Here is a 114,210-nt window from a genome sequence, read left to right as displayed (position 1 = left end):
CCACGCCTCGCGGAGTGGTGCGAGGAACTCGCGGGTGCGGGTATCGCGGATACGCTCGACCACTCGGATCTGCACGACGGTCAGCTCTTCGCATCCGAGCCCGGCCGCTTCACCTTCTTCGACTGGGGCGACGCGGCCGTCACCCATCCCTTCTGCAGCTTTCTGGTCCCCGCACGCGCGGCCCGCGAGCGGTTCGGGCCCGAGGTGCTGCCCCGACTGCGGGACGCCTACCTGGAACCGTGGGAGGGGGACGGCCGTACGAAGGCGGAACTGCGGCGTGCGGTGAGTCTGGCGTGGCGGCTCGGGGCGATCGGACGGGCCTGCTCCTGGGAGCGTCTCTTCCCCGGTGCGTCCGACAGCGTGGGTGCGGCAGGCGACTCGGAGGGTGCCCGGTGGCTGCTTGAACTCTTCACCGAGCCACCGCTGTAGAGGCGACTGCGTCGGCCGGGAGTGCGGGAGCGGTGTCGGTACCCTGCGCTTCACCTGATAGCCGGAGGATGCCCCGGCCTTCAGGGCGGGGAGGAATCCGGTGCCCCGCTACGCGGGGCCGAGGCCGGTACGGGGCGGCGCTCACGCGTCGATGAGGACATTCCTCGCGATGGCCGGCGGCATCGGGTAGATCCGCTCGGGCGGCAGCAGCCGCTGGGCCTGTGCGGTCCGGCCGCTCTGCTTGAGTGCCGCGATCTTGCGGGCCTGCGGAGTGATGTCGGTCAGGTCGACGACCCAGTCCTCCGCGAAGGTGCGGATCAGTCCGCGTCCGACCCCGACCTGGATGCTGTAGTGATTGAGCGCGGCTCCTCGCAGCGAGCGTTCGGGATCCCACTGGACGTGTACGGGGGCCCGGGCGACGGCCGCAGGGTCGGCCGTCGTCAGTACGGCCCGGGAGAGGGCCTCCTCCCATCCGGCACGGGTGATCCGTACCGCGAGGATGCGTTCCTGTCCCGACTTCTGTGCCCAGTTGCTTCGGTGCATGAGCCACAGGAACGACGGTTTGATCCAGGTCATCCGGTTGAACGAGAACGGTGGCACGAACCGTTTCGCCCGCAGGGACGGATCAGCGACTGCCGGTGAGTACGCCTGGTAGACAACGATCGTCCGGGCATCGTAGTGGGCTCGTACCTGGTGCTGGGGGGCCATGCGCCACAGGCTGCCAGGGATCCGATTCCGGCACGATCGGATTTCTCCCCGCCCGACCGGACTGTTCACGCCCTCACGCTCTCGTGATTCGTCTTCGTCGCGGCGCACCGTCGGCGAGGCAGTTTTTCGTGCTTCGCGACCACTCGGGGCCGGTGTGCGGCTGCCTAATGTTCCCTCACTCGGCGGCGGCGTGCCGCTCCCTCGGAGGTGACCATGGCCAGCACCGCAGGCACGGAGACGAGAAGCAGAACCACGCGCAGGACCCGGTCGGCGGCCGCGGTGGCCACGGTGCTCGGCCTGGTCGCCACCGCGGCCGCCTGCGGCGGCGGCTCGTCCGCCGACGGCGGTGACGGGTCGACGGCGGTGCTCGCCGTCGCCGCCGACCCGGGCACACTCAGCCCCACCACGGCGCTGGCCAGCACGGCAATTTCGATGAACTCCTTCGCGTACGACACGCTCGTGCATTTCGCAGCCGACGGTTCGCTGGTTCCCGGGGTGGCCGAGAAATGGTCCGCCACGTCCACCACCGCGCAGTTCACCATCCGCTCCGGGGTGACCTGCGAGGACGGCTCGCCGCTCACCGCGGACGATGTGGCCGCCGAGTACAACCACATCGCCGATCCGAAGAACCAGTCTCCGATGCTCGGGCTGTCCGTCCCCGTCACCGCTGTCGCGAAGGCCGACAGGGCGAGCCGGACCGTCACCGTCACCACGACGAAACCGGCGCCGTTCATCGCGCAGATGGCCCGGCTGCTGCCGCTGCTCTGCAAGAAGAGCCTGGCGGCGCCCAATGCGCTGGCCAAGGCCACCAACGCGAGCGGACCGTACCGGTTGACCGAAGCGGTTCCGGGCGACCACTACACGTATGTCAAGCGGGACGGATACGCCTGGGGGCCCCGCGGATCCACCGGCGCGGGCCTCCCCGGCAAGCTGGTGTTCAAGGTGGTCGCCAACGAGTCGACCGCAGCCAATCTCCTGATGGCCGGGCAGATCAACGGGGCCTTGATCAGCGGTGCCGACCAGGAACGGCTGGACGCGGCCGGGGTGAAGAACGAGAGCATCGAGGCGCTGTTCGGGCAGTTCCTGTTCAACCAGGCCGTCGGCCGTCCGGGCGCCGTCCCGGCGGTGCGCAAGGCCTTGGTCTCCGTACTGGATCTGAAGCAGCTCGGGAACGTGGCCACCGGCGGCAAGGGCAGACCCGCCACCGCGATCGGCGAGACCGCCCCCACCCCCTGTACCGGCGACACGGTGACCGGGAACCTCCCCGGCCATGACCCCGCGCAGGCCGCCGCCGCGCTCACCGCCGCCGGCTGGGCGAAGACCGGCGGCACCTGGACCAAGGGCGGTAAGCCCCTCACCGTCGGGCTCAGTTATCCGACCAATCAGGGCGCACAGGTCGCCTCGGCAGTCGAACTGGCCGTCCAGCAGTGGACGTCATTCGGCGTGAAGGCATCGGCGAAGCCCACGGGTTCCTCCAGCATCCTCAGTACCCTCAGCGGCGGCGACTGGGACATCGCCTGGGCACCCATCGGAGTCACGCTCCCGGACCAGCTGACCCAGTTCTACGACGGACCGCCACCGCCCAAGGGCAACAACTTCGGATCCATCACCAACGCCGACTACCAGCGCCTCGCCGCGCAGGCCTCGGCCAGGACCGGCGCCTCGGGCTGCGCCCTGTGGGAAGCGGCCGATGCCGCGCTGGTCAAGCACGTCGACATCGTGCCCATCGTCAGCAGGCCGCTCCGGTACTACGGAAAGGGCATCACCTTCAAGGTGGACGGCGCCGGCATCATTCCCAGCACTCTGCGGCGGAGCGCCGGCTGATGGCGACGATCACCCTGAACTCCCTGGGTACGACGGCTCGCAGCCCCTGGGCCGGCTTCGCCCTGCGCCGCACCTGGCGGCTGGTGGTGTCGCTGGCCGCGCTGGTCACGGCCGCCTTCGCGATGATCCATCTGATCCCCGGCGACCCGGTGCGGACGGCCCTCGGTACCACCGCCGACCCGGCGCTGATCGCCGCCCGCAGACACTCGCTCGGCCTGGACCAGCCGCTGCTGAAGCAGTACGGCGACTTCGTGGCCCATCTCTTCCAGGGCCGGCTCGGTGACTCGATCGGCGCACAGATGCCCGTCTCCGAGATCATCTCCAGCAGGCTCCCGGCGACCCTGCAGATCGCCGTCCCCGCGTTCGTACTCATTCTGCTGCTCGCCATCCCGGTCGGCATGACCGCCGCCGTACTGACCAAGGACGGCCGCAGACGGCGCGGCGAGCTCGCCTTCACCGGCGTCACCGGCTTCCTGGGCGCGGTGCCCGAATTCCTGCTGGCGGTCGGCCTGATCGCGGCGTTCGCCGTGGCCTGGCCGGTCTTCCCGGTGGCCTCGCGGGGCGGCATGGACTCCTACGTACTGCCGGTGCTGGCACTCACCGTCGTCCCGGCGGCCACGCTGTCGCGCATCGTCAGGGTGGAGACCCTGCGGGTGCTCGGCGAGGACTACATGCGGACGGCGCGGGCGAAGCGGCTTCCGGCCCGGCTGCTCTATCTGCGGCACGCGCTGCCCAATCTGCTGACCTCCTCGCTCACCCTGGGGGGCCTGCTGTTCAGTTCGCTGCTCGCCGGCACCGTACTGGTCGAGAACGTCTTCGCCTGGCCCGGCCTCGGCACCACGATCGTCCAGGCGATCACCGAGAAGGACTATCCGCTGGTCCAGGGCATCGTGCTGGTCTACGGGGCGGCCGCACTGCTGATCACCTTCGCCATCGACGTGGCCGTGGCCGTCGCCGACCCCCAGTCCACCGTCCGCGGGAGTTGACGATGCCTCATCAGGACCAAGACACCTCGCTGCGGCACCGGCTGGGGCGCACGCTCAGGACGCCGATCGGAATCACCGCTCTCACCGCCTGCCTGCTGGTGGCGCTGGTCGCCGTGTTCGGGCCTGTCCTGTTCGGTGATCAGGCCGCGCGGATCGACACGGACGCGATCAACCAGGGCAGCAGTGCCGCCCATCTCCTGGGCACCGACCAGCTCGGCCGCGACATCGCCGCCCGTGTGGTGGTGGCGACCCGGCTGACCCTGCGACTCACCCTGCTGGCAGCCGTGATCGGGGTCGGCGGCGGGCTGCTGCTCGGTGTGGCACCGGCGGTCGTGGGCCGACGCCTCGGCCGGCTGATCACCGCCACCGTGGGCGTACTGGTCGCCTTTCCCGGGCTGCTGTTCCTGCTCTTCCTCGCCACGATCTTCGGGGTGGGCAGCACCGGCGCGGTGTTCGCCGTGGGGCTGGCCATGGTCCCGCCCATGGCACGGCTGGTGCAGAACCTGACCGCGTCGATCGCGGGCTCGGACTATGTCGCTGCGGCACGGATCCTCGGCGTGGGCCGATTCAAGCTGGTGGTACGTCATCTGCTCCCCAACATCGCCGAGCCGTCGGTGCTGTTCGCCACCCAGGCGGCAGGGGGCATCCTGGTCGCCTTCTCCGGCCTCTCGTTCCTCGGACTGGGCGTACAGCCGCCGGAGTACGACTGGGGGCGGCTGCTCAACGAGCAGTTGAACCGGATCTATGTGAACCCGGCGGCGGCACTCGCGCCCGGCGCGGCCGTGGTCCTCACGGGGCTGATGTTCGGGCTGGTCGGTGAAGTACTCGCACAGGCCGGCGGCCGACGTGCGCCGCAGGCCCGGGAGGTGACGTCGCAGCAGCAGGTGAAGCCGCAGGGCGAAGCAGCTCCTGACGGTGACGGCGGGGCATTGGTCCGGGCGCGGGATCTGCGGGTGACGTTCCCCGGCGGGCGCCAGGCCGTACGCGGGATCTCGTTGACCATCGGCGTCGGCGAGGCCGTCGGCCTGGTCGGCGAATCGGGTTCCGGAAAGAGCCTGACCGCGCTGGCACTGGCGGACCTCGTCCCCCATCCCGGACGGGTCTTTGCCGGCACCCTCCGCTTCGACGGGCACGATCTGCGGACGGACCCGCGCCTGGGCACCGAACTGGCGATGGTCTTCCAGGATCCGATGGCCTCGCTCAATCCGGCCCTGCGCGTGGGCCGCCAGCTCGCCGAGGTGGCCGAGGTGCACCTCGCCGCGACCCGGGCACAGGCCACGGCACGCGCCGTCGACCGGCTCGGCGCAGTCCGTATCCCCTCGCCGGAGCGGCGCGCCCGGCAGCGGCCGCACGAGTACTCCGGCGGGATGCGACAGCGGGCCGTCATCGCGATGGGCCTGATGAGGGAGCCGAAACTGATCATCGCAGATGAGCCGACCACGGCGCTCGACGTGGCCGTCCAGCAACAGGTGCTCGACCTGCTCGCCGAGGTACGTGAGGACTCCGGCGCCGCGCTGCTCCTGATCTCGCACGACCTCGCCGTCGTCGCCCAGGTCTGCGAACGGGTCCTGGTGATGTACGGAGGCCGGATCGTCGAGGACCTCCCGGTTGCCCAGCTGGTCGGCGGCGCGGCCCACCCGTACACCCGGGCACTGGTGGGGGCGGTCCCGACGATGGCCACGGATCCCGGCACCGAGCTGGCGACCATTCCCGGCCGCCCGCCGGAACCGGGGGAGGCCGGCGCTGGATGCCCCTTCGCACCGCGCTGCGAACGCGCCCGGGAACGCTGCCACGACGACGCCCCCGAGCTGGCCGGCTTCGGGCCGGGACGACAGGTCGCCTGCTGGTACCCGGTGGACGCGGTAACGGCCGGCGCCCCCGACCGGGCCACCTCACACGGAGCGGAGGCAACGTCATGAGCTCACTCGAACTGCGCGGGATCACCGTGCGCTACGGCCGCTTCACCGCGGTGGACAACGTCGACCTACTGATGCCCGAGGGCACGGTCACCGGACTGGTGGGCGGATCGGGGTCGGGTAAATCGACCCTCGGGAAGGCCGTCGTCGGGCTGGCCCCGATGCAGTCCGGGCGCGTACTGGTCGCCGGGAGCGATGCCGGGCGCCGGCGCGGGCGCAGCCCGGTGCAGCTGGTGTTCCAGAATCCGTACGCCTCGCTCGACCCGCGCATGACCATCGGCGCAACGGTCGCCGAAGCGCTGCCCCGCGAAACACCCGCCCGCAAGGCACCGGCACGCGAGCGCCGGGCCGCATGCGACGCGGAGGTGGCCCGCTACCTGGAGCTCGTCGGCATCGACCCCGCAAGGGCGGTACTCACCCCGGACGCGCTCTCGGGCGGCCAGCGTCAACGGGTGGCCCTGGCAAGGGCGCTGGCAGCCAGGCCCGCCGTGCTGATCGCGGACGAGATCACCTCGGCCCTGGACGTGTCCGTACAGGGCGCGGTGCTCAATCTGCTCCGCCGGCTCCAGCGCGAACTGGGCTTCGCGATGCTCTTCATCTCCCACAATCTCGCGGTCGTCCGCTACTTGTCCGACCAGGTCGCCGTGATGGACGGCGGGCACCTCGTCGAGTGCGGCCCCACCGGACGGGTGCTGGAGCGACCGGAGCACCCGACGACCCGGAACCTGATCTCCTGCGTACCCACCCTTGCCCTCGCCGAGGAGGCGTCATGACCCGACCGCTGACGATCGACGACTTGTACCGGTTCGAGATCCCCGGCGATCCCGCACTGTCCCCCGACGGCGAACGCGTCGCCTACACACTGACCACCCAGGACGCCGAGAACGACCGGGTGGTGCGCTCCATCTGGGAGGTACGCGGCGCAGGCGGCCCGGCCCGGCGGCTCACCCACGGTCCCGCGGACACCGCGCCGCGCTGGTCCCCGGACGGGACGCAACTGGCGTTCCTGCGCGAGGGGCAGCTCCATCTGCTGCCCGTCGACGGAGGGGAGGCCGTAGCGCTCACCACACCCGCCCGGTGCCCGGCGGGGGCGGGCACACCCGTCTGGAGCCCGGACGGATCGCGGATCGCGTTCTCGGCCCCAGCGGCCCGGCGCGACGACAGCGCACCCGTCGTCATCGACGCCCTCGGCTGGAAGGCGGACGGCGTCGGACTGATCGGGTCGGTCCGGACTCAACTGTTCGTGGTCGGAACGGAATCGGGCGAGGTCAGGCAGCTCACCGAGGCCGTCCGGCACGTCGGCTCGCCCACCTGGTCGCCCGACGGCACGCAGCTCGCCTACCCGGCGCAGAGCGGCCCCGACGCGGCTGTCCTCGGGACCTCGGCCGCCCATGTCGTACGGGTCGGGGAAGACGCGCCCGAGCCCCGCCGGGTCGGCCCGGCCGGCGGTCTCGCCGGCCCGGTGAGCTGGTTCCCCGACGGGTCCGCGCTGCTCGTCGTCGGCCGGAACACGTTCGGCGTCGGCCACCTGGAACTGCTGCGCCAGCCCCTGGACGGATCGGCGCCGGTGTCCATCAGCGCGGCCCTGGACCGCAACGTCATGGGCGGCGGCCCGGGTTATCCGGGTGCGCTGCCGCAGTTCCACGGCGACGACATCGTGTTCTGTGCCCGCGACCGGGGCGCCACACGCCTGTACCGGGTGGACGCGGCCGGGATCAGCGCGTCCCCGCTGCCCGCCGGCACCGGGGTCAGCGGCTGCTCGGTCGCGACGAAGGCCGGGCGGGCGGCGGTGGTGGTCTCCGACGCGTCGAGCTTCGCCGAGATCGCTCTGCTCGGCCTGGACGCCTGGACGCCTGGACGTCCGGGGAACCGGGCGAGCCCTCGGCCGGGCGACAGCCCGCGCGACTCACCGACCACATGGCCCGGTCACTGCCCGAGATCACCCTCCACCCGGTCACCGAACGCGAGTTCACCATCTCGGACGGGACAGTGGTGCACGGGATGATCACTCGCGCCGCGCAGACACCCGCGGGCGGGCCGCTGCTGGTCGATGTGCACGGCGGCCCGCACAACGCCTGGGCGCCGCACTCCGACCCGGTCCACCTCTACCACCAGGAGCTGGCCTCGCAGGGCTGGACGATCCTGACGCTGAACGTCCGCGGCAGCGACGGCTACGGCGAGGCGTTCTACACGGCCGCCGTGGGCGCCTGGGGCGAGACCGACGAACAGGACGTCCTGCAACCGGTCGCCACCCTCGTCGCCGAGGGGCTCATCAATCCGGAACGGATCGCGCTCACCGGCTACAGCTACGGCGGCTATCTGACCTGCTGGCTCTCCGCCCGCAGCGACCTCTTCGCCGCCGTCGTGCCGGGCGGCACCCTGGTCGATCTGACGAGCATGGCGGGCACCTCCGAAGAAGGACACCTGATCGCCGCCCACGAGATCGGCGACCCAAAACGGCTGACGGCGCTCTCGCCGATCAGTCATGCCGACGCGGTGCGCGCGCCCACCCTGATCCTGCACGGCGGCACGGACGACACCTGCCCGGTCGGCCAGGCCGAGCAGTGGTTCCACGCCCTGCGCAGCCGGGACGTGCCGGTCCGGCTGGTCGTGTACCCCGGCGGCTCGCACCTGTTCCTCCTGGACGGCCGGCCCTCGCACCGGGAGGACTACTCCCGCAGGCTGATCGAATGGGTCACCACGCACACCGACCGCTGAACCCGCTGAACACCCTGGAACCGCTGAACGAAAAAGAATTGGAGCCGAACATGACCGACACCACCGACCTGTCCGCCCGCTGGACCGCCCGCCTCACCGAACTGGCCGCCCGTCACTCCGTGCCCGGCGCCAATCTCGGCATCCTGCACCGCGGCGAACTGATCGCCGAGGCGGCCGTAGGCCTGGCCAACACCGACGCCGGGATCGCGACGACCACCGACACCCTGTTCCAGATCGGCTCGATCTCCAAGGTGTGGACCACCACGGTGGCCATGGCCCTGGTCGACGAGGGCCTGCTCGAACTGGACGCGCCCATCGTCTCCGTACTCCCCGAACTGCGGCTCGCGAACGAGGAGCTGACCCAGGGCGTGACGCTCCGACACCTCCTGGATCACACCAGCGGCATCGACGGCGACCTCTTCACCGACACCGGCCGGGGCGACGACTGCCTGGAGAAGTTCGCCGCGCTGCTGGGCGACGGCACTCCCAACCACCCGCTCGGCGCCACCATGTCGTACTGCAACGCGGGCTTCACACTGCTCGGCAGGGTGCTGGAAGTCGTCACCGGCGTCCAGTGGGACGAGCTGATGCGGGAGCGTCTGTTCCGTCCGCTCGGCCTGACGCACACCGTGACCCTGCCGGAGGAGGCGCTGCGCTTCCGCGCCGCCATCGGGCATCTGGGGGATCCGCCGGCGCAGGCCCCGCTGTGGGGGCTGATGCGTTCGGCCGGACCGGCCGGACTGATCTGCTCGACGCCGCGCGAGGTACTGCAGTTCGCCCGGCTGCACCTCGACAACGGCGTCACGGAGGAAGGCACCAAGATCCTCTCGGCCGAGGGTGTCATCGCCATGCAGACCCCGCAGGTCGAGCTCCCCGACCCGTACATCCTGGGCAACGCCTGGGGGCTGGGCTGGTTCCTCGACACCTGGGACGGACAGCGGGTGTACGGACACGACGGCGGCACGATCGGGCAGAGCGCGTTCCTGCGGGTGCTGCCCGAGGCCGACCTGGCGATCTGCCTGCTCACCAATGGCGGCGACACCATGAGCCTCTACCGGGACGTGTTCGCGGAGATCGTCCAGGAGCTGGCCGGCGTGACGATGCGCACCGCCATCCAGCCGGCGACGGAGCCGGTGGCGGTGGACCCCGCCGACTACGTCGGCGGGTACCAGCGGCTCTCCAGCCGGGTCGAGATCGTGGAGCGGGACGGCGGCCTGGTGATGCTCGACCGGATCACCGGACCGCTGGCCGAACTGACCCCCGACACGGAGCAGGAGTACGAGCTGCACCCGGTCGAGCCGGGGCTCTTCGTGGTGCAGCGGTCGGGGATGAAGTCCTGGTTCCCGGTCGTGTTCTACACACTCGCCGACGGCACGCCCTACATGCACCACGGTGGCCGCGCCACCCCCAAGGTGGGCTGACGTGACCACAATCGCCACCGCCCTGGAGGCGGGGCTGCCGGGCCTGCTGGCCGACATCGAGGAGCTGGTCCGCACCGAGTCACCCAGCGAGGACCTGGCAGCCGTCGCCGGCTGCGCCCGGGTCGTCGCCGGGCTCGGCACCCGGCTGACCGGCGCGGCGCCCGAGTGGCTCGACGGCTCGGGACGGCCCGCTCTGCGCTGGCGCTTCGGCTCCGGCGACCGGGTGCTGCTGCTCGGCCACTTCGACACGGTGTGGCCGGTGGGCTCGTTGGCCGGGCACCCCTTCGAGGTGGCCGGGGGACGGCTGACAGGACCCGGCTGCTTCGACATGAAGGCCGGCGTGGTGCAGCTGTTCCACGCTCTGTCGGTGCTCGACGACCTGGACGGGGTGTCGGTCCTGCTCACGGGCGACGAGGAGATCGGTTCCCCGACCTCGCGCACCCTGATCGAGGCCGAGGCCCGCCGCACCGGGGCCGTACTCGTCCTGGAGGCGAGCGAGGGCGGCGCCCTGAAAACCGCGCGCAAGGGTGTGTCCGGATATGAACTGGACATCACCGGACGCGCGGCGCACGCCGGACTCGAACCCCAGCGCGGGGTCAACACGACCACCGAACTGGCCCACCAGGTGCTCGCGTTGTCCGCGCTCGCCGATCCGGCGACCGGCACCACGGTGACGCCGACCGTGGCCTCCTCCGGCACCACCCGCAACACGGTGCCCGATGCGGCCCGGCTGCTGGTCGACGTACGGGTGGAGACGGTCGCCGAGCAGGCCCGGGTGGACCGTGCCATGCAGGGTCTCGCGCCGGTGCTCGCGGGCGCCTCGATCGAGCTCGCCGGAGGCCCGGACCGGCCGCCGCTGCAGGCGAGCGCGTCGGCGGAGCTGTTCCAACTCGCCCGAAGCCGCTATGCGGAGCTGGGCTTCGGCCCACTGCGCGGCGTCGCGGTCGGCGGCGGATCCGACGGCAACCTCACCGCCGGAGCGGGCACGCCCACGCTCGACGGCCTCGGAGCCGTGGGCGGCGGGGCACACGCGGACGACGAGCATGTGGTCGTCGCCGAACTGCCCCGCCGCGCGGCACTGGTGGCCTCCCTGGTGGCTTCGCTCGTACGCGAGCCGCTGTCCGTACCCGGCCGGGTGACATCGTGAACGGTACGGAGGCGGCTGTCGCGGCGGCCGCCGCGGATCTGGCCGCGCAGCGTGCCGGCGTGACCGTCACGGAGCTGCACGGGCTGGACGAGATGCTGGCGGCCTGCCAGGTGCTGGACCGGGTCTGGCGGCCCGATCCCGGCAACCCGCTGATCACCCCGGAGCTGTTGCGGGTCTTCGCCCACTCCGGCAGTTATGTCGTCGGTGTCCACCAGGACGGCCGGATGGTCGGATTCTGCCTGGGATTCCTGGCCACCGCCGGACTGCACTCGCACATCGCCGGGGTGGACGACAGCGTCCGGGGCAGCAATGTCGGCTTCGCCGTCAAACTCCATCAGCGGGCCTGGGCCCTGGCCCGTGGCATCACCACGGTCACCTGGACCTTCGACCCGCTGATCAGCCGCAACGCCTACTTCAACCTGGCCAAACTGGGGGCGGCGCCGAGCGAGTACCTGGCCGACTTCTACGGCGCGATGCAGGACGAGGTCAATGCCGGGACCGAGACGGACCGGCTGATGGTCCGCTGGGAGCTGACCGGCGGACACGCCGTCGGATCCGCCGCGGGCACACCTCACATCGTCACGGTCGACGACGCGGGTGCACACGCCGTGGTCGGTCTGGACGCCAAACCCGACGGCGGCCCCGCAGTCGGGCGCCGGGACGGCGACACCGTCCTCGTCCGGATCCCCACGGAGGTCGAGACACTGCGCCGCACCGACCCGCCCCTGGCCCGCGAATGGCGGTACGCGCTGCGCGAGGTACTCGGCGGCCTGATGGCCGAGGGACACACCGTCACCGGATTCACCCGGGACGGCTGGTACGTGATCGACAAACGTCAGGAGAGGCAGGCATGAAGCTCGTCGGTGTGGAACTGCGCCGGATCGCGATGCCGCTGGTCGCACCCTTCCGAACCTCGTTCGCCACCCTGACCACCCGGGAGATCCTGCTGGTCAGGGTCGAGACCGAGCACCATGAGGGCTACGGCGAATGCGTCACCATGGCCGATCCGCTGTACTCCTCGGAGTACACCGCGGCCGCGGCGGACGTGCTGCGCAGCCATCTCGTGCCCGCGCTCGCCGCTCTCCCGAAGCTCGACCCCTGGGCGGTCGCCCCGGCACTGGCCGCGTTCAAGGGACACCGGATGGCCAAGGCCGCACTGGAGACCGCGGTGCTGGACGCCTGGCTGCGCGCCCATGAACTGTCGATGGGGCAGTGGCTGGGGGCGACGGCCGAGCGGGTGCCGGCCGGGGTGTCGGTCGGCATCATGGACTCGATCCCCGCACTGCTCGACGCCGTCGACGGCTATCTCGCCGAGGGCTATCTGCGGATCAAGCTGAAGATCGAACCCGGCTGGGACGTGGCACCGGTGCGCGCGGTCCGGGAGCGCTTCGGCGACGGCGTACTGCTCCAGGTGGACGCCAACACCGCGTACACCCTCGCCGACGCCGCACAGCTGGCCCGGCTCGACCCGTACGGGCTGCTGCTGATCGAACAGCCCCTGGACGAGGAGGACATCCGGGGCCACGCGGCACTGGCCGAGCGGGTGAGCACCCCCATCTGTCTGGACGAATCCATCGTCTCCGCCCGCTCGGCGGCCGACGCGATCGCCATGGGTGCCTGCTCGGTCGTCAACATCAAGCCGGGGCGGGTCGGCGGCTATCTGGAGGCCCGGCGCATCCACGACGTGTGCGCCGCGCACAGCGTCCCGGTCTGGTGCGGCGGAATGCTGGAGACCGGCCTCGGCCGGGCCGCCAATGTCGCCCTTGCCGCCCTGCCGGGCTTCACCCTGCCCGGCGACACCTCGGCATCCGACCGGTACTACCGGACCGACATCACCGAACCGTTCGTGCTGAAGGACGGCCATCTCGACGTGCCCCGCGCAGCGGGGCTCGGACTCTCCCCGATCCCCGAGCAGTTGGCCGCAGTGACCGGATCGACCGAATGGATCAGCCGATGACCGCAACTGTGTCAGGCACCGTCGAGACCAGGATCCGGACGGCGTTCGACGACGCCGAGGTCCAGGGGTACTTCTTCGCCCGAGAGATCGACGGCGACCGCACGATCGGCGTCGCGGCGGACGAACCGGTCTGCCTCGCCTCCGTGTTCAAGATCCCGGTTGCACTCGCCTACGCACGCGAGGCCGCCGCAGGACGGCTGGACAGGACCGAGCGCCACTCGGTGGACCCGCACTACCGCGACGGCGGCATCGGCACCTCCGGCTGCGCCGACCCGGTCGAGATGAGCCTGCGCGACCTGGTCCACATGATGCTGACGATGAGCGACAACGCAGCCACCGATGTGGTGCTGGCCCGGGTCGGTCTCGACACCGTCAATGGACTGCTCGCCGAACTGGGCCTGCGGCGGACCCACTTGATCGGTGGCTGTCTGGAGCTGACCGGCTCGCTCTTCGCCGACCTCGGTGTGACCACCGAGGTCGAGGCGCACGCGAGGATGGCGGCACTCGCCGCGCAGGGGCCAAAGAAGCTTCTGGAGCTTTCGGTGTGCGTCCCCGAACGCACCACCCGGGGAACGGCCCGCGACATCGCGGAACTGCTGGTCCGGATCTGGCGCGACGAGGCCGGTCCCGCCGAAGCCTGCGCCGAGGTACGGGCCGTGATGTCCCAGCAGATCTGGCCGCACCGACTGTGGTCCGGCTTCGACGACAGCTACCGGGTCGCCGGCAAGACCGGGACACTGCCGGGCTGGCGCAACGAGGCCGGGGTGATCGAGGACCGCGACGGCGGGCGCTGGGCGGTGGCAGTCTTCACCCGGTCCGACCGGCCGGACCTGCACAACTCCCGGGCGGACCGGGTGATCGGGCAGGTGGCAGCACTCGCCGTCGACGAACTCCGATCAATTACCTTGTGAAGATGACGGAGCAGCCGCGGGCCGTGCTCGGCCGGATCCTCAACGATCTGGGATCGACGTTGATCGAGGTGGTGGCCGGGCAGGCCGACCCGGCCCGCACCGTCAGCGGAGTGCTCATCCAGGACCCGCTGGACGAACCGGCCAGGCTGCCCGGCGCGGTGGTGCTCGGCGTCGGCGTGTACGGCGCCGAGCCGGTCGCCGCCCTGGTCGACCGGGCCGCCGGGCTCGGCGCGGCGGCCGTGGTCGTCCGGTCCCCGGTCCCGGTGGACGGGCCGGTGGCCGAGGCGGCGGCGCGCACCGGCCTGACCGTGCTCGGCCTGACCCCCGGCGCGTCCTGGGCCCAGGTGGCGGCCCTGCTGCGGTCGCTGCTCGCGGTCGACGAACTGGGGACGGTGGGCGGTCCCGACGAGGCCGACGGCGCCGAGCCGCTCGCCGGTGACCTGTTCGCGCTGGCCAACGCGACGGCCGGACTGCTGGACGGTCCGGTCACCGTCGAGGACCGCGGCGGTCGGGTGCTCGCCTTCTCCAGCCGGCAGGACGAGGGCGACGATGCCAGGATCGCGACCATCCTCGACCGCCAGGTGCCCGCCGAGAAGCTGCGCGCCCTGGAGCAACTCGGCGCCTTCCAGGCTCTCTACCGCAAGGAAGAACCCGTTTATGTGGCCGGCATCTCCGACAAGCCCCGCGTCGCGATCGCCGTCCGCGCAGGCGGCGAGATCCTCGGGTCGATCTGGGTCGTGGTCGACGGACCGCTGCGCGAGGACCGTACGCAGGCCCTGCAGGAGGCGGCGAAGGTGGCCGCCCTGCATCTGCTGCGCCACCGCACGGGCGAGGACGTCGAACGCCGGCTGCGCGCGGATCTGCTCGCCACGGTCCTGGAGGGCGGCGCGCACGCGCCGCAGGCCGCCGTACGGCTGGGCCTGTCCGCGCAGCCCGCCTGCGTACTGGCGCTCGCGGTGACCGGTGAGCCGTCGGCGCCCGACCGGGTGGCCGCGGGCCACCGCATCGCCGAGGCCCTCGCCCTGCATCTGGCCGCGATCCATCCCCGTACGGCCGCGGCCTCACTCGGGGGCGTCACCTACGCGGTGCTGCCCACGAGTTCGGACGAGCACGCGCAACGGGTGGCCGAGGCGTTCCTCGGCCGTATAAGCAACCGTGTCCCCGCCGTCATCGGCATCGGCCGGCTCGCCGCCCGCCCGGCCGAGCTGCGCCGCTCCCGCGCCGACGCGGACCGGGCGCTGCGCGTTCTCGGCTCCGGCCGCTCGCAGCGCCGGGCCGCAAGGCTGTCGGACGTCTACGCCGCCTCGCTGCTGGAGGAGCTGACGGACCGGATCGCCGCCGAGGACGACCTCCCCGACGGCCCGGTCATCCGGCTGCGCGCCTACGACGCCCAGCACGACACCGCCCTCACGGACACTCTGGAGGCCTGGCTGAGCACCTTCGGCGATGTGGCCGCCGCAGCTGCCGCCGTACACATCCACCCCAACACCTTCCGCTACCGGCTCAAGCGGCTGGCCGTGGTGGCAGGCATCGATCTCAACGACCCGGAGGCGAGATTCGAAGCGATGCTGCAACTGCGACTCGATCCGCCGCACCCCTGACGCCGGCCCGACTGCCGCCATGACACGCGGATCCGCCCGGCCCAGGGTGGGCGGAATGATGAAAGAGTTCTCGGAGCAGCGGGACGCCCCTGTGCCCGCGTGTCCGCGTGTCTGCGTAACCGAATGTCGACGATGGGACAGATGCCATGCCTCTCAAGGGTGAGTACGAGCCGAGCCCCGCGCAGTGGGTCCGCGATCAGGTCGAGCTGTTCGAGAACTCCGGCGGGGCGGAGGGGACCATGATGCGGGGCCTCCCGGTCATCATCCTGACCAGCCGCGGGGCCAAGAGCGGCAAGATCCGCAAGACCCCGCTCATGCGGGTCGAGCACAACGGCACGTACGCCGTGGTCGCCTCGCAGGGTGGCGCGCCCAAGCACCCCGTCTGGTACCACAACATCGTGGCCGACCCTCGCGTGGAGCTGCAGGACGGCCCGGCCCGACAGGACATGAACGCCCGTGAGGTCACCGGCGAGGAGAAGGCGGTGTGGTGGCAGCGCGCGGTCGAGGCGTTCCCCGACTACGCCGACTACCAGCTCAAGACCGACCGGCAGATTCCGGTCTTCGTCCTGGAGCCGGCAGCCGAACAGCACTGACGACCGCCCGGGGGAGGCGAGGGCCGTACGCCCGCCGCGCCTCCCCCGGACGCGGCCTCGTCAGCCGGGGCGCGGTCAGCGGTGCTCCGGGTTGGGATAGTCCGAGCGGCAGCCCGCATCCCACTCGGAGCGCTGGTTGCCGTGGGCCGGGATGCCGTTCGCACGCCTCAGCATCGTGGCGAGATGCATCAGGTTCCAGGCCATGAAGGAGGTGTTGCGGTTGGTGAAGTCGTTCTCGGGACCGCCCGACCCCGGGTCCAGGTACGACGGGCCGGGCCCCGCCTCCCCGATCCAGCCCGCATCGGCCTGCGGAGGGATCGTGTAGCCGAGGTGCTGGAGGCTGTAGAGCAGATTCATCGCGCAGTGCTTGACCCCGTCCTCGTTCCCGGTGATCAGACAGCCGCCCACCCGGCCGTAATACGCGTACTGGTCCTTGTCGTTGAGGATGCTGGAACAGGCGTAGAGGCGCTCGACGACCCGCTTCATGACCGAGCTGTTGTCCCCCAGCCAGATCGGCCCGCACAGCACCAGGATGTCGGCCGCCATCACCTTCTCGTACAGCTCCGGCCAGGCGTCCGTCTGCCGGCCGTGCTCCCTCATGTCCGGCCAGACGCCGGTCGCGATGTCGTGGTCGACGGCCCGGACCACCTCGGTGGTGACGCCGTGCTCCTCCATGATCGCGCGGCTGTGGTCGATCAGCCCCTGGGTATTGCTGATCTCCGGGGAGCGTTTGAGCGTGCAGTTGAGGTACAGCGCGCGCAGGTCGTCGAAGCGGTAGGTGCCATCGGTGCGGCCGGGCGACGACATGCGGGGGCTCCTCGGTAGGCATACGGGGAAAGGGCGTGAACCCCGGTCTACCGTCATGTGCGGCCGTACCGGGCGGTAGGCGCGCGGGTGCCCCCCATACGCAGCAAGTCCGGCTCCCGGTCTCGCCGGGCCTGCCGCGCCGGTGCAGCGTGCGCCGCCCAGTTCATCCGGCGGATGCGCTCGGCGCTCCGGTCGTGCCTGCCGCAGGCGTTTCATTGCGGGTCGCCGCCCACACGAGGAGCGCGAGTGCGCTGATCGCGGCGCCGAGAACGCACACCGCACCCCATCCGGCCATCGCGTAGACGGTCGTCGAGGCGAGGGCGCCCGCAGCGCTGCCGACCGAGTAGAAGACCATGTAACCGCCGATCAGACGGCTGCCCGCGTCGGGACGGACCGCGTAGATCAGGCTCTGGCTGGTGACGTGGACGGCCTGCACGGCGAGGTCGAGGACGATCGCGCCGATCGCCAGTGCCCACAGCGACTGCCGGGTGAGGGAGAGGGGGAGCCATGACACGGTGAGCAGGGCCAGTGCGACGCCGGTTGTCCACCCGGCGAGGCCGCGGTCGTGCAGGCCCCCGGCCGGAGCGGCCGCGAGCGCGCCCGCCGCCCCGGCGAGCCCGAACGCTCCGATCGCGGTGTGCGACAGCGACAGCGGGGGTTCGCTCAGCGGCAGCGCGACGCAGCTCCACAGGGTGCTGAACGCGGCGAAGATCAGCAGGGCGAGCAGAGCCCGGACACGGAGTACGCGTTCCTCGGCGAACAGGACGAGTGTCGAACGCAGCAGCTGCATGTATCGCATGGATGTGGGCGGTGTGGCGCGTCGTGGCAGCACGCGATGCAGGGACAGAGTGAGGGCAAGGGTCAGTGCCGCCGATGTCAGGTAGACCGATCGCCAGCCCGCCAGGTCGGCCAGTGCACCGGAGACCGTGCGGGCCAGCAGGATTCCGATGACGATTCCGCTGGTGACCAGGCCGACCGCGCGGCCGCGTCGGTCCGGGGCGGACAGCGATGCGGCGAAGGCCACGAGGGTCTGCGTCACCACGGCGAGAAAGCCCACCGCGGCCAGGGCGGTCAGCAGGATCGGTGCGGTGGCCGCGGTCCCGGTTGCGATGAGTGCCGTCGCCAGCAGTACCAACTGGGTCACGACGAGGCGCCGCCGGTCGACCAGATCGCCCAGGGGGACGAGCAGGAACAGCCCGAGGCCGTACCCGATCTGGGTGAGGGTGACGACGATACCGACGGTCGCCGCACTGATCCGGAAGTCCTGGCTCAGGGTGGCCAGTAGGGGTTGCGCGAAGTAGACATTGGCCACCGCCACGCCGGACGCGACCGCGAACAGCAGTGTCGTGCGTCCGGACAGGGTGCGAGCCGGTGTCGCCCCGTCTGCCTTCTCGGATCTCATCGTTCTCCCGCTGCCGGCCACGTGGCATCCCTCGATCGCATTGGTTGCATGTTGCTACCGGCCTGACCGTAGCCGTATCTGGTAGCATGTTGCAACCGATGGTGTGAGGGAGGACGGCATGGTCAAGCGGACACGCTTCGACGAGAGCGACTGCCCGGTGGCTCGTTCGGTCGACGCGATCGGCGACTGGTGGTCGCTCCTGATCGTCCGCGACGCGTTCGACGGCAGTCGCCGCTTCGGGGAGTTCCAGCGCAGCCTGGGCGTGGCGAAGAACATCCTCGCGTCGCGCCTGCGCGATCTGGTCGCGGGCGGCATCCTCGACATGGCGCCGGCGGCCGACGGCAGTGCGTACCACGAATATGTGCTGACGCCCAAGGGCAGGGATCTCTTCCCGGTCATCGTCGCGCTGCGGCAGTGGGGTGAGGGCCACTTCTTCGATCCCGGCGAACCGCACTCGGAGATGGTCGACCTGCGGCACGGCCGTCCGCCCCGGGCGCTGGAGGTCCACTCGGCCGACGGGCGGCAGCTCGGACCGGACGACATCACGGTGAAGAAGGTCGAACGCCCCACGGCCTCGGCAGCGGCGTCCGAATAGGCCGACGCGCCGCACGGCCCGGTGGCGCCGCCACCTCCCCGACCGTCCGCGTCACACGCGTCCGCCCCACACGGCCCCCGGACAGTCGATCAGGACGCGCGTCCGCCCGCCTTCCCGCGCTCCAATGGACGGGTGACCGCGCCTCCCGACGACTGCCTCGCGCGCAATGAGTGGCTCTGCGGTGCCTACCTGACCAGCCGTCGCGAGATTCTCTGGGACGCCGTCGTCCAGCACCTGCAGCTCACCGCGGCCTCCGTACTCCTCGGACTGGTCCTCGCCGTTCCGCTCGCCCTCGCGGCGCGCCGCCGGCGCTGGGCGGCCGGGCCGGTCCTCGGCGTGACGACCATCCTCTACACCGTGCCGTCGCTCGCCATGTTCTCGCTGCTGCTGCCGGTGTACGGTCTCTCCGCCTCGCTCGTCGTCGCCGGACTCGTCCTGTACTCGCTCACCCTCCTCGTAAGGAACATCCTCGCCGGACTGCGCGCCGTGCCCGCGGAGACCAGGCAGGCCGCACGTGGCATGGGGTACGGCCCCGTGCGTCTGCTCGTCGCCGTGGAGCTTCCCCTCGCCCTGCCCGCCGCCATGGCCGGACTGCGTATCGCGACCGTCTCCACGGTCTCCCTGGTCACGGTCGGTGCGATCGTCGGCTACGGCGGACTCGGCAACCTCATCTACTCCGGGATGAACACGTACTTCAAGGCCCAGGTGCTCACCGCCTCCGTCCTCTGCGTCGTCATCGCCGTCGCCGCCGATGTGCTGCTTCTTCTCGCGCAACGAATCCTGACCCCGTGGACCCGGAGGCGGTCGTGAACACCCTCGCCGCCGCCTGGTCCTGGCTCACGACCCCGGCGCACTGGTCCGGCGACGGCGGCATCTGGAACCGTCTCGGCCAGCATCTGTTCCTCACCGTCGTCTGCCTGCTCATCAGCTGTCTGATCGCCCTGCCCACCGCCCTGGTCCTCGGCCATCTCGGCAAGGGCGGCGCGCTCGCCGTCAACATCTCCAACATCGGCCGGGCCGTCCCCACCTTCGCCGTGCTGGTGCTGCTGCTCCTCACCCCGATCGGCGGGCGCGGCGAGTGGCCGACCATCATCGCCCTCGTCCTCTTTGCCGTACCGCCGCTGCTCACCAACGCCTACGTCGGCATGCGCGAGGTCGACCGCGATGTCGTACGGGCGGCCACGGGAATGGGCATGACGGGCAGACAGCTGATGCTGGGAGTGGAGGTGCCGCTCGCCCTGCCCCTGATTCTCACCGGCGTACGGATCGCCGCCGTCCAGCTCGTCGCCACCGCCACCCTCGCGGCGCTGGCGGGCGGCGGGGGACTCGGCCGCATCATCACCGCGGGCTTCAACCTCGCCTCCACCCCGCAGGTGGTCGCCGGGGCCGTGCTCGTAGCCGTCTTCGCCCTGATCGTCGAAGGGCTCTTCGAAGTGGCGCAACGCCTCGCCCCCGACCGGTTCCGCGGCGAGGAATCAGGATGAGGCCGCGAAGGGCCCTCCCCGTGCTCCTGCTGTTGGCGAGCGCCTGCACCACCGGGCCCTCTCTGGAGAACCAGGGCGAGGTCACCGCACCGCCGGGCGACAGCAAACACCTCACCATCGGCTCCGCGGGCTTCACCGAGAGCGATCTGCTCGCCCAGATGTACGCGCTGCTGCTCGACCGGGCCGGCTACTCCACGAAGATCATCTCCGCCACCAACCGTGAGATCTACGAACCGGCGCTGGAGAGCGGCCAGATCGACGTCGTTCCGGAGTACGCGGCCACCTTCGCGGACTGGCTGAACGCCAAGAAGAACGGTGCCGACGCAGCCCCCGTCGGCTCGCCCGGCCTCGCCGCCACGATGAAGGCCCTGCGCGCCCTCGCCGCACCCCGTGGCCTCACCGTCCTCGACCCCGGGCGTGCCGTCGACCAGAACGCCTTCGCGGTCGCCGCCCCGTTCGCGGCGAAACACCACCTGAAGACCCTTGGCGACCTCGGCGGATCCGGACTGTCCGTGCGTCTGGCCGCCGGCGACGAATGCGTACAACGCCCCTACTGCGCACCCGGGCTGAAGAAGACGTACGGCATCCGCATCACCGCCGTGGACCCCAAGGGTGTCGGCACCACCCAGGCCAAACAGGCCGTCCAGAACGGTCACGACCAGATGGTCCTGACCACCACCACCGACGCCACCCTCGACGACTTCGGCCTCGTCCTGCTCGCCGACGACAAGCACCTGCAGAACGCCGACTACCTCGTCCCCGTCGTCAACCGGTCCCGGGCGGGCAGCGAAGGCGTACGCAAGGCGCTGAGCAAGCTCAACACCGTACTGACGACCGCCGGCCTGGCCCGGCTCGACGAGCAGGTCGACAGCTGGCGACGGCTGCCCGAGGACGTGGCACGCACTTACTTGGAGTCCAAGAACCTCATCCCGCGCGGCTAGGGCCTTTCTTCGGGATCAGGCCGTCGGCTTCCCGGGCAGCCAGCCCAGCTGCGCGGCCTCCTGGAACGGCCCACCGCCCTCGTGATCATTGAAGTCGTACACCTCGATGGCCTTGTCCTGGTGGGCGTACGCGTTGAAGGCGGCGAAGACGGTCGAGGGCGGGCAGGTCATGTCCTCCAGAGCCGTCGAGAACAGCGCCGGTGCACGCCCGCGTGCGGCGAAGTGCACCCCGTCGAAGTAGGACAGAGTGGCCCTCGCCTGTTCGGCCCGGCCCCGGTGCGTCTTGAGGCGGCTGCCCACCTCGCGGTTGTACATGGTCTACGAGGCGGGCGAGCGGCTCCAGGGGGCCATTGCGGTGGCCCGAGCGGTTCAGGGCCTGCCCGGCGGATCGGGGTCGGGCAGGAGCCATCCGCCATCCGGCCCGCGGGCGCGGCGAAAACACGTTGCCCGCAGGCCGGAGGCCTGCGACGCTCCCTCTCATGCCTGACAACGATTCAAGCGGTTCGCACCAGGTCGCGGCGCTCTTCTCGCACGGCCGTCTGACGGCGATCCCCCGCAAGACGGCACGGCGCGAGCAGTTGCTGGTCCACCTCACCGAGACCCTCTTCGAGCGGGACCGGACCTACACCGAACGTGAGGTCAACGAGGCACTGCTCACGGTGCACGAGGACTGCTCGGCGCTGCGCCGCTACCTGGTCGTCGCCGGTCTGCTGGTCCGCCCCAAGGACGGCAGCAGCTACCGGCGCGGGCGGTAGGGCGAGTCCTGGCCGGCGCGTGGCGTGCGACGCACAGCGCGCGCCCTACGCGTCCGCCACCGAGTCGAACCGCACCTCGTCCCGGCCCACGCCCCGCGCATCGGCGTCCACCGAGCGGCGCAGCGCCTCGTGGAGTTTGGCCGGAGTCAGTACGCCGAGGAATCGTGACCCGTCCAGCACCGCGATCCACCCGGCGTCGTGCTGGAGCATCTCGCTGAACGCCTGCTTCAGTGGCGCGCCGACCGGCACCCAGGCGTCCATCCGGCGGGCCTGCTCGCCGACCGTGCCGTGTTCCTCGGCGATCCGCAGCGCGTCCGCCGACACCCAGCCGTGCAGGTCGCCCTCGCCGTTCAGCACCACCGCCCAGCGGGCACCCGCACTGCTCAGCCGTGCCGTCGCCGACCTCACCGGCTCGTTCAGCCGGGCGACCGGCGGCTGCTCCAGATCGTCCGGCTCGATCGTGGTGACCGAAAGGCGCTTCAGACCCCGGTCGGCGCCCACGAACTGTGCCACATACGAGGTCGCGGGAGACCCGAGCACCGCCCCCGGGCTGTCGAACTGCTCGATGCGTCCCGCCCCGTAGACCGCGATCCGGTCACCCATCCGGACCGCTTCCTCGATGTCATGGGTGACCATCAGGACCGTCTTCCTGACCGTCGCCTGAAGACTCAGGAATTCGTCCTGCAGCCGCTCACGCACCACCGGGTCGACCGCGCCGAACGGCTCGTCCATCAGCAGCACTGGCGGATCGGCGGCCAACGCCCTTGCCACGCCCACCCGTTGACGCTGCCCCCCGGAGAGCTGGGCGGGGTAGCGGGAGCCGTACGTCTTCGGGTCGAGGCCCACCAGATCCAGCAGCTCGGCCGCCCGCTCGCGGGCCCTCGCCCGCTTCCAGCCGGCCAGCGAGGGGACCGTCGCGGTGTTGTCGAGGATCGTGCGGTGCGGGAAGAGACCGACCTGCTGGATGACATAGCCGATCCGGCGGCGCAGTTTCACCGGATCGACGCCGGCGATGTCCTCGCCGTCGACCAGGATCCGGCCCGACGACGGCTCGATCAGCCGGTTCACCATCATCATCGTGGTGGTCTTGCCGCAGCCGGACGGTCCGACCGGAGTGACCAGCTCCCCCTCGGCGACCTCGAAGGAAAGGCCGTCGACCGCTCTCGTACCGTCCGGGTAGACCTTGCTGACCTGCTCGAACCGGATCATGCCTGCACGGTAGGAGGCCCCCGGGCGTGCCGCACACGGGCCGCGACTGTCCGTGTCACGGCCATGTGCTGAACTGTCCGTGGAACATCTGATTCAGGAGCACCTTGTGAGCAGCTACCGGCACCCCGGCATCGTCTTCACCGACCGCTATTTCACGGTCCCGCTCGACCACACCGTTCCGGGCGGTGAGCAGATCGAGGTCTTCGGCAGGGAGGCCGTGGCGAGCGGCAAGGACGGCGAAGAGCTGCCCTGGCTGGTCTATCTGGAGGGTGGCCCCGGCTTCGGCGCCAGGCGCTTCATCGGCACGGAGGCATGGCTGGGGCGGGCCGTGCAGGAGTTCCGTGTGCTGCTCCTCGACCAGCGCGGCACCGGCCTTTCCACCCCGGCCAACCGGCAGACCCTGCCGCTGCGCGGCGGCCCGCGCGAGCAGGCCGACTATCTCGCCCACTTCCGCTCCGACAACATCGTGCGCGACTGCGAGCTGATCCGCCCGCAGCTGACCGGCGGCGAACCGTGGACGGTACTCGGCCAGTCCTTCGGCGGCTTCTGCGCCGTCCGCTATCTGTCGGCCGCCCCCGAGGGGCTCAAGGCCGTCCTCATCACCGGTGGACTGCCCTCGCTCGACGCGCACGCCGACGACGTCTACCGGGCCGCCTACCCGCGGATCGAGCGCAAGGTCGCCGCCCACTACGCCCGCTACCCGCAGGACGTCGAGCACGCCCGGGAGATCACCGCTCACCTCGCCGAGCACCGCCCGGAAAGCGCGGGACACCGTCTGACACCCGAGGGGTTCCAGTCCCTCGGCATCATGCTGGGTGGCGGCAACGGCAGCCACCAGCTGCACTACCTGCTGGAGAACGCCTTCGTCCGTACGCCGCTCGGCACCGAACTCTCCGACACCTTCCAGGAAGCGATGCGCACGGCCAACTCGTTCGCCGGGCATCCGTTGTACGCGCTGATGCACGAGGCGATCTACGGTCAGGGCGAACAGCCCACCGGCTGGGCCGCCGAGCGGGTCCGTGCCGAATTCCCGCAGTTCGACGCGGCCACGGCGCTCAAGGGCGATGGACCGGTGCTCTTCACCGGTGAGAGCATCCACCCCTGGCATTTCGAGGTGGACCCGGCGCTGCGCCCGCTGCGCGAGACGGCCGAGCTGCTTGCCTCCCGTACCGACTGGGCGCCGCTGTACGACACCGAGCGGCTGGCCGCCAACGAGGTGCCGGTCGCCGCAGCCGTCTACCACGACGACATGTATGTCGACACCGGGCACGCGCTGCGCACGGCGGAGTCGATCCGCGGTCTGCGTACCTGGGTGACCAATGAGTTCGAGCACGATGGGCTGCGTGCGGGAGGACCGCGCGTACTGGACCGCATGCTTGCCCTGGTACGGGACGACGTCTGATCCGTTTCCGCAAAGGGAGGAGCCGGTTGCGCGGGTGCGTGACCGGCTCCTCCCGCTACGGGGTGGCTCAGCCCTGGAGGGCGTCCAGCGTCGCGTCCAGGTTCGCGGCCGAGTGCGGGGCCCGGTTGTACGGAAGCTTCGACAGGGCCGCCGCCATGCCGCACGTGTTGGTCACGGCGGAGAAGACGAGCCCGGAGCCGACGCCGGCGGAGATCCAGCGCGCGGCCGGGAAGCGCACCCCGGCGAGCAGGCCGGCCACCACGAGCGAACCGGCAGCGAGCCGGACCTGACGCTCCATCGGCCAGGTTGCCCGGGTGCCGGCGGGACGGTCGAGATCCCGGCCCTCGCCCTCCCAGGCCGAGGTGCCGCCGGACAGGGTCACGGCGTCGATGTCGGCCGCTGCGAGGATGTCGCAGGCCCGGGTGGAGCGGACGCCGGAGGCACACACCACGAGAAGCGATCCGCGGGCCGCGGCGGACTTCAGCGCGGGCACGGCCTCGTGGAGGCGGTCCAGCGGGATGTTCAGAGCACCGGGAACGTGCCCTGAGGCGTACTCGCCCGGGGCCCGCACATCGATGACGGTGAACTCCGCGAGACGGGCCGCGGCCTGGGCGGGGGAGAGGGAGACGGGGCTGGTCACGAGCAGTGTTTCCTTTCGTTCACCGGGGCTGAGGAGGGACTCGGTCCCTCCTTCCCCATTCAGGTTAGAATACCCCTCGGGGTATTAGGAGGAGGATGTTGTGGAACTCGACATGGCGGCCGACGAACTGAAATCGGTCCTCAACCGACTTCGCCGCGCACAGGGCCAGCTCGCCGGGATCATCAGGATGATCGAGGAGGGCCGCGACTGCGAGGACGTCATCACACAGATGGCGGCCGTTTCCCGGGCGCTCGACCGGGCCGGTTTCGCGATCATCGCGACGGGCCTGCAGCACTGCATGGCCGACGGCGGCAGTGAGCCCGCGGACCGCGACCAGATGCGGGCGCGACTGGAGAAACTCTTTCTCTCGCTTGCCTGAGCCGGAAGGCGGGGCTGGTGGCCGGGGGTGACGCCGTGGCTCACACCACGGCGTCGACGAGCATGAACACGGCCACGGCCAGCAGTACCGCACCGAAGACCCGCTGCAACGCGGCGGTGGACACCCTCGCGGCCAGGCGCTGCCCGTCCCAGGCCCCGAGCACCGCCGCCGCCGTGAACGGGGCGATCACCGCCCAGTCCAGGGCGGTGGGCGTGGCGAGGCGGGTGATCAGGGCGGCCGTGGAGTTCACCGTGATGACCAGCAGGCTGGTACCGACCGCCGCGCTCATCGGGACGGCCAGTACGGTGACCAGGGCGGGCACCGCGAGAAACCCACCGCCCACGCCGAGAAACCCGGTCACGGCACCGAGCCCGGCGCCCGCTCGCGCGGCCCGCCCGGCGGGCACGGAGTCCGTGCCGTCCCCGTCCTGTGCCGCGGGCTCCGCCCGGGGGCGGAGCATCCGTACCGCGGCGACCACCGCGAGCACCGCGAACGCCGCGGTCAGCACCCCGGACGGAATCCGCGCCGACAGCGCCCCGGCGACCGCCGCCGGAACGATTCCCGCTGCTGCGAAGAGTCCGCCCGTACGCCAGCGGACCCTGCCCTCCCTGGCATGGGCGACCAGCCCGGTGAGGGATGTGGCGATGACGATGAGCAGGCCGGCGGTGGTGGCGGCGGCCGGGGTGAAGCCGAGCAGATAGATCAGCGCGGGGACGGCGAGAACGCTTCCGCCCCCGCCCAGCCCGCCGAGTGCCAGACCCACCACCGTCCCGGCGGCCAGCGCCAGAATCAACGTGGTCATGCGACGATGCCCGCCGCCCCGTGCCGACCGTGCACGGGCAGGCCCGCGGCGGCCCAGGCGATCATGCCGCCCACGACGTCGACGGCCTGTGAGCCGCGGTCGGCGAATATCCGGGCCGCCTGCCGGGACCGGTTGCCGGAGCGGCAGATCACCACCACCGGACGGCCCGTCGCCGAGTCCGGCAGCGATGCGCCCTCGGCGAGCCGGGACAGCGGCAGATGGATCGCCCCCGGCGCATGCCCGGCGTACCACTCGGACGATTCACGCACGTCCAGCAGAACCGCCGCACCGTCGGCGGTCCGCCGGGCGGCCTCGGCCGGGGTGACGCGGCCGGGGCCGCGACGGAAGAAGGACATCAGGGAAGACAAGGAAAACACTCCTCGGGAGCGGCGTTCGGGGTACGGACGTCGGGCGGTCAGGCCGGGGAAGCCGGGGAAGCAGGGACGGTCAGGCTCAGACCGGCCTGTACCGCCGCACCGAAACCGTCGTCGACGGCCACCACCTCCCGTCCTGCCGCATCCAGCAGTGACGCCGCGATCGCCGCCCGCATCCCGCCCGCGCAGTGCACCCACACGACGCCCGGCGGCACTTCGTCCAGCCGCCGGGGCAATTCGTGGACGGGAATGTGCACCGCCCCCGTGATGGCACCGCCGCTGTGCTCGGCGTCCCTGCGCACATCGAGAACCACCAGGTCCTCGCCGCACGCCCGGGCATCCGCCAGACCTGCGAAGTCGGACCTGCGGAACGACCGCAGCTCTGCCGGCTCGCGTACCCAGTCCTCGGGATCGCCGATGGCCGCGGCCACCGGCCGGCCCATACCGACGCGGGACAGCTCCCGCTGCGCATGCGCGACATCGGCGGCCGTGCCCGCCAGCAGGGTGACGGGCTTCCCCCGAGGGATCAGCCAGGCCAGATACGTCGCGAGCTGTCCCTCGCCCTCGAAGTTGAACGATCCGGCGACATGTCCCTCGGCGAACGCCACCCGGCTGCGCAGATCCACCACCCACTCGCCCGCGGCCAGCCGCCGGGAGATCTCCTCGGCATCGGCCGCGCCGGGCGGGGTCAGATCGATCGGATCGGGGCCCGCCGCATTGGCCGGCCCCATGTGCGCGTAGTAGGCGGGAACGTCGTCCAGACCGGCGAGCAGTTCGGTGACGAAGGTGTCCACGTCCTTAACCAGTGCGTCGTTCCGCTTCCGCTCGTCACCGACGGTCGTCGCTGTTCCCTCGGCCTGCGAGGAGGAACAGAAACTGCCGAAACCGTGCGTCGGCAGAACAGGAACGGCGTCTTCGAGCTCGTCGGCCAGCCGGTGCGCAGAGGCATGCTGGGCGCGGGCCAGGTCGGCGGTGAGCCGCGGCTCCACCAGATCGGGCCGGCCCACGCTGCCGATCAGCAGTGAGCCGCCGGTGAAGGCGGCGACGGCGCGACCGTCCTCCTCCAGCACATAGGACGTGTGGTGCGGGGTGTGCCCGGGAGTGGCGAGCGCGCGGAGGGTGAGCCCGTCGTCGACCGGTGCCGTGTCACCGTCGGCCACCGGCACCCGGCTGAAGGAGACCTCCGCGGCGGCGGGCACCAGGTACCGCGCCCCGGTGACGCGCGCCAGCTCCAGGCCACCGGTCACATAGTCGTTGTGCAGATGTGTCTCCACCACCAGGGCGATCCGCACACCGCGCCGGGCGGCCGCGGTGATGACCCGGTCGATGTCGCGCGGCGGATCCACGACCACGGCGGCCCGCTGCCCGCCCGCCAGATAACTGCGGTTGCCGAGGCCCGCTGTCTCCATGGTGTCGACGAAGAACACGACACGGCTCCTTCCGTTCGGTTACCCCGGGGGGTATCTCTCGTTCAGATTAACATTAATACCCGGGGGGGTATTTCGCCGCCGGGTGAGATGCGGGTAACGCCGATGGGGGGGTGTGTGCGGGGCGCCGGGTGCGGGGCCGGGCTCTGGCCGCTCCCGGCGGATCGCCGCCCCCTGAGCCCCGAACCGTTACCTGGCGGTTCGTCAGGAGAGTGGGCTGCTGTCGGTTTGCTGAGCTGAAGTGCGTTGTGGTGAGCGGGAGTGAGTCCTGTCGGCGGGTTCACCGCGTGGGAACGGAAGTTCTGGGGGTCGAATGGGTGACCTTGGCGTCTGCTGCTCGTTGGACCGGGTAGCGGGTGTCCGGTCTCGTGGGAGACTCCGAGCCGGCAGCGGGCGTGCCACAGCGCGGTCGCGGTCACTTCAACCAGCGGCAGCCCCACCAGGGCGCCGGTGAGCTTCCGCCCTGTCCGGACAGCAGAGCCTCCGGTGAGTGAATGGTTGTCTTGGTCGACTGCCAGTTCTACCGGGGCTCCGCTTCCTACGTCCGGCAAACCCACAGATCACAGCCGCCTGGACAGTCGCACTCAAGCCGTAACTTCACGGCCTTGGGCTATAGCCGGGCACCGGATCGACTGCGGAAGACCGTCGGGGTGGACGGGGAATCTCAGGGTTGTGGGATGAGTTTTTTTGGGGGACAGTCCCACCCGGTTTCAGGGTTTTCCCGGACTGTGCCGAGGTGTCCGCCGCCCCTAGCGTGCGGGTATGTCAACTTCTCGACGCATCAAGGCCTTCGCGGCGTGCGCGGCGGTGCTCGCCGCCACCGCGACGACCACTGCCACCGCCACAGCCGCTGACCCGGACCCGTTCGCCCGCTTCCACGGCCAGCACGTCGACTGGCACGCCTGCGCCCTCGGCCTCGACGACGAGCTGGGCCAGGCGCTGGACGCCGCCGGCGCCGACTGCGCCGACATCACCGTGCCGCTCGACTACGCCGACCCCGGCGGTCGCACCATCACCGTCGCCTTATCCCGCCTGAAGGCCACCGACACTGCCCACCGCGTCGGCCCACTGCTGCTCAACGACGGCGGGCCGGCCGGCCCCAGCCTCCACATGCCACTGACCAAGTCGAAGGTGATGGGAGAGGTCGCCGACCGCTACGACCTGATCGGCATGGACCCGCGCTTCGTCGGCCGGAGCACCCCGCTGGACTGCGGCTGGGACCTCGGCTCCGCGCTCGTCCGCTCCGCGGGCGCCGACCTGGCGGCGTACCGCGAGGAGGTCGCCGTCGCGCGCGAGCTGGCCGGGCGGTGCGAACGCGCCCACGGTGACGTGCTGCCGTACGTCACCACCCGCAACACAGCCCGCGACATGGACGTCATCCGAGCCGCCCTCGGCGAGAACTCCCTCTCCTACCTCGGCTACTCCTACGGCAGTTACCTCGGCGAGGTCTACACCCAGCTCTTCCCCGGCCGCACCGACCGCATGGTGCTCGACGGCGTCAATTCCCCGGAGCACTACAGCCAGACCCTGCTCCGCGGCGCCGAGGCGGCCAACGAGGCGGCCCTGCGCGCGTGGGCGTCGTGGGCCGCCGCACGGCACGGCACCTACGGGCTGGGCGCCACGCGCGGCAAGGTCCTGGCAACGGTGCAGCACATCCTCGACGCCGCTACGGAGGAGCCGCTGCGGATCGGAAAGGCGTACCTGCTGGACGAGCACGTGCTCCCCTCCGTCTTCATCGGCGGCCTCGGCAGCGACCTCGACGAGCGGCGCGCCGACCTGGCCGGGACCGTACGTCTCCTGGCGCGCGCTGCGGACCGGGAGCCGGTCGAGCCGTCCGAAGCACTCGCCGGGCAGTTGGAGTTCCTGCTGACCGGGGCAGGCTCGGCCGCCTCCAGCCAGATGACCGCGATCATCTGCGGTGACGTGGCCGAGCGGCGCGGCGTCGGCAGCTACTGGCGCGCGGTCGAGGAGTCCCGCCGGCGGTCCCCTCTCGTCGGGCCGCTGGCCAACAACATCACCCCCTGCGAGTTCTGGGACCGGCCCGCCGAGGCGCCGACCGTGCTCGACAACGACGTCCCGGCCCTGCTCGTCAACGCCACCGGCGACCCCCGCACCCTCTACGCCGGCGCCGAGGCCCTGCGCGAGCAGTGGCCGAGCTCCCGGCTGCTCACCGTGGAGGGCGCCCGCCAGCACGGCCTGTACGGCGAGTACGGCAACGCCTGCGTCGACGAGCGCGTCAACGCCTACCTGCGTACGGGACGGCTCCCCGCGCACGACCTGACCTGCGAGGCGTAGCCCTGGCTGCGGCTGACAGCGGTACCCGGTGTCTTTCTCTAGCCCGGCGATGCGTTTGGAGACGGCCTGCTGGGTGATCGACAGGCCAGCGGCGGCTTCCTGGAACTGGCCCGCTTCCGCGACAGCGACGAAGGTACATACGGCTTCGAGATCCACGCCGATCCACCTTGGACCGACCGGCAAATGGGGGGCGGCGTCGCGGGGCCGGGCACGCACTCCCCCAAGGCCTTAAGGGCCAGGGGGGACCCCCTCCGGCGTTGTCGTCACTCACCATGGCTCAGCAATGCATCGATCCTCCGCCTTGCAGCTGCACGCGCCCAGCCCCGCTCCTTCTCCCACCCCCCCATTTGCCGGTCGGTCTTAGTGAACAACGGATGGTTGTGAATCGCTGGTAGGGCAGTTGTTTGACCTGCTGCTGTGCTGCTCGCTTAGCTCTCACTGGTCGACGTCGGTCTGTTCGGGTGGGACATCAAGGGGGCGTGCTGAGCATGGTGGGCAGGAGACCGTTGGGCCGGCAGTTCCGCTGGCTGTGGGCGGCATATGCGGTGAGCGCCTATGGGTCCGGGCTGGGGTTCGGTGCATTCCCGCTGATCGCCGTGCTGGCGTTGCACGCCAGTCCCGCTGAGGTGTCCGCGCTGTCCGCGGTGGGGCCTGCGGTGGGCGCGCTGATCGCGCTGCCACTCGCGCCGTGGGTGGAGTTTCGGCGCAAGCGCCCGGTCATGATCGCGATGGACCTGACCCGGTTTGCGGTCATGGCGACGATCCCGGTCGCCTACGCCTTCGGTCGGCTCAGTTTCGTCCAACTGCTCGTGATCTCGGCCGTGGTCGCCGCAGCCAAGATCGCCTTCAACGCGTCCAGCGGCGCCTACCTCAAGGCCCTCGTCCGGCCGGATGACCTGCTCGTGGCCAACGCGCGATTCGAGTCCACGAACTGGAGCTCCATCGCGGTCGGGCCACCGCTGGGCGGGGCGGCGATCGGCCTGTTCGGGCCGGTCACCACCGTGGTGGCCGACGCGCTCAGCTACCTGTTCTCTGCGCTGTGCATCACCGCGATTCACGGCCGGGAAGAAGCGCCGCAACCAACCGGCAAAAGCCCGGCCCGGGCGGGCGCATTGCTTGACGGCTGGCGGCACATCATGGGCCATCCCGTCTTGCGGGCGCTCTACCTCAACAACATGCTCGTCGCCGGTCTGATCATGGCCACCGAGCCGCTGCTGGCCGTGCTCCTGCTTCGCCAGCTCGGGTTCCCACCCTGGCAGTACGGCCTCGCCTTCGCCGCCCCCTGCGTCGGCGGACTCATCGGCTCCCGGCTGGCCCGCCGTGTCGTGGCCCGCTACGGCCAGCACGGGGTCTTCCGGACCGTCGGCACCCTGCGCGCCATCTGGCTGATCGGCCTGGCCTTCGTCCGTCCCGGCGTCGTCGGCCTCGTCACCGTGATAGCTGTCGAACTGGCGATCATCATCAACATGAGCCTGTACACCCCGGTGCTCGCCACCTACCGGCTCGAACACACCCCCAAGCATCTCATCGCCCGCACCCTGTCGGCCTGGTCAATCGGCCAACAGGCGTCCATCGCCATCCTCACCGCGCTCGCCGGGCTGCTCGCCGACGTCACCAGCCCACGCACTGCTCTCACGGTCGCGGGACTGCTCATCCTGACCACCCCGCTCCTGCTTCCCCGCCACGACCACAGGCCGCAGCACGAGCCGGATCTGGACCATAGCCACTCATGACACACCGAAACTCGCCGCTGAAGCCCGCAGGAAGCGGCTGGTCCGCCGATGCGCGTCCGCGTCGACAGGCGCACACCACCAGCAAGGAGAACACTCGCGTGAGCACTACCCTCGCACTGGACCCCACGCACACCGCTCTTCTCGTCATGGACCTCCAGCCCGCGATCCTGGCCCTTCTGCCCGAAGACGGGGACGGCAAAGCCCTGCTCGATCGCGTGGAGGGGGCCATCGCCGCCGTTCGCGCAAACGGCGGCACCATCGCCTACGTACGCGTCGGCTTCACCGAGGCCGACTGGGACGCGATCCCGGCCACCAACAAGTCCTTCGCCCCGCTGGCCCAACACCGCGTCATGCACCACGAGGACCCTGCCGCTGCCATTCACGAGCGCCTGGCTCACCAGGACGGCGACATCGTCGTGCGCAAGATCCGCTACGGCGGCATGTCCACCACCGACCTCGACCAGCAGCTGCGCGAGCGCGGCATCACCACTCTGGTCGTCTCCGGCATCAGTACCAGCGGCGTCGTCCTGTCCACCGTCATCGACGCGGCCGACCGCGACTACCAGCTCTACGTCCTGTCCGACGGCGTCGCCGACCCAGACACCGAAGTCCACAACGTCCTCCTCCATCAAGTTTTCCCCTCACGGGCCCACATCATCGACACCGCCGAGCTGCACGCCCTGCTCCGGGCTGACTGACTCGAACCACGAGCCGATCCCACCCACGGCCGCCGCACCCACCCGGTGTGGCGGCCGCCCGCACCCCGGTGACGGCCCAGCAGCAGCCCGGAGCTCTCACCGGCCGCCTACCGCACCCGCCACGACCTCCGCCGGTGTTACGGCTCCCGGCACTTTATGAGCCGGGGACCAGTGCAAACGTCACCGTCGAAACCCGCTCGGCCTTCCTGCTCACGATCACCAAGTGGGTCCCGAGTCGGGCGAATTCCGCCGCGATCGCCTTGCCCGGTCCCGAGCCGGCACCCGTCTCCAGCACCACGCAGCCGTCGTACGCGCCGGCCGGGAGCGCGCTCGCGCCCATCGGGGGAGGGGCGGGCAGCCCAGGGGTGTACATGTTCTCCGTCATGCACGCATGGGTACCGCTTCTGAGTACAAAGCTCCAGGTCCACGTGTTGATGTTGTCCAGACCATTGACATGCAAGCGACACGATGTTGAATTCGGTCTTGTTGTGTTGTGCGACTCCGGTGACTTGAGTGATCAATGGAGGACCAGTGACGCCTCGCCCATCCCGTCTCACCGCGCTAGGCGCGGCGGCGACCCTGCTCGCCGGTGGTCTGCTGACCGCCGTGCCGCCCGCCCAGGCAGCCGACAGCGCCCGCCCCGCCACCCCGGCGAAGGCCGCGGCGGGGCAGCGGACCCCCGCCATCACGCCGACCCCGCAGTCCGTGAAGAGCCGATCCGACCGGATCACCATCAGCCCCACCGTCACCCTGGTGGCGGGCGCAACCTCCGACGAACCATCCCTCAAGGTGGTGGAGACCGCGCTGCGCCGGGCCGGTGCACAGCGCGTCGTACGCAGCGACAGACCCGGCAGGAGCGGGCTCACCGTCCATGTCGGTGACTCCGCCGCGCTCGCCGCCCAGCACCTCGACGGCCCGTCCGCGCTGCCCGCCGACGGCTATGTCCTCGGCATCGGCGCCGGTCGCATCGTCCTCGCCGGCAAGGACACCACCGGCACGTACTACGCCGCACAGACTCTGCGTCAGGTCCTGCCGCGGGCGAAGCATCCGGGTGCCGAGGTCGCCGGACTCGCGGTACGCGACTGGCCCGGCACCGCACTGCGCGGCGTCATCGAGGGCTTCTACGGCACCCCGTGGTCGCACGAGGCCAGGCTCGACCAGCTCGACTACTACGGCGAGCACAAGATGAACATCTATGTGTACTCGCCGAAGGACGACCCGTATCTCCGCGCGAAGTGGCGCGACGCCTACCCCGCCGACCGGCTGGCCCAGATCAAGGAGCTCACCGACCGGTCCGTCCAGCGGCATGTGGAGTTCACGTACGCGCTCTCGCCCGGCCTCTCCGTCTGTTACAGCTCGGACGTCGACGCCAAGGCGCTGGTCGACAAGTTCCAGACGATCTGGGACATCGGAGTACGGACCTTCGCCGTGCCCCTCGACGACATCAGCTACACCGACTGGAACTGCGCCGAGGACAAGGCGAAGTGGGGGACCGGCGGCGCTGCGGCAGGCGCGGCGCAGGCCTATCTGCTCAACCGGGTCAACAAGGAGTTCATCTCCACCCACCCGGGCGCCCAGCCGCTCCAGATGGTCCCCACCGAGTACTACGACGTCTCCGCGTCGCCGTACAAGAAGGCGCTGTCCGAGCAGCTCGACCCCGATGTACTCGTCGAATGGACCGGTGTCGGTGTCGTCGCGCCGACCATGACCGTCGCACAGGCCGACGCCGCCCGCACGGTCTTCAACCACCCGATCCTGACGTGGGACAACTACCCGGTCAACGACTATGCGACCAACCGGCTGCTGCTCGGCCCGTTCAACGGACGGGAGAAGGGTCTGCCCGGCAAGCTTGCCGGGATCACCGCAAACCCGATGATCCAGCCGTACGCCTCGAAGATCGCGCTCCATACTGTTGCCGACTACGCCTGGAACGACGCCGCGTACGACCCCCGCGCCTCATGGGGCGAGGGACTGAAGGAGTACGCGGGCGGCGACCCCCGCACGGAGAAGGCGCTGCGGGCCTTCGCCGACGTCAACTACAGCTCGGCACTCAACAAGGACCAGGCCCCCGAACTGGCGGCCGATTTCGCCGGCTACTGGAAGTCCGGTGACGCCGCCCGGCTTTCCTCGGTGCTCGGTGCGCTCGGCTCCGCGCCCGACCGGTTGCGCAGCAGCCTCCCGGACCGGGGCTTCGTCGCCGACTCCGGCCCCTGGCTGGATGCGACCGAGTCCTGGGCGACAGCCGCCCGCACTGCCCTGCGCATGGTCGAGGCGGCCCGAGCCGGAAAGGGAGCGCAGGCCTGGGAGCTCCGGCAGCAGCTGCCGGCACAGGTCACCGCGGCGAAGTCCTTCACGTACACCGGCCTCGACGGCGGCAAGGTGCCGGTCGCCGTCGGCGACGGGGTACTGGACCGGTTCATCGACGCGGCGAACGCCGAGCACGACCGGATCCTCGGGGTGAGCGGTCGGCCCTCGGCATCGACCAGCCTGGGCACGTACCAGAGCAACACGCTCGCGCGGATGCTGGACGGCGACGACTCCACCTACTTCTGGAGCGACGGCGCGCCCGCCGCAGGTGACCGGATCACCGTGGACCTGGGCCGGGCGCGGGACATCGGCGACATCACCCTCGCCATGGCCAAGCCGGGCAGTGCCGACGACTACCTCCACGAGGGGGTGCTCGAGTACTCGGCCGACGGGCAGAGCTGGCAGCAGCTCACCGCCTTCTCCGGGAAGCCGGACGTCACCGTGACCGTGGCCGCCGGAACGAAGGCCCGCTATGTGCGGGCACGGGCGACCGCGGGCCAGGACAACTGGCTCGTCGTACGGGAGTTCAGCGTCGTGACCCAGGACGGGGCGGTGACCGGCGGACCGCCCGCCGCGAACGGATCCTCGCTGCGGGCGGCGTCCGACGGAGACCCGGGCACCGTCTACCGGGCGGCTCGCGCTCCGGAGGCCGGGGAGGCGCTGGAGCTGGGGCTCGTCGCCGCGCGTCCCGTGCGGTCCGTCACCGTCCTGCAGCCGGCCGGGTCGGTGGGCCGAGCCGACATCCAGCTGCGGGGCACCGACGGAACGTGGCAGACCGTCGGCGCGCTCGTCGGCCCGTACACCGAGGTATCCACCGCGGGCCGTACGGCCGACGCGGTACGCCTGGTCTGGAGCGCGGGGTCGGCGGCGCCGCAGATCGCCGAAGTGGTGGTGGTCGGCCAAGACTGAGGCCTGACGGGGGGATCGCGAGCGGGACTGCGCCGTTCATCTCCCCGGGCAGGTCCGTAGACCAGTCCCACGCCCGGTCCGGCCCGAAGTACTTCGGGCCGGACCGGGCGCATCCATGTCCGCCTCCGGCCGAAACCGGCACCGGCAGGTTGTTCCCAGAGAGGCAAGCGACCGCTTAGTATGCGCCGGAGCAGTGGTAATGCCGACAGTGTTGTGGAGGCCCCTCATGCAGGCATGGCGAGTGCACCGGAACGGCGAGCCGAGCGAGGTGATGCGGCTCGAAGAGACCGACCGGCCCACAAGCGGCGTCGGGCAGGTGCTCATCGAGGTGCTCGCGGCGAACATCAACTTCCCCGACGCGCTGCTCTGCCGCGGCCAGTACCAGGTGCGGCCGCCGCTGCCGTTCACGCCCGGCGTGGAGATCTGCGGCAGGACGGCGGACGGACGGAGGGTGCTCGCCACCCCCGCCCTGCCGAACGGCGGATTCGCCGAGTACGTCGTCGCGGACGAGGCGGCCCTCCTGCCCGCCCCGGACGCCCTCGACGACGCCGAGGCCGCTGCCCTGCACATCGGTTACCAGACCGGCTGGTTCGGCCTGCACCGCAGGGCGCACCTCCAGGCGGGCGAGACCCTCCTGGTGCACGCAGCGGCCGGCGGTGTCGGCAGCGCGGCCGTCCAGCTCGGCAAGGCGGCTGGAGCCACCGTCATCGGTGTCGTCGGCGGCTCCGAGAAAGCGAAGATCGCCACAGAGCTCGGCTGCGACCTGGTCGTCGACCGCCGCAGCGAGGACATCGTCACCGCGGTCAAGGAAGCCACCGGCGGACGCGGCGCCGACGTTGTGTACGACCCGGTCGGTGGCGATGCGTACGCCAAGTCCGTGAAGTGCATCGCCTTCGAGGGCCGGGTGATCGTCGTGGGCTTCGCGAGCGGCGTCATCCCCACCCCGGCGCTGAACCACGCCCTCGTCAAGAACTACTCGGTCCTCGGACTCCACTGGGGCCTGTACAACACCAAGGACCCGGCCGCGGTCCGCGCCTGCCACGACGAACTCACCCGGCTCGCGGCTCAGGGCGTCATCAAGCCGCTGATCAGCGAGCGGGTCGGGCTGGCCGGGGCCGCAGTCGCCGTCCAGCGGGTCGCCGACGGCATCAGCACCGGCCGGATCGTCGTCCTCCCGACAGGAGCTGACCGATGACAACCCCTGACGCGGCCGAACTCCGCCGCCGCACCCAGGACCTGCTGGCCGCACACCCCCCGGTCACCACCGACCGCACCGGCTTCCTCAGGGCCCGCTTCGACGCCGGACTCGCCTGGGTGCACTACCCGGCCGGCCTCGGGGGCCTCGACGCGCCGCGCTCCCTGCAGCCCGTCGTCGACGCCGAACTCGCCGCCGCGGGCGCCCCCGACAACGATCCGCGCCGGATCGGCATCGGCCTCGGCATGGCCGCCCCCACCATCCTCGGCTACGGCACGGACGAGCAGAAACAGCGCTTTCTGCGGCCGCTGTGGGTCGGCGAAGAGGTCTGGTGCCAGCTCTTCAGCGAACCGGGCGCCGGTTCCGACCTCGCCGCACTCGGCACCCGCGCCGTCCGCGACGGCGAGGACTGGGTGGTCGACGGACAGAAGGTCTGGACGTCCAGCGCCCATCTGGCCCGCTGGGCGATCCTCATCGCCCGCACCGACCCGGACCAGCCCAAGCACCGCGGCATCAGCTACTTCATCTGCGACATGACCGACCCCGGCGTCGAGGTCAGGCCGCTGCGCCAGATCACCGGTGAGGCCGAGTTCAACGAGGTCTTCCTGACCGGCGTGCGCATCCCGGACAGCAGGCGCCTCGGCCCGGTCGGCGAAGGCTGGAAGGTCGCCCAGACCACCCTGATGAACGAGCGGGTCTCCATCGGCGGAGCACGCATCCCGCGCGAGGGCGGCATGATCGGCCCGGTGGCCCGCACCTGGCGCGCGCGTCCCGAACTGCGCACCCACGACCTCCATCAGCGCCTGTTGACCCTTTGGGTCGAGGCCGAGGTGGCCAGGCTCACCGGCTCCAGGCTGCGCCAGCAGCTCGTCGCCGGACAGCCCGGTCCCGAAGGCTCCGGCATGAAGCTCGCCTTCGCCCGCCTCAACCAGGAGATCAGCGGCCTGGAAGTCGAACTCCTCGGCCAGGAAGGTCTGTTGTACAGCGACTGGACCATGCGCCGCCCGGAGATCGTCGACTTCACCGGACGTGACGCCGGCTACCGCTACCTCCGCTCCAAGGGCAACTCCATCGAGGGCGGTACCAGCGAGGTGCTGCTCAACATCGTTGCCGAGCGCGTCCTCGGCCTGCCCGTCGAGCCGCGCAACGACAAGGACGTCGCCTGGAAGGACCTGGCCCGATGACCGCACCGACCGAAGAGACCCAGGCACCTGATCTGCTGTATTCGGAGGCCGAGGACGATCTGCGGGCAGCGGTGCGTTCGCTGCTCGCCGACCGGTGCGACGCGCCGACGGTGCTCGCCCGCATCGAGTCCGGCACGCCGTACGACCCGCAGCTATGGAAGGCCCTCGCCGCCGGCATCGGCACCGCCGGGCTGCTGGTGCCGGAGAAGCTGGGCGGGCAGGGTGCGGGACACCGGGAGGCCGCGGTGGTCCTGGAGGAGCTGGGCCGCAGCGTCGCCCCCGCGCCGTATCTGACGAGTGCGGTCGTCGCCACCGAGACGCTCCTCTCGCTTGCGGCGCAGGACGGACCCGTCGCCGAACTCCTCGGCGACCTCGCCACCGGACGCAGGACCGCGGTCCTCGCAGTGCCGTTCGCCGCCCCGGTGCCCGACGCGGCGCAGCCCGCCGGTGTCGTGGCCGGCGCGGTGGAGGGGATGGTGACCGGCGTCGCCGACGCGGCCACGGCCGATGTGCTGCTGGTGCCGACGACCGACGGTCTGTACGCGGTGGAGACCGGCACCGCCGGTGTCACCGTCGAGCCGCTCGTTTCGCTCGACCTGACCCGCCCGCTCGCCACCGTCAACGTCGCCGGAGCCGCCGGAACCCGCCTGGCCGACGGCGCGTCCGCAGTCTCCGCCGTGCGCCGAGGGCTGCTGGCGGGCGCTGGACTGCTCGCCTCCGAACAGCTCGGACTCGCCGAGTGGTGCCTGACCGAGACGGTTCGCTACACCCGCGAACGACACCAGTTCAACCGGCCCGTCGGCTCGTTCCAGTCCCTCAAGCACCGCATGGCGCAGCTCTGGCTGGAGGTCGTGTCGGCTCGCGCCGCCGCGCGAAACGCCGCGGACGCCCTCGCGACCGGCAGCCCCGGCACGCCGTTGGCGGTGGCCGTCGCGCAGGCGTACTGCTCGAAGGTCGCGGTGCATGCGGCGGAGGAGTGCATCCAGCTGCACGGCGGCATCGGCATGACCTGGGAGCACCCGGCGCACCTGTACCTCAAGCGCGCCAAGGCCGACTCGATCGCATACGGCACGGCCGGACACCATCGCGAGGCCATTGCCGAACTCGTGGAACTGCCCGCGCCGTAACCGGACGCAGGGAACGGCCTGCGGCACAGCGGGACTTGGGAGCGGAGGTGCGTGTTCACGCGCCTCCGCTCCGCCGTTTCCCCGTCCGGCGGGGTACCGGGCATCCCTTTACCTGTTGTTTAATTGCGACCGAGTCGCAATAACAGTCGATCTTCAATAAGGGATGTGCAGAGTATGACGGCCCGATCGATACGGGGAGCGGTCGCCGCGACACTGGCGACCGTACTGTCGTTGACCGCGGCAGCCTGTTCACAACCGGGTGGCTCGGACGGCAGCAGCTCCGGTTCGGGTGCCGGGGACTCGGCGGTGGTCGGTATCGCCTACGAGCCCGACAGCCTCAGCCCACTCCTCGGCTACGGCAAGGACGGCAACTCCAAGATCTTCGACGGGCTGCTCGCCCTCGACGGGAACATGAAGCTGCGGCCCGCGCTCGCCACCGCCCTGCCCGAGGTGAGCGACGACGGACTGACGTACACGTACAAGCTCCGCCGCGGCGTGAAGTTCAGCGACGGGAAGCCGTTCGGCGCCGAGGACGTCGTCTTCACCTACCGCACCATCCTGGACGAGAAGACCAACAACGCGTCCCGGACCGAACTCGACGCGGTGAAGAGCGTCGAAGCGACCGGCGACGACACCGTCGTCTTCACGCTCAAGTACCCCTACGCGCCCTTCGCCCAGCGCACCGTCCTGCCCATCGCCCCCGAACACGTCGCGGGCAGGCAGGACGTCAACACCGGCGCCTTCACCACCCACCCCATCGGCACCGGACCGTACGTTCTCACCAAGTGGTCCAAGGGCGAGAAGCTGAGCTTCGAGGCCAACCCCGACTACTGGGGCGGCGCACCGAAGGTGAAGAAGTTCACCATGGCGATCATCAAGGACGACGACGTACGCGCCACCCGGCTGCGCTCCGGCGAGCTCGACGGCGCGATCCTGCCCCCCAACCTGGCCAAGGGTTTCGCCCGCGACAGCGGCACGCGCACGTACGCCGCCACGACGTACGACTACCGCACCGTGACCCTGCCCACCCACAACAGCGTCGCGGGCGACACCGCGATCCGGCGCGCCCTCGATGTCGCCGTCGACCGGCAGGCCATGGTCGACTCCATACTCAACGGCGAGGGCAGGGCCGCCTACGGTCCCGTCCCCACCGACAGCGAGTGGTTCGCCAAGGGCACCGAACGCACCCACGACCTCGACGCCGCGAAGAAAATCCTCGACGAAGCCGGGTGGAAGCCCGGCGAGGACGGCATCCGCGCCAAGGACGGCGTACGCGCCTCGTTCCCGCTCTGGTACCTCACCGGCGACAAGCTCCGCCAGGACCACGCACTCGCCTACGCCTCCGACGCCAAGAAGGCCGGCATCGACATCACCACCGAGGCCGGGACCTGGGAGGTCATCGAGCCCCGGATGAAGCAGGACGCGGTCCTCGCGGGCGGCGGATCGCCCGCCGACCCCGACTTCGACCAGTACACCCTGCTGAAGTCCTCGCTCGCGGGCGACGGCTTCAACAACATGGCGTGGTACGACAACAAGGCCGTGGACCAGGCCCTCGAAGCAGGCCGCAGGAGCGGTGACGAGGCCGAGCGCAAGGCCGCCTACGACACCGTCCAGCGCGAACTGGTGAAGAACCCCGGATACACCTTCCTCACCCACATCGACCATCTCTACGTCGTGAAGGACCGTTTCGGCGCGCTCACCACCCAGGTGGAACCGCACGACCACGGTCTGGCATCCGGCCCGTGGTGGAACATCGAGGACTGGACGCCGAAGAAGTGAACCACCGCCTCCCCTGGGGGCCGATGGGCAGGATGGCGGGACGACGGGCGCTGCTCGCCGTCCCCGTCCTGGCCGCCGTGACGTTCGGTGTCTTCGCCGTCGCCGCCGCCTCCCCCTTCGACCCGGTCAAGGCGTACGCGGGCACCGCCGGCCTCACCGCCTCGCAGGAGAACCTCGATCAGCTGCGGGTCAACCTCGGTGTCGACCAGCCCCTTGTGACCCGCTGGTGGAACTGGCTGACCTCCGCGCTGAGCGGCGACCTCGGCGACTCCAGCGTGATGCGCCAGCCGGTCGCCGATGTCATCGGCGAACGCATGGGCTGGTCCGTGCTGCTCGCCGCGAGCGCTTTCGCCGTCGCCGTCGTCCTGGGTACGGGCCTCGGTGTGCTGGCCGCACGCAGGCCCGGCGGCCTGCTCGACCGGTGCGTCAGCTCCGCCGCGTACACGCTCGAAGCCGCACCGGCCTTCTGGCTCGGCCTGCTCGCCATCTGGTTCTTCGCCCTGAAACTCGATGTGCTCCCGGCCGGCGGCCTCACCGACGCGGCCAGCGACACGGTCGCCTTCGGCCAGGTCGCCACCCATCTGGTGCTCCCGGCGGCCGTGCTCGGGATCTCCCAGCTGCCGTGGTTCTTCCTCTACGTACGCCAGGGCGTCGCCGACGCACTGGACGAAGACCCGGTGCGCGGCGCACGCGCCCGTGGACTGCGCGAACGCACCGTGCTGCTCGGCCACGCACTGCGCTCCGGGATGCTGCCGATGCTCACCCTCATCGGCTCCCGCGTCCCCGAACTCATCACCGGCGCCCTGCTCGTCGAGACGGTCTTCAGCTGGCCCGGCATCGCCGCTGCCACCGTGCAGGCCGCCACTTCCGTCGACTTCCCGCTGCTCGCGGCGCTCACGGTGCTCGCCACCGCGGCGGTCGTCCTCGGCAACCTCCTCTCCGATCTGCTGTACGCGATCGCCGACCCGAGGGTGGGCTTCGATGGCTGAACTCGTCCTCGGACCCAACCGCCGCACGACCCGCCGTATCCGCGTGGTCAGCTCCGCCGGGATCGTCGCCGCGGTGCTGCTCGCAGTGCTCCTCGTACCGCCGCTGGTCCAGCTCGACCAGCAGGCCGTCGACCTCGCGGCCAAACTCCAACCACCCTCCTGGGAGCACCCGTTCGGCACCGACGATGTCGGCCGTGACCTGCTGCTGCGCTGCGTCTACGGGCTTCGCGTCTCGCTGCTCGTCGGCATCGTCGCCGGGCTCACCGCCACCGTCATCGGGACCGCCGTCGGTGCGCTCGCCGCCGCGTTCGGGGGCTGGACCGACCGGATCGTCATGCGGCTCGTGGACACCTTCTCTTCCGTACCGCATCTGCTGCTCGGCATCTTCATCGTCGCCATGTTCCGGCCCGGCGTCGGCCCCGTGATCGTGTCCGTCGCCCTCACCCACTGGCTTTCGACGGCCCGGATCGTCCGCTCCGAAGTGCTGTCGCTGCGCTCGCGCCCGTTCATCGACGCGGCGATCTCCGGCGGCGCCTCGCGCGGGCGGGTCATCGTCCGGCACCTGCTGCCCGCAGTGCTTCCGCAGGCGGGCCTCGCCGCGGTGCTCATGGTGCCGCACGCCATGTGGCACGAGTCCGCGCTCTCGTTCCTGGGGCTCGGACTCCCCACCCACCAGGCGAGCCTCGGCAACCTCGTGCAGACGGCGCGCGGTTCGCTGCTCGCCGGGGACTGGTGGCCGACGCTCTTCCCCGGCCTGTTCCTGATCATCCCGACACTCGCTCTGGCGGGCCTCGCCGGCGCCTGGCGGGAACGGATCAACCCCCGCCGCCGATCGGAGCTGATGCTGTGAAGCCCACCCCGGACCGCCAGACCCCGGTCCTCTCCGTCCGAGGGCTCTCCGTCCGCTTCCGGATGCGCGGCGGGCGGCACATCGCGGCCGTCAGCGACGCACGCTTCGACGTCGCGGCGGGGGAGTGCCTGGCTCTGGTCGGCGAGAGCGGCTGCGGGAAATCCGTACTCGCCTCAGCGCTGCTGGGGCTGCTGCCCGGCAATGCACAGACCGAGGGTTCGGCGGTGCTCGGTGACGGGACCGATCTCCTCACCGCCGATGAACGGACCCTCGCCCGGACGGTGCGAGGCCGCCGCATCGGACTCGTACCGCAGAGCCCCGCAGCCCACCTCACCCCGGTCCGAACGGTGCGCGCCCAACTGGAGGAGACCCTCCGTGAACTGACCGGCATCCGAAAGCCCGCGCTGCGCGCCGCGGCGGAGCAAGCCGCCGCGCGCGCCGCCTTCCCGGCCGGCCACCTGGACCGGTATCCGCACGAGCTCTCCGGCGGTCTCGCCCAGCGCGCCGCGACCGCGCTAGCCATGATCGGCGACGCACCCCTCCTCCTGGCCGACGAGCCGACCACCGGACTCGACCGCGACCTGGTCGAGCGAACCGTCGACGAACTGCGCCGCCACACCGACGGGGGCAGGTCGCTGCTGATCATCACCCACGATCTGGCGGCGGCCGAGCGGATCGCCGACCGGGTCGCCGTGATGTACGCGGGCCGCATCGTCGAACTCGCCGACGCCGACCGGTTCTTCGGAGAGCCGGGACCACGCCACCCGTACGCGCGTGGCCTCCTCGACGCCCTGCCGGAACGTGCCTTCGCCCCCATACCAGGAATGCCGCCGGAGCTCGGAGCCCTCCCCGACGGGTGCGCGTTCGCGGCCCGCTGCAGCCGCGCCGACGACCGGTGCTCCGTACCACCCCCGTTCGACGGCCGTCTCGCCTGCCACCACGGTGTGCCGGCAGGCGCGGAGGAGTCCGCCCATGCTTGAACTCACCCGCATCACCGCCGGATACGACCCCCGCGACCCCGTCGTCCGCGATGCATCCCTGACGATCGCGCCGGGGGAGTCCGTCGGACTGCTCGGCCCGAGCGGCTGCGGCAAATCCACCCTGGCCAAGGTCGCCGCCCTGCTGCATCGCCCGGACGCGGGCACGGTCGTACTCGACGGCCGGCCGGTACGGGGCTGGCGGCACCGCGCCCCGCGGGCACAGCGCACCGCGGTCGGCGTCGTCTTCCAACAGCCCCGGCTCTCGGCCGACCCCCGGCTCAGCCTGCGCGAACTCATAGCCCAGCCGCTGCGGGCGACAGGCCGGCGCGCAGAGGTGACGGACCGGGTGGCCGAGCTGGCACCGGCCGTCGGTCTCACGGCCGAACTGCTGACCCGGCGTCCCCACGAGGTCAGCGACGGCCAGTTGCAGCGCGCCTGTCTGGCCAGGGCGCTGGTCCTGCAGCCGCGCTGGCTGATCTGTGACGAGATGACCGCGATGCTCGACGCGTCGACGACCGCCGCTCTGGTCGCGGTGGTCGAGACCTACCGACGCGAGTCCGGGGCCGGGCTGCTGGCCGTCGGCCACGACCGGGTGCTGCTGGAACGCTGGTGCGACCGTACAGTCGGCTGGCAGGGGATCTCCGGGCGTGTCGCAGCGCAGGAGTCCATCAGCCCGACCGGATGAACCCATACCCTTCGCGCATTCGACAATGGGGGTGCTGGGGCAAGCCCCGCATTCGGCGGATCCAGGTGGAGGGGAAGCATGGCTGATCAGTGGGTACTTGGGCAGCGTCTACGGCACCGGCACGTACTGCATGGTGCTCAACGCGCTCGACCCGCTGCACGCACGTTCCGCGAACTTCTTCAGCTGATCCGAGGAAAGAGACACCGATTGCGTGACTCGCCCGCTGTCAATACTCATGCGCGCTCGGCGTCTCCTTCTCCGCCCCGTCAGACCTGTGCCAGCCGTGTGCGCAGCGCGTCGATCTCGGGCAGGAACCAGAGCTGGGTGCCGGTTGCTTTCGCGGACGAAATCCCGCAGGGCGTTGCTCGCATCGGTGTGCCGGGAGATGTCCCCGATGACGGCCAGTTACAGGCGGTAGTTCATCGGAGGTGTAGGTGCAGCTCATTCCGGTTCCTCGATCAGGGTGTTGATGATCTCCAGCAGGTCCGCCGCAGTGTCCAGGCCACCCAGGACGATGATCTCGAGAGCGGTTCCTCTGGCGTACCGGCCGGGCGCGGACGGTGGCGGTGTCGTGCGGGTCGGCGAGTGCGCGGGTCTCGGGGCCAGGTCGGCCCAGCCGCGGGAGACGACTGCGCGGCGGCCCTGCGCGCGGACCGCCTTGATGGCCACCTGGGCGACGTCCGTCGAGGCGCGCATGGGCATGCTGCCGAAGTCCACGTACACCGGTGGTGTGCCGGCGTCCAGGAACGCCACCGACTCGGCCGGGAGTGGGCGTTCGTCCGGCCGATGTCAGGAGCTCGTGAGGATGACGAGTTGCTGGGTCGCTCGGGTCATCGCGACATAGCGGTCGACTGCTCCTTCGATGCCCTTGCCGAATGTCTCCGGGTCGATGAGGACGACCAGGTCGAACTCGAGCCCCTTCGACAGCTCCGGGGTCAGCGACCGGACGCGGGACGTCGTCCGGAATGTGGGATCGCCGATCACGCAGGCGATCCCGTCGGCATGTGCGGCGAGCCAGCTGTCGAGGACCGAGCTCAGATCCGAAGCAGATCCGTGTACGACGGGGACGTCGCTGCTGCGGATGGAGGTCGGCACGTTGGCGTCCGGGAGCACGGCCCGGATGACCGGCTCGGCTTCCGCCATGATTTCCTCCGGCGTCCGGTAGTTGATGCTCAGAGAAGCCAGGTTGATCCGGTCGAGCCCGATCCGCTCGAGCCGCTCCTGCCACGACTGCGTGAACCCGTGCCTGGCCTGGGCACGATCCCCGACGACGGTGAAGCTTCGGGACGGGCACCGGAGCAGCAACATCTGCCACTCTGCGTCGGTCAGTTCCTGAGCCTCGTCCACGACGATGTGCGCGAACGGGCCGGCGAGCAGGTCCGGTTCGGTGCCGGGCGATACGGTCCCGTCGACCAGCGTGTCCTGAATATCCTGTCCGCGCAGCATCGTCACCGCACCTTCACCGTCGTCATCGGCCTCAAGCAGGGCGTCGATGACGTTGGCCATGTGCTCGCGTTCGGCGGCGACAGAGGCGTTGTGCCGACGCTTACGTCGCGACGCCTCCGGGTCGCCGACCCGCTGCCGTGCTGCGTCCAGGATCGGCAGGTCGGACACCGTCCAGGCCTGGGCGTCCCCGCGCTGCAGCTGCGACACGTCATCGGGGCTGAGCCAGGGAGCGCACTTCCGCAGGTAGGCGGGTACCGACCACAGGTCTCCGACGAGGTCGGCCGCTTCGAGCAGCGGCCACGCGCGGTCGAAGGCCGTGAGCAGCTCCCTGTTCTGCAGCAGCGACTTGCGGAGCAGGTCAGCCGAGACGTCGCCGTCGTGCTTGTCCACCAGGATCGTGAGCAGCTCCTCGCAGACCTGGTCGCGCGCCTCGTTGTGCGGAGCACCGGGTCCTGCTGATTCGAACGCCACGGCCCAATCGTCGGCGCTCAGCCAGATGTCGGACCACTGGGTCGTGATCGTCATCCCCTTGGTGGGGGGCTCCTCGTAGAACCCGACGGCTGTCTCGATCGCCTTCACCAGGTTCGCAGACGACTTCAGGAGGGCCACGTGCGGGTCGGCCTCGATCGTTGCTGCGGCTCCCTCGGCGACGAGGTCCCGCAGGGTGCAGGTCTGTACGCCCTCCTCTCCGAGGCTGGGGAGGACATCGGCGACGTAGCCCAGGTAGGGCTGGTGCGGACCGACGAACATCACGCCGCCCCGGCGGTGACCGAGGCGGGGGTCGGAGTAGAGGAGGTAGGCGGAGCGGTGCAGAGCGACGACGGTCTTCCCCGTACCCGGACCGCCGTCGACGACGAGAGCGCCGCGGGATCCCGCGCGGATGATGGCGTCCTGGTCGGCCTGGATGGTGCCGAGCACGTCTCGCATCCGTGGCGACCGGTTGCTGCCCAGGCCGGCGATGAAGGCGGACTGGTCGTCGAGTGCGGCGTGCCCGGCGAACCCGTCCGCGGTGAACACCTCGTCCCAGTAGTCGCTGATCCGGCCGCGGGTCCAGCGATACCTGCGGCGGCTTGCCAGACCCATCGGGTTGCCGTGGGTGGCTCCGAAGAACGGCTCAGCCGCGGGAGAACGCCAGTCGAGCAGCAGCCGACGACCCGCGCTGTCCGTGAGGCCAAGTCGTCCGACGTACACCGGCTCGGGGCTGTCCGGGCCGACCATGTGTCCGAGGCACAGGTCCAGACCGAAGCGACGCAGTGCGCGCAGGCGAGCGGTCAGCCGGTGGATCTCCATGTCCCGGTCCATCGCCTGCCGGCCGATGCCGCCGGGCGCCCTGCGCTCGGCATCGAGGCGGTCGGACAGTTCGGCGATCGACTGCTCGAGGCACTCCGCGATGGCCGCGAAGTGCTGCTCATCGCCGGCGATCAGCGTCGGGTCGGCCTTGGGGGAGAGGCGGTCGGGAAGGTCGAACGCGCTGGTGGTCAGGGGGTTCACGTCATCAGCTCCGAATTGAGGCCGCTTGCAACCATTGCGCGCAGCAAGGCGTCGGGACCGGCGGGACGAACCGGGTGGCCATGACGAGCAGCGCTGGCGTCCAGGTCCCACAGCACCCGGTTGTCGGTCACCTCCGGCGGGAACGGCCGGCCCGGGTACGCCAGCGGCCGGTGGTGCGGCGACGGCAGGGTGAGCTGCTGGAAGGTCACGGACACCGAGCGGATGCCCAGTTTCTCGGCCACCGACAGCCCGCCGGCCGCGGCCGGCATCATCCCGGTCGCCACCAACACATCGCATCCCTCGGCCGCCGCGGTGACCACTTCGAACTGGCTGGCGATCACCTCGGCCGCGCGCTCCGGCAGCGAAGACGCCGGTGGCGCCCCGGCTGCCAGCGCACGCGCCGACCGACCGCCGCCAACGGCACACCGACACCCGACAACCGGTGGGCGAAGTCCTCGTCCGGCGGCGCGCACACCCGCACCTCCGCGCCGAGGGCCCGCAGCTGCACCGCGAGTCCCACCAGTGGTTCGACGTCCCCGCGCGACCCGCACGTAGACAACAACACACGCACTTCGTGACTCCCCCATTTCCGTAGGTTCTGGCCTCGGCCGATGATTCTGCGGCACGACCCGGGTCTTGCCGCAAGGCCCCCCATGCGCTATATGTTGAGAGTGGAAAGGAGTGGGTACTCCCCTTTCCCCTTCCTCGTCCGCTGTGGACGGACAGCCTCCTCGCGAAGCCGTGGCGCGCCGCGTACGCGGAACCGTCGGCCCAGGAGGACGACTTCGGGACCGCGGCCACCGCCTCGTTCATCCCGCTCATCAGCAGCAGTTGGAGCGACAACTTCAGCTGGCTGGCGCAGGCCCTTTCCCCGTGGCCGAACGGGACCAACTGCGCTCGCTCGTCGCCACGGCCCACCGAAGCGGCCACGCGTCCGTTTCTGGGCCACGCCCGATGTCGCGGGACCGGACGCGGGCGCGCCGTCCGGACCGTGACAGCCAGTCAACACCCATATGGCGGACATGCCAGTCCGCCGGGTGGCCTCTCCGCTACGCCACACTGGCGGCCGAATGCCGCATTCCGGCGCGGCGAAGGAGGTTGGCCATGGCCATTTCGATCTCACTGGTGCTGCTTCTGCTGATCCTTGCGGTGATCTTCCTCCGCACCGGGGGGCTGAAGATCTCGCATGCGCTGGTCTGCGCCATGCTCGGGTTCTTCCTCGCGGGTACGAGCATGGCGCCGACCATTCAGAACGGCCTGACGGCCACGGCCGACGTCGTCACCAGCCTCAAGCCCTGACTTCCGCACCCGTTCGGTGACCGGGGGACCGGGGGCGCGGTCACGCGGACTGCCCGGAGGCCGGGCGCGGGCTTCCGTGCCCGCGGCCTCTTCCCCAGCGGCATCTGCGACCTCGTACCAAACCCGGTTCGGTCAACCAGGGCTCCGGCACCACGCCGGACCTCTTCGGTGACGGCGACGACTATGTCGCGATCACCGACAACGCCGACGACCGGATGAACGTCCTGGTCTACCGCCGCGCCGCCGACGTTCCCGCGGACCGGCGGCTCGTGCCGGATACGGCTCACCGGGTGCCGTGGACCTGCGGGGAGCGCAGCCATTCAGTGAGCAGGCGATTGACGTCGGCGGCGCGCTCCTGCTGGATCCAGTGCCCACACCCCGGCAGGACGTGGGAGGAGACCAGACCGGGAAGGGTCTGGGGGAAGCTCTCGATGGCGTCGGCCATCCAGGCAGTCGACGCGTCGAGCTCTCCCCCGAGGAACAGCGAGGGCTGGGTGATCGGCGCACCGTCCCAGGGGGCGAGGTCTTCCCAGTCCCGGTCGACATTGCGATACCTGTTGAGCGCCCCCGTCAGGCCGGTCCGCTCGAACTCCGCCGCGTAGAAATCGAGATCGGCCTCGCTCAGCCACGAAGGGAGGGTGTCGGCGGCGAACCGGTCGCGGAGCCGTGCCCCCGGCGGGACGAAGAAGAGACTGCCCTCACCGGCCGGAGGCATCGTGTCGGCGGAGAGTCCGGCGTAGAACCCGGCCAGCCAGCCGCGGACATCGGGCTCGATCTCCTCCTCGGCCCGTCCCGGGGACTGGAAGTAACTGACATAGAACTCCTCGGCACCTCCGATACGGCTGAAGACGTCGCTCGGCCGGTGACCGTTCCGCGGCGCGTACGGGACGCTGAGCAGTGCCACGGAGGTGAAGACATCGGGCATGAGCAGCGCGCTGCCGGCGGCGATGGTCGAACCCCAGTCGTGGCCCACGATCGTCGCGGTCCCTTCACCGAGCGCATGCACGACACCGACGTTGTCCGCGACATGGGCCGGCATCCGGTACGCCTCCACATCGCCGGGCTTCGACGAGCGCCCGTAGCCGCGTACATCGATGGCGACCGCACGAAACCCTGCTGTGGCAAGGGCCGGAAGCTGGTGGCGCCACGAGTACCACGACTCGGGGAAGCCGTGGACCAGCAGGACCAGCGGGCCGGTGCCCTGTTCCACCACGTGGATACGGCCTCCGGGCACCTCCACCAGCCGGTGGACGGCGTCCGGCAGCGGAGCGGAGGGAGAGTCGGTGAGCGGCATATGCTTCTCCTCGCGGATGTGACCAGCTCTCGTGCGGTGGCCGTCGACGCGGGATCACCCGGCCGGGTGTGCCTCGCCCATCGGTGTCACCTGTGCCACGATCATTCGGCCACCGCTATCCCGCCCACAAGAATTCTTGCCGTTACGGCAAACCTGCGGTACGCGGTGCCGCCTCAAGGGCGGACGAGCCGGGACCGGATCAGGAACCGCACCCCCTCCGGAGCCTCCAGAGAGAAACCGCTGCCCCGACCCTCCACCACATCGACGATCAGGCGGGTGTGCGCCCACAGCTCGAACTGACTCTTCGACATCCAGAACGGGACGCTCTCCGCCACCCCGTCGACATCGAGCGAGGCCAGCAGCACGTCGGAGCCGCCGGTACGGAATTCCCCGTACTGGTAACACATGGGCGCACTGCCGTCGCAGCAGCCGCCCGACTGGTGGAACATCAACGGGCCGTGGGCCTCCCGCAGTCGACGCACCAGATCGGCGGCGGCGGGGGTGAGCTCCACGAGTGGCGCGTCCTGCGGACTCGTCCGGGATGCCCCGAACGGCGGCTCATCAGCACGCAGTTGGCCAGGGGGCGGATTCTTCGTCTCATCTCGGTTCATGCATCAGCCCTTGTCGCATCGGATGGCGCACCGGTCGGCTGGGACGATATGGGCGAACGCTACCAGTCCGGCTCCGTTCAGCAAGGGGTGTGCGAACGCGGCGGTCCGATCCACAGCCCCCGTTCGCCGCAGCGGGGTGGCCGCCGGTGTGCACGACCTGCACCGAGGTGTGGAGATCGCCCGGGGAGAGCAGCCGAACGGCTGAGATCGGCCGCGGCCCGTGCGCTGCTCAGCTCGCCTTCGCCCACGCGTAACGGTGTTCGGGCCGACCGGTGTCGCCGTACTTGAGGCTGAGGCTGATGCGGCCCGCGCCCTCCAGGTACTTGAGGTATCGCTGGGCGGTGGAGCGGCTCAGGCCGGCCCGGGCGGCGACCTCATGGGCGGACAGTGGCTCGTCGGCGGCCGACAGGACATGGCGGATGACGTCGGCCGTGGGTGCGGAGTGACCCTTGGGCAGGGCTGCCGCGGGACCGGAATCCGCGGTGCGAAGGGCGCCGAAGATCTGGTCGACCTGCTCCTGTCCCGCCTCGCCGCGGCCGTTTCCCATGCCTTCCAGGGTGCGGCGCAGGGCCGCGTAACTCTCCAGTTTGGACCGCAGACCGGCGAAGCTGAACGGCTTGACCAGGTACTGCAGGGCGCCGTACCGCATGGCGGTCTGGACGGTCGACACATCACGGGCCGCGGTCACCATGATCACATCGGCCGGATGGCCCAGCTGGCGCAGCCGACGTACAAGTGTCAGCCCCGTCTCGTCCGGAAGATAGTGATCGAGAAGAACGAGGTCGACATGGTCACGCTCCAGGCAGGCGAGCGCCTGCGCGGCGGTGTGTGCGCGAGAGATGACACGGAAGCCGGGGACCTTGGCGACATATGCGGCATTGATCTCGGCAACACGGAAGTCGTCGTCCACCACCAGGACATCGATCATCGCAACTCTCCCACTTCGGACAGCGGCCGGACGCTGAGTGCCTCTGGCAGGACGACGGTGAAGACCGCACCACCGCCGGCCCGGGCTGTGACACGAGCCGCGCCACCGTAGCGCTCGGCCAGCCGGCGCACCAGCGCCAGCCCCAGACCGCGTCCGCGATGCGCGGGGGACTCCTTGGTGGACCAGCCCTCGGTGAAGATCTGCTCGCGCATGCCGGGAGGTACCCCGGGACCGTTGTCACTGACCCGCAGGACCGCGGTGGTGCCCTCGGCGAGAAGCTCGACCTCGATGAGCGACGCGACATCCAGCGCGTTGTCGATGAGGTTGCCGAGGACGGTCACCAGATCGCGCGGGTCCACCACCACGTCCGGGAGCCGGGTGGCCGGTGAGATGCGCAAGGAGGCGCCCCGCTCCGCCGCAATGGCCGACTTGCCCACCAACAGCGCCGACAGCAGAGGATCGTTGACGCGTTCCGCGACCTGCTCCGCCGACGCCCGGTGACCATTGGCCACCTCCGCGACGAACTCCACCGCGGCATCGTGCCTCCCGAGTTCCAGCAGCCCGAGCAGGGTGTGCAGCCGGTTGGCGTGCTCGTGGTCCTGGGCGCGCATCGCATCCAGCAGGCCGTGCGTGGAGTCCAGTTCACGGCCGAGCAGCTCCAGCTCGGTACGGTCGCGCAGGGTGACGACGGCTCCGCCGTCACCGGTGGGCATACGGTTGGCGATCAGCACGCGTCCATTGCAGACGGTGATCAGGTTGTCGCCGTCGACCCGTCCCGCCAGCACCTCCGTCGTACGGCCCGGGGGCAACACCTCGCCCAGTGCCCGTCCGACGGCGTCCTGGTCCAGCTCCAGCAGACGCTGCGCCTCGTCGTTGAGCAACCGGATCCGGCCCTGGGCGTCGAGGGCGAGAACGGCCTCGCGAATGCTGTGCAGCATGGCCTCGCGCTCGTCCAGCAACGCGGAGATGTCGCCGAAGGCAAGTCCATGGGTGCTGCGCTGCAGCCGCCGCGAGACGGCCAGGGCGGCCAGCACGCCCGCGGCGAGCGCCGCTCCGGAGTAGAGCAGCAGACCGGGAATGGCGCCGATCAGCCGCTCATGCACGCTGTCGTAGGCGATGCCCACCGAGACGGCACCCACGATGGTCCCGTCCCTGTCGCGCAGCGGAACCTTCGCGCGTGCCGAACGGCCCAGGGTTCCGTTGTCGATCTGCATGACCTCCCGGCCGCCCAGGGCCGTGCTGGGATCGGTCGAGACGTGTCTGCTGATCTGCGCGATGTCGGTGTGCGACCAGCGCACCCCACGGGTGTCCATGACCACGATGTAGAGCGCTCCGGTGGCCCGCCGGATCCGTTCCGCCTCGGCCTGCACCGGTCCGGTGGGGCTGGGGTCGGTACTGGTCAGGTTGTGCACCAGACCGGGTTCGGCGGCGGCGGTCTGGGCGATGGACAGCGCCTGGTGCATCGCCTGGTCGTCGAGCTGGTGGCTGAGGGGGGCGAGGAAGAGACCTGTCACGAGCATGATCGCGCCGGTGGTGATGGCCACCTGGGTGAGGAGCACCTGGGCGAAGACACGACGGGGCCAGTGAATCCGCATGTGCTCGATCTCTGCCTTCCGCCGGCCAGGAACCTGATGCTCCGTTTCGTCCTTGTGTGAACGCAACGTAAACGTCGCCGTCGCCGATGACCAGTCCTCGTGGCGCATTCGTTGCCGCAGCGCGAGCAGAACGAGCAGAACTGCGGGTTATGGGCAGAAGCAGGAGTTGTGGGCGCAAGGGTGCCCACGTCCCCGGGCCGCACTTAGCGTCCCGCTCCATGAACAGCGAAACGAGCCCCGCCATCGAGCTGCGGGGGGCGAGCAAAGCGTTCCGGACTCCGTCGGGGGCGCTCCACACCGCCGTACGGGATCTGGACCTCACGATCGGGCGCGGTGAGTTCGTCGCCGTGGTGGGCCCCACGGGATGCGGTAAGTCGACCACTCTGACTCTGGTCAGCGGTCTGGAGGAGCCCACCGAGGGGGAGGTGCTGGTGGGCGGCGAGCCGGTGCGCGGCATCGGCGACAAGGTGGGCTTCGTCTTCCAGCAGGACGCGGTCTTCCCCTGGCGGACCGTGCTGTCCAATGTGATGGCAGGTCCCCGCTTCCGCGGCGTGCCGAAGCCGGAGGCGAAGGAGCGGGCCAGGGAGTGGCTCGCCCGGGTCGGGCTGTCCTCGTTCGAGGACCGCTATCCCCACCAGCTGTCCGGCGGTCAGCGCAAGCGCGTCGCCCTCGCGGCCACCTTTGTCAACGACCCCGAGATCCTGCTCATGGACGAACCCTTCTCCGCACTCGACGTGCAGACCAGGGCCCTGATGTCGGACGAACTGCTGGAGCTGTGGGCCGGCACCGGAGCCTCTGTCGTCTTCGTCACCCATGACCTGGAGGAGTCCATCGCGCTGGCCGACAAGGTTGTGGTCATGACCGCGGGACCGGCCACGGTCAAGGAGGTCTTCGAGATCGATCTGCCCCGCCCCCGCAAGGTCGAGCAGGTGCGTCTGGAGCCCCGGTTCATCGAGATCTACCGGGAGATCTGGTCCTCGCTCGGCGAAGAGGTCCGCATCACCCGCGAGAGGGGTGCCCTCGATGTCGCCTGAAACCATCACCGCGAACCCCGCCGTCACCAAGACCGAGCGGACCCGGGCCAGGGCGCGGGCCGCCCGCAACCGCAAGTATCTGGTGCTCGGGAGCCGGGTCGCGGTGCTCGTCGCGGTCATCGGGCTGTGGGAGTGGCTGGCCCGAACGTCGGTCATCGACCCGTTCAACTTCTCCATGCCGTCGAAGATCTGGGACCAGATCCGCACCTGGGTCGTCGACGGCACCGCCCAGGGTTCCCTGTGGGAGCAGATCTGGTACACGCTCTACGAAGCGCTGCTCGGCTGGGTCATCGGTGTGATCGCCGGTGTGCTGCTCGGAATCGCGCTGGGCCGCGTCCGCTTCGCCGCCGATGTCCTCGGCCCGTACATCAAGGTGCTCAACGCCCTGCCGCGCATCGTGCTCGCCCCGATCTTCCTCATCTGGTTCGGCCTCGGCCCGGCCTCGAAGGTCGCCTCCGCGGTCGTCCTCGTGTTCTTCCCCGTCTTCTTCAACGCCTTCCAGGGGGCAAGGGAGGTCGACCGCAATCTCGTGGCCAACTCCCGCATCCTGGGCGCCGGCAACCGCCAGGTCACGCTTCAGGTGGTCATCCCCTCGGCCACGTCCTGGATCTTCACCAGCCTGCATGTGAGCTTCGGCTTCGCCCTCATCGGCGCCATCGTCGGTGAGTACATCGGGGCCACCAAGGGACTCGGGCTGCTGGTCGCCGCCTCTCAGGGCACGTTCAACGCCGCCGGTGTCTACGCCGCGATGGTCATCCTCGCGATCGTCGCGCTGCTGGCCGAAGGCCTGCTGACCTTCCTCGAAAAGCGGCTCTTCCGCTGGAAGCCGGCCGAGGCCGACACCGCCCGCTGACGCCGGCCGTCATCCGCACACCCCGACTGTTTCTTCACAAGGACGTGAATCAGATGCGTACATCCACCCGGATCTCGGCCGTCGCCGTCGCCGGTGCACTCGCCCTGACCAGCCTGACCGCCTGTGGCGGCGGCTCCACCTCGGCCTCCGGTGGCAAGAACGACAAGGTCAAGATCATGGTCGGGGGCCTGGACAAGGTCATCTACCTGCCCGCGATGCTGACCGAGCGGCTCGGCTACTTCAAGGAGGAGGGAGTGTCGGTCCAACTCCTGACCGAGCCCGCGGGCGTCCAGGCCGAAACGGCACTGGTCTCCGGCGACGTCCAGGGCACGGTGGGCTTCTACGACCACACCCTCGACCTTCAGGTGAAGGGCAAGCAGGTCGAGTCGGTCGTCCAGTTCTCCCACGCTCCCGGCGAGGTCGAGATCGTCTCCAACAAGGCGGCGGGGGACGTCAAATCGGCGAAGGACTTCAAGGGCAAGCAGCTCGGTGTGACGGGCATCGGCTCCTCGACCGACTTCCTCACGAAGTACCTCGCCGTGAGCAACGATGTGAAGACCAGCGAATTCACGCCCGTGGCGGTCGGAGCGGGGCAGACGTTCATCTCCGCCCTTCAGCAGGGTTCGATCCAGGGCGGTATGACCACCGATCCGACGGTCGCCACCATCCTGGACAAGAAGCTCGGCAAGATCCTCATCGACATGCGGACCCCCGAGGGCTCCAAGCAGGCACTCGGCGGGCTCTACCCGTCCTCCAGCCTCTACATGCAGACCGAGTGGGTCGACAGCCACAAGGACACCGTCCAGAAGCTGGCCAACGCCTTCGTCAAGACCCTGAAGTGGATGTCCACGCACAGCGCCGACGAGATCGCCGCGAAGATGCCCGCCGACTACGCCCAGGGCGGCGGCAAGGCTCTGTACGCACAGGCGATCAAGAGCACGCTGCCCATGTTCACCACGGACGGCGTCATGCCGGCGGACGGCCCCGCAACCGTCGAGCGGGTCCTTAAGGCCTTCAATCCGAACCTGAAGAACGCGAAGGTGGATCTCGCCAAGACGTACACCACGGAGTTCGTCAAGAAGGCAGGCTGACCGAGGGCGTCGACGACGCCTGCGCACGCCGGACCGCGGAGCCCCGAACTGAACGATTCGTCACATCACGCGAGTTGTTCAGCCGGAGCTCCGCTTTCCGCGTTCATCCGCCTACTGCTTCCAGTTCGGCGGCTGGGCGGGATCGAGTGTCCGCCAATGGGCGAGGACCTTGGGGTCCTGCGCATCGAGCCAGTCGGTCAGTTCGCGGAAGGACACGCAGCGCACCTCCTTGCGCGGGCAGACCTCTCGCATCGTTTCCTCGACGGCATCCATATAGATCCCGCCGTTCCAGTCTTCGAAGTGATTTCCGATGAACAGCGGTGCGCGGCTGCCATTGAAAACCCGATCGAATCCGGCGACGTAGGAGTCCCGCGCCTCCTTGCGCCACGTCTGGTACTTCCCGGGGTCGCCCTCGGTGCTGCCTTCCGACTGGTTGTAGAGGAAGTTGAAGTCCATGGACAGCACCTGGAAGTCCTTGCCGGGGAACGGCAGCATCTGCAGCGGGAGGTCCCAGATGCCGTTCTTCTTGGACGGCCAGATCTGGAAGTCTCCCGGGGAACTCGCGTCGTATCGCCAGCCGAATGGCTTGGTCGCCGGCAGAAGGGTCTTCTGGCCTTCGAGGCAGGGGGCCCGTCCGCCGACGACCTCGCGAGTGGGGTCGAAGGGCAGCGGATCGAGGTCCTTGAAGCCTGTGTTCGTCTTCCAGTTCTGTACGAAGGAGTAGAACTGGTTGATCTCGCTGATCCACTCGTTCGTACTCCAGTCCCCACCGCCCTTCTTCTCGCAGAAGTGGCCGTTGAAGTGGGACCCGATCTCGTTGCCCTCCCGCCAGGCGCCGCCGAGCTGTTCCAGCGTCATGCGGATGTGCTCGCGTGTCGGGTAGGAGATCGCGGCCGCTCCGGGCTTGTGCTGGGGCGGCTCGTAGAGGTTCCTCTTCTCCTTCGGGAGCAGGTAGATGCCGGTGAGGAAGAACGTCATGTGCGCATTGCTCTCCTTTGCCGCACGGCGGAAGCGCGAGAACATCCGATCGTCGCCCTCGAGCGCACCGTCCCACGAGAACACCACGAACTGGGGCGGTTTCTCACCCGGCTTGAGTCGCTCGGCCTTCAGCTGGCCGGGCTGCGGCCCGGTGTAGGACGTGGAACCGTCTCCCAGAATCTTGACCTTCCCGTCCCACTTCTCCTCTTCCGTCTTCTTTCCGTCACCCCCGCGATGCTCCCGGGCGGTGGGTGTCGGCGCCGCCACGGTGCTCGTGCCCTGCTGAGGGGTCCGGTTGTCCGAGGAGTCGTCGGACGCCAGCGGGATGAGCGCGGCGGAACCCGACGCGACTGCACATGCCGCGAGCCCCAGGACGATACGGGGCGTCAAGCGGGCCCGTATTCGGCGAACGGCAGATTTTTCTCTGGTATCTGTCACTTCGTCATGGCTTCCGTGTATGTGTTCCAGATCTGGGACGAGAGCTTCTTGCCGGCCGCCGAATCGCCGCCGAGCCCCTTCAGCGGCAGTGGCGCCAGACTCTTCGCCAGGTCCATGCGGTACACGACTACGGCCGTGGACGCGGCCCGGTCGTAACCGACGTACCAGCGCGCGGTGTCGTCCTCGGTGGTTCCGGCCTTGGCGGCGACCGGTGAGGAGAATGCGACGCCGTTCGCCCCGCCGGGCCGTGCGAGCGATGCGGTGACCTCGTCGGCGACACCGGACCGCACGGCGCGCTTGGCCCGCGGCAGATCCAGCCGGATCGGCTCGCCGTTGCGCGTGACCTTTCGTACCGAGTACGGATCGGTGTGCACGCCCCGAGCCGCGAACATGCCGTACGCGTCGGCCATGCGGATGGCGCTCGGTGTGGAGTTGCCCATCGAGAACGCGGGAACGGGGGGACCGAAGCTGGACGGGAGCAGCCCGGATGCCTCGGCCGTACTGCGGACCTGCTTCAGTCCCGCATCCATACCGAGTTGGAGAAACGGGGAGTTCACGGCCTTCGCCATGGCGTCGTGCAGACTGATGCGGCCGTAGGAGCGGTCGCCGTCGTTCTGGCCCTTGACCATCTTGCCGCTGCGGTCCCAGTAGGGACCTTCGGACGTCATGACCGGAATGTCGTCGTCACCGTCGTACACGGTCGAGGGCGTCACGCCGGTCCGGGGGCCGTTGCGCTTGCGTGAGATGCCGTGCTCCAGGCCGGCGGCGTAGACGAACGGGGTGAACGCCGAACCGGCGGGGACGGTGTTCGCGTTGGATTCGTTGAAGGCCTGCCGCTCGAAGTCCGGTCCGCCGTACACGGCGAGGATCCGGCCGTCCGGGGCGACGGACGAGGCCCCGAACCGGACATGGCGGTCCGCCTTGCGCTGCTCGGGATCGAGCGTGTCGCGCGCTTCCTTCACGGCCCGGGTGAGGGCGGTCATCCGCGGCTTCTCGAACGTCGTGTAGATCTGGTAGCCGCCGAGGTCGAAGCGTGCGTCGGAGATGTGTCCGGCACGCTTGGCGTACGACTCGGCGAGCTGAACGAGGTAACCGTCCTGCCCGGAAGTGCTGTTCGGCCTGTGAGGGGGCCTGGGCTCGGGAAAGGTGGTGTACCGGGCACGTTCGGCCGGGCTCAGCTTGCCGATCTCCACCATGCGGTCCAGCGTCCACTTCCACCGTTTGACGGCCCGGTCGTGGTTGCGGGGGTTGATGGCGGGATCGTAGAGCGAGGCCCCCTTGAGCAGGGACGCGAGGAACGCGCCCTCGCTGGCATTGAGTTGGGTGACCTCCTTGCCGTAGTAGGCCTGGGCCGCGCGCTGGAGGCCGTAGGTGCCACGGCCGAACCAACTGGTGTTCAGATACTCCTCGAGGATCTCGTCCTTGCTCACATGACGGTCGAGTTTGACCGCGAGCAGCATCTCGGTGAACTTGCGGGAGAAGGACTGGTCCTGCGAGAGGTAGACGTTCTTGACGTACTGCTGCGTGATGGTCGATCCGCCTTGGGTGTCTCCCTCGCCGACCGTACGCCACAGCGCGCGGGTGATTCCCTGCATCGATATGCCGTGGTCCGAGTAGAAGTCGGCGTTCTCGGCCGCCAGTACGGCCCACCGGACATCGTCGGGAATCTTCGACAGAGGCATCTCCTGGCGGCTCACCCAGCCTGTGCGGGCCATGGGGGTCCCGTCGGCCCAGTAGTAGACGGTGTCCTGCTGGGTGGCGAACGCGTTGAGGTCCTTGGGGATGTCCGTGCGCGCGTAGGCGATGCCCACCACGGTCGTGAGCGTTGCGATGAACATCAGGAACGAACCCACGACCAGCCGCCACGAGGGCACCCATCTTCGCCAGCCGCGCCGGCCCGTGCGCGGATAGTCCGGTTTGCGTGGCAGGCGCAGGCGCGGTCGCTTCGCCTGTTTCCGGTGTCCCGTCCCGGGGCGCAGCGCAGACCGGGCGGCGTGCGCCGTTCTGCTGAGTAACTTGTGCTGTGTCATTCCGTCCAGCCATGACAGGCCGGGCCGGCCGCAGACTACGACCGTGCCCGTGCACGTGTAGTGGTCATTGCTCGTCCGCCGCCACAATCCATTTCGGCCGGCCCTGGCGGGGCCCTGCGGACGTCTGCCCGCGTCAGGCGGGCGGCGGAGTCATTCGTCTCGGCCGGTGTATGGCATGCGCATCCCCAGGTTCAGTTCAGGCCGTGCGGCTGCTGATCGGACCGAAACGCCCAGACGGCGGCCACACGCTTTCCCCCTCGCCGACTCCACCACAGCAAAGGCCAAAGCGTGACCGAGAGTTGCGGCGCGAAGTCACGTAAAGATAACAGGCCGCCGGAGCGGATCGCGCCGACCGGCCCCGACCGGCCTCAGTGGGGTGCGTAGGCGGGCTCGTATCGAACGCCCGGCTCTGCGTCATCTCGCTGCTCGGTTCATTCCGATCCGCTGGGCGCGGGGCTTGCCGTACGGGTTCCACTGAGTGGTCGCCGATGTGTTCGCTTTCGGGTGACTTCGCGGCCGGTTGCCGCTGGAGCTCCGCCCGCAGCGTCCCACCATCGCAATCAGCCGGATCTGGCCGGCGTTGGGAGATCGTTGTGCACATCCTGCTCGTGGCGAGCGCGTTCAACAGCCTTACTCAGCGTGTTCATGCCGAACTGAGGGACCGGGGCCACACCGTGGCGGTGGAACTCGCAGCTCCGGAGCCGTCCGTGCGCAACGAGTCGCTGCGGCGGGCTGTGCGCGAGTTCGCGCCCGACCTCATTCTGGCCCCGTTGCTGAAGACCGCCATCCCCCGGGATGTCTGGGCGGCGCACACCTGCCTCGTCGTCCATCCCGGCCCCCCGGGCGACCGTGGGCCTTCCTCACTCGACTGGGCCATCCATGAGGGCGCGGACACATGGGGCGTGACGGTCCTGCAGGCCGACGAGGAGATGGATGCCGGCGACATCTGGGCATCGGCCACCTTCCCGGTGCCCCCGGTGGGCAAGAGCGACTTGTACCGCAACGAAGTCTCCGACGCTGCGTTGCAGGCCGTGCACCTCGCCGTCGAGCGCTTCTCGTCCGGTACGTACGTTCCTCGACCGCAGAGCGGCGGGGATGAGGAGTCGCGCATCCGTACGCGGCCGTACCTGCGCCAGGAGCACCGTCGCATCGACTGGGAGTCGGACTCCACGGAAGCAGTCCTGCGCAAGCTGCGGGCCGCCGACTCGTACCCCGGCGTGCGCGACGAACTGCTAGGGGATGAATGGTTTCTGCACGGGGGGCACCCGGAGCACGAACTGCGCGGCGGGCCGGGCGAGTTGGTGGCCGTACGGGCAGGGGCGGTCTGCCGGGCGACGACCGACGGCGCGGTGTGGATCCCCGAGCTTCGGCCCCGCCGCAGGCCGGGAGGACCCGCCACGTTCAAGCTGCCCGCTGTGACGGCGCTCGCCGGGCGTCTGTCCGCACTGCCGGAGCACCCTGTGCCGCTGCACGAGGAAGGGCGCCGACACGGCTGGAGCGACATCGGCTACCGGGAGGCGGGGCAGGCCGGTTTCCTCTCGTTCTCCTTCCCCGGCGGTGCGATGAGCACGGCGCAGTGCCGACGCCTGCACGACGCCTACCGGCTGGCCTGCCGACGGCCCACCTCGGTGCTGGTACTGGGAGGCGGCCGGGACTTCTTCTCCAACGGCATCCACCTCAATGTCATCGAGGCAGCCGCCGACCCCGGCGAGGAGTCCTGGGCCAACATCAACGCCATGGACGACCTCGTGGAGGCCGTGCTGACCACCACCGACCGGTTGGTGGTCTCCGCCGTGGGCGGCAACGCGGCCGCGGGCGGGGTGATGTTCGCCCTGGCTGCGGACGAGGTCTGGTGCAGGACAGGGGCGGTGCTGAACCCGCACTACCGCCTGATGGGGCTGTACGGCTCCGAGTACTGGACGTACACGCTGCCGCGCAGGGTGGGGGCCGCCGCGGCGGAGCGCCTCACCGACAGGGCGCTGCCGGTGAGCGCCGAGGCCGCTGTGCGGCTCGGCCTGGCCGACCGGACGGTCGGCTGCGACGCGCAGTCGTTCGCGGGCGAGGTCGTCCGGCTGGCGGCCCGTCTCGCCGCGTCGCCTGCGGCACCGTCGCGGATCGCGGCAAAGAAGGCCGAACGGGACCGGGACGAGGCCGACAGACCCCTGGCCCACTACCGGGAGGAGGAGCTGGCCGTGATGCGGCGGACCTTCTTCGACCCTCGGTCGCCCTATCACGCACTGCGGCGTGCGTTCGTGCTCAAGGATCCTCCGTCGGGCCGGCCGTCGCACCTCGCCCCGGCCCCGACCGGCAGATCTGCGGGGGACCGGCCCGCCCGGTAGCCCGACGTCACCGGACTGGCGGCACACCATGGCGTACTCGCCCCGGACGCTTGGTACCAAGAACAGTGAAGGTCGATATGTCGGCCTTCGTGTGTCTCTTTCCAGGGAGGCATCCTCATGGATGCAGCAACGTCGAACACGGTGGACGCACCTGCTGCGGCCACCGGAGAAGAGTCCCCGATCCATATCCTCTGGATCAACGCGGGACTGAGCTGTGACGGCGACTCGGTGGCCCTGACCGCCGCGATGCAGCCGAGCATCGAAGAGATCGTCGTCGGTGCGCTGCCCGGGCTGCCCAAGATCGAGGTCCACTGGCCGCTGATCGACTTCGAATGCGGCCCCGTGGGTGGTGCGGACACATTCATCGAATGGTTCTTCAAGGGCGAGCGCGGCGAGATCGATCCCTTTGTCCTGGTCGTCGAGGGTTCCATCCCGAACGAGACGATCAAGCCGGAGGGGTACTGGTGCGGTTTCGGTGACAATCCGGAGACCGGACAGCCGATGACCACCAGCGAATGGATCGACCGGCTGGCGCCCAAGGCCCTTGCGGTCGTCGCCATCGGCACCTGCGCCACGTACGGCGGCATTCACGCGATGTCCGGTAACCCGACCGGGGCCATGGGCCTGCCCGACTATCTCGGCTGGGACTGGAAGTCGAAGGCCGGTATTCCGATCGTGTGCGTGCCGGGCTGCCCGATCCAGCCGGACAACTTCTCGGAGACCCTGACGTACCTGCTGTACCAGGCGGCGGGATCCGCTCCGATGATCCCGCTGGACGACAAGCTCCGTCCGGCCTGGCTGTTCGGCGCCACCGTGCACGAGGGCTGCGACCGGGCCGGCTACTACGAGCAGGGCGAGTTCGCCCAGACCTACGACTCGCCCAAATGCCTGGTCAAGCTCGGCTGCTGGGGCCCGGTCGTCAAGTGCAACGTACCCAAACGCGGTTGGATGAACGGCATCGGAGGCTGCCCGAACGTCGGCGGCATCTGTATCGCCTGCACCATGCCGGGCTTCCCGGACAAGTTCATGCCGTTCATGGACGAACCGCCGGGCGCCAAGGTCTCCGCCACCGCCAGCGGTGCGTACGGGGCGGTCGTCCGCAGGCTCCGGGCGATCACGGCGAAGACCCTGGACGCGGAGCCGAAGTGGCGGCACAAGAGGGGTCGGCTGACCACCGGCTACCGGCCCCCGTGGTGAACACGCCGAGGAATCCGATCGCACCCCACACCTTCCGGTGACGACCCCACCTCACGCTTCTCAGAAGGGCTACGGCACACACGATGGCACCGACAACGAAGGCGGCCGGCGACGGCAGCGGCCTGGTGGAGATGGCCTGGGATCCGATTACCCGGATCGTGGGCAGTCTCGGTATCCACACGAAGATCGACTTCAAGCAGAAGCGGGTCGCGGAGTGCTACAGCACCTCGTCGGTCTTCCGCGGCTACAGCGTCTTCATGCGGGGCAAGGACCCCCGGGACGCGCACTTCATCACCAGTCGCATCTGCGGGATCTGTGGCGACAACCACGCCACATGTTCCGTGTACACGCAGAACATGGCGTACGGAGTGAAGCCGCCGCACCTCGGTGAGTGGATCATCAACCTCGGCGAGTCCGCGGAGTACATGTTCGACCACAACATCTTCCAGGAGAACCTGGTCGGGGTCGACTACTGCGAAAAGATGGTCCGCGAGACCAATCCCGGCGTCCTGGAACTGGCCGAGCGCACCGAAGCGCCGCACGCCGGGGAGCACGGCTACCGTACGATCGCCGACATCATGCGGTCGCTCAACCCGATCGAGGGCGAGTTCTACCGCGAGGCCCTCCAGGTGAGCCGCTACACCCGGGAGATGTTCTGCCTGATGGAGGGGCGCCATGTGCACCCCTCCACGCTCTACCCGGGCGGCGTGGGCACCATCGCCTCCGTCCAGCTCTTCACGGACTACCTCAGCCGCCTCATGCGCTATGTGGAGTTCATGAAGCGGGTCGTGCCCCTGCACGACGACCTGTTCGACTTCTTCTACGAGGCCCTGCCCGGGTACGAAGAGGTCGGTCGCCGACGGGTACTGCTCGGCTGCTGGGGAGCGCTCAACGACCCTGAGCACTGCGACTTCACGTACGCCAACATGAGCGACTGGGGACGGAGGATGTTCGTCACCCCCGGTGTGATCGTGGACGGCAAGCTGGTCACCAATGACCTGACCGAGATCAACCTCGGCATCCGGATCCTGCTGGGCAGTTCGTACTACGACGACTGGGAGGGCAAGGAGCAGTTCGTCACCCATGACCCGCTCGGCAACCCGGTCGACCCCCGCCACCCGTGGAACCAGCACACGATCCCGGCGCCGCAGAAGCGGAACTTCGACGACAAGTACAGCTGGGTGATGTCGCCGCGCTGGTTCGACGGCAAGGACCACCTGGCCCTCGACACCGGCGGCGGCCCCATCGCCCGGCTGTGGTCCACCGCGCTCTCCGGGCTTGTCGACGTCGGCTACGTCAAGGCCACCGGCCACAGCGTCGTCATCAACCTGCCGCGCACAATGACCAAGCCCGAGACCACCTTCGAGTGGAAGATCCCGAAGTGGAGCAACGCGCTGGAACGCAACCGCGCCCGCACCTACTTCCAGGCCTACGCCGCCGCGATCGCACTGCACTGTGCCGAGAAGGGGCTTGAGGAGGTCCGCGCCGGACGTACGCAGACCTGGGAGAAGTTCGACGTCCCGGACGAGAGCATCGGTGTCGGATTCACCGAGGCCGTACGCGGCGTGCTGTCGCACCACATGGTGATCAGGGACGGCAAGATCGCCAACTATCACCCTTACCCTCCGACGCCGTGGAACGCCAGCACCAGGGACACCTACGGAACTCCCGGTCCCTACGAGGACGCCGTGCAGAACACGCCGATCTTCGAAGAGAACCCGCCGGAGAACTTCAAGGGCATCGACATCATGCGCGCCGTGCGCAGCTTCGACCCCTGTCTCCCCTGCGGCGTCCACATGTACGTCGGTGGGGGCAAGACGGTGCAGAAGATGCACGTGCCCACCGGGCTGAGCGGACTGGGCGGATGAGCGCGACAACACATACTGCGGCAGCGAAGTCGCCAGACGCGGAGCGGGCCGGACATCGCATCGAAGAGGTGCTTGAGCAACTGACGGCGGCCGGTGACCGGAAGGCCTCCGCGGCGGCCGAGGAACTGGTGCGGGTCCTGATGGACTTCTACGGTGCCGGGCTGGCCCGGATCCTCGACGGGCTCCGGGCCGCACCGGGCCGCGAAACCGGCGACACGCTGGACGAACTTCTGGGTGACGAACTCGTGTCGAGCCTGCTGGTCCTGCACGACCTGCACCCCGAGGACACCGGCACGCGCATCGGGCGGGCCCTCGCGGCCGTCCGCGATCCCGTCGAGGTGGTGACCTTCGACGGGAGCACGGGGACTCTGCGTCTGCGGGACGCCGGCACGGGCGGATGCGGCTGCAGCGGCGCGTCGTCGGCGCAGCAGTCCGTGGAGAACGCCCTGGCCTGCTTCGCACCGGAGGTGACCACGGTCGAGATGGAGCCCGCCTCCGCCACGCAGGAGCCGGCACTCCTCCAGATCGGAACCCGCCCGCCGCAGGGCGTGGCAACCGCCCGGCCGGCCCCGGCCGGAACGCCATGAGCGCGCCCATGACGTGGGCCGGGCGGCCCGCACCCGCCTCGGGCGTGCACACGTTGCGGCGGTTCGCAGCACCGCGTGAACCCCGGCAGGAGCGTTGCGAACTGTGCGGAGTGCCGGTGGCCGAGGGGAACCACCGGCATCTGGTGGATACCGAGCAGCGTTCCCTGGCGTGCTCCTGCACCCCGTGCGCCCTGCTCTTCGAGCGGCCCGGCGCCGCCCACGGCCGGTTCCTGAGCGTCCCGGACCGCTATCTGGCCGATCACGACCACCGTCTCGACGACAACGCGTGGGAACTCCTGCAGATCCCGGTCAGCGTCGCCTTCTTCTTCCGCAACGCCGAACTGGACCGGCTGGTGGCGCTCTACCCGAGCCCTGCCGGAGCCACCGAGAGCGAACTCGATCCGTCGACCTGGCAGACAGTGCTCGGCGGCAGCCGTCTCTCCGAACTGCTCGAACCCGACGTGGAAGCACTGCTGTTGCGCCGCACCGAGGGCCGGGCCGAGTGTTATCTGGTACCGATCGACATCTGCTACGAGCTGGTGGGACGCATGCGTCTGCTGTGGCAGGGCTTCGACGGCGGAGCCGAGGCCCGTGCCGATCTGCAGTCCTTCTTCGAACACGTCGAACGCCGCGCCGAGGCAACGGTGGGGGAGCGACGACCATGACGGACTTCACCTTCACTTGCACCGGCGTACGCGCCGACGCGTACGCCGCCGGCCCCACCCTGGTCTTCCGGCTGCGCATCACCGCATCCGAAGAGGCGCGGGTGCACGCACTCGCGCTGCGCTGCCAGATCCGCATCGAGCCGGCCCGGCGCGGCTACGAAACGACTGAGGCCGAGGGCCTGACGGACTTGTTCGGAGAGCGCTCACGCTGGGGCAGCACACTCCAGCCCGTGCAGTTCGCCCAGGTCCCGGTCATGGTGCCCGCGTTCACCGGGGCGACCGAGACGGACGTCGTCGTGCCCTGTACTTATGACCTGGAAATCGCCGCAACACGGTACTTGAACGCGCTGACGGATGGTGAGGTGCCGCTCCTCATGCTCTTCTCCGGCACCGCTTTCACCGGTTCCGGAGGCTTCCGGGTCGAGCCGGTGCCCTGGGACCTGGAGGCGCCCTTCCGGATGCCGGTGGCGGTGTGGCAGGAGATGGTCGACCAGCACTTCCCCGGGTGCGGCTGGATCCGGCTTCCCCGCGACACCATGAGCGACCTGATCGCATTCCGCTCCCGGCACGCACTGCCCTCCTGGGAGGCGACCGTCCGGGCGCTTCTCGACGCGGCCGGGACCACAGCCCCCCCGCCGGCGGACCGGGCATTCGCCGACGCCGGGCTCGCCGGGCTCGCCGAGAGGACGGCGCAATGACCACATCCGCGCCCACCCTCGCGCTGGATTCCCGTTTCGCCGCCGCCCGGGGCGTGGCCGACGCCGTCCTCTTCGAGGGCTACGTCCTGTACCCGTACCGCGCGTCGGCGGCCAAGAACCGGCTCCGCTGGCAGTTCGGGGTGCTTGTACCGCCGGCCTGGACGGCAGCCGCCGAAGAGCATGACTTCCAGCACACCGAGTGCCTGATGGAACCGAAGACCAACGCGACTCTGGCAGCCGAGGCGCGGTTCCTGCACGCCCAACGGCGCACCGTGCAGCAGCTCCGCGACGACGGCACCTTCGAGACCGTCCCCGAACTCCACCTCACCGACCGGGTCCTGGTTCCATGGGACGAGGGTGCGGAGGAACGGGTCGAAGTGCTCGCCACCGTGGCCGAGCTCACCGGCGACGGAGTCGTCGTCCCCTTCACACGCCCGGCACGCGAGGAGACCGAAACCGTCCGTGACGAGGACGGCCGGATCGTGGGCCGTCTGGTGCGCCGTTGCGAGGAGATCCGCGGCGCGGTACGGCTGTCCGCTGCCGAACTCGACGGCCCGTACCGGGCGATGCGGCTCACCGCCGTCGTGGAGAACACCAGCACATGGACGCCGGACGCCGGCGACGTGGACCGCGACGCCGCTCTGCCCAGGTCACTGGTGGCCGCCCACCTTCTCCTGGGCCTGAGCGCGGGCTCGTTCCTGTCGATGACGGACCCTCCCGAGTGGGCCGAGGGAGCAGTCGCGGGCTGCCGGAATCTGCACACCTGGCCCGTACTGGCCGGCGAGCCCGGCCGTGCGGACCTGGTGCTCTCGTCCCCGATCATCCTTGAGGACCACCCGGCCATCGCCCCGGAGAGCCCCGGAGCGCTGTACGACTCCACCGAGATCGACGAGATCCTCGCGCTGCGCACGGCCGCCCTGACGGACCAGGAGAAGCGCGAGGCCCGGGGGACGGACGACCGCGCGGCCGCCGTGATCGACCTGGCCGACTCGATGCCCCCCGAGGTCCTGGAGCGACTGCACGGCGCGGTGCGGGCCCTGCGGGATGTCACCGAGCCGGGCGCGCCCGCGGCCGTTCCCCCCGACGGATTTCCGCAAATGCCGGAAGGGACCGGCGAGTTCGGCCTGATCCGGCCGGACCAGCCGTGGTGGGACCCGGCCGCCGACGCCGGCGCCGACCCGGCACGCGACCGGATCCTGGTGGACGGCCGGTCAGTGGGCGCGGGCAGCCGCGTACTCCTGCGGCCGGGCCTGCGCCGCACCGACGCCCAGGACCTCTTTCTGCAAGGACGCAGCGCACTGGTCGAAGCAGTACTGCACGACGTGGACGGGGGAGTGCACCTCGCGGTCACCGTGGAGGGCGATCCGGGTGCGGACATCCGGCGCGAGCAGGGCCGGTTTCTGTACTTCCAGCCCGACGAGGTCGCACCACTGGAGGACGGATGACAGCGCCATCGGAGCGGAGAACGACGACTCTTGTGGCGGGCGTCGGCAACATCTTCCTCGGCGACGACGGCTTCGGTGTCGAGACCGTACGACGACTGGCGTCAGGACCCCTGCCCGCCCACGTCGAAGCGGTGGACATCGGGGTGCGCGGAGTCCACCTCGCGTACCAGCTCCTCGACGGATACGACACGCTGGTCCTGATCGATGCCACCGAACGCGGCGGCGATCCCGGAACGCTGTATCTGATCGAGGCCGACCGGCCCGGCCGTATCGCGCCGCAGGAAGCTCTGCTCGACGGCCACCGCATGTCCCCCGACGCGGTCCTGGCCCTGCTGGAGACCCTGTGTGCCGGGACGGGCTGCATCCCCCCGAGACGCACGCTGGTCGTCGGATGCGAACCAGCCTGCGTCGACGAGGGCATCGGCCTGAGCGGTCCCGTGGCCGCTGCCCTACCGGAGGCCGTGAACATGGTCCTGCGCCTTGTGCGGGACGACGAACGGACCGCGCCCACCGCACAGTCGGCGGTCGGCCAGGCCAACAACTGAGGAGATGAACACCGTCATGAAGAAGATCATCATCGGCGGCGCGGTCGCCGTCGCCGTTGCCGCACTCGTGGCCCAGGTACTGCCCGACATCAAGCGCTACGTGCGCATGCGGTGCATGTGACGGCACCCCGATCCGCCAGGTCCCGGGCTGCACCGAATGACGTACGTACCGTCCGGCATCGGCGAGCCAGCCCGGCTGCGGCCGCAACCTCCCGGTGTAATGACGCGGGCAGGACGGAGACCCATGCATGAGATGTCCATCGCCATGGCCGTCGTCGGCCAGGTGGAAGAAGCAGCCCGAGCCGGCGGCGCCGTCGCCGTCACATCCGTCCGGCTCCAGGTCGGCGAGCTGGCCGGAGTGGTCCCCGACGCGCTGTCCTTCTGTTTCGAACTGGCCTGCGCCGGGACCGTTCTGGAAGGCGCGGAGCTGGTGGTCGACTCCGTACGGGCGAGAGCACGCTGCGCGTCCTGTGTGGACGAATGGGCGGTCGGAATGCCTCCGCAGCTGTGCTGCCCCTTGTGCGGCGAGGCAACCGCGGAGCTGCTCTCGGGCCGCGAACTGCAGATCGCCGACGTCCACTGGGACGAAGGACCCGCGCAGAGACCTACCCGTGAACCGATTTCCGAGGAGCGCTGAACCATGTGCCGTGTGGTCGATCTGCAGCAGGCGGTACTCGCGAAGAACGACACGACAGCGCATCGCCTGCGCAACGAACTTGCCTCCCGCGGGACCGCGGTCGTCAATCTGCTCTCCAGCCCGGGCAGCGGGAAGACGGCACTGCTCGAACGCGAACTGGTCCTGGCCCGTGAGACGGGCGTCCCCGTCGCGGCGCTGACCGCCGACCTGGCCACCGAGAACGACGCCATGCGCCTGGCCCGCTCCGGAGCCCCGGTCAAGCAGGTACTCACCGACGGCCTCTGTCACCTGGAGGCCCGGATGCTGGGCGGACACCTCGACGGGTGGCTGCCCGAGGACACCCGGCTCCTCTTCGTGGAGAACGTCGGCAACCTGGTCTGCCCGGCCTCGTACGATCTCGGCGAAACCCTGAGGGTCGTCCTCGCATCGGTCACCGAGGGCGAGGACAAGCCGCTGAAGTACCCCACCGCCTTCGGGCTGGCGCACCTGGTGCTCGTCACCAAGACGGACATCGCCGAGGCTGCGGCCTTCGACGAGGACGCGTTCCGCGCCCACGTCGAGCAGGTCAATCCCGGTGTGGAGGTGCTCCTCACCTCTGCCCGGCGCGGTGACGGCGTCGGGGCGCTCCTCGAACGGGCGCTGGACGCCGCGAGCGGAGCCCCGGTCCACCGGCCTGTCATGGCCCAGCAGCACCACTCCACGCACACCCATACACACGCAGAGCCCAGCGAGACTTCTCACGGCCGCCCCCACACGCATGCCGGTCGGGGCGAGCCCGGTACCGCGACGGATGCGTCCGGCGCCATGGCGCAGACCCGCGCGTGACGACCCAACGGACCGGCCCGGCCACGGGTGAGCCGGCGCAGCGTCGCCGGGTCACCGTCCGGGGCGTCGTCCAAGGCGTCGGGTTCCGGCCCTACTTGTACACACGAGCCCTCGCGATGGGCCTGGCCGGACACGTCACCAACACCCCCGAGGGCGTCGTCGCGGAAGTCGAGGGCTCACCTGCCGCCGTGGCCCTGTTCTGCGAAGGGATCACCGCGAGCGCACCGCCCATGGCCGTCCTCGATTCCGTCGAGCACAGGGAAGTCCCCGCCGAGGGCGGCGCCGGATTCACCATCGTCGCCTCCCGGACCGGCGGACCCTCCCGCACGCTGGTCCCGCCGGACGTGGCCACCTGCGCCGACTGCCTCACCGAGCTGGCCGACCCCGCGGACCGGCGCCACCGGCATCCCTTCATCACCTGCACCAACTGCGGGCCGCGGTTCACCATCGTCACGGATCTGCCGTACGACCGCGCACACACCACCATGGCCCGCTTCCCCATGTGCCCCGACTGCGCCCGAGAGTACGCAGACCCCGCAGACCGCCGCTTCCATGCCCAGCCGGTCGCCTGCCATCGATGCGGGCCGCGCCTCGATCTGCTGGTGGCGCGCCCGGACCCGGACAGGGCTCCGCGACGTATCACCACAACGGACCCGGTCGCCGAGGCTCGTGGACTCCTGGCCGGCGGCGCGGTCCTCGCCGTCAAGGGGCTCGGCGGGTATCACCTCGCGTGCGATGCGACCAATGCCCGGGCCGTGGCCGCACTACGCCGCCGCAAGGCCCGTGGAGACAAGCCGTTCGCCCTGATGGCCCGCGACATCGGCGACATCGAACACCTCGTCCATGTCGGCGCAAAGGAGTGGGCGCTGCTCACCGGCGTCGTCCGGCCGATCGTCCTGCTGAGGCGCCGCAGCCGCGCCGTCCCCGGGCCGGACGCCCCGGTACCGTCGGACAACGTCGCCCCGGGCAGCCCCGATCTCGGCGTCATGCTTGCCTACACCCCCCTGCACCACTTGCTCCTCGGCCTGCCCGGCGACCCGGCCGGGCCGCGCCTTCTCGTCATGACGAGCGGCAACGTGGCCGGGGAGCCGATCGTCACCGACGACGCCGAAGCGCTGGACCGGCTCGCCCGTCTGGCCGACGCCTGGCTGACCCACGACCGCCCGATCCAGGTACCGTGCGACGATTCCGTCGTACGAGTCTGCGACGGGGAACTGCTGACCGTACGCCGCTCACGCGGCTACGCCCCCCGGCCCGTCGAACTGCCTCTCCCGGTACCGGCGATCCTCGCTGCGGGCGGCGACCTCAAGAACACCCTGTGCCTGGCGGAGGGGCGCAGAGCCTGGCTGTCCGCCCACATCGGTGACATGGACGACCTCGCCACACAACATGCCTTCGAGGACGCCGGTCAGCACTTGGAGACCATCACCGGGGTGCGACCCGCGGTCCTGGCCGTCGACAGCCATCCCGGATACCGTTCGGGACAGCTGACCCGCCGTCTGGCCGGTGAACGGCAGGTCGTACGCGTACAGCACCATCACGCACACGTCGCCTCCGCAATGGCAGAAAACGGCCTGGACGGCAGCCGGCGGGTGATCGGCGTCGCGTTCGACGGCACCGGCTACGGCGACGACGGAGCCGTGTGGGGCGGAGAGATCCTGCTGGCGGACTACGACGGTTACCACCGGTTCGGGCATCTCGCGTATGTCCTTCTGCCGGGCGGCGACGCCGCCGTACGGCGTCCCTACCGCATGGCCCTGGCACATCTGCACGCGGCAGGAATCGGCTGGGCGCAGGACCTGCCGTGCACCGCGGCCTGCCCACCCGATGAACTTGACGTACTGAAAAGGCAGTTGGAGCGGAATCTCAACTGTGTCCCCACCTCCAGCATGGGCCGGCTGTTCGACGCCGTCTCCTCCCTCACCGGCACCTGCCACCGCGCCGGATACGAGGCCCAGGCCGCCGTCGAACTCGAAACCGCCGCGCTCGGGACGGCCGAGGACGACTGCGCGGGATACGGCTTTGCGCTGCGCACTCCCGCACCGGGCAGCGGGAGCGCGCTGATCGCCGACCCCGCGCCCGTACTGTCGGCGGTGGTGGAGGACGTGCGCGCGGGAACTGCGCCGGGCGTCATCGCGGCACGCTTCCACGAGTCGGTCGCCGCCCTCGTACGCAGCACCTGCGTCCTGGCGCGTGAGCGGTACGGCCTGGACACCGTTGCCCTGACCGGCGGAGTGTTCGCCAACACCCTGCTCTCCTCGGCCTGCGCCCGGACGCTTCGCGGACACGATTTCACCGTCCTGCTGCACCACCAGGTCCCCCCGAACGACGGAGGGATTGCACTGGGACAGGTGATGGTGGCCGCCCGAACCCGCGCCGCCTCAACACTTGATGGCCGCATCGGCGCGGCGCAGGGGAGTGCGGCCATCCACTGACGGCGTGTCCCGGCAGGACCGGGCAGGCGGATCAACCACAGCAAGGAGAAGCCATGTGCCTGGCGGTGCCCGGCAGAGTACTGGAAATCGAGGAACGGGACGGCACACGCATGGCCATCGTCGATTTCGGCGGAGTGGTCAAGGAAGCATGTCTGGAGTATCTGCCGGACCTTCAGGTCGGCGAGTACGCCATCGTCCACGTGGGGTTCGCCCTGCAGAAACTGGACGAGGAGTCGGCCCGGCAGACACTGGAGCTGTTCGCCCAACTCGGCATGCTTCAGGAAGAGTTCGGCGACCCGTGGGAAATGGCGGCAGAGGCGGGCGGGCTGCCGCTGCCCGGTGCCGGTGAAGCGGCCCAGGAGGCGCAGCAGTGAAGTACATCGACGAATTCCAGGACCCCGCACTGGCCCGGCGGCTGCTCGACGAGATTCGCGCCACCGTGACCAGGCCGTGGGCGCTGATGGAGGTCTGCGGCGGGCAGACCCACACCATCATCCGGCACGGCATCGATCAACTGCTGCCGGACCAGGTCGAACTGATCCATGGACCGGGCTGCCCGGTGTGCGTCACCCCTCTGGAGGTCATCGACAAGGCGCTGGAGATCGCCTCCCGCCCGGAGGTGATCTTCTGTTCCTTCGGCGACATGCTCCGAGTCCCCGGCACCGGCCGGGACCTGTTCCGGGTCCGCAGCGAGGGCGGCGACGTACGGGTCGTCTACTCCCCGCTCGACGCGCTGAAGATTGCCCGGCAGAACCCGGATCGGGAGGTCGTGTTCTTCGGAATCGGCTTCGAAACCACCGCGCCTCCCAACGCGATGACGGTCTATCAGGCACGCAGGCTCGGCATCCGCAACTTCAGTCTGCTGGTGTCCCATGTCCGGGTGCCACCGGCGATCGAGGCGATCATGCAGTCGCCGAGCTGCCGGGTGCAGGCATTCCTCGCCGCAGGACATGTGTGCAGCGTCATGGGCGTGGGCGAGTATCCCCAGCTGGCCGAACGGTTCGGTGTCCCGATCGTGGTGACAGGATTCGAACCGCTGGACATCCTGGAAGGCGTGCGCCGTACCGTGGCCCAGCTGGAACGCGGTGAACACACGGTGGACAACGCCTACCCGCGCGCAGTGCGCCCAGAGGGGAACCCCGCCGCTCTGGCCATGCTGGAGGACGTCTTCGAGGTGACCGACCGGTCCTGGCGCGGCATCGGCGTCATCCCCGCCAGCGGCTGGCGGCTCTCCCCGCGCTATCGGGACTACGACGCCGAATACCGTTTCTCGGTGACCGGTATCGATACCCGTGAACCCGCTCAGTGCCGCAGCGGAGAGGTTCTGCAGGGCCTGCTGAAGCCCCATGAATGCGAGGCATTCGACACCATCTGCACTCCTCGCACCCCACTCGGAGCGACCATGGTCTCCAGCGAGGGCGCCTGCGCCGCGTACTACCTCTACCGGCGGCTGGACATGAAGAAGACCGCACCTGTGGAGGCGAGCTCCGTTGGCTGAGACCGTCGAGACCCCCACGCGCGGTGACGTAACCGCTTCGTCAACGCCTCCCTCCGGTGTCCCGCCGCTCGATCCCACGGCATGGACGTGCCCGGCCCCGTTGCGGGATCACCCGCGCATCGTGATGGGCCACGGCGGCGGCGGCGCGCTCTCCGCCGAGCTGGTCCAGCACATCTTCGCCCCCGCCTTCGGAGGCGAGGTGCTCGCGCAGATGGGCGATTCGGCAACGGTGTCGCTGGGCGGAGCCCGCCTGGCCTTCTCCACCGACTCTTTCGTGGTGCGGCCGCTGTTCTTCCCCGGTGGCAGCATCGGCGACCTCGCGGTCAACGGCACCCTCAACGATCTGGCCATGAGCGGTGCACGTGCTGCCTATCTGTCCTGCGGATTCATCCTGGAGGAGGGCGTCGAGCTCTCCGTCGTCGCGCGCGTGGCCGAAGCCTTCGGCGCCGCCGCGCGCAACGCGGGCGTCGAGGTGGCGACGGGCGACACAAAGGTGGTCGAAGCCGGTCACGGCGACGGCATCTTCATCAACACTGCCGGCATCGGCCTCATCCCGGCCGGCGTCGACCTGCGTCCGCAGCGTGTCGTCCCGGGTGACGTCGTGATCGTCAGCGGGGCGATCGGTGTCCACGGCGTGGCGATCATGAGCGTGCGCGAGGGACTGGAGTTCGGCGTCGAGATCGAAAGCGACTGCGCGGCCCTGGGAGGACTCGTGGAGGCCATGCTCTCGGTCACCGGGGACCTGCACGTACTGCGCGACCCCACCCGTGGGGGGCTCGCCGCATCCCTCAACGAGATCGCAGCGGCGTCGGGCACCGGCATCGTGATCCAGGAGCGCAACGTCCCTGTCCCTCCGCCGGTGGCCAATGCCTGCGCCATCCTGGGCCTCGACCCGATGTACGTCGCCAACGAGGGGAAGCTCGTGGCGTTCGTACCGCGTGAACACGCCGATGCGGTCCTGGACGCGATGCGCGCGCACCCGCTGGGCCGGGACGCGGCAGTGATCGGTGAGGTGGTGGACGCCCACCCGGGCATGGTGGTGGCCCGCACCGGGCTCGGCGGGACACGGGTGGTCGACCTGCCGGTGGGGGAGCAACTGCCGCGGATCTGCTGACGACCCGCCTCCCTGCGCCGGATCCCACGGCATGCCCGACCGAGCGCGCGCCGGATCCGGTTGCAGGGCGCGGGAGTCCTTTGCCCATTTCGGCGGCCCGGCCGGCCTCTGTCCGGCAGTCCGGGCCACCACGTGGGGCACCGACCGCACAGCGACGGAACCGTTCCGGCACAGGGTCGGGACGGTTCTCGTCGTGCGGGTCCGGCAGCACCGACAGGTGTTGTACCGAACCGGCCATTTCGAATTGCCGACCGCACCCTGCACGCGGCGGACCACTGAGCCGTCCCCCGCCGGTCGGCGCTGGGATCCTCAGCAGGGATGCGGAGGGGCGCGAAGAGGCGTCAAGCGCTGTTCTGGCCAAGAGTGACACGCGCGCCGGGCAGTGGCGTGGTGACACCGGGGGGTGCATGCCTAAGGTCTGAGTGCGCGCAGCGGGGCAGACCGGTCGAACGATGGAAAAGGTCAACGACGCATCGCACAGGGGGAAGCAGTGCCGCGTGTCAAACCCGTCCTGGCACGGGCCCTCCGCAAGACCCCCTTACTCCACCTGGACGTCGCCCACCAGGGCCGGGTACGGCGTCTGGGACTGAAACTCGAGGAACATGGCCCCACCGGATCGGTGAAGGACCGCAGCGCCGTGGGGCTGTTACAGGCGCTGCACGACGAACGACCGCTCACCCCGGGCACGGTGGTGGTGGAATCCACCTCCGGCAATCTCGGCGTGGCCCTGGCCCGGCTGCTGCCCTCCATCGACTGCACCTTCCTCGCGGTGGTCGATCCCAAGACCCCGCACGCCACCCGCACCATGCTGACCGAACGCGGCGCCCGGGTGATCGTCGTCGACCAACCGGACGGCCAGGGCGGCTACCTGCTGAGCCGGCTGCGCAGGGTGCGCGAGCTGTGCGACCACAACCCCGGATACCGCTGGCCCAACCAGTACGAGAACTGGGCCTCGCCCGACATCCACCGCCGCACCACCGGACCCGAGATCACCGAGCAGGCGGGACCGGAACTCGGCGCGGTGTACGTGCCGGTCTCCACCGGCGGCACCCTCGCCGGCATCAGCGCACATCTGCGCCGGCACCGGCCCGACGTCGCCGCGATCGCCGTGGACGTACGCGGCTCGCTGGCCGTCGCAGGCAGCGCCGGACGCCGACTGCTGCCGGGCATCGGAGCCAGCCGGCCGTCCGCCTTCCTGAAAGGGCCGCACGGCTACGACCGTGCCGTGCACGTCGACGACATCGAGGCGATCGCCGTCTGCCGGATCCTCGCCGAGGACGTGGGACTCGCACTCGGGGGGTCCAGCGGCTGCGCCGTACGCGCGCTGCTGACCGACCTGGAGAACGGCCGCATGGACGACCGGCTCGCGGTCTGCCTGGCCGCCGACGGCGGCGGCAAATACCGCGACACCCTCTACTGCGACGACTGGGCGACCGAGCAGGGCGTCGTCAAGGAGATCACGGCCGCCGTGGAACAACTGCGCCGCGAAGGCCTCTTCTTCGACCGAGAGCACCAGGAGCACTGACAATGGACACGAGCACCACCCTTGACCGGCGGCGGGCGCGCCCCGACTACCGGCAGTTCCTGCCGCTGGTCCAGGGCGCCACGCTGATCGAGTGGACCGGTACGGGACTGTTCCTCGCCGTCTCGACGATCTACTTCGTCAAGGTCGCTCATCTCAGCACGTCGTCCGTCGGCACCGGCCTGACGATCGGCGGAGCCGTCGCCATCGCCGCCGCCGTGCCCATCGCCCGGCTGGCAGGAAGATTCGGGCCGAAGCCGGTGCTGATCGGTGTGATGCTGCTGCGCGCCCTGGCCACCGTCGGCTATCTGTGGGTGGACGGCTGGTGGAGTTTTCTCCTCGTGGTCGCCGTCATCGCCGTCACCGAGCAGTCCTCGCCCCCACTGGTGCAGTCGTACGTCGGTGCGCGAGCCCCCGAGAGCCTGCGCGCGAAGGTGATGGCCGTGCAGCGCACCGTCGTCAACCTCGGGATCAGTCTGGGCGGGCTGATCGCCGGAGTCGCCCTGGGTTCCGGAGCACCCGGAGCGTTCCGGCCGCTGCTGATCGGTGGCGCACTCGCCTATGTGGCGGTGGCCGTGGTGTACGGCACCGCACAGGGAGAGGAAGCCGCGACCGCTGTCGAGAGCGCCCGTGTCGCGGATCTGCTCAAGGACCGACGGCTGCTGGGCTTCACCGCGTACAACGCACTGGTGTCGCTCTGGATGCCGGTGCTCAACGTGGCCTTCCCGCTGTGGCTCGTCACCGGGACCGACGTACCGGAGCGCTATGTCGGAATCCTGTACGCCGTCAACACCGTGCTGTGCATCGCTCTTCAGTACCCGCTCAACCGCTGCTACAGCACAACGCGCCGGGCGTGGTACTCGTACGCGGCCGCGGCACTGCTGCTCAGCTGCGGCACCCTGGCCTTCGCCGCCGCGCCCGGCTTGGGAACGCGGGAAGCACTGCTGGTGCTCGGTGCCGCCGTCGTCCTCCTGACGTTCGCCGAACTGCTCCAGGTCGGCGCATCGTGGACCCTCTCCTTCGACCTGGCACCCGAGCGGGCGCGCAGCGCCTATCTGGTGCTGTTCAACACCAGCCGCACCGTCGCCAACCGAGTCGCGGGCCCGGTGCTGATGACCGGCGTCGTCCTCGCCCTCGGTACGGCCGGCTGGGTCCTGCTCGCCTGCGTGCTGCTGCTCGGCGCGCTCGTCCCCTTCGCGATGCTGCGCGGGCCGCGCGGCGGCGGTGACTGAACCGCTCCCGGATTCTCCCCACCACCGACCTCACGCCAAGGAGCTTCACCCGCAATGGACTTCGAGCAATACCCCGACAGCCACTTCCGCTATCTGACCCGTGCGGACGTCATCGAGGCGGCCCGCGACGTGGACATCGTGGCGGCGGTGGCCGAGGCGCTCATGCTGCACTCCGCCGGACAGTCGGTCCTGCCCGAGGAGGCCTACCTCGGCTGGACCACTCCGCAGGGCGACTCGGCCCGGCTGCTGGCCATGCCCGGCGCGCTGGTCCAGGACGGCCGGCTACCGGTCATCGGTATGAAGACCATCAACGCTTCGATCGGCAACCCGGGACGCGGCATACCGCGCTCCCAGGGCTTCACCCTGCTCCTCGACCCGGAGACCGCCCGCCCCCTCGCACTGATGGAGGCCGCGTACATCAGCGCGATGCGCACCGCGGCGGTGACCGCGCTCGCCGTTCGCCATCTGGCGGTGGAGGAGCCTCGACAGCTGGCACTCCTCGGCTGCGGCGCGCTCGCACAGGCGCATGTGGCGCTGCTGCTGCGCACCGTGCCCACCCTGCGCCGAATCTCGCTGTACGACGTGGCGCCCGACCGTGCGAAGTCCGTCGCCCGGTACATCGCTTCGCTTCCCGGGGCCGCGGACGTCGAGACGGTGCTCGCCGACGGTCCGCGCGAGGCTGTGCGGGACGCCGAACTCGTCGTGCCCGTCACGACGGTGACCCGGGGCTACATCGAACCTGACTGGCTGCGGCCGGGCACGCTCGTCTGTCATGTCTCGCTGGACGACCTCACCGAGGCGGCGGTCCTCTCGGCCGGCACGGTGATCGTCGACGACTGGAGCCTGGTCCGTGACGACCCGCGCCGGCTGCTGGGCCGGATGCACCGGGCGGGCACCCTGCTCGGCCCCGACGGCACCCCGAGAGAAGGAGTCACCGCACGGCCCGGTGCCCGTCGCGTCGACGGCACGCTCGGCGATGTGCTCGCCGGCCGGCACCCCGGCCGCCGAGACCGGGACGAGATCGTGATCAGCAACCCGTTCGGTATGTCGATCCTCGACGTCGCCGTCGCCGACCGCATCCACGCCCGCGCCGAAGCCGCCGGTCTGGGCGTCCGGCTCACACTCTGAGGGGGATCCGCATGACGATCGATCGATACGTCCAGGAGATCAACCGCACCATGTGGTCGTACGGTGAGTACCGGCACGTGGCCGATCTGCTGCGGCCCGGCGCCGTCGAGCTGGTCGAACGGCTCGCCCCGGAGCCGGACAGCCGCCATCTCGACGTCGCCACAGGGAACGGCAACGTCGCGCTGCTGTCCGCCCTGCGCGGCTGTGACGTCACCGGGCTGGATCTGACCGACGAGTTCTTCCCCGACGCGCGCGCACGATTCTCAAGTGCCGGTGTCGAGGTGGAGCTGCACCGCGGCGACGCGCAGGAACTCCCTTTTGCCGACGCCTCGTTCGACCTCGTCACCTCCACCTACGGGATCCAGTTCGCGCCCGACCATGCCGCTTCATCCGGCGAGATGGCCCGGGTGCTGCGGCCCGGCGGCCGGATCGGCATGTGCAACTGGACGGCACGCAGCTGGACCGCCCACTTCCAGGAGATCCTCTCCGCCTACTTCCCCTCGCCGAACGGCCATCAGGGGCAGCCCATGCTGTGGGGCTCCCCGGACTATCTCGCCGAACTCTTCGGCCCCGGATTCACAGTCACGTCCGAACGCCGGGAACTTTTCTACCCGTTCGACACGGCCGAGGATCTGGTCGCCTTCTTCGAGAACTGCTTCGGCCCCTGCATCGCAGCGAAGTACACCATCTCGCCGCCCTCGCGCTGGAAGGAACTGCGAGCGGAGATGGCCGAGATGACCGAGGGCTTCCACACCACCGATGAGCGGGGCACAGGCGTGCCCGTCGAGTATCTGCTCGTCGTCGCAGAGAAGAAGGGGGCGTAGTGACCGGCATACCCGAGCACTATCCGACGCTCCCGCTGGCCGAAGGGGCACGGGAGCGAGCCGTCGCCCTGGCGCTGACCCGCAGCGAGCCGTACGAGCTGGGCGAGGGAGTCCACGCATACGTTGAGCGGTACGCGGCCACGCACCCTGACCGCGCGGCGATCGACGACGGCGAAATATCCATCGGATACGCCCAGTTGGCAGACCGGATGCGTCGCGCAGCCGCACGGCTGGCGGCTGCCGGAATCTCGCGGGGGCAGATCGTCGCGGTCGGCGGCCGTCGCGGCAGCGACGTCATCACGGCCTTTCTCGCACTGGAGCTGCTGGGTGCCGTCTATCTGCCGGTGGACGCGGGCTGGCCCGCCGCCCGCGTCGAGTCCCTCCTCACCGACAGCGGCGCCGTGCTCATGCTGACCACCGGCGGAGCGGCGGACATCGGCGAACTGGTCAAGGGAGCCCAGGCGGCCGGGGTCCCCACCGCGGCACCGGAACCGGCGGACCCCCCGTACGCCCGGACCGCACCGCCCGCCCCCGACGAGGTGCGCTACGTCCTCTACACCTCCGGATCGACCGGCCGCCCCAAGGCCGCGATCGTCGAACACCGGGGGATGCTCAACCATCTGTGGGCCAAGGTCGACGACCTCGGGCTGACCGCCGACGACCGGCTGGCGCAGACCGCACCGCTGGGCTTCGACATCTCCGTCTGGCAGATGCTCGCTCCGCTGCTCGTCGGCGGCCGCGTACAGATCTACGGCGACGAGCAGGCGCAGGACGGCGCACTGCTGCTGGAGGAACTGCTCAGTCGCGGAACCACGGTGCTGGAAACCGTACCCACACTGATCCGCTTCCTGCTCGACGCCCACGAGAGCGCAGGGACCGATCCCGGCGCGCTGCGCTGGATGATCGCCACCGGCGAGGAGCTGCCACCCGCCCTGGCCCGGCGGTGGCACAAGAGCATGCCGGGCATCGGACTTCTCAACGCCTATGGCCCCACCGAGTGTTCGGACGACGTCACCCATGCCGTACTCGGCGCACCGGCCGCCGGAGTACGCCATCTGCCGATCGGTTCTCCCATCGGAAACGCAGCGCTGTATGTGCTTCGTTCCGAGGAGGGGGAGTGGCACGCCTGTGCGCACGGTGAGACCGGCGAGCTGTTCGTCGGAGGACTCGCCGTGGGCCGCGGCTACCTCGGAGACCCGGACAGCACCGCTCGCGCCTTCTTCACGGACCCCTTCGGCGACGACGGCGGGCGCCTCTACCGCACCGGGGACGCCGTACGCGTACTGCCGGACGGCCAGCTGGAGTATCTGGGCCGGGTCGACCGGCAGGTGAAGCTCGGCGGCGTACGCATGGAGCTCGCCGAGATCGAAGCGGTCCTCGGCGGCCACCCCGCGATCGCCGCCTGCGCAGTCACCGTCCACACCCCCGACGACACCGGCGCCCTGGTGGCACGCGAGAGCGCCCACACCCCGGTGGCCGCTCAGCCGCCACGGCTCGTCGCCTATGTCACCGCCTCCGGCGACGAGGTGGCGGAGGACTCACTCCGCGCCCATCTGGCCGAACGGCTCCCCGCGCCGATGGTGCCGTACACCTTCGTCGCTCTGCCCCACCTCCCGCTCACCCGGAACGGCAAGACGGACTACAAGGCGCTCCCCGCACCACCGCGCCGCAGCCGCCCCGACAGCCGCCCGTACACACCGCCGCGCGGCGACGCGGAGACCGCGATCGCGGCCCTCGTCGCCCGACTCCTCGGCACGGGGCGGGTCGGCCGGGACGACTCGTTCCTGGAGCTGGGCGGCGACTCGCTGCTGGCCATGCGGCTGGTCGCGGCACTACGGGAGGAGGGATCGGCCGCTGGCCTGCGCGACGTGCTGCGCGACGGCAGCCCCGCCGCCCTCGCCGCGCTCGGCCGCCACCGGCAGCAGGCGGCCGGCACCCGTACGGAACATGCCTGGGACGCCCCGCGGACCCGGCCGCTCACCCCGCAGCAGGCCGGTGTCTATTTCCACTGGCGACTCGACCCGCTCAGCCCCTACTACAGCTACCAGGGCTCCTTGGAACTGGACGGGCCACTGGACGTGGCACGGCTGGCGCGGGCCTGGCAACTGCTGCTTTCCGAGAACCCGCTGCTCCTCGCCCGGTTCGCCGAGACCGACGAGCCGGGTGGGCACGCGGTGGTGCACCACTATCCGCACTGGGAAGTACCACCGCCCGGACCGGCGCGGGACATCACCGCGGACGAGTTCCGCACAGCGGCCGCCGAGGAGGCCGCCAAGCCCTTCGACCTCCTCGCCGAACCCGCCATGCGGACCCAGCTGTTCCGACTGCCCGGCGGACAGCACCGGCTGCTGGTCACCATGCACGAGCTGCTCCTCGACGGCTGGGGCGCCACCGTGCTGTTCCAGCGGCTCGCCGAACTGTACGAACAGCAGCCGGCCGGGCCCGACCCCGAGCGCGCCACCCGGTACGACCGCTATCTGGACCACTTGGAGACGCGCCTTGCCACCGAGGCGGTCGCCGAGGCGGGAAAGTACTGGCTGCGCCGGCTCGCGGGCGATCTCCCGGCACTGCAGATCGCACAGAAGCAGCGGCCGGCCACGCCCACCTACCGGGGCGAGATCACCGAGGCGGTCCTCGACGAGCGCCTGTCCCAGCGGCTGCGCGACACCGCACTGTCCGCCTCCGCCACCGCATTCGTACCGCTGCTGGCCGCCTACGCGCTGGCCCTGAGCTACTTCGGCGACGCCGACGAGGTGATCGTCGGCGCCCCGATGGCGGGCCGGGAGCGGCCGGAGGCGGCCGAGGTCCCGGCGTTCATGCTCGCCATGCTGCCGCTGCGTCTGCACATCGACCCGGCCGCGACCCTCGCGGAGTTCACCACTCAGGTGCGGGAGACGGTGTACGACGCGTACGCCGCAGCCGATCACCCCTTCGGCTGGACTCTGCGACGGCTTCCGGCCGCCTCACGCAGTTCCTCGGCGACACCGGTCTTCCAGACCATGCTCAACATGCTGCCGTACCCGGCGCGCGCCGCCACCGCCTCGGACGTCGGGTTCCGCTTCGTCGAGCTGGACACCGGCTACACCAAGTACGACTGCGCGCTGTACGTCCAGCCGCACGGCCCCGACCGGCTGCTGTTGCAGTACGCCTACCAGCAGGAGCTGCTCGACGCCCCGGCCGCCCGCAACGTACTGGAATCCACGCTGATCGCGCTGCGGGCCCTGACCGACCCGGAGCGTGCGGAGCACACCACCATCCGTTTCCTCGATCTGCTGCCCGGAGACGATCACCGATGACCACGCCGACCCCGCTGGAACGCTTCGCCGGGCAGGTGGCGGCCCACCCCCGGGCCGTCGCTCTGCGCCACACCGGCACCAGCTTCACCTACCGCGAACTCGACGAGTGGAGCGGCCGGCTGGCCGCCCGGCTCGCCGCCAAAGGAACGGGCCCCGGCTCGCTGGTGGCACTTGCCGCTCAGCGCGGCCCCGCCGCCGTCGCCGGAGTCCTTGCCGTACTGAAGACGGGCGCCGCCTACCTCGGGCTCGACCCCGCGATACCCGTGCGACGACAGCGCCGGATGGTGGAGGAGACAGGACCGCACTGCGTGCTGGCCGAGCCCGGACTCGATCAGTTCCCCACACTGGACGCCCCCCGCGTCACGCTCGCCCCCCTCACCGACGGCCCGCTGCACCAGGCTCCTGGGCAGGAGCCCGACGACGACGCGCTGTTCCACATCGTCTACACCTCGGGGACGACTGGAAACCCCAAGGGCGTACGCATCAGCCGGCGTTCGGTCCGCGGACGGCTGGAATGGATGTGGCAGGACCACCCGTTCCCCGACGACGCGGTACTGGCCGTCCAGAAATCCCTGGCGCTGGTCGCCTCGCCCTGGGAGCTGCTGGGCGGACTGCTGAAGGGCATTCCCTCCGTCGTGCTCGGCACCGACGAACTACTCGATCCGGTGCTGTTCGCCGCCGCCGTCGAGCAGGAGCGGATCACGCATCTCTTCCTGACCCCGCAGCTGATCGCCGGGCTCCTGGAGGAGAGCGCCAAGCATCCCGGCGGGCACCGGCCCGTGCTGGTCACCAGTGGCGCCGACACCCTGCCGGTGGACACGGTCCTGCGCTTCCGTGAGGTCTGGCCCGATGCCACGCTGCTGAACCTGTACGGCATGACGGAGACCGCCTCCAACGTCGCCGCGTTCGACACCGCCCGACTGCCCGCGGACGCCGAACGTGTCCCCGTCGGCAGGCCCGTGGCGGGTGCCTCGTTCTCGGTCCGCGACCGGCTCGGCCGACGGCTGCCATCCGGTGTGACAGGTGAGGTGTGGGTCTCCGGACCTCCGCTCGCCCTCGGCTATCTCGGCGGCGACGGCGAAGACCGCTTCACCACGGACGACGCAGGAGTCCTGCACTACCGGACCGGAGACCGCGGCCGCCAACTCCCGGACGCGGTATTGGAGATCACGGGACGCGCCGACAACCAGATCAAGGTACGTGGCTACCGCGTCGAGCTGGAGGAGATCGAGGCCACGCTGCGCAAGGCGCCGGACATCACCGACGCGGGGGCGTACGCGGAGAGCGAGGGCGGTGAAGCACGCATCGTCGCCTGTTTCACCGCCGACGAGGAGAGCGGCCCCGCCGCACTGCGCGGCTATCTGCGCGACCGGCTGCCCGACTACATGCTGCCCGCCCGTATCCAGCAGGTCCCGCGGCTCCCGCTGAGCACCAATGGCAAGCTCGATCGCACCGCCCTGCGCACGCTCGTGGAGAGCATCGGTCAGGAGCAGACGGCCGGATTCACCCCGACCGACGACACCGAGGCCGCTGTCGCCGCCCTCTGGCAGGAACTGCTCGGCGCCCCACCGGCCTCGGCGGACCAGAACTTCTTCGACGCCGGAGGCCACTCCCTGCTCGCCGTGCGGCTCGCCAACCGGCTGGCGAAGACAGCAGGCCGACGCGTCCCACTGCGCCGCATCCTCGGCGCACCCACCGTCCCCGCGATCGCCGCACTGTGCCGCGAGACCCAGCAGGAGGAACAGGCATGAACGTCCCATGGTTGAGCGTCCCGGGCGAAACCCCACCGGACAGCGCGGCCGGCACCCTCGCCGTCTGCTTCGCACCCACCGGCGCCCACGGCTCGACGTTCGCGAACTGGCGGGGCCGGCTGCCCGAGGACACGGCACTCGCGCTGATCACACCGCCGGGCCGCGGCACCCGCGTCGACGAGGAACCCGTCACCGACATGACCGCCTACGCGGATGCCGTGACGGCCGAGATACGCGCACTGCGAGGAAGGCGGAGACTGGTGCTGATCGGCGTCAGCCTCGGTGCGCTCCTTGCGTACGAGACGTGCTGCCGGCTGCTCGACGCCGGGGTGCCGGTCGCGCGGCTGTGCGCGGTGGCAGGACAGTGCCCCGGTGACTTCCACGGAGACGGTGGCGATGTGACCGTCGAGGACGCCCGTGCCTTCACGTCCGGGACCGGACTGACCGACCCGGAGCTGCTGGCGGACCCCGAGTTCGAGGAGGTGCTGCTGCCTCCCGTCATCGCCGATCTGCAGTTGGCCGCGGGCTACGACGGCAGCCGAAGTGCCGTACCGCACGTCGAGTTGCGCGCGGTGTGGGCCACCGAGGACCCGCACGTGCCCGAAGTGACCGTGCGCCGCTGGATCGACTGGACCCGTGGCGAGTGCACTCTGCTGTCCGTCGAGGGCGGGCACTACGCCCACCAGGAGAACCCGGCAGCGGTCATCTCCGCCTGCCTGGACGGACTTCCCGGAGCCCGGCCGTCACGACGCTCCGTGCTCGGCGCCGGAGCGACGGCCGTCGCGGGCACGGTGCTGGGCCTCGGTGCGGTGCCGGCCACGCCACCCAGAGCGTCGGCCGCCGCGCCGACCGCCGCGGGCAGTGTCTCCTTCGAGGGCGATCCCACCGACCCCGTGGGCCTCGCCGTGGCCATGATCCGCCAGAACACCAGCAACCCCGGCGACGGTGCGCTCACCCAGCCGTTCGCCCAGATGCTCCAGGGAATCTTCCGCGCGGCCGGGGTGGTCACCGAGATCGTGCCCACCCCCAAGGAAGGCAACGTCCACTTCTTCGCCCGCGTCCCCGGCAGCGGGCCGGCCCGGAAGAAACCACTGGTCCTGCTCGGCCACTCCGACGTAGTCCCCGCCATCGGTGACAAATGGACGACGGACCCCTTCGCCGGAGACATCAAGGACGGCGAGCTGTACGGCCGCGGCTCGCTCGACATGAAGGGCGTCAACGCCGCATTCGTCGCCGCTCTGCTGCGTCATGTCCGCGAGGGCGCGGCCTTCGACCGCGACATCGTCTTCTGGTCCGACTGCGACGAGGAACAGGGGCCCTACGGGGTGCGCTGGTTCCTCACGGAACACCCCGGCAAGGTCGAGGCGGGCGCGGTCATCACCGAAGGCGGCTGGGTGCTCAACCAGCGCGACGGCAGGACGCCCATGATCGCCTCGCTCACCTGCAACGACAAGCGCTCCCTGCTGCTGCGTCTGGAGACCTCCTCGTACGCCACCCACACGTCCAAGCCATTCACAGGACAGGCCGTGATCCGGCTGGGGGAGGTGCTTGAGCAACTCGGGGAGTGGCGCGCACACATCCGTCCCAACGCGCTGTCCCGGCAGTACTTCGCCGAACTCGCCGAGGCCACCACCGACCGGTCGCTCGCCGAGGCCCTGCGCGAGATGCTCAATGCCCGTTCGGAACAGCAGCGGGACAGGGCCGGCGAAGCGGTGGTACGGCTCAGCGAGACCCCTGAGCTGCACAACGCGATGCTGCGCACCACGCTCGCCTTCACCTCCGCGCAGTCCGGCTACTATCCGAGCATCGTGCCGGGCACGGCGACCGCGGAGTTCCGGGCCGCCTTCCTCCCCGGGGCCGACGACCCCGGTCGCATCGTCGCCGAACTGCGCTCGCTGATCGGCAACCGGGCGGCGCTGACCGTGGTCGGCAACCCCGGCGAGAGCGAGCAGCAGGCCCTGGACCGGCTGCGCGGCTATCTGGCCGTGCCCGACTCCGACTACGACACGGACATCTTCCGCGCCTGGCAGACGGCCGTTCGCAGGACACACCCCGGAGTACGGGCCACTGCCTGCCAGTTCGAGGCGGTCACCAGCGCGGTGCCGTTCCGGGAACAGAACGTGCCCGTCTACGGCATGTACCCGTTCACCGTGAACCGGGACATGCTCAAGCGCATGCACGGCACCGACGAACACATCGGAGTCGAAGCCCTGCGGCAAGGCACCGAAACCGTCTATCAGCTGCTGGCCGCACTGCGCACAGAGGCCTGACCCGACCGCACCGTACGGGCGTGCTCGGCCGGGCACGCCCGTACGGTCGTCGGACACCTGCCGTCATCCCACCCTCACCCAGTCGAGAGTGCGCGCGACAGCCCTCTTCCAATCGGCGTAACCCTCGGCGCGCTGCTCGTCGCTCCACTGCGGCTCCCAGCGTTTCGACTCCTGCCAATGCTCCCGCAACTCGCCCTGATCGCGCCAGAAACCGGTGGCGAGACCTGCCGCATACGCGGCGCCCAGCGCGGTGGTCTCGGCGACGACCGGGCGGCTCACCCGTACCCCCAGGACATCCGCCTGGATCTGCATGCACAGGTCGTTGGCCGTGACCCCGCCGTCGACCTTGAGCACATCGAGATGGACACCTGAGTCCTGTTCCATCGCCTCCACCACATCCCGGCTCTGGTAGCAGATGGCTTCCAGAGTGGCCCGCGCCAGATGGGCGTTGGTGTTGTAGCGGGCGAGACCGACGATGGCGCCGCGGGCGTCCGAGCGCCAGTAGGGAGCGAAGAGGCCCGAGAACGCCGGCACGAAGTACATCCCGCCGTTGTCCTCGACGGTTCTGGCGAGCCGTTCGCTCTCGGCGGCTTCGCTGATGATCTTCATCTGGTCCCGCAGCCATTGCACGGCGGATCCCGTGACCGCGATGGAGCCCTCCAGAGCGTAGACCGCCGGGCTCTTGTCGAACTGGTAGGCGACGGTGGTGAGCAGGCCGTGCCGTGACCGGATCAGCTGCGTACCGGTGTTGAGCACGAGGAAGTTTCCGGTGCCGTACGTGTTCTTCGCCTGGCCCGGCTCGAAACACACCTGCCCCACGGTGGCCGCATGCTGGTCGCCGAGCACCCCGGTGATCGGGATCGCGGCCCGCAGGGGCCGGGACGTGCGCGTGCGGCCGTACGCCTGCGCGTCGGAGGACGGGTGGATGGCCGGCAGCATCGCCCTCGGGATGCCGAAGATGCCCAGCAACTCGTCGTCCCAGTCGAGCGTCTCCAGATTCATCAGCATCGTCCGGCTGGCATTGGTCACGTCGGTGGCGTGGATGCCGCCGTCGGGGCCGCCGGTGAGGTTCCACAACACCCAGCAGTCCGTGTTCCCGAACACCGCATGGCCCTGTTCCGCAGCCCTGCGGACCCCATCGACATTGTCGAGGATCCACTTGATCTTCCCGCCGGAGAAGTAAGTGGCCGGAGGCAGACCCGACTTGCGGCGAATGACCTCGCCATGGCCCTCGTTCTCCAGGGCCTTGGCGATCGAGTCGGTCCGGGTGTCCTGCCACACGATGGCGTTGCAGTACGGACGACCGGTGCGGGGATCCCAGACGACGGTGGTCTCGCGCTGGTTCGTGATCCCGATGGCATCGAGATCGGTGGCGCCCAGACCGCCGGTGCGCAGAGCGTTCTGCATCACCGAGTTGGTGCGTTCCCAGATCTCCACCGGGTCGTGCTCCACCCAGCCGGGGCGCGGCAGGATCTGCTCGTGCTCCAACTGGTGCTTGGCCACTTCTTTCCCGTCGTGATCGAAGATCATGAAGCGGCTGCTGGTGGTGCCTTGATCCACCGCGCCGATGAAGTCCGCCATGGCGTGCTGCCTCTCCTGAATCCCCGCTCGATGAAGAACCGGGCGTCACTCCTCCGGTGGCACGGGGATGCTGCCCTCCGGCTCCGCCTCCGCGGTGGGCAGGAAACGGCCGACAAGGATCTTGTAGAGGAACGCACCGACCAGGCCACCCACGAATGGGCCCACAATGGGCACCCAGTAGTAGAAGTTCCCGTACTGGTCCCGCCACGCTCCTCCGTAGCCGGTGAGGAAACTCGCGAGCCGGGGCCCGAAGTCACGGGCCGGATTGATCGCGTACCCGGCATTGGTGCCCCACGCCATACCGATGCCCACCACAATGAGGCCCACGATGAACGGCCCGAGATTGGCTCCCGGTGGCGTATTGAGAAGATCCGTGACCGCGAAGATCAGCAGCACAAGAATGGCGGTTCCGATGACCTGGTCCCGCAGCGCCCCCCATTCGTGAACCGGAAGCGCGGGGTTCCCGTTGGCGGGCAGCGTCGAGAAAACGAATTGCGTCTTGATCGTGTGCCCCGGGTCCGCCTTCGCCAGGGCCTCCGTGTAATTCCATCGCACCACGAGTGCCCCCACGAACGCTCCTGCGAGCTGCGCGAGTGCGTAGGGTGCCACTTTCCTCCAGGGAAAATCCTTGAAAGCGGCAAGCGAAAGAGTGACGGCGGGATTGAGGTGCGCTCCGCTCAGCCTGCCCGCCACATAGACACCCAGAGTGACTCCGAGACCCCATGCCCAGGCGATGCTGTCGTGATTTCCGAGACCCCCCGGCGGGTCGGTGAGTGCTCCGCCGGCTACGACCTGGGCCACCACACCACAGCCGAAGAGGATGAGAATCATCGTGCCGAGGAACTCCGCCGAGAGCTCCCCTACGATTCCCGACATCTTGAGCCGCTCCATGGGGATCTCGCTTCCTGTCGAGTCACCACCGTTGGCGGCATAGATCCACACATGAGCGTAGACGCAGAGAATTGGTTCCGCATTTGGTGGCCATGTGGTGGCTGAAGCCCTGCAGCCGGCGCAGGGCTCGCCTCGCGAAGGGGCCCGAACCAGGGTCTGGCGTCAGTCCGGGTCGACGTTGTCGAAGAGTTTTCAAGCATCCTGCTGAGCACCCGTACGCAGGCCGCCCTGCCGCCGTCGGTCAGCCGGATCAACGAAGGCCCGCGCCCTGGCCGCCGGTGACCCCGGAGGCTGGATCAATGCCTTCACGCTCGTCGCCGCGGGCCCGCACCGCACACTCGACGACGTCGACCGCACCGTCGTGCAGCGGCTGCGCGAGATGACCGTGCGGACGGTCGCCAAGCACAGCGCCGACGAACCCGACTGGCTCGTGCCCGTGACGGACACCTGGGCCCGAGCGGCGAAGATCATGATCCCGGTGCCGGCCGTCAAGGGCGGCATCGACTCGGACGACCACGTCGGCATGGCCCGACGCCTCGCACGGACAGTCGCCGACGGGCGTGAGGCAACGGTCGAGGCCACCGCGCACCAACCCAGCATGGAACGACCGCAACGATGCCCCGGCGCCGGGCACCGCCCAGACCGGCATCGCCATGGGCAGAGCCGGCTCCGACCTTGCCCTGGAGATCGCCGACGCGATCGTCGCCGCGATGAACTCGCCACGACACCCACCGTCGTAGCGCTCTCGCCGGTGCCGTCGCCTCGTGGTGCAGAACTTGGTGATCGCCGCGGTCTTCATCAGCGGCCTCGTCATCTGGGACCTGACCGGCACTTTTCCACTGCCCCTCGGCGTTGTCGGGCATGAGGGCTCCACCGTCATCGTCGGCCTCAACGGCCCGCGCCTGCTGTGCGACGCCGCCTGGAAGCGAGCCCGCGGGTGAGCCGGCGGTCGTCGGTGCTAGCTGCGTGCGCGGCTGAGGACCGTGCGTACGCCATAGGCCGCGGCTCCGGCCGCGATCACCGCGGTGCCGGAGACGACCGAGGCCGACGGCAGGGCGAAGGCGAGGAGCAGACAGCCCGCCAGGCCGACGCCGGGCACGATGCGTGGCGGGCGGCCTTCGTTCGCAGTGAGCGTCCAGGCAGCGGCGTTGGCGATGGCGTAGTAGGCGAGGACGCCGAAGGAGGAGAAGCCGATCGCCCCTCGGACGTCGGTCGTGGCGGCAAGGACCGCGACCACGGCGCCGACGGCGGCCTCCGCACGGTGAGGGACTTTGAAGCGGGGGTGCACCGTGGCCAGGACGTGCGGCAGGTGGCGGTCGCGGGCCATGGCCAGGGTGGTGCGTGAGACACCGAGGATGAGCGCGAGGAGGGAGCCGAGTGCGGCGACGGCCGCACCGGCCCGCACCACCGGCGCGAGGCCGGGGACGCCCGCCGCGCGTGCGGCCTCGGCCAATGGGGCCGCGGTATGGGCGAGGCGGTCAGGGCCCAGGACGGCCAGCACCGTGACGGCGACGGCTGCGTAGACGAGCAGCGTGATGGCCAGCGCGAGCAGGATCGCGCGGGGGATGGTGCGATGTGGGTCGCGTACCTCCTCGCCGAGGGTGGCGATCCGCGCGTATCCGGCGAACGCGAAGAACAGCAGACCGGCCGCCTGCAGAACTCCGCTGACAGTGGCGTCCGCGCCGATGGCCAGACGCCCGGCATCGGCGGTTCCACCGCCGATACAGGCGGTGACCACCGCCGCGAGGACCGCCAGGACGAACGCGACGATCACCCGGGCCAGCCAGGCCGACTTGTGCACACCGGTGTAGTTGAGCGCGGTCAGCGCCACCACCGCCGCGACGGCTACCGCGTGCGTCTGGCCAGGCCACACGTAGGAGCCCACGGTGAGCGACATGGCCGCGCAGGAAGCTGTCTTGCCAACGACGAAACCCCAGCCTGCGAGATAACCCCAGAAGTCGCCGAGGCGTTCACGGCCGTACACATAGGTGCCACCGGACTCCGGGTAGCGACCGGCCAGCCGGGCGGAGGACGTCGCGTTGCAGTACGCGACCACCGCGGCCAGCCCCAGGCCGAGCGGCAGCCCGGACCCGGCGGCCGCGGCGGCAGGCGCCAGTGCGACGAAAATGCCGGCGCCGATCATCGAACCCAGGCCGATGACCACGGCGTCGAGCACGCTCAGACGGCGCTTCAACTCGTTCGTTCCCGTCGACGCCGTCGACGTGTTCATCGCTCACTCCCAGCCGGGCGCCCCGCACGAGCAGGTCCCGCAGTCCGTACGTATGCAGAGTTTCGCGGGCACGGTAGCCCAGCAAGGTGTCCGGACGGTGCGGGGTGCGACGGGACGGGGTGCGACAGGACGAGGAAACCCTGCGGGGGTATCCTCGGGCACGTACCGCAGGACCCGTACGACCGAGAATTCGAGGCAGCCGTGGATCGCAGGCGGACGCGCACACCGGGAGCGTCCCGGCTGCTCGTGCTGTGTGCCGTCCTGTGCGGGCTGTTCCTCATGCACGGGGCCCCGGCGAGCGCCGCCGAGGGCTGCCACGGCGCATTGGCCGCGACCTCGGACGCGCCCGTGTTCACGACGACGGGTACCGGCCACACAGCCTTGACGGATGAGCACGGCACCGCCCACGCGGCCGACGCCATGACCGGGATGAACGGCGAGTCGTGCGTATCCACCCACGCCCGCGACCGCCTGCTGCCGCTTCCTATGGCGCTGGGCCTCGTGGTCCTGGCCGTATGGGTGCTCGGGAGGCGACGTACGGCGGTGCGCGGACCGGAACGGCGGGGTCCGCCGTTCGCCGGCAGGGATCTTCTGATCCAGGTGTGCATCGCGCGGACGTGACAGGTGTCTGCCGGCTCCCGGCCATCAGGCCGGACCAGCCGGATGATCCTGCCCCTTTCGCGTGCCACGGACGTGGCACATCCACCTGGAAAGAACGTGTGATGTCCGCTTCTCTGTCTTCCCCTGCCCGCCGCCGCGCGCTCACGGCCGCCGGTATCGTCGCCTCACTCGCTCTGACGCTGGCGGCCTGCGGCTCCTCCGAAGGATCCAAGACCGACGGCTCGTCCACGCCCGGCATGGACCACGGCTCCGCCAACGCCTCCGCGCCTGCCACCCCCGGCAGCGCGTTCAACGACGCGGACGTGAAGTTCGCGCAGCAGATGATCCCGCACCACCAGCAGGCCATCGAGATGGCGAAGCTGGCCGACGGCCGCGGCGCCGACCCCGAGATCAAGGAGCTGGCCGCCGAGATCGAGAAGGCCCAGGATCCCGAGATCAACACCTTGAAGGGCTGGCTGACGTCCTGGGGCAAGCAGCTGCCCTCGGCCTCGTCCTCGATGGGGGACATGTCCGGCATGGACCATGGCTCGGACGGTTCGGGAATGTCGGGGATGATGTCGGACAAGGACATGAGCGACCTCGAGGCCGCCAAGGGCAAGAACTTCGACAAGAAGTTCGCTCAGTTCATGATCGGCCACCACCAGGGCGCGGTCACCATGGCCGAGGACGAGCAGAGGAACGGCAGCAATGCCGACGCGAAGAAGCTCGCCGGCGCCGTAATCACGGCCCAGACCGCCGAGATCGAGAAGATGGACAAGATCATCACCAGGCTCTGACCCTTGGCAGGGGGTGCGGGCCTTCGTCGTGCTGAAGGCCCGCACCCCCTCCCGCTACGTCCGAGGGGCCGGACGAGCCCGGCCTCTCGGACGCACGCGGCCGCTCAGTCCGTTTCCGGTGTTGCGAGCAGGTCGCCCACCTCCTCCGCGGTGGTGTCCCGGAGCTCCTCCGTGAGGAGCAGCCAGCGGGTGATGCCGACCGATTCGAGGAACGGCAGGTCGTGGCCGGCGATCAGCAGCGCACCCTCGTAGGACTCAAGTGCGCTGGTCAGTTGTCGCACGCTGGCGATGTCGAGATTGTTGGTCGGCTCGTCCAGCATCAGCAGCTGCGGGGCCGGTGCGGCGAGCATCGTCGCCGCGAGCGCGGCACGGAAGCGTTCCCCGCCCGAGAGGGTGCCCGCCGGCTGATCCGCGCGTTTCCCCTGGAACAGGAAGCGCGCGAGCTGGGAGCGGATGTGGTTGTCGGCGACCCCGGGAGCCATGCGGGCGACGTTCGCCGCGACGCTCAGCTCCTCGTCCAGCACATCCAGCCGCTGTGGAAGGAACCGCAGCGGTACGAACGTCCTGGCCTCGCCGGACAGCGGAGCCAGCTCGCCGGTGAGGGTGCGCAGCAGTGTCGTCTTGCCGGCGCCGTTGCGCCCGACGAGCGCGATCCGTTCGGGCCCGTGTACATGGAGGTTGCCCTCGTGCAGCCGGCCGAACCGGGGACGCAGTTCGTGCAGGCTCAGCACGGCGCGTCCGGTGGGAACGGCGGTGTGGGGAAGGCTCACCCGGATCTCGGCGTCGTTACGGATCGCGTCCGCGGCCTCTTCGCGGCGCTCGCGCGCCTCACTCAGCCGCTCCTCCTGGAGGCCGCGAAGCTTGCCCGCCGACTCCTGCGCGGACCGCTTCCGCGCGCCGGCGAGGATCTTCGGGAGCCGTCGCTCGGCCTCGATCTTCCTGCCGTGCCGCTGGCGGCGCGCCAGCTTCACGTGGGTCTCCTCCAGCTCGCGCTTCTGCCGGCGTACGTCGGCCTCGGCGGCCCGCAACATCCGCCCGGCGGCTTCCTGTTCGGTGGCCAGGGCTTCTTCGTAGGCGGACCAGCCGCCTCCGTACCAGTTCACGGATCCGGAGCGCAGTTCGGCGATGCGGTCCACGCGCTCCAGCAGTTCGAGGTCGTGGCTCACCACGACGAGGACACCGGAGCGCCAGGAGTCGACGGCCTCGTAGAGCCTGTGGCGAGCGAACACGTCGAGGTTGTTGGTCGGTTCGTCCAGCAGGAGAACGTCGGGATGCTCCAGCAGCAGTGCGGCCAGGCGCAGCAGGACGGTCTCCCCGCCGGACAACTGGCCCACGGTGCGGTCCAGTTCGACATCGCCGAGTCCGAGTGACCCCAGTGTCGCGAGGGCTCGTTCCTCGACGTCCCAGTCGTCGCCGATCGTCTCGAAGTGTTTCTCGTCCACATCCCCGGCTTCGATGGCGCGCAGCGCATTGCGCCGTCCGGCGATGCCCAGGGCCTCGTCCACACGCAGCCCCGTGTCGAGGGTGATGTTCTGAGGGAGGTGGGCGAGGCTGCCACCGACGGTCACCGAGCCCTGGGACGGGCGCAGTTGGCCGGCCAGCAGTCGCAGCAGTGTCGACTTGCCCGCGCCGTTGGTCCCGACGAGACCGGTGCGGCCGCGGCCGATGCTGAGGGAGAGCCCGTCGAAGACGGTCGTGCCGTCCGGCCACTGGAAGGACAGGGCGGAGCAGGTGAGAGAGGCGTTGGGGGCGGTGGGTGTCGCCATGGTGATCCTCGCAGTCGCAAGCGCGGTGAATGGGGGCTTCGTATGCGAGCACCACGCAGCGACCGAACCGAGAGGGAGGTGCGGCGGTCCGAAAGATCGAGGGACGGCTCATGCACCGAGGTCGCATCCACGCGGGGTCACGGGCAGGACTGAACACTGCTACCGCGTGACGGGCGTACGGCTGGAGCCGTACGGCGCGATGATCGCGAACCTCAGATGCGCAACGTCCACCTCTATCGGAGACAACAGAGCCGTTGAAAACGATATCTACCCGGAGGGCGAAAGGCAAAGCCTCGATGTCGTGTGGGGGAGTGCGACGAGCGGCCCGCGGGCCGCTTCGCCCGGAGGCCATGGAGCCCTGTCGGGTGCGATCGGCCCGAGAGGCATCCGGATCGTATTTAAATGCTCCAGTATGGGCGATTTGCTTAGAGGTGATCCCTTGGTTAATGAAAGAGGCATTTGGAGAGAGTTGCAACCTTTGAATATTGCCCGAATTGCGCCTTTTGGGGACCCCGTGGTGTGAGTCACGTTCAGAGTTCAAGGCGCCGTGGCGCGCTACCCGGTTCCCTTCTGCGCAGGGAAATTTGGCTTCGCAGTGTGAGGTGGATTACTGCCAAATCCGCGGTTCGATCTTGCAAATGAATTGTGATCCAGAAATAGACCCTTGTTCCTTTCGGTGTTTCTCGTCTACGGTCACCGTCAATCCGGACGGAACGCCGAATCCTGCCGCCGTCCGGCAATCCGACCACTCATGTATGGCAGGAGCGGGGGACCCAGGTAGGCCGCCGATCCGGTATCCGGAACGGCTCGGGGTGAAGCCGCATTTGCGTGCGACCAGACATCTCCAGTCCGAACCCGACAGCTCACCTCGTAGGCGACGGAGAGGAATTCGCTATGCCTGCAACGGGTAACCACCGTCGTCGTAAGTCCACTTCGCTGACCCGCGGTCTCATCGTCGCGGCCACGGGCGGAGCCGCTCTCGTGCTTCCGCTGGTCGGTGCCGGCTTCGCCTCGGCCGCGCCGGCGCAGTCCGCCACCGCCGAAAAGGCTGCGGCGTCGACCGTCGCCTCCGTCAAGGAAAAGACCGCGCAGAAGGAAGCGCCCACCGTCTATTTTGTGATCGCGGGCGATACCCTTTCCAAGATCGCGCGGGAGCATTCGCTCAGCGGTGGCTGGAAGAAGCTGTACGAGGACAATCGAGAGATCGTCGGCGACAACCCCGCAGGGATTCGCCCGGGCATGAAGCTGACAATCGGTGCCCAGGCCGAGTCCAAGACTTCCACCACTGCCGCACCGGCCGCGAAGCCTGCGACGTACACGAACGATCTGGACGGCTGGATCAAGGAGTCGCTGGCCGTCATGGCCAAGCACAGAATTCCCGGCAGCTACGACGGAATCCACCGCAACGTCATGCGCGAGTCCTCCGGTAATCCTCTGGCCATCAACAACTGGGACTCGAACGCCGTCAAGGGCACGCCGTCCAAGGGCCTCCTCCAGATCATCGACCCGACGTTCCGTGCCTACCACGTGCCCGGTACGTCGATGGACAGCTACGACCCGATCGCCAACATCACCGCAGCGTGCAACTACGCCGCCGACAAGTACGGCTCCATCGACAACGTGTTCGGGGCCTACTGACGCACAGCGGCGCCGATGGCCGTTCAGTACCGACGGGTGGCGAGGGGCCGAACAGGCCCCTCGGAAGGGACCGCACCCACCGGTCAGGGACCGCCTTTCGGACTCTCACCCACGTGGACAGCATGCGGAGGCGACGCTAGACGGCGCGCCGGCGGGAACCGGGAACGGTCACATGGCCGGCGAGCCAGGAGAGCAGGGGTTCCAACTCCTCCGCCGCTCGGAGCACGGCGTCGACCAACGCCGACGTGTGCTGTGCGCAGTCCCCGCCGAGGGGACGGGCAGCGGAGACCGAGCGGTACCGGAGCAGGTCGGCACGGGGATGACCGGCGTCATGGCCGCGTGGCATGCGCTTCATGGTGTCGCCGGTGATCTCGTACCCCTGTGCCCCCAGCGCCTCGACGGCGCGCACCAGCCCGGGGCCACTGCCCTGCGCGGCAACGGCCGTACGGAACAACGGCACCTGCCCCGGGTCCGGGTAGGTCCAGCCGCCCTTGATCCGGAGCCCGTCGAGGTCGAAGCGGAGACCGATCTCGACGTTGCGTGCGATCCGGATCGCCGCCACTTGGTGCTGCCACCACCACGGGTCCTTGCGGAACCCCCAGACGGAGAAGTCTTCGTAGGCCTGGTCCGCGTCGGCCACATCGTTCAGCAACGCGATCATGGGCTGCCGTACGAGACGCTCCCGGTCCTTTCTGTGCTTCTCGCGAGCTTCTTGCGAAGGCATGCCCTCCAACTGCAGAAGCAGCTCGAACGCTTGCTCTGTCCAGCCGCTGAATGCTCTTCTCACGCAAGAGATCCTAGCGATCCGGGACTTGAGGGTCGGCGCGCACCAGGTTGTGAGCCGAAGTCGTGCCCTGCTCGCCGGCCGGGTCTCATGCGCGGCCGGCGGGGCGGTTCAACCGCCGGACAACGTCTGTACTGGTGTCCGAGCGGGCTGCGGGTGCCATCTGTTCCACCCAGGAAACCCGTTATACGTCCGATCTGTTGGCGGAAGAGATGGAGGGTGAGCCAACGCCCGTATGAGATCAGCAGCCTCCTGCCGGAGCAGGCGCGAGCCCTTCGCCGTCGCCACGGACCGTCACACCGCCTGAACCGGGCTGCCACCCGGTGATCCGGACCGCAGCGCCCGGCGCGCGCCCGCCGACGCAGGCCTCACTCCTGGGCGCTCTCCGTCGGCTGCTCCGGCTTCTGTGGCGGAGGGCTCGGAACCGTGGCCCCCGCTCCCTCCCGGACGGACTCCACCACCGCCTCGTGAAGGCGCCGGCTGTCGTCCTCCGAGCAGCACGGAACCGGGCTGCCCGACATGGTGAACCAGTCGATCGCACCCGTGTACTGCACAGTGACCTGGGCTGTGTCATCGGCCCAGGTCGTGTGAACGGTCAGGTCTCCGGACAGGACGCCGACCTCGTCCGTGAGCACGCCGCCACGCCCGGAGAAAACACCGCGAGTCGTCCATGACGCCCAAGCCATGTCTCCAGGCTGGCATCAAGACCGTGGACGCGCGACCCGCGGCCATGCGCGCATCGCGGCGCTCCGGGGCGCCCGCCCCCTTCCGGAATCTGGAATGGGCGAAACTTTGCACCGGATCCTGCTGCGGTTCCCGCACCCGCCAATCCCCATAAAATGACGAACTCTTAACGTCAAATCGTCAGATCTGCTCGCTGAAACAACGAATTCCGAAGGTGAACACCTCTTGACCTGCGGAACTCGTCAGGATTGCATGTCGCGCTGGGAGCGACGAAACCACTCACCACGTCCTCGTCTGGAGGCGATACCGCTCCCGCGCTCAGACACCGCACCTTTTGATCGGAATCGCACGATGACCGAAACGCTCAGCGCTCCCCAGGCGCTCGCCCCCGCGACCGGCCCCACTCCACAGAAGCTCAAGCGTTCCATCGGCGTCGTGGGCGGGACGCTGCTCACGCTCTCCTGCGTGACGCCCGCTTCGACACTCTTCGTGGTCGTACCCGACCTGTTCTCCAGCCTGGGCACGTACACCGCCCTCACGATCGCCATCGGCTCGCTGCTCTGTATTGCGGTCGCCTTCTGTTACTCGGAGCTGGGCACCCTCATACCGAGCGCGGGAGGTGAGTACGCCATGGTGTCGACCATGGCGGGACGGCTGGCCGGGTGGCTCGTCTTCGTGCTCTCCCTGCTGGTCGTGATGATCGTGCCCCCAGTCATCGCCATGGGGACGGCCGACTATCTCGCTCCCGTCGTGCACATTCCGGCTCCCGCCGCGGGCGCCGGCGTCATGGTCCTCGCCACCCTCGCCGGTCTCCTGGACCTGCGCGCCAACGCGTGGATCACCGGGATCTTCCTCGTCCTCGAAGTGATCGCGGCGGGCGTCGTCGCCGTTCTCGGCTTCGCGCACTCCGAGCGCGGGGCCTCCGCGCTGGTGCACGGGTCGGTCGCCTCGTCGGGCAGCACGACCTCCACCGTCACCGCGATGATGGTGGTCTCCGGGCTCGCGATCGCTCTCTTCATCACCCAGGGCTTCTCCACGGCCGTCTACCTCTCGGAGGAACTGGAGAACCCGCGGCGCAACGTGGCCCGCACCGTGCTCGCCACCCTCGCCATCTCCACCGCGGTCATTCTCGTCCCGGTCATCGCCATCACGCTGGGCGCCCCGGACCTCGAGGCCCTGACCTCGGGCGACCTCAACACCATGGTCGCCGCCTGGTCGAACTCGGCCGTCGGTACGTTCGTCAGCCTCTGCGTGGCCCTCGCGATCATCAACGCGGGCATCGTCATGGTCATCCAGAACTCACGGGTCCTGTTCGCCTCCGCCCGTGACAAGGCGTGGCCCGAGCCGATCAACAACGCCCTGTCCCGACTCGGCCGCTTCGGCTCCCCGTGGGTGGCGACACTGGTCGTCGGCGTCCCCGGCGCGGCGCTCTGCTTCGTCAACCTCGACACCCTGTACGGCGTCACCGGCGTCTCCGTCACCGGCATGTACCTGCTGGTCGCGGTCGCCGCACTGCTCTGCCGCCGCGGCACGCACCGCGAGGCACCGGCCTGGCGCATGCCCCTGTGGCCTGCGATTCCCGTACTGCTCATCGCCGTGCTCGCGTACATCCTGACCCAGCAGGAGACCGAGTACCTGCTGTGGACCGGCGGGATCACGGCGGTCGCCACGCTCTACTGGGCGCTGTATCTGCGGCCCCGCCGGGAGACCCGCTGGCTCGTCAGTATTCCGGAGGACGCACAGCCCTGACCGGATGGCCGGGACTCGCGACCCGTATCCCGCGCTCTGCCCGGCCCGCCGAGCCGTCACCCCGGACAGGCCGGGGCGACGGCGGAGGTCATCAGCCGACGGGCCGCACCGGTGCCGTCGGCCGGGACGGTCCACAGGTCCGAGCCGTAGTCGCCGGGGAGGGCGTAGACGAGAGTGGAGTCGTCCGCCCACACCGCCTGGTCGTCGATGGTGCGCTGCTCGGCGGTCGCGGTCTGCGACATGCGGCGCAGATCGAGCACATACAGCCGCCACGGGGCGTCGGGCGAGGCTCCCGGGACGCGCTTCTTGTAGGCGATGCGGGTGCCGTCCGGCGAGAGCGAAGGGCATTCGACGTTCCCGTGCAGGGTGGTGAGAGTGCGGGCGGTGACGTCGCCCCGGACGAGGTAGGTCCGGCCGTGGGTCGCCAGGGTGGCGTAGAAGCGGGTGTCGTCGGCGAACGTGACACCCCAGATGTTGATGTCCGAGGCGCGGTAGGGTGTGCCGTCCTTGGTGACGGTGTACGTCTCCAGGTTGTCGTCGATCGCCCAGGTGCGGGTGTCGACGATGACAGTGCCGGGTACCGCGGCCGGCCGCCGCCCCGGACGGGTGCCCGGGGCGGCGGCTTCGGCGGTGCGGGAGTCTGCGAGATACACAGATGTCAGTTCCAGATGCCGGAGATGTCGGACGCCGAGGCCGCGTTGCCGGCGTGCGTCGTCAGGCCGGCCAGGTCCTCCAGGGTGCGGAGCACGTTGTAGTGGTTGTAGGTGGCAGCGCTGGAGCTGCCGGGGGTGACGTGCTGACCGTAGAGGACGGTGGGGATGCGGTTCCCCGACAGCTTGTTGTCCTCGTCGAACGTGACGACCAAGAGGCTGTTGTGGGTCTTGGCCCAGTCGGCATAGGCGCCAAGCCTGTTCTTTATCCACGTGTCACCGGTGGACACCGAGCAGTCGTGCATGTCGTTGCACAGGTTCGGCACGACGAACGAGACCTTCGGCAGGGCGGTGAAGTCGGCCGGGAACTGCGTCATGGTCCTCGCCGTGCTGGTCGGCACATTGGAGAAACCGAACCAGGGGTTGTGCTTCTGGGCGTAGTCACCGCTGCTGCAGACGGTCGAACCCTGGCTGGGCAGCGTCTCGTTGTAGCTGGCCCAGGTCTTTCCGGCGGCGATCAGCTCGGAGGCGAGATTGGGCGCGGACAGGGAACCGACGCCCACGCAACTGTCATCGCTGCGGCCCTGGTTGGAGCCGGAGAACAGCATGTAATAGTTCGGCTCGCTGGGGTGGGTCAGCCCGAAGGACTGGGTGAGGTCGGCGCCACCCGCCTTGAGAGTGTTGTTGATGTACGGGGCGCCGGAGGCGCCGATCACCTGGGTGTAGGCGTGGTTCTCCATCACCACGACCACCACATGATCGGGAGCCGGGAGACCGGCAGCCTGTGCGGCGGAACCGGTGGTGGCCCAGAGGCCGATCGAGGCGGCGACGAGAGCCACGGCCCCGGCCGGCGCGGTGAGGGAGCGTCGGCTGCGCCTGGACGCCTGGACTGCGGCCATGACTGTCCTCCGGGCAGAAGTGACGAGCACACGGGTGTGGGGCGTCGCAACCCTAGGAGCCACCGGGTGGACTCGGCCGCGTCCCGTGCGTGAAGAACAGGCGAACCTTTCCCCATCATTGTGCCGCGCGGTGGACGGACCACGCAGCGGACAGATCACGCTGCCCTCCCAGGGGCCCGATCGCCTGACCGGGAACGGTCTGTCGGCCCGGCGACGAAGCCGGCACACCCATGGACCATCAAGGTGGGACCAGGACATCGCGACATCGTCGGAATACGGGAGCCGGAGCGAGATGAGTGTCGAGCGGGTGGGAGTCGTTGTCCACCAGGGCCGTCCCGAGGCCGTTGCCGCGGCGCGCGTCGTACGCGACTGGTGTGCGGGCGAAGCCGTTCCGTGCACGGACATCGACGTGTGGCGCGACGACGCGCGCCGGCGTGGCGGACGGGAGGAGGCCCATGTCGCGGGCAATCCCGATCTCGTCGTGACGCTCGGAGGCGACGGCACATTTCTGCGTGGCGCCAGGATCGCGGCCAAGAACCACGCCGCCGTCCTCGGGATCGACCTGGGCCGGGTCGGCTTCCTGACCGAGGTGCCGGCCGAGGACGTCGTCCGGGCGCTCGACGCCGTCCATCGCGGGCGGGCGGACGTCGAGGAGCGCATGACGCTGACGATGAGGACCTCCCGCGTACTTGAAGTGCCCAAGGACATCGACGCCCTGATGGGCTACGGACGACGTCCGATGCTGCCGCCTCCCCATGTCGACCTGGAGGCGGAGGCCGCGGCGGAGGGCTGGGGCGTGGCGCTGGATGTCACGGCCCTCAACGACGTCGTCGTGGAGAAGCTCGCCCGCGACCGGCAGGTGAGTCTCGGCGTCTATATCGGCGGCCGGCTCCTCGCCTCGTACTCGGCCGATGCCGTCATCATGGCCACCCCCACCGGGTCGACCGCCTACAGCTTCGCCGCAGGCGGTCCGGTGGTCTCACCACGAATGGACGCCGTCCTCTTCACGCCCGTCGCACCGCACATGACCTTCAACCGCACAGTGGTCGTCGCGCCGGACGAACCGGTCGCGGTGCGGGTCCTGCCCAACTCGGGACAGGGCGCGGTCACGATCGATGGCCAGCTGCGCGGCGTACTGGACGCCGGAGACTGGCTCGGGGTGTACGCGGCCCCGCGTCGTCTGCGCGTCATCAGGCTCGGCCCGCACGATTTCTACGGGCGGCTGCGCACCCGTCTTCGCCTCACGGACGCTCCGGCCGCGGCCGCCGAGGGGGAGACCGCGCCCCTGTTCCGTCCCGACGGCCCGATCCCGCACGACCTGGCCCATCTCCATTTCTCCCCGGCGGACAGGGACGAGGCAGCCGATGGCTGACCGGGCGGGGGAGAGCCGCAGGCTGAAGAATCGGACAGGAAGAGCCGAAACGTCGTACGAGAAATGGAGTTCACATGCCCAGAAGTGCCGACCTCCCTGCCGTCACCGGAGTGACGGTGCCCGACACCGAGCTGGCCGCCGCGGCCACCGAACTGGTGCGTGACGCGACCGACGACCTGATCTACCACCATTCCCGCCGTGTCTACTTCTTCGGCAGCCTGCAGGGGCAGAACAAGGGGCTGAGCTTCGACCCGGAGCTTCTCTACGTCGGAGCCATGTTCCATGACCTGGGTCTCAACGAGGAGTTCCGCGGGAGCGGGCGCCGGTTCGAGGTGGACAGCGCCGACGAGGCACGGAGGTTTCTGCAGAGCCACGGCGTGCCCGAGGACAGCATCCGCCGTGTCTGGACGGCGATCGCGCTCCACACGACGCCGGGAATTCCACAGTTCATGGAACCCGAGGTCGCGCTGGTGACCGCGGGGGTGGAGTACGACGTGCTCGGCATCGGGTACGCCGACATCAGCGACGCGGACCGCGCGTCGATCGTTGCCCTCCATCCCCGCCCCGACTTCAAACAGCGCATTCTCCGGGCCTTCACCGAAGGCATCGAAGCCAAGCCGGACACCACTTTCGGCAATGTGAAGGCCGATGTACTGGAGCGTTACGTACCCGGCTTCAAGCGGGGCAACTTCGTGGACACCATCCTGGATTCCCCCTGGCAGGAGTGAGGCTCCCGCAGGGCAAGCAAGTCGGTGGACGCCTTCGTCCGGGCGCACCATGATGGGCGGTCCGAGCTGCGGCTCTTCGTGGCGGACGAAAGCCGTGGCAGCCACCGGGTGGGGTGGTGTCCATGGGTGACAGGGCAGATCGTACGGCTGCGAGCCCCGCTGCCCTCCTCCCGCGCCCCTACGGAAAGGCCACACTGTGCCGGTCGCCCTCGTACTGCTGCTCGCAGGGACGTGGCTGCTCTCCGGCGCCCTGGTCACCGGAACCGATCCGCTGATCGTCGCTGTGGGCCGCACCGCGGTGTGCTGCGCGGTGCTCACCGTCGTCACCGCGTCCAGTGCGGGTGGCCGGGCCGATCTGCGCCGGGCCGCGGCCCGCCCGAGCACCGTATGGCTGCTGGGCCTGCTCGGCTTCGCCGGTTACGCGGCCGGTACCCTCCTGGCCATCCCGCGCATCGGCACCTCGCTCACCAACCTCGTCGTCGCGCTGATGCCATGCGCCTCGGTGGCGGTGGGGGCGGTGTTCTTCGGTGAGAGGTCCGGGCCGCGCAAGGCGGCGGGGGCAGTTCTGGCCTGCGCGGCAGCGGCCGGATACGCGGCGCTCGGCGCGGACGTGGGGGAACTGGACGGGGTGGGGCTGCTGCTGGTGGCGGCCGCGACCGTGGCGTTCGCGGTGTACGGGTTCCTGTACCGGGAACGGCTGTCGGGGCTGCCGCCCCTCGCCGTTCTGCCCGTGCTGCTCGCGGCCGCCACTTGTCTGCTGCTTCCGATGGCCCTGCCCGCCCTGATCGCCCACCCACCGACACTCGCCGCGACCGGCGGCATCGTGGTGCTCGGCGCGGCCGTCTACGCGCCCGCCTACCTCGTACAACACCGGCTCATTCTGCTCCGCGGGCCGGTCTTCACGGCAGCTGTGCAGCTGGCCGTTCCGTTCACCGTGCGCCTCGGCGACTGGGCACTGAACACCGCGCCCGCGCCCTCGACCGCCGAACTGATGCTCCTCGCGGTGTGCTGCACGGGGATCGCCCTCGTCACCGTCCAGCCGCACGGCGGACTCGCCACCGCTCAGTGATCGCGAGGCGGTCCTCAACGCCCTTGAACCGCAACGGGCTCAGCCGGCCGGTCCGTCCTCCCGGTGAGAGGAGCGCATCACCCCAGGCAGGGATCCGGCCTCTTCGCAGGGCCGTGCGTGCTTGTGGCGATAATCCGGTCGACAGGCGAGCCCGCGACGCACTCAGATGGCCTCTACTGCCCGCCGCACGGAGCGGGCCGGACGCAGGAGGCGTTCTTGGCAACCGGCCTCAATGCCTACACCTCCTACGCCGCCGTCAACCCCGGGGTCGCCGCGCAGACCACCCGTCAGATCAACGAGGCCCTCATCGGCCAGGGAGCCGAGACCCATCTCGCCGATGGCCGCTGCACCGACTCAGGGGGATATCTTCATGCAGCTCGCAGCGCAATCCGTACGAGCAGTGAACAGGCTCACCGCACGGTGGGCGACCACGCTCGGCCCGTCCGACACCGTGTTCTCTGCAACGTCTGTCTGGCCCCTGCTCGCTTTTCTCGCCGACGCGGCCCACGGCCCGGCGCGGAGCGAGTTGGAGGAAGCGGTCGGTATGCGAGCGGACGCCGCCGCCGCGGCCGCGCGCGACCTGCTGGCCGCGCTGAAAAGCGTGCGGGGAGCCCGTTCGGCGGTCGCGCTGTGGACCAAACACACCTTGCCGTTGAACCGGGCCTGGACCTCGGGGCTGCCGACGGACACCCTGGGGGTGTTCAGCGGCGACGCGGATGCGGACCGGAAGGCGCTCGACGCCTGGGCATCGGACCGCACGGACGGGCTGATCCGGTCGATGCCGGTACCGCTCGACGAAGGCACCGAACTGGTGCTCGCCGCGGCGCAGGCCGTACGTACGCGATGGTTGCAACCCTTCAGGGAGAGCGAGATGGCTCCGGGGAAGGGGCCCTGGGCAGGGCGGCATCTGATCGGGCTCGCGCGCGAGACATCGCTGCTCGACCGGGTGGGTGTCGTCGAGACGGCGGCGGGGCGGCTGACCGTGCTCAAGGTCCTCGGTGATACAGGTGTCGACATCCATCTGCTGCTCGGTGACCAGGGCACGCCGTCCGGTGCGGTGCTGAGCGCCGGCGCCGAGGCGCTGACCGGCCGGTACCGGACCGTGCCCGGTGATCTCCTGCCCGTGGGTGACCCGGGGCCGGGCCTGGAGGTGCGGACCGAGCGGAACCTCGTACCCGAGCCGACGCTGGCTGTGCGAACCAGTCCCTTCTCCCTCGGCGGGGACCATGATCTGCTGCGACAGCCCGCACTGTTCGGGCTTTCGGCCGCCACGGACCCGAGCCACGGGCACTTCCCCGGGATCAGTGGGGCTCCGCTGGCAGTCGGGTCGGCACGGCAGTCAGCGGTGGCCGTCTTCGACGCGGCAGGATTCGAGGCAGCCTCTCTTTCCGCCTTCGGGGTGGTCGCGGGCGGGGTGCCGCCCGCACCGCGGTATCTGACCAGACGCATCGAAGCCTCGTTCGACCGGCCGTTCGGGTTCCTGACGGTCCACCGCACGTCACGGCTCATCCTTGCCGCGGGGTGGGTCGCCGAACCCACGCCGTACCCCGCCTGCAAGGGGGACGAGTGAGTTCGTGACGCGCCGCGTGCACATCAGCCGTTCTGAATTCGACCCTGCCCACGTGAAGCAGGACATTCCTGCGACGGGATGCCCGGGGACCGGGCAGGGTGCGGGAGCATGCCGAACACCGACGTGCTTTGCCGGCGGCTGCCGAGGCGCTCTTCGAGTAGATCGGTGGCCTCGAAAGCGAGTCGCGACGGACGTCGGACACGACTACCACAGACGGACTTCAGGGAGCCGGCCAGCGCCGCCGTGTGCAGTTCATCGAGGTGCCTTTCGCGGCGTACGCGTACCGCAGAGGCGGCCGGCGCGACGCCGCACAGCGGCGCCGAACGATGCAGTGCCGAGGCAGCGACAGCTCGAACGAGTGCCTCGTTGATGCGGTTGAAACGCAACGAGACCTTCGAGGTTCCCAGGTACGCGCCCGACTGGGTGCTGGTCGGCGACGACAGCGGGGGCGGCGGACTGTTCATGCGCCGCCACGGCCGCGACCGCACCCGTGTGTACCGTCTCGATCTGGGCGCGATCGACGAGGACGTCGAAGCGGACGGCGACCTGATGACGGATGACCTGCTCGGCTGGCTGAGCGCGGGCCGGGTCTGACGGACCCCGGCCTGTGCGGGTGCGCCGGAACCGGGCGCGGGGGATCACGCAGACCGGGATCCATCGTCTCCCAGGAGCCGCCCATCCCGCAGGTGACATCGTGACGTCGCAACGGCACCCATCGAGGAACGGGGCAGGTATACCTCTGATCCGCCACGGAGGGCCATTTGCGGGGTGGCGGCAGCCGTACGGGAACAGGGTCTGGACGGGGCCTGCTTGCTTGGTGATGCAACCGGTGGGCTGTCGGAAGCGTCGTATGCAGGCAGTACGACCGCACGAGCAGGAAGGCAGGAGATCTTGAAATCAAGCAGGGGTGCGTCACGCCGTGCCGTGCTCGCCGGTGGCCTGGGGGCGGCGCTGGCCGCTGTTCCCATGTCATCGGCCGCAGAGACCTTCGGCCCGGGGAGCGAGGCGGTGCGGAAGTTGCGCGACCTCGAACAGGAGCATGCCGCTCGGCTGGGGGTGTTCGGGTGGAACACGGTGACGGGCAGGAGCGTCCTCCACCGGGAGGAAGAGCGCTTCCCCATGTGTTCGACGTTCAAGACGCTAGCCGTCGGGGCCGTCCTTAGGGACCTCGACCATGACGGGACGTTTCTTACGAAAGTCATTCACTACACGAAGCAGGACATCAAGAGGTCGGGAGGCGCGCCGGTGACCGGTCTGCCCGAGAACCTTGCGCATGGGATGACGGTTGAGGATCTGTGCGGAGCGGCCATCTCGTACAGCGACAACACTGCAGCGAACCTTCTGATGGAAAAGCTCTGCGGACCGACGTCCGTCACTCGCTTCTGCCGGTCCATCGGAGACTCGGTGACCCGGCTCGACCGCTGGGAGCCGGAGCTGAACTCGGCGGAACCGGGGCGTGTGACCGACACCACCAGCCCTCGCGCCATTGGGAAGACCTACGCCCAGCTCGTGCTCGGGGACGCGCTGGAGGCGGGGGACCGGAAGAGGTTGACCGGGTGGCTGCTGGCCAATACGACCGGCGGCAAACGCCTGCGCGCCGGCCTCCACGAGGACTGGTCCGTCGGCGACAAGACCGGCACCGGCAGCTACGGCACCACGAACGACGTGGGCATCGTCTGGCCGCCCGGCCAAGGGCCGATCGTGATGGCTGTTCTGGCCACCAAGCATGATGCCGACTCCGAGGCGGACGACCCTTTGATCGCCAATGCAGCCGCCGTCCTGGCAGCCGCCCTCAACTGACGTCCGGCGCGGCTGTACGGTCGCGGCCGTCGGGCCGGCAGCTCTGCTCCGCCGGCGCAGCGCGGCCCCTTCGTGGGGCGCTCCACGAAGCGACAGCACCAGGGGCTGCCCTCCCTGTGGCCGGGGAGTGCGCTCAACCTGCCTGTCACCGTGAAGGTAGCCTCTCCTGATGCGTATCGGGATCGTTGGCACCGAGAGCACTCATGTCGACCACATCATCGGCCACCTCAACGTCCACGAGGCGGGCGGCGACGCCCGCGTCGTGGCTCTCAGCGGCGGGCACAGCCGGCGCAACGACACGCTCGCGTCCACCGGAGGGATAGAAAAGATCGTCGACGAGCCCACCGGCCTGCTCGGACTGGTGGACGCCGTCATCGTCGCGGACCGGCACGGCGCGCACCACCGCGACCAGGCGACCCCATTCCTGGCCGAGGGGCTTCCGGTATTCGTCGACAAGCCGCTGGCCTGCACCGTCGAGGACGCTCAGGCCATGATCGACACCGCGCTCGCCCATGACGCGCCGCTCACGTCATCCTCGGCGCTCCGCTGGATTCCCGACACCGACGCGCTGGTGGCCCGGACTGCGCGGGGCGGGCAACCGCATGTCGTCGTCACGTCCGGACCTGCCGATCCCGACGGCGAGTACGGCGGGATCTTCTTCTATGGCATCCACCCGGTGGACGTAGCTCTCCGGCTCGCCCCCGGTGTGATCTCCGACGTACGCACGGACACCACCGACTCCACAGTCACCGTGTCATTCACCGCGGGCGGCACCCGTGTCCTCGTGAACTTCGTCAAGCCGAACGACACGTACCAGATCCCCTTCCACGGAATGGCGCTCACTCAGGACACCGTGGTCGAACAGACTCTCACCCTCGACGCCCACTACTGCGTGCCGGGTCTCGAAGCGTTCCTGGAGATGGCCCGTACACGCATGCCTCCGATCGGATATAGGGACTTGCTGCGCCCCATCGAGGTTCTGGAGTCCGTCGCCGCGGCCCTGCGTACGCAGTTGGCCGACCCGCGGTGAGGTGACGCACCTCGGTCCACCTGGACCTCGGCGGCCGCAGGGCCGTCTGACGAGGTCCCTGTGTCCACCGACCGGTGGACGTGTGGTTCAACCGGTAGGGGGTGCCGGAGGATTGGTCCTGCGGACCAGCATTTGAGGCATGAGAGACCTCAATCGCCCCGTAGGTATGGCTCGTTGGAGCGCCAGGCATCCGTGGTGCGCGATCACCGGTTGGTTCGTCTTCGTCATTCTGTGTCTCGGCTTCGGGATGGCCGTCGGCAGCAACGCGGCCACCACCGAAGACTTCTGGGTGGGGGAGGCGGGGCACGCCGAATCGATGGCGACTGAAGGCGGGCTGCAGCGCCGGCCCACCGAGCACGTGATGATTTCCTCCCGGTCCGGCCCACTGGACACGGCGGCGGCCGCTTCCGCGGTCCGCGACCTCACAGGCCGGATGGCCGAGTTGCCCGAGGTCGACAGTGTGGCGGCCCCGGTCCGCTCCGAGGACGGCACGACTCTGCGCGTCACGGTGGTCCTCAAGGGCCCGGAGCTGGATGGCAAGAAGAATGTTGTTCCGCTCCTCGGCCAGACGGCGGAGGTGGCTGCCGACCATCCGGGCCTCGTCGTGGAGGAGACCGGATCGCCCGCCATCAGCAAGGGCGTCAACGACCAGCGTGGTGAAGACCTCGCCCTGTCGGAACGCATCACTCTGCCGGTCACGCTCGTCATCCTGCTGCTCGTCTTCGGTTCGGTGGTCATGGCCGGTGTGCCGCTGCTGCTGGCGCTCTCCTCGATCGCCGCCGCACTGGGCCTGGCCATGCAGGCCTCCCACTTCCTCCCCGACCCCGGGGTCGGGACCAACATGATCCTGCTCGTCGGTCTGGCAGTGGGCGTCGACTACACGCTCTTCTACCTCAAGCGCGAGCGCGAGGAACGGGCCCGCGCCGACGGCCGGCTCGCTCCCGAAGCACTGGTGGAGCTCGCGGCGGCAACAGCGGGCCGGGCCATCGTGGTCTCCGGTCGCGGTGATCGTCTCCACCGCCACCCTCTATCTCGCCACCGACGTCATCTTCTCCTCGCTGGCGACAGGCACCATTCTGGTCGTGGCGGTTGCCATGGTCAGCTCTCTCACCGTGCTTCCCGCACTGCTGGTGAAGATCGGTCATCGTACGGAACGCCGTGCCGCCAAGAAGGCCGCCCGGCGGGCGCGCCGGGGCAAAGCGGTGGCCGAGAAGCAGGCCGAGCCCGAGAACGGGCGGGTGTTCGGCGCCCTGATGCGGCCCGCACAGCGGCATCCCGCGATCACCCTGTGCGGATCCGTACTGGTCATGCTCAGTGTGGCCGCGCCGGCGCTCGGCCTGAAGCTCATCGACCCGGGCAAGGACACGTTCTCGCGTTCCATCCCGGCCATGCAGGTGTACGACCGGCTGACCGCGAAGTTCCCCGGACTTCTCGTCAAGCACGAGGTCGTCGCCCGATCCACCCCGGACCGTGCCGGAGAGGTGAAGCAGGCTCTGGTGGAACTGGGCCGGCGGGCCCGGACGGATCCGCTGTTCGCCCGGAACGCCGAGCCGGCGGTACACACCTCGGCCGACGGGCGGATCAGTGTCCTTGAGCTGGCCGTGCCCTACCCGGCGCCCTCCGACCGGGCGATCGCGTTACTGGACCACCTCCGTGAGAAGTATCTGCCCGACACCGTAGGCAAGCTGCCCGGTGTGGAGACGGCAGTCAGCGGCGATGTGGCCCGCGGCCAGGACTATGTGGAGCACGAGAACAGCAAACTGCCGCTCGTCATCGGCTTCCTGCTGCTGACCTTCGCGATGACCGTGGTGGCCTTCCGATCGGTGGTGATCGGCCTGATCGGCGTCGTCCTCAACCTGCTGTCCGCGGCCGCCGCACTCGGAGCACTGGTCGCGGTCTTCCAAGGTACCTGGGCCGAGGGCCTGCTGGGCTTCGACTCCCTCGACGCGATCGCATCGCGCGTACCGCTCTTCCTCTTCGTGATCCTCTTCGGCCTGTCGATGGACTACCAGGTGTTCGTGGTCAGCCGCATCAAGGAGGCCATGGAGTGCGGAATGACGGCCCGCGCCGCAGTGCTGGACGGCATCGGCCGGTCGGCGAAGGTGGTGACCAGCGCGGCGACGGTGATGGTCACGGTGTTCGCCGCCTTCGTCTTCCTGCACCTCACCGAGATGAAGCAGATGGGCTTCTGCCTGGGCGTCGCGGTGCTGCTGGATGCGGTGGTCATCCGGATGATGATTCTGCCGTCGATCCTGCTGCTTCTCGGGGAACGTGCCTGGTGGCCCCTGCGCCCCTCGCCGCGGGCAGCGAATGCCGCCCACACCACCCGCCCGCTCCAGAACGCAATCTGACGGACATGCTTCAACGACCGCAGCGCGGCGACCCGTTCTGGATCTGGGCGCTCCACTGGTGGGAGGGTCTGTCCTGGGCGCTCATCGCCCTCATAGGCCTGCTCACACTCGTGAGCGGCACTCCTGCCGCTACCAAGTACGGGCTGCTGACGCTGCTGGCCGTGCTCGCTCTCTGCTACGCGCTCGTGCGCGCCTTCCCCGACAACCCGGTACTGAGCCCGTACGGCTATCTGTGCGTGCTGATCCTCGAGCTGGGCGGCCTCTCCTACCTCGGGGACGGCTTCGGGGTGCTGTACACCGTGACGCTGGCGCAGTTCGTCATCTTCGTGAACAGCCTTCGGTCCGCGATCATCTACAGCGGGTTCGGCGCCCTGGCGATCACCGTCGGCGGCACCTTGAGGGAAGGCTGGGGCGCCGACGTCCTCACCACCAACACCATCTCGTCCCTCGGCGTGTACGCGGTGGGCGTGCTGATCGCGGTGCTGACGCCCAAGGCGCTGGACCTGCGTGACGAACGCGCCCAGCTGCGCGAGGAGTTGAAGAGAACCCAACTGGAACTGTCCGAGGTGTACCAGCGCCAGGGCGCGGCGGAGGAACGCGAACGCCTCGCCCGGGAGATCCATGACACGCTCGCCCAGGGGTTCGCCTCCATCATCGTGCTCGCCGAGGCCGCCCGCTCCGGGCTCGGTGCCGACCCCGACCGAAGTGCCCAGCAGCTCCAGTCCATCGAGCAGACCGCCCGGGAGAACCTCGCGGAGGCCCGGGTCCTGGTCGGTGCCGCGCCCCGTAGCGGCGTGGCCGGCGGATCGGTCGCCACGACACTCCGCCGGACCCTGGACCGGTTCACCGAGGACACCGGGCTCACCGTCACGGCGGAACTGGCGGAACTGACGGACGCCGAGTGCGACCAGCCGACCCGAATCGCACTTCTGCGGTGTACCCAGGAGTCCCTGGCCAACGTCCGCAAGCACGCGTCGGCCTCCGAAGTGGGCGTCGTCCTGGCACAGCACCCTCAGAGCATCGAGTTGGAGATCACCGACGACGGAAGCGGATTCGTGGTCGCGGAGTCGCACGGCTTCGGTCTGAACGGCATGCGCAGACGACTCGCCGAATTCGGCGGCGAGCTCACCGTCACCAGCTCGGTCGGCGACGGCACCCGGATCCTCGTGACCATCCCCATGAACGGTCAGGTATGACATGACAGCTCCAACACCGCCACAGAGCCCCCTGCGCGTCATTCTGGCCGACGACCATACGGTGATGCGCGCCGGGCTTGTCGCGCTGCTGGCTTGCGAACCAACCATCGACATCATCGGCGAGGCCGGCGACGGCCGGGAGGCCGTGCGACTCGTAGAGCAGTTCCAGCCGGACGTGGCACTCGTCGATCTGCGGATGCCGGTTCTCGACGGGGTGGGCGCCACCGCCGAGATCGTCGCGGGCCCCGGTCGGACCAGGGTGCTGATCCTGACCACGTACGAAACCGATGCAGACATCGAGCGCGGTGTGGAAGCGGGAGCAACCGGCTATCTCCTCAAGGACGCAACCCGCGACCAACTCGTCGAAGCGATCCACTCGGCCTCCCGGGGCGAGACCGTCCTCGCCCCGCGCGTCGCGCAACGGCTGGTGGCCAGAATGCGGCAGCCCGCGTCCGCGACACTCACCCCGCGCGAGTCGGAGGTGCTCGGCGCGGTGGCCGACGGACTGTCCAACGCGGAGATCGGCCGACGCCTGTTCATCGGGGAGGCCACGGTGAAGACCCACCTCCTGCGGATATTCGCCAAGCTTGACGTCAGCGACCGCACACGCGCGGTGGTTGTCGCCATGAACGGAGGCCTCCTCCAACGGCGTTAGACCCAGCCCCGGGTCTCTGCCTCGGGGGTCCTACGGCCCCTCCCCGG

Annotated in this window: 98 protein-coding genes, 8 pseudogenes and 1 riboswitch (1 of these 107 running past the window's edge); of the genes and pseudogenes, 76 read left to right on the top strand and 30 right to left on the bottom strand. The window is 69.7% G+C overall.

The features are described 5' to 3' along the window. Positions 1-429, top strand: partial view of a phosphotransferase gene (locus ACZ7IB_RS15055; RefSeq protein ID WP_470912890.1) — the 3' portion only. It extends 585 nt beyond the left edge of the window; the window shows 429 of its 1,014 coding nt (coding positions 586-1,014); its start codon lies beyond the left edge, outside the window; the stop codon is at positions 427-429. Between the two features lie 141 nt (positions 430-570). Here ACZ7IB_RS15055 and ACZ7IB_RS15050 read toward each other — a convergent pair whose 3' ends face one another. Next, positions 571-1,137: a DUF4291 domain-containing protein gene (locus tag ACZ7IB_RS15050; protein WP_470912889.1), complete on the bottom strand. Its 567-nt coding sequence runs from the start codon at positions 1,135-1,137 to the stop codon at positions 571-573. A gap of 213 nt (positions 1,138-1,350) precedes the next feature. Here ACZ7IB_RS15050 and ACZ7IB_RS15045 point away from each other — a divergent pair, with 213 nt between their 5' ends. From ACZ7IB_RS15045 to ACZ7IB_RS14985, 13 genes are all read left to right on the top strand, one after another. Further along, positions 1,351-2,961, top strand: a complete 1,611-nt coding sequence (locus tag ACZ7IB_RS15045; protein WP_470912888.1) for an ABC transporter substrate-binding protein — start codon at positions 1,351-1,353, stop codon at positions 2,959-2,961. Beyond that, entirely contained in the window at positions 2,961-3,947 is a 987-nt protein-coding gene (locus ACZ7IB_RS15040) for an ABC transporter permease (protein WP_470912887.1), read from the top strand. The genes ACZ7IB_RS15045 and ACZ7IB_RS15040 overlap by 1 nt, the downstream gene beginning before the upstream one ends. Before the next feature lie 2 nt (positions 3,948-3,949). Next, the gene (locus ACZ7IB_RS15035) at positions 3,950-5,866 is read left to right on the top strand and encodes a dipeptide/oligopeptide/nickel ABC transporter permease/ATP-binding protein (protein ID WP_470912886.1); all 1,917 of its coding nucleotides are present in this window, start codon (positions 3,950-3,952) and stop codon (positions 5,864-5,866) included. Continuing rightward, positions 5,863-6,636, top strand: coding sequence for an ABC transporter ATP-binding protein (locus tag ACZ7IB_RS15030; RefSeq protein WP_470912885.1), 774 nt, complete (start codon positions 5,863-5,865; stop codon positions 6,634-6,636). Before ACZ7IB_RS15035 ends, ACZ7IB_RS15030 begins: the two co-directional genes overlap by 4 nt. Next, complete coding sequence (locus ACZ7IB_RS15025) at positions 6,633-7,868, top strand: TolB family protein (RefSeq protein ID WP_470912884.1); 1,236 nt, start codon at positions 6,633-6,635, stop codon at positions 7,866-7,868. Before ACZ7IB_RS15030 ends, ACZ7IB_RS15025 begins: the two co-directional genes overlap by 4 nt. Continuing rightward, positions 7,865-8,581, top strand: a complete 717-nt coding sequence (locus tag ACZ7IB_RS15020) for an alpha/beta hydrolase family protein (protein ID WP_470912883.1) — start codon at positions 7,865-7,867, stop codon at positions 8,579-8,581. The genes ACZ7IB_RS15025 and ACZ7IB_RS15020 overlap by 4 nt, the downstream gene beginning before the upstream one ends. A 50-nt stretch (positions 8,582-8,631) precedes the next feature. After that, entirely contained in the window at positions 8,632-10,002 is a 1,371-nt protein-coding gene (locus ACZ7IB_RS15015; RefSeq protein WP_470912882.1) for a serine hydrolase domain-containing protein, read from the top strand. 1 nt (position 10,003) lies between these two features. Continuing rightward, entirely contained in the window at positions 10,004-11,149 is a 1,146-nt protein-coding gene (locus ACZ7IB_RS15010; protein WP_470912881.1) for a M20 family metallopeptidase, read from the top strand. Then, positions 11,146-12,003: a GNAT family N-acetyltransferase gene (locus tag ACZ7IB_RS15005; RefSeq protein ID WP_470912880.1), complete on the top strand. Its 858-nt coding sequence runs from the start codon at positions 11,146-11,148 to the stop codon at positions 12,001-12,003. The genes ACZ7IB_RS15010 and ACZ7IB_RS15005 overlap by 4 nt, the downstream gene beginning before the upstream one ends. Beyond that, on the top strand, positions 12,000-13,106 hold the full coding sequence (gene menC, locus ACZ7IB_RS15000; protein ID WP_470912879.1) for an o-succinylbenzoate synthase: 1,107 nt from the start codon (positions 12,000-12,002) through the stop codon (positions 13,104-13,106). The genes ACZ7IB_RS15005 and menC overlap by 4 nt, the downstream gene beginning before the upstream one ends. Next, positions 13,103-14,017, top strand: a complete 915-nt coding sequence (locus tag ACZ7IB_RS14995; RefSeq protein ID WP_470912878.1) for a serine hydrolase — start codon at positions 13,103-13,105, stop codon at positions 14,015-14,017. The genes menC and ACZ7IB_RS14995 overlap by 4 nt, the downstream gene beginning before the upstream one ends. Positions 14,018-14,019: 2 nt before the next feature. Further along, complete coding sequence (locus ACZ7IB_RS14990; protein WP_470912877.1) at positions 14,020-15,618, top strand: PucR family transcriptional regulator; 1,599 nt, start codon at positions 14,020-14,022, stop codon at positions 15,616-15,618. A gap of 146 nt (positions 15,619-15,764) precedes the next feature. After that, on the top strand, positions 15,765-16,211 hold the full coding sequence (locus ACZ7IB_RS14985) for a nitroreductase family deazaflavin-dependent oxidoreductase (RefSeq protein WP_470912876.1): 447 nt from the start codon (positions 15,765-15,767) through the stop codon (positions 16,209-16,211). A gap of 75 nt (positions 16,212-16,286) precedes the next feature. Here ACZ7IB_RS14985 and ACZ7IB_RS14980 read toward each other — a convergent pair whose 3' ends face one another. Beyond that, positions 16,287-17,018 carry a flavodoxin family protein gene (locus ACZ7IB_RS14980; protein ID WP_470912875.1) on the bottom strand — a complete coding sequence of 244 codons (732 nt, stop codon included), beginning with the start codon at positions 17,016-17,018 and terminating at the stop codon, positions 16,287-16,289. A gap of 163 nt (positions 17,019-17,181) precedes the next feature. Next, entirely contained in the window at positions 17,182-18,420 is a 1,239-nt protein-coding gene (locus ACZ7IB_RS14975; RefSeq protein ID WP_470912874.1) for an MFS transporter, read from the bottom strand. A gap of 118 nt (positions 18,421-18,538) precedes the next feature. Here ACZ7IB_RS14975 and ACZ7IB_RS14970 point away from each other — a divergent pair, with 118 nt between their 5' ends. From ACZ7IB_RS14970 to ACZ7IB_RS14955, 4 genes are all read left to right on the top strand, one after another. Further along, positions 18,539-19,015: a winged helix-turn-helix transcriptional regulator gene (locus tag ACZ7IB_RS14970; RefSeq protein ID WP_470912873.1), complete on the top strand. Its 477-nt coding sequence runs from the start codon at positions 18,539-18,541 to the stop codon at positions 19,013-19,015. A gap of 132 nt (positions 19,016-19,147) precedes the next feature. After that, positions 19,148-19,825, top strand: coding sequence for an ABC transporter permease (locus tag ACZ7IB_RS14965; RefSeq protein WP_470912872.1), 678 nt, complete (start codon positions 19,148-19,150; stop codon positions 19,823-19,825). Then, complete coding sequence (locus ACZ7IB_RS14960) at positions 19,822-20,499, top strand: ABC transporter permease (protein ID WP_470912927.1); 678 nt, start codon at positions 19,822-19,824, stop codon at positions 20,497-20,499. The genes ACZ7IB_RS14965 and ACZ7IB_RS14960 overlap by 4 nt, the downstream gene beginning before the upstream one ends. Next, complete coding sequence (locus tag ACZ7IB_RS14955) at positions 20,496-21,440, top strand: ABC transporter substrate-binding protein (RefSeq protein ID WP_470912871.1); 945 nt, start codon at positions 20,496-20,498, stop codon at positions 21,438-21,440. Before ACZ7IB_RS14960 ends, ACZ7IB_RS14955 begins: the two co-directional genes overlap by 4 nt. A 15-nt stretch (positions 21,441-21,455) precedes the next feature. On the opposite strand, the pseudogene ACZ7IB_RS14950 reads toward ACZ7IB_RS14955, so the two are convergent. Continuing rightward, positions 21,456-21,746: pseudogene (locus ACZ7IB_RS14950) on the bottom strand (acetylxylan esterase); the annotation flags it as partial. 173 nt (positions 21,747-21,919) lie between these two features. Here ACZ7IB_RS14950 and ACZ7IB_RS14945 point away from each other — a divergent pair. Further along, positions 21,920-22,195: a DUF2087 domain-containing protein gene (locus tag ACZ7IB_RS14945; RefSeq protein ID WP_398631576.1), complete on the top strand. Its 276-nt coding sequence runs from the start codon at positions 21,920-21,922 to the stop codon at positions 22,193-22,195. Between the two features lie 45 nt (positions 22,196-22,240). Here the strand turns inward: ACZ7IB_RS14945 and ACZ7IB_RS14940 are convergent, their stop codons facing one another. Continuing rightward, positions 22,241-23,404, bottom strand: a complete 1,164-nt coding sequence (locus ACZ7IB_RS14940) for an ABC transporter ATP-binding protein (RefSeq protein ID WP_470912870.1) — start codon at positions 23,402-23,404, stop codon at positions 22,241-22,243. Positions 23,405-23,510: 106 nt separating this feature from the next. Between ACZ7IB_RS14940 and ACZ7IB_RS14935 the strand changes: the two genes are divergently transcribed. Then, positions 23,511-24,806, top strand: coding sequence for an alpha/beta fold hydrolase (locus tag ACZ7IB_RS14935; protein WP_470912869.1), 1,296 nt, complete (start codon positions 23,511-23,513; stop codon positions 24,804-24,806). A gap of 67 nt (positions 24,807-24,873) precedes the next feature. Here the strand turns inward: ACZ7IB_RS14935 and ACZ7IB_RS14930 are convergent, their stop codons facing one another. Further along, a complete protein-coding gene (locus ACZ7IB_RS14930; RefSeq protein ID WP_470912868.1) occupies positions 24,874-25,446 on the bottom strand; it encodes a rhodanese-like domain-containing protein in 573 nt (190 codons plus the stop codon). Positions 25,447-25,546: 100 nt separating this feature from the next. Between ACZ7IB_RS14930 and ACZ7IB_RS14925 the strand changes: the two genes are divergently transcribed. After that, complete coding sequence (locus ACZ7IB_RS14925) at positions 25,547-25,825, top strand: metal-sensitive transcriptional regulator (RefSeq protein ID WP_093896672.1); 279 nt, start codon at positions 25,547-25,549, stop codon at positions 25,823-25,825. Between the two features lie 40 nt (positions 25,826-25,865). Here the strand turns inward: ACZ7IB_RS14925 and ACZ7IB_RS14920 are convergent, their stop codons facing one another. From ACZ7IB_RS14920 to ACZ7IB_RS14910, 3 genes are read right to left on the bottom strand one after another with little or no spacing between them, the layout of a single operon-like run. Further along, complete coding sequence (locus tag ACZ7IB_RS14920; RefSeq protein ID WP_470912867.1) at positions 25,866-26,627, bottom strand: sulfite exporter TauE/SafE family protein; 762 nt, start codon at positions 26,625-26,627, stop codon at positions 25,866-25,868. Further along, a complete protein-coding gene (locus ACZ7IB_RS14915) occupies positions 26,624-26,983 on the bottom strand; it encodes a rhodanese-like domain-containing protein (RefSeq protein WP_470912926.1) in 360 nt (119 codons plus the stop codon). The genes ACZ7IB_RS14920 and ACZ7IB_RS14915 overlap by 4 nt, the downstream gene beginning before the upstream one ends. 59 nt (positions 26,984-27,042) lie before the next feature. Continuing rightward, complete coding sequence (locus ACZ7IB_RS14910) at positions 27,043-28,428, bottom strand: MBL fold metallo-hydrolase (protein WP_470912866.1); 1,386 nt, start codon at positions 28,426-28,428, stop codon at positions 27,043-27,045. Positions 28,429-29,190: 762 nt separating this feature from the next. Between ACZ7IB_RS14910 and ACZ7IB_RS14905 the strand changes: the two genes are divergently transcribed. Continuing rightward, positions 29,191-30,723 carry an alpha/beta hydrolase gene (locus ACZ7IB_RS14905; RefSeq protein ID WP_470912865.1) on the top strand — a complete coding sequence of 511 codons (1,533 nt, stop codon included), beginning with the start codon at positions 29,191-29,193 and terminating at the stop codon, positions 30,721-30,723. A 29-nt stretch (positions 30,724-30,752) separates the two neighbouring features. Here the strand turns inward: ACZ7IB_RS14905 and ACZ7IB_RS14900 are convergent. After that, positions 30,753-30,879 (bottom strand): annotated as a pseudogene (locus tag ACZ7IB_RS14900) (LysR family transcriptional regulator); the annotation flags it as partial. Positions 30,880-31,211: 332 nt separating this feature from the next. Between ACZ7IB_RS14900 and ACZ7IB_RS14895 the strand changes: the two are divergent. Together ACZ7IB_RS14895 and ACZ7IB_RS14890 are read left to right on the top strand one after the other, a co-directional pair. Continuing rightward, on the top strand, positions 31,212-32,456 hold the full coding sequence (locus ACZ7IB_RS14895) for an MFS transporter (protein ID WP_470912864.1): 1,245 nt from the start codon (positions 31,212-31,214) through the stop codon (positions 32,454-32,456). A 98-nt stretch (positions 32,457-32,554) separates the two neighbouring features. Further along, positions 32,555-33,154: a cysteine hydrolase family protein gene (locus ACZ7IB_RS14890; protein WP_470912863.1), complete on the top strand. Its 600-nt coding sequence runs from the start codon at positions 32,555-32,557 to the stop codon at positions 33,152-33,154. 154 nt (positions 33,155-33,308) lie between these two features. Here the strand turns inward: ACZ7IB_RS14890 and ACZ7IB_RS14885 are convergent, their stop codons facing one another. After that, complete coding sequence (locus ACZ7IB_RS14885) at positions 33,309-33,539, bottom strand: hypothetical protein (RefSeq protein WP_470912862.1); 231 nt, start codon at positions 33,537-33,539, stop codon at positions 33,309-33,311. A 146-nt stretch (positions 33,540-33,685) separates the two neighbouring features. Between ACZ7IB_RS14885 and ACZ7IB_RS14880 the strand changes: the two genes are divergently transcribed. The 9 genes from ACZ7IB_RS14880 to ACZ7IB_RS14840 all read left to right on the top strand — a co-directional run bounded on the left by ACZ7IB_RS14880 (position 33,686) and on the right by ACZ7IB_RS14840 (position 45,159). After that, complete coding sequence (locus ACZ7IB_RS14880) at positions 33,686-36,370, top strand: beta-N-acetylglucosaminidase domain-containing protein (protein ID WP_470912861.1); 2,685 nt, start codon at positions 33,686-33,688, stop codon at positions 36,368-36,370. A 226-nt stretch (positions 36,371-36,596) separates the two neighbouring features. Beyond that, complete coding sequence (locus ACZ7IB_RS14875) at positions 36,597-37,565, top strand: NADPH:quinone oxidoreductase family protein (protein ID WP_470912860.1); 969 nt, start codon at positions 36,597-36,599, stop codon at positions 37,563-37,565. Further along, entirely contained in the window at positions 37,562-38,749 is a 1,188-nt protein-coding gene (locus ACZ7IB_RS14870; protein ID WP_470912859.1) for an acyl-CoA dehydrogenase family protein, read from the top strand. The genes ACZ7IB_RS14875 and ACZ7IB_RS14870 overlap by 4 nt, the downstream gene beginning before the upstream one ends. Next, entirely contained in the window at positions 38,746-39,876 is a 1,131-nt protein-coding gene (locus ACZ7IB_RS14865; protein WP_470912858.1) for an acyl-CoA dehydrogenase family protein, read from the top strand. Before ACZ7IB_RS14870 ends, ACZ7IB_RS14865 begins: the two co-directional genes overlap by 4 nt. Before the next feature lie 174 nt (positions 39,877-40,050). Then, the gene (locus ACZ7IB_RS14860; protein WP_470912857.1) at positions 40,051-41,655 is read left to right on the top strand and encodes an ABC transporter substrate-binding protein; all 1,605 of its coding nucleotides are present in this window, start codon (positions 40,051-40,053) and stop codon (positions 41,653-41,655) included. Between the two features lie 23 nt (positions 41,656-41,678). Beyond that, a complete protein-coding gene (locus ACZ7IB_RS14855) occupies positions 41,679-42,644 on the top strand; it encodes an ABC transporter permease (protein WP_470912925.1) in 966 nt (321 codons plus the stop codon). Continuing rightward, positions 42,637-43,494, top strand: coding sequence for an ABC transporter permease (locus ACZ7IB_RS14850; RefSeq protein ID WP_470912856.1), 858 nt, complete (start codon positions 42,637-42,639; stop codon positions 43,492-43,494). Before ACZ7IB_RS14855 ends, ACZ7IB_RS14850 begins: the two co-directional genes overlap by 8 nt. Positions 43,495-43,556: 62 nt before the next feature. Continuing rightward, on the top strand, positions 43,557-44,474 hold the full coding sequence (locus tag ACZ7IB_RS14845; RefSeq protein WP_470912924.1) for an ABC transporter ATP-binding protein: 918 nt from the start codon (positions 43,557-43,559) through the stop codon (positions 44,472-44,474). Next, entirely contained in the window at positions 44,467-45,159 is a 693-nt protein-coding gene (locus ACZ7IB_RS14840; RefSeq protein WP_470912855.1) for an ABC transporter ATP-binding protein, read from the top strand. The genes ACZ7IB_RS14845 and ACZ7IB_RS14840 overlap by 8 nt, the downstream gene beginning before the upstream one ends. Before the next feature lie 597 nt (positions 45,160-45,756). Here ACZ7IB_RS14840 and ACZ7IB_RS14835 read toward each other — a convergent pair. The 4 genes and pseudogenes from ACZ7IB_RS14835 to ACZ7IB_RS14820 form a co-directional block, all read right to left on the bottom strand. Continuing rightward, positions 45,757-45,942 (bottom strand): annotated as a pseudogene (locus ACZ7IB_RS14835) (glycosyltransferase); the annotation flags it as partial. Positions 45,943-45,948: 6 nt separating this feature from the next. Then, positions 45,949-48,096: an RNA polymerase recycling motor ATPase HelR gene (helR, locus tag ACZ7IB_RS14830; RefSeq protein WP_470912854.1), complete on the bottom strand. Its 2,148-nt coding sequence runs from the start codon at positions 48,094-48,096 to the stop codon at positions 45,949-45,951. Then, the gene (locus ACZ7IB_RS14825) at positions 48,093-48,437 is read right to left on the bottom strand and encodes a hypothetical protein (RefSeq protein WP_470912853.1); all 345 of its coding nucleotides are present in this window, start codon (positions 48,435-48,437) and stop codon (positions 48,093-48,095) included. The genes helR and ACZ7IB_RS14825 overlap by 4 nt, the downstream gene beginning before the upstream one ends. Then, positions 48,434-48,751 (bottom strand): glycosyltransferase, encoded by a 318-nt coding sequence (locus tag ACZ7IB_RS14820; RefSeq protein WP_470912852.1) that lies wholly within the window; start codon positions 48,749-48,751, stop codon positions 48,434-48,436. Before ACZ7IB_RS14820 ends, ACZ7IB_RS14825 begins: the two co-directional genes overlap by 4 nt. A 123-nt stretch (positions 48,752-48,874) precedes the next feature. Here ACZ7IB_RS14820 and ACZ7IB_RS14815 point away from each other — a divergent pair. Together ACZ7IB_RS14815 and ACZ7IB_RS14810 are read left to right on the top strand one after the other, a co-directional pair. Next, positions 48,875-49,064, top strand: a pseudogene (locus ACZ7IB_RS14815) (hypothetical protein); the annotation flags it as partial. 136 nt (positions 49,065-49,200) lie between these two features. Next, positions 49,201-49,395, top strand: coding sequence for a hypothetical protein (locus ACZ7IB_RS14810; protein WP_470912851.1), 195 nt, complete (start codon positions 49,201-49,203; stop codon positions 49,393-49,395). A 283-nt stretch (positions 49,396-49,678) separates the two neighbouring features. Here ACZ7IB_RS14810 and ACZ7IB_RS14805 read toward each other — a convergent pair whose 3' ends face one another. The 4 genes from ACZ7IB_RS14805 to ACZ7IB_RS14790 form a co-directional block, all read right to left on the bottom strand. After that, positions 49,679-50,689 carry an alpha/beta fold hydrolase gene (locus ACZ7IB_RS14805; protein ID WP_470912850.1) on the bottom strand — a complete coding sequence of 337 codons (1,011 nt, stop codon included), beginning with the start codon at positions 50,687-50,689 and terminating at the stop codon, positions 49,679-49,681. A gap of 173 nt (positions 50,690-50,862) precedes the next feature. Further along, positions 50,863-51,201 carry a DUF779 domain-containing protein gene (locus tag ACZ7IB_RS14800; protein WP_470912923.1) on the bottom strand — a complete coding sequence of 113 codons (339 nt, stop codon included), beginning with the start codon at positions 51,199-51,201 and terminating at the stop codon, positions 50,863-50,865. 328 nt (positions 51,202-51,529) lie between these two features. After that, a complete protein-coding gene (locus ACZ7IB_RS14795; RefSeq protein ID WP_470912849.1) occupies positions 51,530-52,228 on the bottom strand; it encodes a response regulator in 699 nt (232 codons plus the stop codon). Continuing rightward, positions 52,225-53,823: an ATP-binding protein gene (locus ACZ7IB_RS14790; protein WP_470912848.1), complete on the bottom strand. Its 1,599-nt coding sequence runs from the start codon at positions 53,821-53,823 to the stop codon at positions 52,225-52,227. Before ACZ7IB_RS14790 ends, ACZ7IB_RS14795 begins: the two co-directional genes overlap by 4 nt. A 218-nt stretch (positions 53,824-54,041) precedes the next feature. Between ACZ7IB_RS14790 and ACZ7IB_RS14785 the strand changes: the two genes are divergently transcribed. Genes ACZ7IB_RS14785 through ACZ7IB_RS14775 form a run of 3 tightly spaced genes read left to right on the top strand, consistent with a single transcriptional unit; the run spans position 54,042 to position 56,801 of the window. Beyond that, complete coding sequence (locus ACZ7IB_RS14785; RefSeq protein WP_266355177.1) at positions 54,042-54,857, top strand: ABC transporter ATP-binding protein; 816 nt, start codon at positions 54,042-54,044, stop codon at positions 54,855-54,857. After that, on the top strand, positions 54,847-55,710 hold the full coding sequence (locus ACZ7IB_RS14780) for an ABC transporter permease (protein ID WP_470912847.1): 864 nt from the start codon (positions 54,847-54,849) through the stop codon (positions 55,708-55,710). The genes ACZ7IB_RS14785 and ACZ7IB_RS14780 overlap by 11 nt, the downstream gene beginning before the upstream one ends. Positions 55,711-55,763: 53 nt before the next feature. Beyond that, positions 55,764-56,801, top strand: a complete 1,038-nt coding sequence (locus ACZ7IB_RS14775; protein ID WP_470912846.1) for an ABC transporter substrate-binding protein — start codon at positions 55,764-55,766, stop codon at positions 56,799-56,801. Positions 56,802-56,912: 111 nt separating this feature from the next. Here ACZ7IB_RS14775 and ACZ7IB_RS14770 read toward each other — a convergent pair whose 3' ends face one another. Both ACZ7IB_RS14770 and ACZ7IB_RS14765 read right to left on the bottom strand, forming a co-directional pair. After that, entirely contained in the window at positions 56,913-58,169 is a 1,257-nt protein-coding gene (locus tag ACZ7IB_RS14770) for a polysaccharide deacetylase family protein (RefSeq protein WP_470912845.1), read from the bottom strand. A 44-nt stretch (positions 58,170-58,213) separates the two neighbouring features. Then, on the bottom strand, positions 58,214-60,247 hold the full coding sequence (locus tag ACZ7IB_RS14765) for a transglycosylase domain-containing protein (protein WP_470912844.1): 2,034 nt from the start codon (positions 60,245-60,247) through the stop codon (positions 58,214-58,216). Positions 60,248-60,840: 593 nt separating this feature from the next. Here ACZ7IB_RS14765 and ACZ7IB_RS14760 point away from each other — a divergent pair. The 22 genes from ACZ7IB_RS14760 to ACZ7IB_RS14655 all read left to right on the top strand — a co-directional run bounded on the left by ACZ7IB_RS14760 (position 60,841) and on the right by ACZ7IB_RS14655 (position 88,123). Next, positions 60,841-62,586, top strand: coding sequence for a hydrogenase maturation protein (locus tag ACZ7IB_RS14760; RefSeq protein WP_470912843.1), 1,746 nt, complete (start codon positions 60,841-60,843; stop codon positions 62,584-62,586). Positions 62,587-62,703: 117 nt separating this feature from the next. Continuing rightward, a complete protein-coding gene (locus ACZ7IB_RS14755; protein WP_470912842.1) occupies positions 62,704-63,783 on the top strand; it encodes an NADH-quinone oxidoreductase subunit B family protein in 1,080 nt (359 codons plus the stop codon). Positions 63,784-63,866: 83 nt separating this feature from the next. Next, on the top strand, positions 63,867-65,651 hold the full coding sequence (locus ACZ7IB_RS14750) for a nickel-dependent hydrogenase large subunit (RefSeq protein WP_470912841.1): 1,785 nt from the start codon (positions 63,867-63,869) through the stop codon (positions 65,649-65,651). Then, positions 65,648-66,238 carry a hypothetical protein gene (locus ACZ7IB_RS14745; protein WP_470912840.1) on the top strand — a complete coding sequence of 197 codons (591 nt, stop codon included), beginning with the start codon at positions 65,648-65,650 and terminating at the stop codon, positions 66,236-66,238. The genes ACZ7IB_RS14750 and ACZ7IB_RS14745 overlap by 4 nt, the downstream gene beginning before the upstream one ends. Beyond that, a complete protein-coding gene (locus ACZ7IB_RS14740) occupies positions 66,235-66,903 on the top strand; it encodes a DUF5947 family protein (protein WP_470912839.1) in 669 nt (222 codons plus the stop codon). The genes ACZ7IB_RS14745 and ACZ7IB_RS14740 overlap by 4 nt, the downstream gene beginning before the upstream one ends. Beyond that, entirely contained in the window at positions 66,900-67,601 is a 702-nt protein-coding gene (locus ACZ7IB_RS14735; RefSeq protein WP_470912838.1) for a DUF6084 family protein, read from the top strand. The genes ACZ7IB_RS14740 and ACZ7IB_RS14735 overlap by 4 nt, the downstream gene beginning before the upstream one ends. Continuing rightward, positions 67,598-69,046: a hypothetical protein gene (locus tag ACZ7IB_RS14730; RefSeq protein ID WP_470912837.1), complete on the top strand. Its 1,449-nt coding sequence runs from the start codon at positions 67,598-67,600 to the stop codon at positions 69,044-69,046. Before ACZ7IB_RS14735 ends, ACZ7IB_RS14730 begins: the two co-directional genes overlap by 4 nt. After that, a complete protein-coding gene (locus tag ACZ7IB_RS14725) occupies positions 69,043-69,591 on the top strand; it encodes a hydrogenase maturation protease (RefSeq protein WP_470912836.1) in 549 nt (182 codons plus the stop codon). The genes ACZ7IB_RS14730 and ACZ7IB_RS14725 overlap by 4 nt, the downstream gene beginning before the upstream one ends. Positions 69,592-69,595: 4 nt before the next feature. Then, the gene (locus tag ACZ7IB_RS14720) at positions 69,596-69,712 is read left to right on the top strand and encodes a DUF6893 family small protein (RefSeq protein WP_470912835.1); all 117 of its coding nucleotides are present in this window, start codon (positions 69,596-69,598) and stop codon (positions 69,710-69,712) included. A 123-nt stretch (positions 69,713-69,835) separates the two neighbouring features. Continuing rightward, on the top strand, positions 69,836-70,228 hold the full coding sequence (hypA, locus tag ACZ7IB_RS14715; protein ID WP_470912834.1) for a hydrogenase maturation nickel metallochaperone HypA: 393 nt from the start codon (positions 69,836-69,838) through the stop codon (positions 70,226-70,228). A gap of 3 nt (positions 70,229-70,231) precedes the next feature. After that, the gene (gene hypB, locus ACZ7IB_RS14710; protein ID WP_470912833.1) at positions 70,232-71,053 is read left to right on the top strand and encodes a hydrogenase nickel incorporation protein HypB; all 822 of its coding nucleotides are present in this window, start codon (positions 70,232-70,234) and stop codon (positions 71,051-71,053) included. Next, positions 71,050-73,488, top strand: a complete 2,439-nt coding sequence (hypF, locus tag ACZ7IB_RS14705) for a carbamoyltransferase HypF (RefSeq protein ID WP_470912832.1) — start codon at positions 71,050-71,052, stop codon at positions 73,486-73,488. The genes hypB and hypF overlap by 4 nt, the downstream gene beginning before the upstream one ends. A 53-nt stretch (positions 73,489-73,541) precedes the next feature. Then, positions 73,542-73,862: a HypC/HybG/HupF family hydrogenase formation chaperone gene (locus tag ACZ7IB_RS14700; protein ID WP_470912831.1), complete on the top strand. Its 321-nt coding sequence runs from the start codon at positions 73,542-73,544 to the stop codon at positions 73,860-73,862. Then, complete coding sequence (gene hypD, locus ACZ7IB_RS14695; protein WP_470912830.1) at positions 73,859-74,986, top strand: hydrogenase formation protein HypD; 1,128 nt, start codon at positions 73,859-73,861, stop codon at positions 74,984-74,986. Before ACZ7IB_RS14700 ends, hypD begins: the two co-directional genes overlap by 4 nt. Positions 74,987-75,086: 100 nt before the next feature. Next, positions 75,087-76,100, top strand: coding sequence for a hydrogenase expression/formation protein HypE (gene hypE / locus ACZ7IB_RS14690; protein WP_470912829.1), 1,014 nt, complete (start codon positions 75,087-75,089; stop codon positions 76,098-76,100). 490 nt (positions 76,101-76,590) lie between these two features. Next, positions 76,591-77,625, top strand: coding sequence for a pyridoxal-phosphate dependent enzyme (locus ACZ7IB_RS14685; protein ID WP_470912828.1), 1,035 nt, complete (start codon positions 76,591-76,593; stop codon positions 77,623-77,625). A gap of 2 nt (positions 77,626-77,627) precedes the next feature. Then, positions 77,628-78,854 carry an MFS transporter gene (locus tag ACZ7IB_RS14680; RefSeq protein ID WP_470912827.1) on the top strand — a complete coding sequence of 409 codons (1,227 nt, stop codon included), beginning with the start codon at positions 77,628-77,630 and terminating at the stop codon, positions 78,852-78,854. A 54-nt stretch (positions 78,855-78,908) separates the two neighbouring features. Then, positions 78,909-79,982 (top strand): ornithine cyclodeaminase family protein, encoded by a 1,074-nt coding sequence (locus ACZ7IB_RS14675; RefSeq protein WP_470912826.1) that lies wholly within the window; start codon positions 78,909-78,911, stop codon positions 79,980-79,982. Between the two features lie 11 nt (positions 79,983-79,993). Next, positions 79,994-80,806: a class I SAM-dependent methyltransferase gene (locus ACZ7IB_RS14670; protein ID WP_470912825.1), complete on the top strand. Its 813-nt coding sequence runs from the start codon at positions 79,994-79,996 to the stop codon at positions 80,804-80,806. After that, positions 80,806-84,102 carry an amino acid adenylation domain-containing protein gene (locus ACZ7IB_RS14665; protein WP_470912824.1) on the top strand — a complete coding sequence of 1,099 codons (3,297 nt, stop codon included), beginning with the start codon at positions 80,806-80,808 and terminating at the stop codon, positions 84,100-84,102. The genes ACZ7IB_RS14670 and ACZ7IB_RS14665 overlap by 1 nt, the downstream gene beginning before the upstream one ends. Next, positions 84,099-85,853, top strand: a complete 1,755-nt coding sequence (locus ACZ7IB_RS14660) for a non-ribosomal peptide synthetase (RefSeq protein ID WP_470912823.1) — start codon at positions 84,099-84,101, stop codon at positions 85,851-85,853. Before ACZ7IB_RS14665 ends, ACZ7IB_RS14660 begins: the two co-directional genes overlap by 4 nt. Beyond that, positions 85,850-88,123, top strand: coding sequence for a M20/M25/M40 family metallo-hydrolase (locus ACZ7IB_RS14655; RefSeq protein ID WP_470912822.1), 2,274 nt, complete (start codon positions 85,850-85,852; stop codon positions 88,121-88,123). The genes ACZ7IB_RS14660 and ACZ7IB_RS14655 overlap by 4 nt, the downstream gene beginning before the upstream one ends. 63 nt (positions 88,124-88,186) lie before the next feature. Here ACZ7IB_RS14655 and glpK read toward each other — a convergent pair whose 3' ends face one another. The 3 genes from glpK to ACZ7IB_RS14640 all read right to left on the bottom strand — a co-directional run bounded on the left by glpK (position 88,187) and on the right by ACZ7IB_RS14640 (position 91,250). Next, positions 88,187-89,704: a glycerol kinase GlpK gene (gene glpK, locus ACZ7IB_RS14650; RefSeq protein WP_470912821.1), complete on the bottom strand. Its 1,518-nt coding sequence runs from the start codon at positions 89,702-89,704 to the stop codon at positions 88,187-88,189. Positions 89,705-89,749: 45 nt separating this feature from the next. Then, positions 89,750-90,595: an MIP/aquaporin family protein gene (locus ACZ7IB_RS14645; protein ID WP_470912820.1), complete on the bottom strand. Its 846-nt coding sequence runs from the start codon at positions 90,593-90,595 to the stop codon at positions 89,750-89,752. A gap of 250 nt (positions 90,596-90,845) precedes the next feature. Beyond that, positions 90,846-91,250: a hypothetical protein gene (locus ACZ7IB_RS14640; RefSeq protein ID WP_470912935.1), complete on the bottom strand. Its 405-nt coding sequence runs from the start codon at positions 91,248-91,250 to the stop codon at positions 90,846-90,848. Here ACZ7IB_RS14640 and ACZ7IB_RS14635 point away from each other — a divergent pair. Further along, positions 91,207-91,536 (top strand): annotated as a pseudogene (locus ACZ7IB_RS14635) (heavy metal translocating P-type ATPase); the annotation flags it as partial. The gene ACZ7IB_RS14640 and the pseudogene ACZ7IB_RS14635 overlap by 44 nt on opposite strands. A 17-nt stretch (positions 91,537-91,553) precedes the next feature. On the opposite strand, the gene ACZ7IB_RS14630 reads toward ACZ7IB_RS14635, so the two are convergent. Next, complete coding sequence (locus ACZ7IB_RS14630; protein WP_470912819.1) at positions 91,554-92,825, bottom strand: APC family permease; 1,272 nt, start codon at positions 92,823-92,825, stop codon at positions 91,554-91,556. Positions 92,826-93,026: 201 nt separating this feature from the next. Between ACZ7IB_RS14630 and ACZ7IB_RS14625 the strand changes: the two genes are divergently transcribed. Then, positions 93,027-93,446, top strand: coding sequence for a hypothetical protein (locus ACZ7IB_RS14625; RefSeq protein WP_470912818.1), 420 nt, complete (start codon positions 93,027-93,029; stop codon positions 93,444-93,446). 101 nt (positions 93,447-93,547) lie between these two features. Further along, on the top strand, positions 93,548-94,222 hold the full coding sequence (locus ACZ7IB_RS14620; RefSeq protein ID WP_470912817.1) for a DUF305 domain-containing protein: 675 nt from the start codon (positions 93,548-93,550) through the stop codon (positions 94,220-94,222). Positions 94,223-94,326: 104 nt separating this feature from the next. Here ACZ7IB_RS14620 and ACZ7IB_RS14615 read toward each other — a convergent pair whose 3' ends face one another. Next, positions 94,327-95,988: an ABC-F family ATP-binding cassette domain-containing protein gene (locus ACZ7IB_RS14615; protein ID WP_470912816.1), complete on the bottom strand. Its 1,662-nt coding sequence runs from the start codon at positions 95,986-95,988 to the stop codon at positions 94,327-94,329. 705 nt (positions 95,989-96,693) lie between these two features. After that, a riboswitch (cyclic di-AMP (ydaO/yuaA leader) is annotated at positions 96,694-96,878 on the top strand. A gap of 4 nt (positions 96,879-96,882) precedes the next feature. Between ACZ7IB_RS14615 and ACZ7IB_RS14610 the strand changes: the two genes are divergently transcribed. After that, positions 96,883-97,626: a transglycosylase SLT domain-containing protein gene (locus tag ACZ7IB_RS14610; protein WP_470912815.1), complete on the top strand. Its 744-nt coding sequence runs from the start codon at positions 96,883-96,885 to the stop codon at positions 97,624-97,626. 136 nt (positions 97,627-97,762) lie between these two features. Here ACZ7IB_RS14610 and ACZ7IB_RS14605 read toward each other — a convergent pair whose 3' ends face one another. Together ACZ7IB_RS14605 and ACZ7IB_RS14600 are read right to left on the bottom strand one after the other, a co-directional pair. Then, on the bottom strand, positions 97,763-98,413 hold the full coding sequence (locus tag ACZ7IB_RS14605) for a DUF2461 family protein (protein WP_470912814.1): 651 nt from the start codon (positions 98,411-98,413) through the stop codon (positions 97,763-97,765). A gap of 365 nt (positions 98,414-98,778) precedes the next feature. Further along, positions 98,779-99,096, bottom strand: coding sequence for a hypothetical protein (locus ACZ7IB_RS14600; protein ID WP_470912813.1), 318 nt, complete (start codon positions 99,094-99,096; stop codon positions 98,779-98,781). Positions 99,097-99,445: 349 nt separating this feature from the next. Between ACZ7IB_RS14600 and ACZ7IB_RS14595 the strand changes: the two genes are divergently transcribed. Beyond that, positions 99,446-100,843 carry an APC family permease gene (locus tag ACZ7IB_RS14595; RefSeq protein ID WP_470912812.1) on the top strand — a complete coding sequence of 466 codons (1,398 nt, stop codon included), beginning with the start codon at positions 99,446-99,448 and terminating at the stop codon, positions 100,841-100,843. A gap of 56 nt (positions 100,844-100,899) precedes the next feature. Here the strand turns inward: ACZ7IB_RS14595 and ACZ7IB_RS14590 are convergent. Together ACZ7IB_RS14590 and ACZ7IB_RS14585 are read right to left on the bottom strand one after the other, a co-directional pair. Next, a pseudogene (locus ACZ7IB_RS14590) lies at positions 100,900-101,415 on the bottom strand (TolB family protein); the annotation flags it as partial. Between the two features lie 86 nt (positions 101,416-101,501). Then, positions 101,502-102,392: an alkaline phosphatase family protein gene (locus tag ACZ7IB_RS14585; RefSeq protein ID WP_470912811.1), complete on the bottom strand. Its 891-nt coding sequence runs from the start codon at positions 102,390-102,392 to the stop codon at positions 101,502-101,504. A gap of 292 nt (positions 102,393-102,684) precedes the next feature. On the opposite strand from ACZ7IB_RS14585, the gene ACZ7IB_RS14580 reads away from it, so the two are divergent. The 11 genes and pseudogenes from ACZ7IB_RS14580 (at position 102,685) to ACZ7IB_RS14530 (ending at position 114,163) form a co-directional block, all read left to right on the top strand. Continuing rightward, entirely contained in the window at positions 102,685-103,764 is a 1,080-nt protein-coding gene (locus tag ACZ7IB_RS14580) for an NAD(+)/NADH kinase (protein WP_470912810.1), read from the top strand. A gap of 74 nt (positions 103,765-103,838) precedes the next feature. Further along, on the top strand, positions 103,839-104,492 hold the full coding sequence (locus ACZ7IB_RS14575; protein WP_470912809.1) for an HD domain-containing protein: 654 nt from the start codon (positions 103,839-103,841) through the stop codon (positions 104,490-104,492). 196 nt (positions 104,493-104,688) lie between these two features. Beyond that, positions 104,689-105,561 (top strand): hypothetical protein, encoded by an 873-nt coding sequence (locus ACZ7IB_RS14570; protein ID WP_470912808.1) that lies wholly within the window; start codon positions 104,689-104,691, stop codon positions 105,559-105,561. A 216-nt stretch (positions 105,562-105,777) separates the two neighbouring features. After that, a pseudogene (locus ACZ7IB_RS14565) lies at positions 105,778-105,873 on the top strand (phosphotransferase); the annotation flags it as partial. Between the two features lie 58 nt (positions 105,874-105,931). Continuing rightward, complete coding sequence (locus tag ACZ7IB_RS14560; RefSeq protein WP_470912806.1) at positions 105,932-107,131, top strand: serpin family protein; 1,200 nt, start codon at positions 105,932-105,934, stop codon at positions 107,129-107,131. Between the two features lie 366 nt (positions 107,132-107,497). Continuing rightward, complete coding sequence (locus ACZ7IB_RS14555; RefSeq protein WP_470912804.1) at positions 107,498-107,725, top strand: hypothetical protein; 228 nt, start codon at positions 107,498-107,500, stop codon at positions 107,723-107,725. Between the two features lie 294 nt (positions 107,726-108,019). After that, a complete protein-coding gene (bla, locus tag ACZ7IB_RS14550; protein WP_470912922.1) occupies positions 108,020-108,931 on the top strand; it encodes a class A beta-lactamase in 912 nt (303 codons plus the stop codon). A 169-nt stretch (positions 108,932-109,100) separates the two neighbouring features. Then, a complete protein-coding gene (locus ACZ7IB_RS14545) occupies positions 109,101-109,961 on the top strand; it encodes a Gfo/Idh/MocA family protein (protein ID WP_470912802.1) in 861 nt (286 codons plus the stop codon). A 166-nt stretch (positions 109,962-110,127) separates the two neighbouring features. Then, positions 110,128-112,312 (top strand): annotated as a pseudogene (locus ACZ7IB_RS14540) (MMPL family transporter). Between the two features lie 5 nt (positions 112,313-112,317). Beyond that, complete coding sequence (locus tag ACZ7IB_RS14535) at positions 112,318-113,508, top strand: sensor histidine kinase (protein ID WP_470912800.1); 1,191 nt, start codon at positions 112,318-112,320, stop codon at positions 113,506-113,508. A 1-nt stretch (position 113,509) separates the two neighbouring features. Further along, entirely contained in the window at positions 113,510-114,163 is a 654-nt protein-coding gene (locus ACZ7IB_RS14530) for a response regulator (RefSeq protein WP_470912797.1), read from the top strand. Positions 114,164-114,210 lie beyond the last annotated feature (47 nt).

Source organism: Streptomyces sp. NPDC037301 (genome assembly GCF_055602785.1).
This window is presented reverse-complemented; position numbering and strand designations above follow the sequence as displayed.

Excerpts from the sequence above, each read along its gene's own strand:
- ACZ7IB_RS14580 (WP_470912810.1), top strand. The coding sequence starts at position 102,685 with ATGAGTGTCGAGCGGGTGGGAGTCGTTGTCCACCAGGGCCGTCCCGAG.
- ACZ7IB_RS14860 (WP_470912857.1), top strand. The coding sequence starts at position 40,051 with ATGACGGCCCGATCGATACGGGGAGCGGTCGCCGCGACACTGGCGACC.
- ACZ7IB_RS14865 (WP_470912858.1), top strand. The coding sequence starts at position 38,746 with ATGACCGCACCGACCGAAGAGACCCAGGCACCTGATCTGCTGTATTCG.
- ACZ7IB_RS14645 (WP_470912820.1), bottom strand. The coding sequence starts at position 90,595 with ATGGAGCGGCTCAAGATGTCGGGAATCGTAGGGGAGCTCTCGGCGGAG.
- ACZ7IB_RS14855 (WP_470912925.1), top strand. The coding sequence starts at position 41,679 with ATGGGCAGGATGGCGGGACGACGGGCGCTGCTCGCCGTCCCCGTCCTG.
- hypB (WP_470912833.1), top strand. The coding sequence starts at position 70,232 with ATGTGCCGTGTGGTCGATCTGCAGCAGGCGGTACTCGCGAAGAACGAC.
- ACZ7IB_RS14560 (WP_470912806.1), top strand. The coding sequence starts at position 105,932 with ATGCAGCTCGCAGCGCAATCCGTACGAGCAGTGAACAGGCTCACCGCA.
- ACZ7IB_RS14640 (WP_470912935.1), bottom strand. The coding sequence starts at position 91,250 with ATGGCGATGCCGGTCTGGGCGGTGCCCGGCGCCGGGGCATCGTTGCGG.
- ACZ7IB_RS14575 (WP_470912809.1), top strand. The coding sequence starts at position 103,839 with ATGCCCAGAAGTGCCGACCTCCCTGCCGTCACCGGAGTGACGGTGCCC.
- glpK (WP_470912821.1), bottom strand. The coding sequence starts at position 89,704 with ATGGCGGACTTCATCGGCGCGGTGGATCAAGGCACCACCAGCAGCCGC.
- ACZ7IB_RS14985 (WP_470912876.1), top strand. The coding sequence starts at position 15,765 with ATGCCTCTCAAGGGTGAGTACGAGCCGAGCCCCGCGCAGTGGGTCCGC.
- ACZ7IB_RS15035 (WP_470912886.1), top strand. The coding sequence starts at position 3,950 with ATGCCTCATCAGGACCAAGACACCTCGCTGCGGCACCGGCTGGGGCGC.
- ACZ7IB_RS14785 (WP_266355177.1), top strand. The coding sequence starts at position 54,042 with ATGAACAGCGAAACGAGCCCCGCCATCGAGCTGCGGGGGGCGAGCAAA.
- hypA (WP_470912834.1), top strand. The coding sequence starts at position 69,836 with ATGCATGAGATGTCCATCGCCATGGCCGTCGTCGGCCAGGTGGAAGAA.
- ACZ7IB_RS14600 (WP_470912813.1), bottom strand. The coding sequence starts at position 99,096 with ATGGCTTGGGCGTCATGGACGACTCGCGGTGTTTTCTCCGGGCGTGGC.
- ACZ7IB_RS14545 (WP_470912802.1), top strand. The coding sequence starts at position 109,101 with ATGCGTATCGGGATCGTTGGCACCGAGAGCACTCATGTCGACCACATC.
- ACZ7IB_RS14700 (WP_470912831.1), top strand. The coding sequence starts at position 73,542 with ATGTGCCTGGCGGTGCCCGGCAGAGTACTGGAAATCGAGGAACGGGAC.
- ACZ7IB_RS15020 (WP_470912883.1), top strand. The coding sequence starts at position 7,865 with ATGATCACTCGCGCCGCGCAGACACCCGCGGGCGGGCCGCTGCTGGTC.
- ACZ7IB_RS14975 (WP_470912874.1), bottom strand. The coding sequence starts at position 18,420 with ATGAGATCCGAGAAGGCAGACGGGGCGACACCGGCTCGCACCCTGTCC.
- ACZ7IB_RS14970 (WP_470912873.1), top strand. The coding sequence starts at position 18,539 with ATGGTCAAGCGGACACGCTTCGACGAGAGCGACTGCCCGGTGGCTCGT.
- ACZ7IB_RS14915 (WP_470912926.1), bottom strand. The coding sequence starts at position 26,983 with ATGTCCTTCTTCCGTCGCGGCCCCGGCCGCGTCACCCCGGCCGAGGCC.
- ACZ7IB_RS14920 (WP_470912867.1), bottom strand. The coding sequence starts at position 26,627 with ATGACCACGTTGATTCTGGCGCTGGCCGCCGGGACGGTGGTGGGTCTG.
- ACZ7IB_RS14745 (WP_470912840.1), top strand. The coding sequence starts at position 65,648 with ATGAGCGCGACAACACATACTGCGGCAGCGAAGTCGCCAGACGCGGAG.
- ACZ7IB_RS14885 (WP_470912862.1), bottom strand. The coding sequence starts at position 33,539 with ATGACGGAGAACATGTACACCCCTGGGCTGCCCGCCCCTCCCCCGATG.
- ACZ7IB_RS14675 (WP_470912826.1), top strand. The coding sequence starts at position 78,909 with ATGGACTTCGAGCAATACCCCGACAGCCACTTCCGCTATCTGACCCGT.
- ACZ7IB_RS14820 (WP_470912852.1), bottom strand. The coding sequence starts at position 48,751 with ATGGGGGGCCTTGCGGCAAGACCCGGGTCGTGCCGCAGAATCATCGGC.
- ACZ7IB_RS14980 (WP_470912875.1), bottom strand. The coding sequence starts at position 17,018 with ATGTCGTCGCCCGGCCGCACCGATGGCACCTACCGCTTCGACGACCTG.
- ACZ7IB_RS14805 (WP_470912850.1), bottom strand. The coding sequence starts at position 50,689 with ATGCCGCTCACCGACTCTCCCTCCGCTCCGCTGCCGGACGCCGTCCAC.
- ACZ7IB_RS15015 (WP_470912882.1), top strand. The coding sequence starts at position 8,632 with ATGACCGACACCACCGACCTGTCCGCCCGCTGGACCGCCCGCCTCACC.
- ACZ7IB_RS15025 (WP_470912884.1), top strand. The coding sequence starts at position 6,633 with ATGACCCGACCGCTGACGATCGACGACTTGTACCGGTTCGAGATCCCC.
- ACZ7IB_RS14680 (WP_470912827.1), top strand. The coding sequence starts at position 77,628 with ATGGACACGAGCACCACCCTTGACCGGCGGCGGGCGCGCCCCGACTAC.
- ACZ7IB_RS15030 (WP_470912885.1), top strand. The coding sequence starts at position 5,863 with ATGAGCTCACTCGAACTGCGCGGGATCACCGTGCGCTACGGCCGCTTC.
- ACZ7IB_RS15040 (WP_470912887.1), top strand. The coding sequence starts at position 2,961 with ATGGCGACGATCACCCTGAACTCCCTGGGTACGACGGCTCGCAGCCCC.
- ACZ7IB_RS15050 (WP_470912889.1), bottom strand. The coding sequence starts at position 1,137 with ATGGCCCCCCAGCACCAGGTACGAGCCCACTACGATGCCCGGACGATC.
- ACZ7IB_RS14850 (WP_470912856.1), top strand. The coding sequence starts at position 42,637 with ATGGCTGAACTCGTCCTCGGACCCAACCGCCGCACGACCCGCCGTATC.
- ACZ7IB_RS14790 (WP_470912848.1), bottom strand. The coding sequence starts at position 53,823 with ATGCGGATTCACTGGCCCCGTCGTGTCTTCGCCCAGGTGCTCCTCACC.
- ACZ7IB_RS14660 (WP_470912823.1), top strand. The coding sequence starts at position 84,099 with ATGACCACGCCGACCCCGCTGGAACGCTTCGCCGGGCAGGTGGCGGCC.
- ACZ7IB_RS14655 (WP_470912822.1), top strand. The coding sequence starts at position 85,850 with ATGAACGTCCCATGGTTGAGCGTCCCGGGCGAAACCCCACCGGACAGC.
- ACZ7IB_RS14735 (WP_470912838.1), top strand. The coding sequence starts at position 66,900 with ATGACGGACTTCACCTTCACTTGCACCGGCGTACGCGCCGACGCGTAC.
- ACZ7IB_RS14620 (WP_470912817.1), top strand. The coding sequence starts at position 93,548 with ATGTCCGCTTCTCTGTCTTCCCCTGCCCGCCGCCGCGCGCTCACGGCC.
- ACZ7IB_RS14775 (WP_470912846.1), top strand. The coding sequence starts at position 55,764 with ATGCGTACATCCACCCGGATCTCGGCCGTCGCCGTCGCCGGTGCACTC.
- ACZ7IB_RS14615 (WP_470912816.1), bottom strand. The coding sequence starts at position 95,988 with ATGGCGACACCCACCGCCCCCAACGCCTCTCTCACCTGCTCCGCCCTG.
- ACZ7IB_RS14720 (WP_470912835.1), top strand. The coding sequence starts at position 69,596 with ATGAACACCGTCATGAAGAAGATCATCATCGGCGGCGCGGTCGCCGTC.
- ACZ7IB_RS14905 (WP_470912865.1), top strand. The coding sequence starts at position 29,191 with ATGTCAACTTCTCGACGCATCAAGGCCTTCGCGGCGTGCGCGGCGGTG.
- ACZ7IB_RS14740 (WP_470912839.1), top strand. The coding sequence starts at position 66,235 with ATGAGCGCGCCCATGACGTGGGCCGGGCGGCCCGCACCCGCCTCGGGC.
- ACZ7IB_RS14730 (WP_470912837.1), top strand. The coding sequence starts at position 67,598 with ATGACCACATCCGCGCCCACCCTCGCGCTGGATTCCCGTTTCGCCGCC.
- ACZ7IB_RS14670 (WP_470912825.1), top strand. The coding sequence starts at position 79,994 with ATGACGATCGATCGATACGTCCAGGAGATCAACCGCACCATGTGGTCG.
- ACZ7IB_RS14630 (WP_470912819.1), bottom strand. The coding sequence starts at position 92,825 with ATGAACACGTCGACGGCGTCGACGGGAACGAACGAGTTGAAGCGCCGT.
- ACZ7IB_RS14840 (WP_470912855.1), top strand. The coding sequence starts at position 44,467 with ATGCTTGAACTCACCCGCATCACCGCCGGATACGACCCCCGCGACCCC.
- ACZ7IB_RS14945 (WP_398631576.1), top strand. The coding sequence starts at position 21,920 with ATGCCTGACAACGATTCAAGCGGTTCGCACCAGGTCGCGGCGCTCTTC.
- ACZ7IB_RS14595 (WP_470912812.1), top strand. The coding sequence starts at position 99,446 with ATGACCGAAACGCTCAGCGCTCCCCAGGCGCTCGCCCCCGCGACCGGC.
- menC (WP_470912879.1), top strand. The coding sequence starts at position 12,000 with ATGAAGCTCGTCGGTGTGGAACTGCGCCGGATCGCGATGCCGCTGGTC.
- ACZ7IB_RS14875 (WP_470912860.1), top strand. The coding sequence starts at position 36,597 with ATGCAGGCATGGCGAGTGCACCGGAACGGCGAGCCGAGCGAGGTGATG.
- ACZ7IB_RS14795 (WP_470912849.1), bottom strand. The coding sequence starts at position 52,228 with ATGATCGATGTCCTGGTGGTGGACGACGACTTCCGTGTTGCCGAGATC.
- ACZ7IB_RS14845 (WP_470912924.1), top strand. The coding sequence starts at position 43,557 with ATGCGCGGCGGGCGGCACATCGCGGCCGTCAGCGACGCACGCTTCGAC.
- ACZ7IB_RS14610 (WP_470912815.1), top strand. The coding sequence starts at position 96,883 with ATGCCTGCAACGGGTAACCACCGTCGTCGTAAGTCCACTTCGCTGACC.
- ACZ7IB_RS14530 (WP_470912797.1), top strand. The coding sequence starts at position 113,510 with ATGACAGCTCCAACACCGCCACAGAGCCCCCTGCGCGTCATTCTGGCC.
- ACZ7IB_RS15045 (WP_470912888.1), top strand. The coding sequence starts at position 1,351 with ATGGCCAGCACCGCAGGCACGGAGACGAGAAGCAGAACCACGCGCAGG.
- ACZ7IB_RS14895 (WP_470912864.1), top strand. The coding sequence starts at position 31,212 with ATGGTGGGCAGGAGACCGTTGGGCCGGCAGTTCCGCTGGCTGTGGGCG.
- ACZ7IB_RS14535 (WP_470912800.1), top strand. The coding sequence starts at position 112,318 with ATGCTTCAACGACCGCAGCGCGGCGACCCGTTCTGGATCTGGGCGCTC.
- ACZ7IB_RS14585 (WP_470912811.1), bottom strand. The coding sequence starts at position 102,392 with ATGGCCGCAGTCCAGGCGTCCAGGCGCAGCCGACGCTCCCTCACCGCG.
- ACZ7IB_RS14990 (WP_470912877.1), top strand. The coding sequence starts at position 14,020 with ATGACGGAGCAGCCGCGGGCCGTGCTCGGCCGGATCCTCAACGATCTG.
- ACZ7IB_RS14750 (WP_470912841.1), top strand. The coding sequence starts at position 63,867 with ATGGCACCGACAACGAAGGCGGCCGGCGACGGCAGCGGCCTGGTGGAG.
- ACZ7IB_RS14870 (WP_470912859.1), top strand. The coding sequence starts at position 37,562 with ATGACAACCCCTGACGCGGCCGAACTCCGCCGCCGCACCCAGGACCTG.
- ACZ7IB_RS14810 (WP_470912851.1), top strand. The coding sequence starts at position 49,201 with ATGGCCATTTCGATCTCACTGGTGCTGCTTCTGCTGATCCTTGCGGTG.
- ACZ7IB_RS14955 (WP_470912871.1), top strand. The coding sequence starts at position 20,496 with ATGAGGCCGCGAAGGGCCCTCCCCGTGCTCCTGCTGTTGGCGAGCGCC.
- ACZ7IB_RS14755 (WP_470912842.1), top strand. The coding sequence starts at position 62,704 with ATGGATGCAGCAACGTCGAACACGGTGGACGCACCTGCTGCGGCCACC.
- ACZ7IB_RS14940 (WP_470912870.1), bottom strand. The coding sequence starts at position 23,404 with ATGATCCGGTTCGAGCAGGTCAGCAAGGTCTACCCGGACGGTACGAGA.
- ACZ7IB_RS14765 (WP_470912844.1), bottom strand. The coding sequence starts at position 60,247 with ATGACACAGCACAAGTTACTCAGCAGAACGGCGCACGCCGCCCGGTCT.
- ACZ7IB_RS14780 (WP_470912847.1), top strand. The coding sequence starts at position 54,847 with ATGTCGCCTGAAACCATCACCGCGAACCCCGCCGTCACCAAGACCGAG.
- ACZ7IB_RS14995 (WP_470912878.1), top strand. The coding sequence starts at position 13,103 with ATGACCGCAACTGTGTCAGGCACCGTCGAGACCAGGATCCGGACGGCG.
- ACZ7IB_RS14725 (WP_470912836.1), top strand. The coding sequence starts at position 69,043 with ATGACAGCGCCATCGGAGCGGAGAACGACGACTCTTGTGGCGGGCGTC.